We start from the raw sequence: 114228 nt of genomic DNA, 5'->3' as shown, positions 1-114228 counted from the left end.
GAAACTCTCCTTTGAAGCAGTCGCCGGACGCTGCCGTCGATTTGGAGCAGATGGCAATCCCTGCAGGATTCGAACCCCCGACCGTCGCCATTTCTTTCTACCGTGCTCTTGTACAGAGCGGTGAAACCAAACCCGTCGAAGCCATGATAGAGGCGCTCATCGCCGAGGGCATGCGACCGCTACCGGTCTTTGCCTATAGCCTCAAGGACGCCGTGTCCGTCGGTATTCTCGAAAGCGTCTTTACCGAGCTGAAGCCGGGTGTGGTCATTAATGCCACCGGCTTTGCCGTGTCGGCGCCGGGCGCGGATCGTCAGGCGACGGTTCTCGAAACGGGTGAGGCTGTCGTTCTTCAAGCAATCTTCTCGGCTTCGTCCAAGGAAGCCTGGGAGGCGTCCGCGCAAGGGCTTTCGGCGCGCGATCTCGGCATGAACGTGGCACTGCCCGAGGTCGATGGCCGTGTTCTTGCCCGTGCCGTGTCCTTCAAAGCAGCGGCTCGTTATGACGAACGGGTCGAGGCCAATATCGTCGCCAGCGAACCGCTTGAGGATCGCATGCGCTATACCGCACGGCTCGCCGCCAATTGGGCGCGGCTGCGCAATACGCCGCCCGGCGATCGCCGTGTCGCGCTGGTCATGGCGAATTATCCCAATCGCGATGGGCGCCTCGGCAATGGCGTCGGCCTCGATACGCCGGCCGGTACGATTGAGCTGCTGAAGGCGATGCAGGTTGCGGGCTATAGCGTTGCCGATCTGCCTGCCGATGGCGATGCGCTGATGCGGCATCTGGCGGAAGGCCCGACAAATGCGGGGCATGATGGCTGCATCGTTCGCGAGACGCTTTCCTTCAGCGACTACAGGGATTTCTTCTCGTCGCTTCCCAAGCAGATTCACGATGAGATCGGGGCGCGCTGGGGCGAACCGGAGGCGGATCCCTACGCGATCGATGGCGGCTTTGCCCTGCCGTTCGCTCGCTTCGGCGAGGTGCTTGTCGGCATCCAGCCGGCGCGCGGTTACAACATCGATCCGAAGGAGAGCTACCACTCTCCAGATCTCGTGCCGCCGCACGGCTATCTCGCCTTCTATGCCTTCCTGCGCCGTTCCTTCGATGCGCGTGCGGTCATCCACATGGGCAAGCACGGCAATCTCGAATGGCTGCCGGGCAAAGCGCTGGCGCTGTCGGAAACCTGCTACCCCGAAGCGATCCTCGGGCCGCTGCCGAACCTCTATCCCTTCATCGTCAATGATCCCGGCGAGGGCACGCAGGCCAAGCGCCGCACGAGCGCTGTCATCATCGATCACCTGACGCCGCCGCTGACGCGCGCCGAAAGCTATGGCCCGCTCAAGGATCTTGAGGCGCTGGTCGACGAATATTACGAGGCTTCGGGCGGCGATCCCCGCCGCATCCGTCTGCTTCGCAAGCAGATCCTCGACCTCGTCGCCGATATCGGTCTCGATCAGGATGCCGGCATCGCCAAGGGCGAGGGTGAAGACGAGGCGTTGCGCAAGCTCGACGCCTATCTCTGCGATCTCAAGGAAATGCAGATCCGAGATGGCCTGCATATCTTCGGCGTTTCGCCCTCCGGACGGCTGTTGACGGATTTGACCGTGGCGCTGGCGCGGGTGCCGCGCGGGTTGGGCGAGGGTGGCGATCAGAGCCTGCAGCGGGCGATTGCGCGGGATGCTTTGGAGGGTGGGGAGAGTGCGATACCCCCCTCTGTCGCTGACGCGACATCTCCCCCACAAGGGGGGAGATTGATGGCCCGTGGCACGACATCGCCTCAAATGGCTATCGAATCCGTTGCCGTGGTTCGCGATAAATTGGAAAAGGCGAGCGGCATACTCCCCCCAATCTCCCCCCTTGTGGGGGAGATGTCAGCGAAGCTGACAGAGGGGGGTAACTCTCCGAGCAAACAATTCGACCCACTGGATTGCGACATGGCCGCAGAGTGGACCGGCCCACGCCCGTCAATCCTCCAAAATGTTTCAGAGGCTCCCTGGCGCACCCAAGGCGATACCGTCGAGCGTATCGAGCTTCTGGCCGCAAAACTCGTGGATGGCGACATAGCCTGCCCGGAGGATTGGCCAAACACTCGCATGGTTCTGGACGAGATTGCCTCAAAACTCCAGCCGTCCATCCTCGCCTGCGGCGATGCGGAAATCTCGGCTCTGCTCAAAGGTCTCGACGGCCGTTTCGTTCCGCCCGGACCTTCCGGTGCGCCGACCCGTGGCCGGCCGGATGTTCTGCCGACGGGGCGGAACTTCTATTCGGTCGACAGCCGCGCCGTGCCGACGCCGGCGGCCTATGAGCTTGGCAAGAAATCAGCCGAATTGCTGATCCGCCGCTACGTTCAGGACCATGGCGAATGGCCGGTTTCCTTCGGGCTGACCGCCTGGGGCACGTCGAACATGCGCACGGGCGGTGACGATGTCGCGCAGGCGCTGGCGCTGATCGGCGTCAAGCCCGTATGGGATATGACATCGCGCCGCGTCACCGGCTACGAGATCATTCCGCCCGCCATGCTGCGGCGGCCGCGTGTTGACGTCACGCTGCGCATCTCCGGCTTTTTCCGTGACGCCTTTCCCGAGCAGATCGCCCTGTTCGACAAGGCAATCCGCGCCGTCGGCGCGCTTGATGAGGATGCGGCTGACAATCCAATTGCGGCGCGCATGCGGGGCGAGATCGCGCGGCTTGAAGCAGCCGGCCTCGACAAGGCCTCCGCCCGCCGCCGGGCCGGCTATCGGATCTTCGGCTCCAAGCCGGGGGCGTACGGAGCCGGTCTGCAGGCGCTCATCGATGAGAAGGGCTGGGAGCGGCGCGCCGATCTGGCCGAAGCCTATCTCGTCTGGGGCAGCTATGCCTATGGCGCAGGCGAGGAAGGCAGAGCCGAGCGTGGCGTCTTCGAGGAAAGATTGCGCTCGATCCAGGCTGTCGTGCAGAACCAGGACAATCGCGAGCACGATCTGCTTGATAGCGACGACTATTATCAGTTCGAGGGCGGCATGGTGGCGGCAGCCGAGCAGCTTGGCGGTGCGCGTCCCTCGATCTATCACAACGACCATTCAAGGCCGGAAAAGCCCGTGATCCGTTCCCTCGAAGAGGAGATCGGCCGGGTCGTGCGCGGGCGCGTCGTCAATCCCAAGTGGATCGAGGGCATCATGCGCCACGGCTACAAGGGCGCCTTCGAGATCGCCGCAACGGTGGACTATCTCTTCGCTTTTGCCGCGACGACCGGCGCGGTGCGCAATCATCATTTCGAAGCCGTCTATCAGGCTTTCGTCGTCGATCAGCGCGTGCGCGACTTCATGGCGGAGAAGAACCCGGCAGCACTTCGGGACCTGCGGGAGCGTTTGCTGGAGGCGATCGATCGCAAGCTCTGGACGCCGAGAAGCAATTCGGCGAGATTCGATCTGGAAAGCCTGAAGGACGGCAAGGAGGTGGCGGCATGAGTGCGGTCGACGAGCTTTTCGTGGCCTTTCGGGATTATCTCCTGTCGCGCAGCGATCCGACGCTGCAGCATTTCATTCAGGGTTTTGCCTGGTCGATGACAGAGCGAGTGCTTGCGCCGCACGACCTGCCTGTCCTCGCCTATCTTGGTGCGCTCGATCGCCCAGGCAACGGGGCTGAAGGAGCCCTGTTCGAGAGGCTCACGAATGCAGCGGATATGCTGCACTGGGCCCAGACGTACAGCATCACCGATTTCGGCGGAGATTTTCTGCAGCGATATGGCTGGGTCGAGCTTTTCGGCACGCGAGGGCATTTCGCAAGCGAGGAGATGGCCGGTGGCTTCCTGTTGCTTGGCCCAAAGGTGCATTATCCGGATCATCACCATACGGCCGAGGAAATCTATATCCCTCTGATCGACGGTTCGCTGTGGAGCAAGGATGGCCAGCCATTCCTGCCGCGCTGGTCGGGCGAGATCATCCACCACCCGTCGAATATCCGCCATGCCATGCGGACGGAAGATGAGCCGCTTGTCGCGCTCTATCTCTGGCGCGGCGGCCCGCTGGCACAAAAATCGATCATATCAGGGAGCATGCAATGAGCGACGAACTGGCCGAAACCGGCACGGGCGCACCGAAGAACGACGATGTCCGTCACGCCGACAAAATGGCCAAAAAGAAGGCCGCCCGCGACAAGATCATGGCGACAAAAAACGATGAGAAGGGTCTGATCATCGTCCACACCGGCAAGGGCAAGGGAAAATCTTCTTCCGCCTTCGGCATGATCTTTCGCCACATCGCCCATGGGAAGCCCAGCGCCGTTGTCCAGTTCATCAAGGGCGCCATGTGGACCGGCGAGCGTGACCTGATCGAGAAGCATTTCTCCGATCTCTGCCAGTTTTATACGATGGGCGAAGGCTTCACCTGGGAAACGCAGGACCGCGCCCGCGATGTGGCGGCGGCGTCTGCCGCCTGGGAAAAAGCCAAGGAGCTGATCCGCGACGAGCAGAACTCGATGGTACTGCTTGATGAAATCAATATCGCGCTGCGTTACGATTATCTCGACATCAACGAAGTGCTCGAATTTCTGAAGACCGAGAAACCCTACATGACGCATGTGGTCCTGACGGGCCGCAACGCCAAGGAAGAGCTGATCGAGATTGCCGATCTTGTCACCGAGATGGAATTGATCAAGCATCCCTTTCGCTCGGGTATCAAGGGGCAGCCGGGCGTCGAATTCTGACCGCCGGCCGAACTTTCAGCTGCCTGGCAGCATCGTCCTCAGCGCTTCCGCGGTCTGCGCGTTTGCGGGGAAGAAGGATTCGATCGCGAGTTCCGATAGCGTGACATCGACAGGTGTTCCGAAGACGGTCGTCGTCGAGAGAAAGGAAAGCTGTCCCGCATCGGTGACAAGCTCGAGGGGCACTGCGATGCCTGCGAAATCTCGCTCCGGGGCTGGTGATTTCTGTATTGCCGGTGCAGGATAGACCGACAATTCGCCCAACAGCTTCGACAGGACGGGATCGCCGGTTGCCGATATCTGCTGGCGCAGGCGCTCCAGCAGATGCGCGCGCCATTCGGCCAAATTGGCGATCCGAGGCGCCAGGCCCTGTGGATGGAGACTGAGCCGCAGGACGTTGATCGGCCCCTCGGTCAGCGAGGTATCGACGACACCGGCGAGAAGCGGCGTGACGGCGGCATTGGCGGCGACCAGCGTCCAGTGCCGGTCGACTGCCAGGGCCGGGAAGGGTTCGTGCCCCTTCAAGAGCATGTCGATCGCGCGTCGTGCCGGAGCAAGCGCCGGATCATCCAGCTTGCGTTCGGGAAAGACCGGGGCAAATCCAGCCGCCAGAAGCATCGGATTGCGCTCGCGCAACGGCACGCCGAGCCGTTCTGCGAGATGCATCAGCATCTCGCGGCTTGGAAGCGAGCGCCCGCTCTCGATGAAGCTCAGATGCCGTTGCGATATATCGGCTTCAAGGGCGAATTCGAGCTGGCTGAGGCGGCGTCGCTGCCGCCATTCGCGCAGATGGTCGCCTAAAGAGCGGCCCGGGTTGATCATGCGGCAGCCGGCAGCTGATCGATGAAGCCGTGGACGGACTTGAGCCGCTCGCCTTCCAGAATGGCGAAATCCGTGCCCTTGATCAGCGGCTCGGCATCGGCGGGACCGAAGCCCCAGGAAAAGCGGAGGTTGTCGCCGTGGCGGTCGCCGTCGGTGATCAGGGTGAAGCGAAAGCCGGGGAAGCGGTCATGCGCCGCCGTGACCAGCGCATGGATCTGCTCCTGATTGTCGGCGCGCATCATCGGGTCGATATAGCTGCAGTTTTCGGTCCATGCCTCGGCAATGAGCGCACGACGGCGTTCGGCATCGGCCTCGTTCCAGATGGCGATATAGCGGTCTGCAATGATGTTTGCGTCAGTCATCGGTCAACTCCTTTGGATCGCCTGAACCGTTCAGGCAGGGCGATCATCGGCGCGTACCGAAGCAGTATCAATTACGTCAGAGGTAATCAAAGCCCGGTCTTAGAGCCCGAGCCACATGCGTACGGGATGAGCGGGATCCGCCAGCAGCTTGACTGCAAAGGCGATGCAGACGGCGACCAGCAGCGGCTTGATCAGCTTGGCGCCAATGCGCATGGCAAGCCGCGAGCCGACCTGGGCACCGAAGAACTGGCCGACCCCCATGACCAGCCCGACCTTCCAGAGGATGGCGCCGGAGACGATGAACACGATCAGGCTGCCGAGGTTCGAACCGAAATTGAGCAGCTTCGTATGCGCCGTCGCTTTCAAAAGGCCGAAACCGGCGAGCGTCACGAAGGCCAGCATCAGAAATGAGCCGGTTCCGGGGCCGAACGCACCGTCGTAAAAGCCGAGCAGCGGCACGAGCGTCACGCCGAAGAGGCCCGCGCTCATGCGCCTGTGTTTTTCGACGTCGCCGAGATTGGGCTTGACGGCAAAGTAGAGCGCGATGGCGATCAGCAGGAAGGGCAGGATGGTGCGCAGGACATCGCTCGGCATCACCGTCGCCAGCATCGCGCCGAACATGCCGCCGATGACGGCCATCAGCGCCATCGGCAGCTGTTCGCGAAGCTGCACATGTCCCTGCCGCGCATAGGCGATGGTTGCCGAGGCCGAGCCAAAGATCGATTGCACTTTGTTGGTGCCGAGCGTCTGCAGGGGCGGTATGCCCGCGAGCAGCATGGCCGGCACGGTCACCAGGCCGCCGCCGCCAGCAATGGAATCGACGAAGCCGGCAAAGAAGGCGGCAGCAAAGAGCAGAAGCAGGATCTGGAGGGTAACGTCGTACAAGGCGGGAACTCTGGGGCTGAAATGAAACGCCTTCTTGCATTCCGAAGACGCCAAGGCAATTGTCTGCGGGACACAACGGTCAAAATTGACGAGGCCGAGATGGATGGCTAAAGCGCATCGCGATCTTTCAGATTCGCTTCCTGCGCTTTAGGCCTTTGATTTTGCGCATGTCATTGTCGCAAAACCGCTGCACCCTTTTGCGCGACATGCGTTAGAGCTTTGATGCCTGTCTTCGCCGCCGGAGAGCGACTATGCTGACATATGCTAATTCCACTCGCCGCTACATTCTCGGTCTGGGCTGCGAGCGCGGCACGGACTGGAACGACGTCCGCGCGCTGGCCGAAAGGGCCTTCCAGGAAATTGGCATTGGAAGCGAGCAGGTTCTGGCGGTGGCTTCCATCGACGCCCGCATCGAGGAGCCCGCCATCCTTGAGGTTGCCGCTCATTTTCGTCTGCCGCTGCGCTTCTTCGAAGCCGCCGCGCTCGAACGGGAGACGCCTCGCCTGAAGAACCCTTCCGAGCTCGTCTTCGCGCATGTCGGTTGCCACGGCGTTGCCGAAGCGGCTGCATTGGCGGCCGCCGGTCTGGATGCGGAACTCGCGCTTCCCAAGATAAAGTCCGGTTTTGCCACGGCTGCGATCGCCAGGATTGGCTGAGCACCAAAATCGCGCCGCAACTCCCGCAAATGATCCGTGCGATCTCACGGTGGCATTTCGCCGTCGGCGGAACTCGTGTATTCCAGTAGTTCAAGCATGATCCGCGACGGGAGAAATTTCGGGAAGATCAAGCTTATTCAGTATGTTGGTAAGGAAAAATCATGCACAAGGTCATTTATGATACGGATCCGGGCGTCGATGACGCCATGGCGCTTCTCTTCCTGCATCGTCACCCGAATATCGATCTTCTGGGCGTGACGACGGTTTTCGGCAATGCCTCCGTGGATACGACGACCCGCAATGCGCTGTTCTTGAAGCGCGAGTGGAATATTCCGTGCCCGGTGGCACGCGGCGCCAGCGTCACTTTCGATCCTTCGCGGCATGAACGCCCTTGGCCGACGATGGTTCATGGCGATAACGGCCTCGGCGATATCGATGTGCCAGAGACCATCGATCTGCCGACCGATCCGCGGCAAGCCTATCAGTTCATCATCGACACTGTTCGCGCCAATCCGGGCGAGGTGACCCTCGTTGCCGTCGGCCGCATGACCAATCTGGCGCTGGCGCTGAAACATGATCCCGAGATTGCCTCGCTTGTGAAGGGCGTCGTCATCATGGGCGGCAATTTCTACGTGCCGGGCAACGTGTCTCCGGTCGCAGAAGCCAATATTCACGGCGACCCGGAAGCTGCCGATTTCGTCATGACGGGCGCCTGGAAGGTTGTCGTCGTCGGTCTCGACGTGACGTCGGTGACGACCATGAGCCGCAGCTATCTGGCCGATATGGCAAAGGCGGGCGGTCCGTCCGTGCAGTTGCTGGCCGACCTGTCGCAATCCTACATCGATTTCTACAAGCACGCCGTCGAAGACGGCATGATGGTTCATGACAGCTGCGCCTGCGTCTATGTGGTAGCGCCTGAGCTGTTCGACACGATCGAGGGATCGATGCGCGTCGTCTGCGGCGGCATCGCCGACGGCCAGACTGTTATCAAGCAGGACGGCAGACGCTTTCCGCCGGGCGATTGGGACAATCTGCCGAGCCAGATCGCCTGCACGGGCATTCGTTCGCAGCAGGTTCTCGATCTGATCCGCGACGTGATCCTGGGCAAGGTCAAGCACTGAGCGCGATGCGAAGAGGGCACTTGGGTCCTCTTCGCAATCTCCGCCTCCGAGGAGCCGTCATTATTCGTGCTTGCCGTGTGATTGTTTGAGTTTCCAGGCATGACGGCAGCCGGAAGGCCGCGCGATGCAGCGGCATGCCATTCGGCCTGCCGCCGCCGTCTTATCCCGTTCTCAACATTGCAATTTCGCCCATCCGGGCATAGGACAAGTGGATGAGCGATACCGTATTTTCCAATCTGCCGGTGTTAGAACCGGGCACCGTTTGGCTTGTAGGGGCAGGGCCGGGAGATCCAGGGCTATTGACCCTGCTGGCGGCCAAGGGGCTGGCCGAGGCCGATGTCGTCGTGCATGACGCGCTGGTAAACGAAGACTGCCTGAAGCTTGCCCACGCGGGTGCGGTGTTTGAATATGCCGGCAAGCGCGGCGGCAAGCCTTCGGCCAAGCAGCGGGATATTTCCTTGCGTCTCGTGGAGTTGGCGCGCGCCGGCAAACGTGTTCTGCGCCTGAAGGGCGGCGATCCGTTCGTCTTCGGGCGCGGCGGCGAGGAGGCCCTGACCTTGGTCGAGCATGGCGTTCCCTTCCGGATCGTTCCGGGGATCACCGCGGGTATCGGCGGTCTTGCCTATGCCGGCATTCCGGTCACCCATCGCGACGTCAATCATGCCGTTACCTTCCTGACCGGCCATGATTCGTCAGGCCTCGTGCCCGATGCGATCAACTGGGATGCGATCGGCAAGGGATCGCCCGTCATCGTCATGTATATGGCGATGAAACATATCGCCCAGATCAGTGCCAATCTCATTGCGGCTGGCCGTTCGCCGGATGAGCCGGTGGCTTTCGTCTGCGATGCCGCCACGCCCTCGCAACAGGTGCTGGAAACGACGCTTGGGCGCGCGCCCGCCGACATCGAGGCCTCCGGCCTCCAACCGCCGGCCATCGTCGTCGTCGGCAACGCCGTGAAATTGCGGCCCTCCCTCGATTGGCTCGGCGCTCTTTCCGGCCGCAAGCTGCTGCCGGTGAAGGAGGGGCGGGCGGGCGACGGCCATAAGGTGTCGGCATGAGCGGCCTGCTGATTGCCGCCCCTGCATCGGGTTCCGGGAAGACGACATTCACGCTCGGCCTATTGAGAGCGCTGCGGCGAAGGGGTGTTGCCGTCGCATCCGGCAAGGCCGGCCCCGATTACATCGATCCCGCCTTTCATGCGGCGGCCGCAGGTTCGCCCTGCCTCAATTTCGATCCCTGGGCCATGCGTCCCGAACTCATATCCGCCAATTCGGCGCTTCATCGCGGCGGTGGACGGATGCTCGTCATCGAAGCGATGATGGGGCTATTCGACGGTGCCGCCGACGGCTCCGGCACGCCCGCTGATCTTGCGGCCCTGCTCAATCTTCCCGTCGTCCTCGTCGTCGATGTCTCGCGCATGTCGCATTCGGTTGCGGCCGTCGTCAGCGGCTTCGCCAACTTCCGCGCCGATACCCGCATTGCGGGCGTCGTGCTCAATCGTGTCGCCAGCGAGAGACATGAGGGAATGCTGCGCCGTGCGCTGGACGCGGTACGGATGCCTATTTTCGCCACCATCGGCAATCACAAGAGCCTGGCGCTGCCGGAAAGGCATCTCGGGCTTGTACAGGCCGGAGAGCATGCCGCGCTGGAGCATTTCATCGAATCTGCGGCCGGCATCGTATCCGAGGCCTGCAATTTCGACCTGCTGCTCAGAGCCGCGCAGCAGAATGTCGTGCATCCATCGGCTGCCAACATCGCGCGTCTGATGCCATTCGGCCAGCGCATCGCAGTGGCACGCGATGTAGCGTTCGCTTTCTGCTACGAGCACATGCTGCTGGGCTGGCGACGGCGCGGCGCCGAAATCTCCTTCTTTTCCCCCTTGGCAGACGAGGCGCCGCCGGCCGATGCGGACGCAATCTATCTGCCCGGCGGCTATCCCGAACTGAATGCGGGAAAGCTTGCCAATGCCCTTCAATTCCAGGCCGGGATGAAGGACGCGGCAGCGCGCGGGGTGCGAATCTACGGCGAATGCGGCGGCTACATGGTGCTTGGCGAAGGCTTGGTGGATGCTGCCGGGACGCGTCACGGCATGCTCGGCCTCTTGCCTGTTGTCACCAGCTACGAGAATCGCAAGCGTCATCTGGGCTATCGCCGCGTGACGCCGCTTGGAGGCTCTTTTTTCGAAAAGCCGATGACGGCACATGAGTTTCACTATTCGACCATCGTTTCGGAAGGCGAGGCGGATCGGCTGTTCGCCGTCAAGGATGCACTCGGCACCGATCTTGGTGCAGCAGGCCTGCAGCGCGCCAATGTCGCCGGTTCCTATATGCACCTGATCGATATTGCCGGTGATGCGGCATGACGAACAAGATCGCGCATGGTGGCGGCATCACCGCGGCAGCGCGTCACTATGGCGGCCGGCCGGAAGAATGGCTGGATCTGTCGACCGGCATCAATCCCAATCCCGTTGCCTTGCCGGAGGTGCCCGTTTCGGCCTGGCATCGGCTACCGGATCAGTATCTGCAGGAGCGGGCGCGCGAGGCGGCGAGGAGCTATTACCGCAGCGGCGACATCTTGCCCTTGCCGGTTCCGGGTACGCAATCGGTCATCCAGCTGCTTCCCAGGCTCGTGACCGGTGGAAGCGTTGCCATCCTGTCGCCGACCTATGGTGAATACGCCCGCGCCTTCACGCTCGCCGGCCTGCGGGTTCGCCAGGTCGCAACGATCGCCGATCTGACGGCGGATGACAGACTCGTCGTCGTCGTCAATCCCAACAATCCGGATGGGCGGATGCTGCCGGTCGATCGCCTGCGCGATTTGTATGAAAGGCAACGTCAAACGGGCGGCATTCTTCTGGTTGACGAAGCATTCGGCGATGTCGAGCCGGACGCGAGCGTCGCGCCATATGCTGCCTCCATGCCGGGCCTCATCATTTTCCGATCCTTCGGCAAATTCTTCGGCATGGCCGGTTTGCGGCTTGGCTTCGTCATTGCCGAGGCTTCGATCATGGCTCGCTTCGAGGATTGGCTCGGCCCCTGGGCTGTGTCCGGTCCGGCGCTGTCGATCGCAACGTCTTTGATGGGGAGCGATACGACCGCCATTCGCGACCGCATTCTTCAACGTCGCCTCGCGCTGGAGACAATCCTCCGCAGATCGGGCCTGCATGTTGCAGGGGGCACGGCATTGTTCGCGCTGGTTGCCGACGAGCGTGCGGAAGGCATATATACGCATCTCTGCCGCCACCATATTCTGGTCCGCAAGTTCGATTATGCGCGCAACTGGCTGCGCTTCGGCCTTGCTCCGGATGAAGAGGCGGACCGAAAACTCGCCGGGGTACTAGAGCCGGATTATTTTAGGGCGGCTCGACCTAAAATCTGAATCCGCTCCAGAAACAAATAAGTAGAGCATGATGTCGGCCGAAAACCGCTTACACTTTTCGGCATCATGTTCTTGAGGATTTTTCGACATGATCGCCGACGAACATTTGCTCATTCTCGTGCTTGCACTGCTGCTGGACAGGATCGTCGGAGATCCCGACTGGCTGTGGCAGCGGCTGCCGCATCCCGTCGTGCTGTTCGGCAAGGCGATTTCCTACTTCGATCAACGCTTCAATGGAAAGCATCTCTCCGGCGTGCTTCGCCGTCGCAACGGCTTCATGTCGATCGTCGCGCTGCTGATGGGTGCTGCGATCATCGGCTGGGTAGTGCATGGATTCCTCGCCATCTTCGGCTGGCTCGGCATATTGATTGAGGCCGCGCTCGTTGCCGTGTTTCTCGCGCAAAAAAGCCTGGGCGATCATGTCGGCGAGGTGTCGCAGGCCTTGCGAACCAACGGACTGGAAGGCGGTCGTCTTGCCGTTTCGCGCATCGTCGGCCGTGATCCCGAGACCCTGGATGAGCCTGGTGTCTGCCGGGCGGCGATCGAGAGCCTCGCCGAGAATTTTTCCGATGGTGTCGTCGCGCCTGCGCTCTGGTACGGCCTTTTCGGCCTGCCGGGCCTGTTCCTCTACAAGATGCTCAACACGGCTGATTCGATGATCGGCCACAAATCGGAAACCTATATCGATTTCGGTCGTGCCGCTGCGCAGCTGGACGATGTTGCGAACTGGCCCGCGGCACGGCTGTCTATCCTGCTGATCGCCGTTGGCGCACTCGCAAAGCGCGGGATCTCCGCACTCGGCAATGCGATCCGCGTTGCCGTGAGGGATGGCGGCCTGCATCGCTCGCCCAATTCCGGCAGGCCGGAAGCGGCCATGGCCGGCGCTTTGGACATACAGCTCGCAGGACCGCGCATCTACGGCGGCGAGCTGGTGCGCGAACCGATGATCAACGGCGCCGGCCGGGATACTGCCACCGTCAGCGATATCGAAGCCGGCATCACCATTTTCTATTCGGCGTGCTCGGTTCTAACATTCCTCGCCTTCATGGGATTCCTGATCTTATTGTAACCTGCCGTTTCAATTAATAGATTGCTCACTATACGTATTAATTTGGTATAATTGGCCTGCTGTTAAGCTTTCCCATCGTCTGAATTGCTTCACGAAGAAGCAAACAGCCGGAGGGGATGAGATGAAATATGTAGCAGTAGCCACTATAGCATGTCTTTGTACGCAGCTGCACGTCGGCTCGGCAAATGCAGGAACCGTTCTTGCGACTGTCGATCTTCGCTCGCAGACGATGACCGTGTCCGAGGACGGTGTTTTCAAGTATCGCTGGAAGGTATCGACAGCCCGCAAGGGGTATGTCACGCCGATTGGCTCCTATACTGCGAAATGGCTTTCAAAGGATCACCGTTCGAAGAAATATGACGATGCGCCGATGCCCTACGCGGTGTTTTTCAATGGCGGTTACGCCGTTCATGGCACCTACGAGGTCAGGCATCTCGGCAGGCCGGCATCGCATGGCTGCGTGCGGCTGGAAACGCACAATGCAGCAACCTTTTTCGCGCTGGCGTCCGACGTAGGGCTCCACAATACGCGTATCGTCATCAGCGAGTGACCAATCCGATCTGCGGACATGCATGCAAGATGCGGCTGGCCGCAATGCTGCCGCATCTTGCACGCATGTCCGCTGCGATCCTTTTAAGTCGCGGCGCAAGCGTCGTTTTGCTGTTTGCGCAACAGTGTCCTGCCAAATTGCCGGGGTTTCTGGTGGAAACCATTGGCTTTTGGAATGGATTTCCCTATGAGGGGGATTGAATTATTATTTCAAGAGGTATGGGCAGTGACTGCTACATTTGACAAAGTTGCCGACATCATCGCTGAAACCAGCGAAATCGACCGCGAGACGATCACTCCGGATAGCCACACGATCGACGACCTTGGCATCGACAGCCTGGACTTCCTGGATATCGTCTTCGCCATCGACAAAGAGTTCGGCATCAAGATTCCGCTGGAACAGTGGACGCAGGAAGTCAACGAAGGCAAGGTTTCCACCGAAGAGTACTTCGTGCTGAAGAACCTCTGTGCCAAGATCGACGAGTTGCGCGCCGCCAAGGGCTGAGCGAAATCCTTGCACTTTTTTGACGCCCAGCCGCCCTTGAATCTGGCGGCCGGGCGGTTTCATTCTTAAATAGCGTATTCCGCCCGTGGCATCTTGCGTTGCGGGTTTGGAGCGGAGGCGTTGATGCTGCTGGAATATTTCCAGATGATCGACAAGGTTGAATCCGTCGATCTGTCCAAGGGCCTGTTGAAGGCGCGTTCCGTCGTTCCGGCGAAGAGCCCGGTTTTCGAAGGCCATTTTCCGGGCATGCCGCTCGTGCCCGGCGTTCTCCTGATCGAGACGATGGCGCAGGCTTCGGGCATGCTGGTGCTTGCTGCGACGAAGTTTGCCTATATGCCGTTCCTGATGTCGGTGGACGGTGCCAAGATGCGCACCTTCGTCGAACCGGAGGCCGAACTCGACATCGAAGCGGATCTGGAGCACGAGGGTTCGGGATTTGCCGTCACCAAGGCGCGGATCACCATTGCCGGAAAGAAGGTTTGCGATGCGCAGTTGAAGCTGCGCACCATGCCGTTTAATGAGGTGCCGCTCGGCGATATCGTGCGCAAGCGGGCAGGCGAGATCGGGCTTCTCGACGCCATCGCCAGGAACGGTTGACGCTGCCGGCTTTGCGGGTGCCGCATTCGAAGAGGATTGATGAATGAGCAAGGCTCAGAATGATGTGGTGATCACGGGTGTCGGCATCGTCACCTGTCAGGGTGTCGGCAAGGATGCGCATGTGGCTCTGCTGACTGCCGACAAGGCGCCGCCGACCATCGTCGAAACCGAGAAATTCAGGCCCTACCCGGTACATCCGTTGCCGGAGATCGACTGGTCGCAACAGATCCCGAAGCGCGGCGATCAGCGCCAGATGGAAAACTGGCAGCGTATCGGCGTCTTCACCGCCGGTCTGGCGCTCGACGATGCCGGTTTCAAGGATGATCTCGAAGCCTGCGGCACCATGGACATGATCGTTGCTGCCGGCGGGGGTGAACGCGATATCAATGTCGACACGTTGATCGTCAACGAAGGCCTGAAGCGCAACGACCGCGAACTCTTGCTGAACGAGAAGCTGACGACGGAACTGCGGCCGACGCTGTTTCTGGCCCAGCTTTCGAACCTGCTCGCCGGCAATATCTCGATCGTCCACAAGGTCACCGGCTCCTCGCGGACTTTCATGGGTGAAGAAGCCTCCGGCGTTTCCGCCGTCGAGACTGCTTTCCACCGCATCAAGTCCGGCGAATCGAGCCATGCGCTGGTGGGTGCGGCCTTCTCGGCCGAGCGGCTGGACATGATCCTGCTCATCGAATCGATCAATGCACATGCGATCGGCGACTGGCATCCCCTCTGGTCGCGCAAGCCGGAAGACGGCGGCGGCATGATCATGGGTTCGGTAAGCGCCTTCCTGGTGCTCGAATCGCGCGCCCATGCCGAAGGTCGAGGCGCTCGGATCTATGCAACCATCGATTCGGTCGAGGGTGACCGCGGCCGCCGCGATGAGGGCAAGTTCGAAGCGCGGCTTGAGCGCATGCTGGCGCCCGCCAAGCAGGCGGACGGCGAGGCGAGCATCGTCTTTTCCGGCACGACGGCGATCCACGATCTTGCCAAGCGCGAGAAGGCGGTGCTTGAGGCGCAGATTCCAAACTCACCCATTCGCGCCTATTCCGGCATTTCCGGCCATGGGCTGGAAGCCCAGTTCCCGCTCGGGATCGCTTTTGCAGCGCTGGCCGTGGCCAATCAGGCCAAGGTGCCGCCATTCGATGGCGCGCATGAAAAAACTATGGCGGCCGGTACACGTAATGCTGTTGTAACGACTGTTGGCCATGTACGCGGCGAAGGCATCGCCGTACTGTCAGCTGAAGCGTGAGGACCAACATCATGACCGCATCCGCCTACAAGGATCATCTTGGACGCCCGATCGTCGCCGTCACCGGTATGGGTATCATCACCTCGCTCGGCCAGGGTCTCGAGGACAATTGGAACGCGCTTTCCTCGGGCGTTTCAGGCATTCACAATATAACGCGCTTCCCGACCGACGGGCTTTCGACGCGCATCGCCGGCACGGTGGATTTTATCGATATCCCGGCTCCGAATGCAGTCGAACGCTCCTATGCGTTTGCCCGCGAGACGACGATCGAAGCTCTGGCCCAAGCCGGTATCTCCGGCGATTTCGACGCGCCGCTCTTCCTTGCAGCGCCGCCGATCGAGCCGGAATGGAGCGCCCGCTTTGCGCTGGCCGACCGTTCGCCGCCGGCAGAGCACGAAGGTGACGCCTATGAGCGCTTCCTTGCTGCCATGCGCCAGCGCCCGGATCCCGCTTTCCACGAGGCAGCACTTTTCGGCGCCATTTCGGAGCGTCTGGCTGACCGCTTCGGTACGCGTGGCTTGCCGGTAACATTGTCGACTGCCTGTGCATCGGGTGTCACCGCAATCCAGCTCGGCATCGAAGCGATCCGTCAGGGACGCACGACGCGGGCGCTGACTGTTGCGACCGACGGCTCGCTCAGCGCCGAGGCGCTGATCCGCTTCTCGCTGCTGTCGGCTCTCTCGACCCAGAACGACCCGCCGACCAAGGCCTCCAAGCCCTTCAGCAAGGACCGCGACGGTTTCGTCATCGCCGAAGGCGCGGCGACGCTGGTGCTGGAATCGCTCGAGGCGGCGGTTGCCCGCGGCGCCAAGATTCTCGGCATCATGAAGGGCGCAGGCGACAAGGCCGACTCCTTCCACCGCACGCGGTCTTCGCCCGATGGTGGCCCGGCGATTGCGACGATCCGCGCCGCGCTGGCCGATGCCGGCATGGCAGAGACCGACATCGGCTATATCAACGCTCACGGCACCTCGACGCCGGAGAACGACAAGATGGAATATGGCGCGATGTCCGCCGTCTTCGGCGAGCGGCTTCCGACCATTCCGGTATCGTCGAACAAGTCGATGATCGGTCATACGCTGACGGCGGCGGGTGCCGTCGAAGCTGTGTTCTCGCTGCAGACCATGCTGTCGGGCATGCTGCCGCCGACCATCAACTATAACAATCCGGATCCGTCGATCATCCTCGACGTGGTGCCGAACAAGAAACGTGAAAAGCAGGTGAATGCCGTTCTTTCGAACTCTTTCGGGTTCGGCGGTCAGAACGCCAGCCTTGTCATGGCGCTTGAACCGGCTTAATCGAACCTTTGAATAACAAACGATAACTGCGCCCGAGGGGCGAAGGACTTTGCCATGCGTGCTTTGCAACTGATCGACGACCGCAAACTTGAGATCACCGATCTGCCCGAGCCGGAGGCGCCGGGCGCTGGCGAAGTGACGCTACGCGTCAAGGCTGTCGCGCTCAACCATATCGATGTCTGGGGCTGGCGCGGCATGGCATTCGCCAAGCGCAAGATGCCGCTCGTCATCGGTGCCGAGGCTGCCGGCGTTGTCGAAGCGATCGGGCCGGGCGTTGCCAACGTGCTGCCGGGCCAGCTTGTGTCGATCTACGGCGCACGCACTTGCGGCCTCTGCCGTCATTGCCGCGAAGGCCGCGACAATCTCTGCGAACATGTCGGTGGCGTGCATGGCTTCCATCTCGACGGCTTCGCGCAGGAGAAGGTCAACCTGCCGGCACGCCTGCTGGTTCCGGCACCTCCCGGCGTCGATGCCGTTGGCGCGGCACTGGCCCCCGTGACCTTCGGGACCGTCGAGCACATGCTGTTCGACAACGCCAAGCTTGAGCCGGGCGAAACGATCCTCGTTCATGCCGGCGGCTCGGGCATCGGCACGGCCGCCATCCAGCTTGCCAAGAAGATCGGCTGCACCGTCATCACCACGGTCGGCTCCGACGACAAGATCGAGAAGGCGAAGGCCCTGGGCGCCGATCACGTCATCAACTATCGCACCGACCGCTTCGAGGGCGTCGTGCGCAAGCTGACGAAGAAGAAGGGCGTCGACGTCGTTTTCGAACATGTCGGCAAGGACACCTGGGCGGGCTCGATGCTCTGCATGAAGCGCGGCGGTCGTCTTGTCACCTGCGGTTCGACCTCGGGCGTTTCCACCGAAATGAACCTGATGATGCTGTTCCAGCAGCAGTTGAAGCTGCTCGGCTCCTTCGGCTGCCGCATGGAGAACATGGCCAACGCCATGCAGAAGATGGCGCGCGGGCTCGTTCATCCGGTCATCGACACCGAAGTGAGCTTCAGCGATATCGACCGGGCGCTGGAGCGAATGGAATCGCGTCAGATCTTCGGCAAGATTATCCTGAAGATGGATTGAGCCGCGTGAAGCTCTTCATCACCCGGATTGTCCTTGCGCTCAGAAATTTCCGGCAATGGCTGGTGGCGCAGGTCATTTTCGGCTTTCTGAATTTCCTCAAGCTGTTTCCGGCCGACGGCGGTACTAAATTTGCCGATTGGCTGACCCGCAAGATCGGCCCGCGCTTGCGCAGGCACAGGCTGATGCTGACCAACCTGCGCAACGCTTTTCCGGAAAAGGGCGAGGCGGAGATCGCTGAGATCGCACTGGCGAGCTGGGGCAATATGGGGCGGCTCGCGGCGGAATATGTTTTTCTCGACCGGCTGTTCGATTTCGATCCCCATAGCGACAAGCCGGGCCGCGTCGAAGTTTCAGGCATTCCGATCTTCCTCGATCTCAGGGACAATCCGCGGCCGTTCATCGTCTTTACCGGCCATACCGGCAATTTCGAACTGCTGCCCGTCGCAGGGGCCGCGTTTGGCCTGACGGTGACGGTGCTCTTTCGTCCGCCGAACAATCCCTACGTGGCGGAGAAGGTTTTCGACTTCCGCGCAAAGCGCATGGGCAAGCTGGTGCCGTCGCATGCCGGCTCTTCTTTCAGTCTTGCCAGAGAGCTGGAAGCGGGGCGCGGTGTCGGCGTGCTGGTCGACCAGAAATTCCGCAAGGGCCTGAAGACCTTGTTCTTCGGCCGTGACGTCAAGACAAATCCGCTGCTGCCGAAGCTGGTGCGCCAATTCAATTGCGAGGTTTATCCGGCCCGTTGCATCCGCCTGCCTGGCAATCGCTACAGGCTGGAGATCGAGCCGAAGCTGGAATTGCCATACAACGAACAGGGCGGTCTGGATCTGACCGCAACCGCGCAAATGCTGAACGACAAGGTCGAGGGCTGGGTGAGGGAACATCCAGAACAATGGCTCTGGTATCATGATCGCTGGAACATCAAGGACGCGGTTTTCTAAGCTCCCTGTCCCGCCGTTCGGTGGTGAAAAGCACAGGCGTCTTCTCCTGCCTCCAGGGAATGATCGCCTTCCGATACCCCTTCATTTTGGAAATACTCCTTTGTGGAGAAGTTCCGCTCATCCGGATTGAAACGCAGGGTAAGTCATGATAATTCATAGACCAGAAAGTTTGGTGAGATAGCGGACACCAAACTGAATATCCTTGGGCATGGCAACGCCGGGAACGAGGCCTTGGTGTTTGACTATGGTCAAGGACAGGAGGGCAATTTGCTGGCACTCTTTCATGCCTTCTCCACGAAATGCAGTCAGATTCAGCGCGCAATAAAACTTGGTGACGACGAGCTTGTCGATTCGCTTGATAGCGAGCTGGAGCCACTTATTGCGGCTATTTTGGCCTATAAGGCCACCAGTCTGCTTGAAATCTACATGCAGCTGCAATTCCTGAACAATCTTATCCGAGAAGAATCGGACGACCGGACGCGCGTCATGCGCAATTCGGCATCGCTTTCCGTGCTGATCGACCGTTATTTCGGCGGCGCCAATGAAGCCGCCACCGACGTCTTGATGGCATTTTCGACCAAGAGAGAGGAGCCTGACGAGCTTTTCGGCTTCGATGAGAGCAGTGTCTTGAACGACGTCATCCTCAACAGCCTGCCGGATCGCGTTGCCGTCGTTACGCGCGACTATCGCTATCTCTATAGTAATGCGGCGAATTCGGAGTTTCTGAAATCGAAACAGATGGAGCTCGTCGGGCGGCACATATCCGAATTCGTCGGCTCCGAATATTTCGAAGGCAATGTGAAGGTGAAGCTCGATGCCTGCTTTGCCGGCGAAAAGGTGGAATGCATCTATCCGTCCTATCGCCAGACCGAGCAAGGCAAGGTTCTCCACTGCAGCATGACGCCGCTCCGCGCCAAGGCGGAGGTGATCGGCGCATTGCTCGTCGTGCACGAAGCCGGCGTCGTTCCTACCAGCATGCTGATGGCCTGAACTCGCGCTCAGGCTCCAAACAGCATTTTTTCGACTGAATCCACCGCCGGTGGCGGGCGCTGTTCGTCTTCTCCGATATTGTTTCGATCCGGTTCTGCCGCGGCGGCCTGCAAAGCATTGTCTCTCGGCTTGTCGCCGGCGTCGCATTCCACACAATAGCAGCGGAAACGGATCACCTTCGGCTTCTTCATGTCGTTGGCTTGCTCCAGCTCGCAAAGGGATCCGGCAGATCGCGCCAACGCTCCGGCGTGAATCGGTCCGTTTCGATCAAGCAAGCATCGAGCTCTGCAACGATCTGCCGTTGGTTCATCGGATCGGCGCCGATGAAGACCAGTTCCTGACGGCGGTCGCCCCAGACCGGATCGAGATAGGGCGAAAGAGCCTGCTTGAATGAGGGATCGCGCGGCCATTGGTCCTGCGGTACTGCGGCCCACCACAGGCCCATCCTGTTCGTGCGGACCAGTGCGCCTGCCTGGCTCATCTCGCCGACATGATAGGGGCGCGTCGCGAGCCAGAAGAAGCCCTTGGCGCGCACGACGCCCGGCCAGGAGCGGTTGATAAATGCCTGGAACTTCATGGGATCGAACGGTTTCTTCGCGCGATAGACGAAGGAGCGGATGCCGTATTCCTCTGTTTCTGGAACATGGTCATTGAAACCGTGCAATTCCTTGTACCAAAGCGGATGCGTCTCGGCGCGGTCGATATCGAAACGGCCGGTGCCGAGCACTTCCGCCGGCTCAACGGCGCCGAAATCGGCCTCGATGAGCCGCGCATCGGGATTGAGTCCGACGATGATCTTGCGGACGGCGTCGCGCTGTTCTGCCGTTGCCGAGCCGATCTTGTTGAGGATGACGACATCGGCGAACTCGATCTGTTCGACCAGCAGGTCGACGATGGTCCTGTTGTCGCCGTCGCCTGCGGTCTCGCCGCGGTCGGCAAGGAAATCGGTCGATCCGTAATCGGTCAGAAGGTTGGTCGCGTCGACGACCGTCACCATGGTATCGAGCCGGGCAATGTCGGAAAGGCTGCTGCCGTCTTCGTCGCGGAACTCGAAGGTCGTGGCTACGGGCAGGGGCTCGGCAATACCGGTCGATTCGATCAGCAGATAGTCGAAACGATCCTGCTCGGCTAGCCGGCGGACCTCCTTCAGGAGGTCATCGCGCAGCGTGCAACAGATGCAGCCGTTGGTCATTTCGACAAGCTGCTCTTCCGTGCGGGAAAGATTGGCGCCGCCGTCGCGCACCAGAGCCGCATCGATGTTCACCTCGCTCATGTCGTTGACGATCACGGCGACGCGCAGGTCCTCGCGATTATTGAGGATATGATTGAGCAGCGTCGTCTTGCCGGCGCCGAGGAAACCGGAAAGGACGGTGACCGGGAGCTTCTTGTTCATGGCAGCCTCTTTGTAATGTAATATCATTACATAATTTGTTCTGAAAAAAGCGAGCAATGGGCTCGCTTCCTCCGGCGATATTCAGCCTTGCGCTGAAAGGCAGTTTTTCAGGGAGTTTGCGATGCCGCGCATCAGATCGAAGTAGAGATCCGGGCCTTGCGGCAGTGTTGCGGCTTCTGGATCGAGGACGCCCGATTTCGCGGATGTGCCTTCCAGCACCACCTTGACCAGCTTCGGTTCGAATTGCGGTTCGGCGAAAACGCATGTGGCGCCGAGATCGGTGACCTTGCTGTGGATTTCTGCAACGCGCTGTGCGCCGGGAATGGTTTCCGGGCTGACCGTGATCGAGCCGGCAACGCGCACGCCGTAGCGATGCTCGAAATACTGATAGGCATCGTGAAAGACGATGAAGGGCTTGTCTTTCACCGCCGCGAGCGTTGAGGCGATCTCCGTGTCCAGGGCATCGAGCTTCTCGTTCAACGCCTTCTGGTTGGCTTCATAGGTCAGCGCATTGGCGGGATCGGCTGCGACCAGCGACGTAGTGATCTCCGCCACCATCGCCTTGGCGTTGTGCGGATCGAGCCAGAGGTGGGTATCGAATTCGCCATGGTCGTGATCGTCATGATCATGGGCGTGGTTTTCGCCGGCGGCCGGCTCGTCGCCGTCGTCATGCGGCTCGAACGCGCCGCCTTCTCGGAACTTGAGCTTGGCGATGCCGGGCGCCTGATCGAGTTCGACGACGGTGGCATTGGAGCTAAGAGAGCCGAGAGGCTTCTGCAGGAAAACTTCCATGCCCGGACCGACCCAGAAAACCACCTGCGCCTGCTGGAGGCTGCGGGCATTCGAAGGCTTCATCGCATAGGTATGCGGCGAGGCCGCACCGTCTACGATCAAATCCGGCGTGCCCACTCCTTGCATGACGGCGGCGACAAGCGAGTGGATAGGCTTGATGGAAACGACGACCTTCGGGGCATCGGCTGCTGTGGCTGCGGTGCCGACCAGCAAGCCGGAGAGCAGAAGGGAGGCGGCGAGAGGAAGGAGAGCTTTTGCTGCATTCATGCGATACATGCCCTTGAATAGACGTGTTATGTTATTACATCAATTGCGTTATGCTATAACGTGTGCAATAGCATGGCGCAATAGTGCAATTGGAAATTCCATGCTTTCTTCCATCGACAGCAAGAGTCGGCCTCTCGTCTCGCTCCATGACGTCGGCGTCCGCCGTGACGGTCGCTGGCTGGTGCGTGGCGTGGATTTTTCGGTGAGCCGGGGCGAGATCGTCACGCTAATCGGCCCGAACGGTTCCGGCAAGTCCACCAGCGCCAAGGCGGCGATTGGCGTGCTGAAGCCGGACGAGGGACGTGTCGATCGCATCAGCGGATTGAAGGTCGGCTACGTCCCGCAGAGGCTCGCGATCGACTGGACGTTGCCGCTCAGCGTTCAGCGCCTGATGACTTTGACAGGTCCCTTGTCGGAGCGCGAGCTGACGGCAGCCCTCGAGGCAGTCGGCATCGCCCATCTTGCCAGGGCCGAGGTGCAGCATCTCTCCGGTGGCGAATTCCAACGGGCGCTGCTGGCGCGTGCCATTGCCCGCAAGCCCGATCTGCTGGTGCTTGATGAGCCGGTGCAAGGGGTCGATTTCAGCGGCGAGATCGCGCTTTACGATCTCATCAAGTCGATCCGCAATTCCGAGGGTTGCGGTATCCTGCTGATTTCGCATGATTTACATGTCGTCATGGCCGCGACCGATACCGTCGTTTGCCTGAACGGCCATGTATGCTGCCGCGGCACGCCGCAGACGGTCAGCCAGAGCCCCGAATATGTAAAGCTGTTCGGCACGCGGGCGGCGCAGTCGCTGGCGATCTACAGCCATCATCACGATCATACGCATCTGCCTGACGGTCGTGTGCGGCATGAAGACGGATCGATCACCGATCATTGCCATGCCGAGGATGGCCATCACCATCACGAGCATGGCGATCATCGCCACGATCACGATGATCATGATCATCATCACGGGCATGACCACGCCGGGGAAGGACGCCATGTTTGACGATTTCTTCCTGCGCGCCATCTTTGCCGGCGTCGGGCTGGCGCTGACGACGGGGCCGCTCGGCTGCTTCATCATCTGGCGGCGCATGGCCTATTTCGGCGATACGATCTCACATTCGGCGCTGCTTGGCGTGGCGCTCTCGCTGCTGTTCCAGCTGAACCTGACGCTATCCGTCTTCGCGGTTGCGGCGCTCGTGTCGATCCTGCTGCTCTTTCTGCAGCGGCGGCAGGCGCTGTCTGCGGATGCGCTGCTCGGCATCCTCTCGCATGCGACGCTGGCGATCGGTCTGGTGATCGTCGCCTTCATGAGCTGGGTGCGGATCGATCTCATCGCCTTCCTCTTCGGCGATATTCTGGCGGTCAGTCCGTCGGATATCGCGGTGATCTGGGGCGGTGGCATTCTCGTGCTGGCGGCGATCGTCTGGCTTTGGCGGCCGTTGCTGGCATCGACGGTCAATCCGGAGCTGGCCGAAGCCGAAGGGCTGCGGCCGGAGCGGGCGCGGCTGTTCTTCATGCTGCTCATGGCCGTGGTGATCGCCATCGCCATGAAGATCGTCGGCATTCTGCTCATCACGGCGCTGCTGATCATTCCAGCGGCCACCGCGCGCCGCTTTGCCGGCACACCGGAGACGATGGCGATTTTCGCCTCGCTGCTCGGCGCGGTCGCCGTCGTCGGCGGCCTCTTCGGATCACTGCGCTACGACACGCCGTCCGGGCCTTCCATCGTCGTCGCGGCGCTCGTTCTGTTTATCATCAGTCTGCTGCCCCTCGTGCGCAGGAGCGGCACGCCAGCGGCGCAACAGAGAGGACAGTCATCATGACCACTCCGATGCTCACCAAGAACCAGTCCCTCGTCTTCGATGTCCTGACCAAGGCGGAAGCGCCGCTCAGCGCCTATACCATCCTCGACAAGCTGCGCGATCAGGGTTTTCGCGCGCCGCTGCAGGTCTATCGCGCGCTGGACAAGCTTCTGGAATATGGCGTCGTGCACCGCCTCGAAAGCATCAATTCCTTCGTCGCCTGCGCGCATCCTAACGAAGATTGCCATAGCCACGGTCTCGTCGCCTTTGCCATCTGCGAAAGCTGCGGCCAGGTGATCGAATTCCACGATCATGAGGTGGATCACCGCCTGATGGATTGGCTGAAGTCGCAGAAATTCAAGGCGGAAAAGTCGACCATCGAAATCCGCGGCCATTGCGCCAATTGCGCAGCGTGAGTTTTGGGCGGAGTCTTGATCTCACGCTCCGGCAACTGCTTATGATCGTTTTCTAATCTAATCTCTTCAGATCGCGTGCGAAGCGCTGCCAGTTGGCGATGTAATGCTGGGCCGAGCGGCGCAGGCCTTCGATCGCGGCTTCGTCCAGCGTGCGGATTGCTCTGGCCGGTGCGCCGACGATCAGGGAACCGTCTGGAAACTCCTTGCCTTCCGTGACAAGCGCATTGGCGCCGACGAGGCAATTATTGCCGATCTTCGCGCCGTTCAAGATCGTGGCGCCCATGCCGATCAGCGAGTTGTTGCCGATGGTGCAGCCATGGATGATCGCATGATGGCCGATGGTGCAGCCTTCACCGATGGTGGCGGCGAAGGCCGGGTCCGTATGCACCATCGTGCCTTCCTGGATGTTCGTGCCCTTGCCGATGATAATCGGCTCGTTGTCGCCGCGTAGCACCGAGCCGAACCAGATGCCGACATCTTCGCCGATCTCGACTTTGCCGATTACACTCGCATCCGGGGCGATCCAGTATCGGCCCGGACCGGGCGTTTTCGGTGTCAGGCCGGCAAGGGCATAAAGCGGCATGGTGATCCTCCTCGATCAGATTACCTTCAAGGTCAGCGTTGCGACGCCGTCGACGGCGCAGCTGATCCGGTCGCCGCGCGCGACCGGGCCGACGCCGGCGGGCGTGCCGGTCATGATGACATCGCCCGGCGCGAGCGTGAAGAGTTTGGACAGCTCGGCAATGATCTCAGGCACTTTCCAGATCATCTGCGAGAGGTCGCCTCTTTGGGCAGCCTCGCCGTTGCGCATCAGCCAGATGCCGCCCTTGTCGGGATGACCGGCGTGGGTGGCGGGCACCAGGGTGGAGACAGGCGCGGAATGCTCGAAAGCCTTGCCGATTTCCCAGGGACGGCCGAGCTTCTTGGCTTCGCCCTGCAGATCGCGGCGGGTGAAATCGATGCCGACGCCGTAGCCGTAGACGCAGTCGAGCGCCTGTTCCACCGGAATGTCGGCGCCGCCGCTGCGCAGCGCCACGACAAGCTCCACCTCGTGATGCACGTCCGATGACAGCGGAGGGTAGGGGAAATCGCCTGAGACAAGCAGATTGTCCGGGTTCTTCTGGAAGAAGAAAGGCGGCTCGCGGCTGGGATCATGTCCCATTTCTATGGCGTGGTCGGCATAGTTGCGGCCGACGCAATAGACCCGGCGCACCGGAAAGAACGCGGTTTCGCCCTCGATCGGCAGCAGGACGGGAGCGGGGGATGGAATGACTGTCGTGAGTGGGGCGTTCATGGGGCTGTTGGAAACTCTCATTGATCTTAGGAGGGCTGCTGCCTTTCGACTCCGTTGGGCAAACTAGCATCATTGTTACTGCGGCGAAAACTGGCCTTTTTGAAGGATTTGGTGTAGAGCGCGGGGCAGAAAGGTATGCCATGTATAGCCACGCACTGAAAAACGGCCGCAAGATCTTTGCCGTAGCCCCCATGATCGACTGGACGGATCGTCATTGCAGGTATCTGCATCGGCAGATCAGCCGGCATGCGCTGCTCTATACCGAGATGGTGGTGGCCGATGCGATCATCCATGGGCCGCGCGACCGGCTGTTGGGGCATGATGCCACCGAGCATCCCGTTGCGCTGCAGCTTGGCGGCTCCGATCCGGCGAAGCTTTCGCAGGCGCTGCGCATTGCTGAAGCCTATGGCTATGACGAGATCAACCTCAATGTCGGCTGCCCGTCGGACCGCGTACAGTCCGGCACTTTCGGCGCCTGCCTGATGCTGACGCCGGAAACGGTGGCGGCCTGCGTTTCCGCGATGAAAGCGGTATCGAAGGCGCCCGTGACGGTGAAATGCCGCATCGGCGTCGACGAGCAGGAGCCGGAAGAGGCGCTGCCCGAGTTGATGACCCAGGTGCTCGACGCCGGCGCCGACGCGATCTGGATCCATGCGCGCAAGGCCTGGCTGAAAGGTCTGTCGCCGAAGGAAAATCGCGAGATCCCGCCGCTGGACTACGAGATCGTCTACCGCATGAAGCAGCGCTGGCCCGATGTGTTCATCGGCATCAATGGCGGCATCCAGACGCTGGATCAGGCCGAGGCGCATCTCGCCCATGTCGATGGCGTCATGCTCGGTCGCGCCGCCTATCAGAATGCGGCCATTCTTGCCGATGTCGATCATCGCTTCTATGGCGCGCAGGCTGTCGAAACGGACTGGAACGCTCTGCGTGACCTGATGATGGCTTATACCGAACGCCATATCGCCGAGGGCGGCCGCCTTCAGCACGTCGCGCGCCATATGGTCGGCCTGTTCAGCGGCTTGCCCGGTTCGCGTCGCTATCGCCAGATTCTCTCCACCGATGCCAACAAGCCGGGCGCCGGGCCGGAGGTGATCGCGGCGGCCTTCGCCGCGGTGGATTTTTCAGGCGAGGGCGAGCGGGTGAGCGCCTGAGTTGGCGATGCCCTATCTCGCCCGCCAAGGGCGGGAAAGGCACCGAATCTGCCGCAAGCCTTGTCGCACAAACGAAAAACGGCGCGGTTTTCACCGCGCCGTCCGAAACCTTATTCAGGCAGTCGCCAGAGGCTTAGTTAGCCTGGATGTTGACAGCCTTCGGGCCCTTGCCCATGCGATCCGGCTCGGTGTCGAAGGTGACCTGCTGGCCTTCGCGCAGCGACTGGATGCCGGAAGCCTGAAGAGCGGAGATGTGGACGAAAACGTCCTTTGCACCGCCGTCAGGAGTGATGAAACCAAAACCCTTGTCCTGGTTGAAGAATTTTACGGTGCCCTTGGTGGCCATGGGGGATAGTCCTTTACCCATCAGTCTTAATTAAATCCGGAAAACCCGGACGGCTTTGCCTCCGCGCCATGCGAAAGCCAGTCGAGAAGTCACGTACGGGGAAAGAACGTCTGCGCGGGTCAACAGACCCAACCGCTGCCTGCCGTCAGCGGATCACCAAATCAGTCCAGTCACCGGCATGCAAATGCCCGAGCATGCGTATGGGTGACAGGGTTTTGTGAAAAAGGCAAGGGGCAATATTGGGGCGGGGTGGGAAACGGGTAGGATAGGGTGGGGATTTCAAGGGGTTGGAAATGGCGAGCGGCTTTCGTTGATGGATGGATCCATCGTTGACGATGTATGAAATGAGCCTTCTACCTATCTCGATGGTCTGTCGAGATGGTCTTCGTGGACGCGGGATCTTGTCATGTAGCCGTAGCAAAAGGCGCTATGTTACGGTGATGCAACCTAAAATCATGATGGTGTGAGGATTACATGGTTCAATTGAATGATGAATGCATGATGGAGCTTGCGCTCGCGGAGGCTCGAATTGCATTGGAGAGAGGTGTGTTCCCCGTGGGCGCGGTTCTGTCGGCTGGAAGCCAGATTCTGGGGCGTTCCTACAAAACTATGATCTCGAATCATCTGAACCATGCGGAGATGAACCTCTTTCATCAGGTATTCGAGGGTGACTATGCCTTCTCAAGGGCCGATAATCTAACACTCTACACCACGCTTGAGCCCTGCATCATGTGCTTTGGCACGATGTTGCACTTGCCGATAACGCGACTTGTGTTTGCGATGGAGGACACATATGGCGGATGCGCGCATGTGAGGCTGGAAAATGCTCCTCCTCGTCATCTTTCTCGATCGATAGAGATCGTCGGGGGTGTTGGGCGATTGGACGCCTGCAAACTCTTTGCAGATTTTCTCGACGCGACCGCAGATGAATTTTGGTTGACAGGGGGAGCGCCCCATTTCCAGGCGACGGTGAAGGCGGAGATCGCCGCACGACGGATATAGCAAGGCTAAGGCTGCCCTTGTGTTCAAACTGCCGTTTGGGTCCCTGCATCCGTCAGCGTTAACACCGCACAAGGCTCGGCAATCCCGCGCAACTCATAATCCCCCAAGGCCAGTAGCGGCATGCTCGTCTCCGCCGCGACTGCTCCCGAAATCAGAACATTGCGGCCGAGCGGCTTGCACAGTCCCTCCAGCCGGCTGACCAGATTGACGGCGGGGCCGATGGCGGTGAAGTCGAGGCGGTCGGCGGCGCCGATATTGCCCCAGAGCATGTCGCCGAAATGCAGGGCGGCGCCGAAGGGGAGCGGCGGCAGGCCCTGGTTTGCCCTCGTTGCGTCGAGATGGGCCATGCCGGCGCGGATGGCGGTGACGGCGCGGAGTGCTGCCTCGCAGGCTTCTGTCGGCGTGCCGGTGACGGGGAAGATCGCCAGCACGCCGTCGCCCATGAATTTCAGCACTTCGCCGCCGAAGGCATGCACCGCGCCGGCGACGCGATCGAACCAGGCGTCGAGGGCCGCGATGATAACGGTCGGCTCCGTCGCTTCGGACAGGGCGGTGAAATCCCGGAGGTCGGCGCAGAGCAGTGCCGCGCGTATGGTTTCGCCGGTGCTGCGGCTGAGCGCGCCGGCCTGGACCCTGGCGGCACTTCTGCGGCCAAGATAGGCTTCGAGCAGGGCCGATAGCGCCGCCCGGGCGGCCAGCGCGGCCAAAGGGGCAGCGGCAAAGCGCGTGACCTGACGCAAACTGTCCGTTTCGGGCGCGCTGAAGGGCCGCGTGCCGGCCCAGGCCAGCACGGAACTGCCAGGCCCGGTCCCGATCGTTTCCTCGCATGACGGGCCGAGGTCGCCGAGCCAATCGCGGCCGGCCTGGCCGAGCGCCGTTCCGGCAAAGCCGAGAGCTTCGGTCACCGCCCCGGTCTCGGCGCGCCAGAGCCAGGTGTGCTGCGTGATGATCGGATGCGGCGCGGCAAGCGTCAGCGCGCCGCCGGCGAGAGGCAGCCCGGCGGCCAGTAGATATCCTCCCAGATCGGCCAGGAAGCGTTCGGGGCTGGGCGAGGTGCCGGCATCGTCAACCAGCCAGGCAAGGGGGGCGGGCAAATCCATGCCTCGATCATGCCATGGCGGTTGCAGGCTGTCATCCTTGCCGGTGCGGCCTTGCTCGCGACGCCGCGACCTTCATAACGTCAAAGGCAAGGCGGTTATCGCCGATCGGTGACATCTGGAGCATTTCCGTTTTTAAACGGAGTTACGGAAATGCCCTGTCTCTTTGTTTCGTGCAATTCCGGGCGCAAAACCGCTTCGCTCTCTTGCCGGAATTGCTCTGGTGAACGTTCAGCCAGCAAGACCGATGGCGCCGCGCTCGGGACGTCGTCAGCTTTTGCGGTCGTGACCACGCATGGGGTCCGGACCAGGATCCCGTCCGGCCGCCACTTCGGCCATACGATCGAAATAATGCGCCCAGCCTTTTGCATGGGCTTCACACTGTTCGGATGTCGGCAGGCCGGTGTGGGTGAGGCGGACCAAGGTTCCCTCCGGCTGTTCGATCAGGTCGATTTCCACCAGGCTCGATCCGGGAGGCACTTCTTCGCTGCCTTCCCAGCCAAAACTATAGGCGAGGCGATGGACCGGCACGACCTCCCGGAACGAGCCGCGCGCGACGCGGGCTCCGGTGACGTTGACGAGATAGATGCCGCCGGGCTGCGGCTCTGTCTGGGCTTCCGTACCCATCCAGCGCAGGATCTTTTCGGGATCGGTCAGCAGCGCGAATATGGCGGCAGGCGGCGCCGGGACGCGTGTCTCGCGGCGGACGACGAAGGGCTCTGGCATCGGTCTCTCTCCCGTGGTTGCTGTCGCTTCCCCACGATACGGCAGGCGATCGAGCGTCTTCCGTCCCTCCGTGGGCCTTCTCATAGAATGATATGTAGGTGCTGCTGCACGGCCAGCAAGACATCTCGCGATGCTCGCAGGCACTGCTCATCAAAAACCGGTAGTCCGGCCGGCGGATTTCCGCCGGCGCTATCGGCCTTATCGCCCGGGGCGTCCCGTCTTGCCCTTTGTCCGTCCCTTGCGCTGCTTCTCGTCCACCGGATCCTCGTAGGAGCCGACGCCGGGCCTGGCGCGGGTGATCGGCTTGTCCGGCACCTTGCCGGTCACAGGCTTCTCTGTGCGGCCGACGGTCATTTCGTCCAGCGTATTCTTGCGGAAAAGCGGCGTGCCGGCATCGCTGCCAGGCCCCATCTCATCGAGGTTCGGCTTGGCGAAATAGGAGCGTGATGCCTCCGGTTCGGGGGCGGCGCGCTTGCCTGACGCGCCGCGGCTTTCAAGGCTCCGGGCCTCCTCACGGGCCATCGGATCGTCCATGGCTGCGAGCTCGACGGCCTTGAGGCGCTTGATTTCGTCGCGCAGTCTTGCCGCTTTTTCGAAGTCCAGATCGGCGGCGGCATCGCGCATGGATTTTTCCAGGGCGTTGAGATGGGCCTGCAGATTGTTGCCGACGAGGTGGCCGCCATCGGCAAAGCCCTTGCCGGAGGCGCCGCCGATATCGGCGCGCACATGGTCCTTCTCGTAGACGCTGTCGAGAATGTCGGAAATCTTCGCCTTCACCGATTCCGGCGTAATGCCGTGCTCGATGTTGAAGGCCATCTGCTTCTCACGGCGGCGGCTGGTTTCGTCCATCGCCCGCTGCATCGAGCCGGTGATGGTATCGGCATAGAGGATGACCTTGCCGTCGACGTTACGCGCGGCACGGCCGATGGTCTGGATGAGCGAGGTTTCCGAACGCAGGAAGCCTTCCTTATCGGCATCGAGGATGGCGACGAAGCCGCATTCCGGAATGTCGAGACCTTCGCGCAGCAGGTTGATGCCGACGAGCACGTCGAAGGCGCCCAGGCGAAGATCACGGATGATCTCGATGCGCTCCAGCGTGTCGATGTCGGAGTGCATGTAGCGCACGCGCACGCCTTGTTCGTGCAGATATTCCGTCAGGTCCTCGGCCATGCGCTTGGTGAGCACGGTGCAGAGGGTGCGGTAGCCCTTGGCGGCGGTCTCTCGGATCTCGCCGAGTACGTCGTCGACCTGCGTGCGGGCCGAGCGGACCTCGACCGGCGGATCGATCAGGCCCGTGGGGCGGATGACCTGCTCGGCGAAGACGCCGCCGGACTGCTCCATTTCCCAGCTGCCCGGCGTTGCGGAAACCGCGATCGTGTCCGGGCGCATGGCGTCCCATTCCTCGAAGCGCAGCGGTCGGTTGTCCATGCAGGAGGGCAGGCGGAAGCCGTATTCGGCCAGCGTCGCCTTGCGCCGAAAGTCGCCTCGGTACATGCCGCCGATCTGGCTCACCGAGACGTGGCTCTCGTCGATGAACAGCAGCGCGTTATCGGGAATATATTCGAATAGCGTCGGCGGCGGCTCGCCGGGATTGCGGCCGGTCAGATAGCGCGAATAGTTCTCGATGCCGGCGCAGGAGCCGGTGGCTTCCAGCATCTCAACGTCGTAGCGGGTGCGCTGCTCCAGGCGCTGCGCTTCCAGCAGGCGGCCGGCCTTTTCCAGCTCGGCGAGCCGGATTTTCAGCTCTTCCTTGATCGCCTTGATGGCGCCGTTCAGTGTCGGGCGCGGCGTGACATAGTGCGAATTGGCGTAGATCTTCACGGATTTCAGATCGCCGGTCTTCTGGCCGGTCAAAGGATCGAATTCGGTGATGGCGTCGATCTCATCGCCGAACATGGAAATGCGCCAGGCGGCATCCTCCAGGTGGGCTGGGAAGATTTCGATCGTGTCGCCGCGGACGCGGAAGGAACCGCGGATGAAATCCATGTCGCGGCGCTTGTATTGCTGCGCCACAAGGTCGGCCAGAAGCTGGCGCTGGTCCAGCCGGTCGCCGACATTCATCTGGAAGGTCATCGCCGTATAGGTTTCGACCGAGCCGATACCGTAAATGCAGGAGACCGAGGCCACGATGATGCAATCGTCGCGCTCCAGCAACGAGCGCGTCGCCGAGTGGCGCATGCGGTCGATCTGCTCGTTGATCGAACTTTCCTTCTCGATGAAGGTGTCCGAGCGCGGCACATAAGCTTCCGGCTGGTAATAGTCGTAGTAGGAGACGAAATACTCGACCGCGTTGTCGGGGAAGAAGTTCTTGAATTCGGAATAGAGCTGCGCCGCGAGCGTCTTGTTCGGCGCGAGGATGACGGCGGGGCGCTGCGTTGCCTCGATCACCTTCGCCATGGTGAAGGTCTTGCCGGAGCCGGTGACGCCGAGCAGCACCTGGCTGCGATCACCATTCTCCAATCCCTCGACAAGGTCGCGGATCGCCGTCGGCTGATCGCCGGCGGGCTGATATTCCGAAGCCATGCGGATCTCGATGCCGCCTTCGGATTTCGCCGGCCGGGCAGGGCGGTGCGGTGTCCAGAGCTTGCCATCCTTGAACAGCGGATTGCCGCTCTCGATCAGCTTCGACAGCGCTTCCACCGTCGCCGTCACGCCGCTCGTCGCGATCTTGTCGGCATCTTCGAGTGCGACATCCAGGCCAGCCACCGGGTTAAGGCCAGCTGCGGCTCGCGTCTTCGGATCGGTCGATCCGCCCATCGAGGTGCCGCGCCCCGACTTCGAAGCCGCGATCTCAACCTTCTTGCGATGCTTCCCGGCCTTCGAGGCGATCTCGCGCTGGGTCTCGATGCCGGACATTTCAGCATCGGTCTCGAGCTGCTTTACCCAGTCGGCGACGCTGCCGCCGAGCGGCGCACCTTCAAACGGAGCCTGCGGCGCCTCTTCGAAACCGGTCGGGGCGGAGGGTTTTTTCGGTGATTTGGCCATGGGGCGAATATGGCGACAGATCGCACTGTTGTGAAGGGGCAAAGAGTACAAAAGGGAAACAGAATGGTAGATTTTTCCGTTCGTCGACCATGTCAAATATGTTACAACCTGAGGGCGGCTGATGCGTTATCGCTGATCTGAAAGTCCGCATAGCGCGGTCCTCGCAGGCGCCGAAGGAGGACGCCGGCCGCAACGTCGATATGCCCGGCCAGTGTCGGGTTCCCCCAGCTTCGACGGCATCCGGTATTGCCCGCCTCGCCGCCGCCATCCGGTCGGAGGATCATGATGACCGCATTGGATAGCTTACGTTCCTTGTCCCCCCAGCAACGAAATACCGTCATCGCGGCCTATCTGGGCTGGACGCTGGATGCTTTCGATTTCTTCATATTGGTTTTCGTTCTCAAACACATAGCCGAGGAATTTCACACCGATGTCCCGGCCGTTGCCGTCGCCATTTTCCTCACCTTGGCCATGCGGCCGCTCGGCGCGCTGATCTTCGGCCTTGCCGCGGACCGTTACGGCCGGCGTGTCACGCTGATGATCGATGTGCTGCTCTACTCCGTCTTCGAGTTTCTAACCGGTTTTTCGACGGGGCTGACGATGTTTCTCGTTCTTCGCGCGCTCTTCGGGATCGCCATGGGCGGTGAATGGGGTGTGGGCGCATCGCTGACGATGGAGACCATACCGGAGGAGTCGCGCGGTCTGGTGTCGGGTATTTTGCAGGCGGGTTATCCCTCCGGCTATCTGATTGCCTCGATCGTATTCTTTCTGCTGTTCCCGATCATCGGCTGGCGCGGCATGTTCTTTGTCGGGGCGCTGCCGGCGCTACTGGTACTCTATATCAGGCGAAACGTGCAGGAGTCGCCGGCCTTCGCGCAGCGGCAATCCAAGCCGCAGAGGCCGTTTCTCACGGTCCTGCGCGAGAACATTCCGCTATTCATCTGGGCGGTGCTCTTGATGACGGCTTTCAATTTCTTCAGCCATGGCACCCAGGATCTCTATCCCACCTTCCTGGAAGCCCAGAAGCAGTATGATTCCTATACGGTCGGGGCCATTGCCATTGTCTATAATATCGGCGCGATCGTCGGCGGCCTGTCCTTCGGTGCGCTGTCGGAGCGTATCGGCAGGCGCCGCGCCATCGTCATCGCAGCCCTCTTGGCGATCCCCGTCGCGCCGCTTTGGGTCTACGGGCATGGGCCGGTCATGCTCGCGATCGGCGCTTTCCTGATGCAGCTTTTCGTGCAGGGCGCCTGGGGCATCGTGCCCGTGCATCTCAACGAATTGTCGCCGGATGAGGTGCGCGGCACATTTCCCGGATTTGCCTATCAGCTCGGCAATCTGCTGGCTTCGGGGAATGCTTCGATCCAGGCCGGACTGGCGAAGAGATGGGGTGGCGATTATGCCCTTGCGCTGCTGGTCGTGGCCAGCAGCGTCGCCGTCGTCGTCGCTTTGTTTGCCGGATTCGGTTTCGAGAAGAAGGGTATTCGTTTCGGCGGCAAGAGTGCCGGCGAGGCGGATCGCGTCATGCAAACCTGAGCTGTCCCGGTGTGTCGCCTAAGCGAGGCCGGTGGTTTCGCCGGCTTCGTTTTTATTTGCCGCAGATCTCCGAGATCTTCGTCTGCGCGAAGCCGCGGGCAAGGTCCTGCAACCCGCCGACCGAGGATATCAGCTCGCCGATCGGACCGTTGATGCCGAGATGCATGTCGGTGATGTGGCATGCGCCGACATCGACCGTCATGGATGCGTCGAGTTCACCCTTGACCGTCGCTTTCAGCACGCCATGCGACTTGCAGGCCATTTCGGCGTGAGCGTTGATCTGCACGCCGCCGTTCGGACCGTCGCAGACGTCGAGCGACTTGACCTCGAATTTTTCCTTTTGGTCGACCCCTGGCAACTTCTTGCAGGGGTCGGCTTCGTTGACCGATTTCTCGATCTGCGGGCCGAATTTGCTCTGCAGCAGCGACCAACATGTACCAGGCGCTGCTTCGGCCAGCGTTGCCGCCATCGGCAATGGGGATAGCGGCAAAACGATAGCTGCGGCCAGCAAAGCTGCGCGACATGGCGATGCGAACAAAGTGAGAGGTACGGCATATTTCGGATTCACGGCGATCTGACCTCTCAAGGGAAGAAAAGGCAAAACATATCCCGGCCCTGCGGCAGTCTTTCATGCCTTTCACCAACAAGGCAATCCCCGCATCTCAGGGGCATTGCCTCAATCCTTGACGACTTTCGCGTCGCAGAACCGGTCGTAGAAAGCCTGGCCGCGCCACACGTCAGCGCAGGATCATCCCGATCGTCTCAGATCGGTATGCTTTTTGCGTCGGAAGGCTGGTCCTGCTCGTCGTTGGCTCCGCCTTGGTAGCCGAGTTTCTTTGCCTTGCGGAACCATTCCAGCGCCTTGGCAGGATCGGCCGGTACGCCGTCGCCATCACGATACATGACGCCGAGATTGTAGGCGGCATCGGCATAACGATGCCCGGCTGCCCGCTCGAACCAGAAGACGGCCTGCTTGCCATTCTTGGCGACGCCTTCGCCGTCGCGGAACATGACGCCGAGATTGTATTCCGCCTCGACATCGTCTTGGCCGGCGGCCTTCAGGAACCAGGCGATCGCTTCTTTATCGTCCTGCTTTATCCCGTCGCCGTCGGCATACATCGCGCCGATATTGTACTTGGCATCCGCGTCCCCCTGGTCGGCCGCCTTGCGGAACCACGAGAGTGCTTGAGCCCCATCCTTGGCGACGCCGTCGCCATCGCGATACATGATGCCGAGATTGTATTGCGCCTCGATCTTGCCCTGGTCGGCGGCCTTCAGATACCAGATGACGGCTTGGCTCTTGTCCTTGCCGGTGCCGTCGCCCTGATCATACATGACGCCGACATTGTACTGGGCGTCCATATCCCCCTGTTCCGCCGCCTTGCGATACCAGATGAAGGCCTGTGCCTTGTCCTGCGGAACGCTTTCGCCCGTGTCGTACATGACGCCGAGATTGTATTGCGCATTGGCGTGGCCCTGCGCTGCGGCCTTGCCGTACCACAGGATGGCCTGGTTCTTGTCGACGGCGACGCCTTCGCCTTGGTCGTACATGGTGCCGACGTTGAACTGCCCCTCGGCATTGCCCTGTTCGGCCGCCTTCCTGTACCAGTGGAGGGCCTGCGCGAGATTTTTCTCGACGCCATCGCCTTCTTCGTACATGTGACCGAGCTTCATTTGCGCCGCGACATTTCCCTTATTTGCCAGGGGGCGCAAATAGTCGACGGCCGATCTGAAGTCTCCGCGATCATAGGTATTCCGCCCGACGTCGGCATGTGCGGTTCCCACGGCCGCCAGCGCGAAGAGCAATCCTATGGTCCCCTTATTCCAATTCACGATTTAGCCCTCGGTCTATGATCCGTTTGTTGTTGATATGCCATTTTCGCGATTGCTACGGCAAAAGCGCCCTCAGCAGCTGAAAGACGACCCAGCCCGGCGTCACTCCGGTGTCCTTGCCGGCACTTCGCCCTTCGCCGAGCGGGCCAAGATCCTTGATCGGACCTTCGCCGTTGGCTTCCATGTAGCTGAGGCCATGCTGTGCCTCCGGCAATCCTTTCGCCGCGGCCTTATTAAACCAGTCGGCAGCGATCCCGGCATCCTTGGGTACTCCGTAGCCGTTATAATAGAGATATCCAAGGCCATATTCGGCGCGTGCGTCGCCTTGTCCCGCCGCTTTGCGAAAGAGCTCGGCCGCCTGGCCGTAATCCTTTGCAACGCCGCTGCCGTGATAATAGAGATAGGCGAGGGCATATTGCCCATGCGAATTATCCTGTTCTGCCGATTTGCGATACCAGTCCGCGGCCGCCGCCTTGTCCTGACGTGTTCCCTGGCCGTTGTCGTATATGTAGCCGAGCGCGTATTGCGCATCCGCCTGACCCTGCGCAGCCGATTTGCCATACCATTCGAAAGCTTTGCGGTAATCCCTCGCAACGCCGCGACCGGCGGCGTACATTTCGCCAAGGGCGCACTGGCCCTGTGCGTCTCCCTGATCGGCTGCTTTGCGATACCATTTTACCGCGGTAAGGTCGTCGACCTTGACACCTTGGCCGCTGGCATAGAGGTAGCCCAAAGCATATTGCGCATCCGCGCGGCCCTGGTCGGCGGATTTGCGATACCATTGCAGCGCCTGCCTGTAATCCTTCGCGACGCCCAGCCCGTTCGCGAGACTATAGCCGACGGCGTATTGCGCGTCGGCACGGCCTTTTTCAGCTGCCTTCTTGTACCAGGCATAGGCTTCTGCATCGCTGCGCTCGACACCTCTGCCGTTGGCATAGGCGTAGGCGAGGGCGTATTGGCCCTGTGGATTTCCCTGATCGCCGGATTTTCTGTACCAGTCGATGGCCCCCGCGTGATCCTCAGCCATGCCCTGGCCATTGTCGTACATGTAGCCAAGCGCATATTGCGCATCGGCGCGGCCCTGGTCGGCGGATTTGCGATACCAGCCAAGGGCGATGGCATAATCCTGCCGAACGCCGAGGCCGTTGGCATACATATAGCCGAGCGCATATTGCGCCTGCGCCTGGCCTTGAGCTGCGGATTTCTCGTACCAGCCGATGGCCTGCTCGTTGTCGACATCCATGCCGCGGCCGTTGGCATAGGAATAGCCGATGGCATATTGCGCATTGGCATCGCCGCGCTGGGCGGATTTGAGATACCAGTCGTTTGCCTGCTTCTGGTCCGCATCCACACCGCGGCCGGCGGCATACATGTAGGCGAGGGCGTATTGCGCCTGGGCATTCCCTTGCTCTGCCGCTTTCTGATACCAATCGACGGCCTGGGCGTCGTCCTGCTCGACGCCATCGCCGTTGGCGTAGCGATAGCCGAGGCCGTATTGCGCGGCGGCATTGCCCTGTTTTGCGAATTCCACCCAATATTTCAGGGCGATGGTGGTGTTGGCCGGGCCGGGCGCCGGATCTTCCGCATAAGCAAACCAGGGCAACGAAAGAGCAAGCGCCAATCCCAATGCATAGCTCTTTGCTTTCAAGGCCCGGTCTCCCACCCATATCCAGAGGATACTCGATCTGAACAATATGGCGATGTCTTGGTCAAGAATCACAGAGCATCGAAATGGCGGCCGTTTTACGCAGCGAAATGCCTGATACCTATCCCGGGAGCACGTCGTAGAGACGGAAGATCCATGTGATCTGGTAGATCAGCCCCACGATTACGAATGCCGCCTGGAAGCGTCGGTTGGCCGTGATCGCAGCGACGATGCAAAGGACGATGTAGACGACGTTGCGGGCCGGATATTCCCAGCCGAGAGACTGAAAATAGGCCTCCCCTTTGAGCAAGGTGTCGATGAGGTCGACGGCATAGGTGACGGCAAGCAGGCCGAAGAACCAATGGCGGCGGGAGATGAAATACTCTTCGAAGCCGCCATACTCATCGATGGAAGGTGGGTTGAGCAGCACGCAGAGGAAGTAGAAGAGGCAGCAGAAACAGATCAGGAAAAGATAGACGGCGAAGGTGATGACCTGCACCGATTGCAGCCGATATTCCCACCACCAGAAATGGATGATGTAGAGGAACATCGACAATACCCAGCCGATATGGACGAGGTATATCCTGTTCTTGCCGGGTGCCTGGACGAAGCCGGCAAGCCGCGTCAGGAGCTGGGCAAGCGAAAGGCCGATCACCATGCTCATGACCGTCCGTATGTAGACGTAGACTTCCGGTGCGTGTGCCGAGCCCATGTTGTCAGCCCTCCACGGGTACAGCCTTGGGGGCGCCGTTCTCGTCGAGTGCGACCATGATGAAGGTCGCCGCCGTGACTTTTTCCATCTTATTGTAGCGCGAGCGGTGCGCCCATGCCTCGACGCTCAGGGTGATCGAGGTGCGGCCGACGCGTTCGATATCGGTGAAGACGCTCAGCGTGTCGCCGATCTTGACCGGTAGCTCGAAAGCCATTTCCTTTACCGCAGCCGTGACCACGCGGCCGCGCGCGCGTTCGGCGGCGCGAATGCCGCTTGCCAAGTCCATTTGCGCCATGACCCAGCCGCCGAAGATGTCGCCGGCGGGATTGGCGTCGGCAGGCATCGCCAGCGTGCGCAATGTCAGCTCGCCTTTCGGTTTGACGCTGTCATTCATTCGTTCGCTCCTATCGCCAAATACTGATTCCGGCATCCAGCCTATGCAATCCGGTCGCGATGGGAAAGACCGCGCGGCCGCTTCGCATATCGGAGTTTCGGGAAAATTCGGCCTGCAGGAGTGCTTCATCCGGCTGTGTCGGCGTCCTTTAAGGTGTCCCGATTTGGCCCGGTAAGCATTCGTTCACCGTTCCCGTTTAGGCTTTGTAAGCGTTACCGACCGTGGCTGGGGCAACGGATCAGGATTATGGCCTATTTACCCATTGTACGACGTGCTCTGTTGCCGTTGCTGTTGTCGTCGGCGCTCGTCGCCTGCACGGCAGACAGCCTCGTGCCGCCGTCGAGCGTCGACAGCTCCTCGCGTGTCGGCTCGATCAAGCCGCACCGCAGCGTGTCGCAGAGGCAATTTGCCTATCCGGGTGCGCAGGACCCCGTCGTTTCCACGTCGAGCAATTACAACGGGAAACGCGCCACCGGAACGAACGAAGCGGTGACGACGACGGATGTCGAAGCGGGCTTGGCGCAGCAGTCGAATATTTCGTCCCAGGGCGTCAACATGGATGCCGAGCTCGGTGTCGGGCCTGCCGAAGAGGCGCAATCCGCATCGGTTGTCGGATTGGCGCAGGAGGAACAGCAGAATATTGCCGAAGGTCAAACCAATGAGCCCGTGGTCGACGGCATTGGGTCGGATGCGCCGGTACAGACCAATCGCTCCGTCCTTCAGCGGTCGGCCGTACAGGCAGAGCTCAATCAGTCGCCGGTGCCGCGGCAGCAGCCGGGAACGCAGCTTGCCATGCTTCCGCGCGTCGACAATCCGGTGTCTCGTCTCGACCGGCAGTTCGAGGCGCCGCAATCGCCGCCGGGCATGATGCCGCCTTCCGAAATCGCCTGCCGGCAGGAACTGCGCCGCATGGGCGTCATCTATACCGACAAGCCGGCTATTTCGAACGGGCCTGCGTGCCAGGTGCCCTATCCGGTTTCGTTGAGCGGGCTCTCCGGCAATATCGCCGTCCGGCCGGCCGTCACCTTGAATTGCCAGGTCACTCTGGCCTTTGCGAAATGGGTGAAGAACGAGTTGGCGCCGGCTGCGCGCACCCGCTACTGGTCCGGCATCGGCACCATCGTTCCGCTCGGCGGCTATTCCTGCCGGCGGATGAACAATAGCCGGCAACGTTATAATCCGATGTCGGAGCATGCTCACGGCAATGCCATCGATGTCGGCACCTTCGTGCTGAAGAACGGCCATGTGATCGATGTGCGCAGGAAGGGCCTCTTCAGCTTCCGTGAGGGGCTGCTGCTCAAAGCGGTGCGGACAGACAGCTGCCGCTATTTCGACACGGTCCTCGGACCTGGCAGCAATCCCGAACACTGGAACCATTTCCATTTCGACCTCAGGGATCGCAAGGGCGGCCGGCGTTATTGCAGCCTTTGATTGGCATTTTGCCGGAGATGCATCCATACTTGCCGAAAACGGAATCTGATTTATCTAGGTGTGGGATCGCGGTTAAGTGCGGCGACGGAGCGTAGGCGAGGGTTTCATGGAAGACGTGCCAAGACGAAAGAGAAGCCTGGGAAGAGCGCTTGTCGCGGCTCTGATTGCCATCGTCGTCGTCATCGCCGGGCGTTGGTATGTCTATGTCGCCTATGCCGATGATCCTTTCGATGAGGTTGGCATCGGCCTTAACTCGATGATGCCGGGGCCGATCCGGGACAGGGGCTGCGCGATGCTGAAAGCGCGCTTCGAGCAAAAGACGCTGCCGCCGGCCGGTTGCGGCGTGAACGGCCGCTGGTAACAGTCGTTTCATCGGTTGCCGGCGCATAAAAAGAAAAAGCCGGCTTGGGCCGGCTTGAGTGGCGCATGACAACGACGGGGTATCCCTGCCTGCTCCAGAAAAAAACTTCATGTTGCAATGAGGCACGCAATATGAATGCGAGGGCAATAAATCGTCGAGTACGATAGGCGCTGACGATGTCGCCAAGAGGCGTTGGGCGGAGTTGCGACAAACGTTGCTCACCTAAGGGTGTATATGCCCGACGAAGGTCACGATTTGATGACAGCTTATTTGTATTAAGCGAACGCAGTGTTTAAGCCCTGTGGGATGGTAAAAGCCTGAAACCGACTATATAGCGGGCAAACGCCGACAAAATCATCACAGCTTAAAGCCGGACTTGCCCGCATCATGGCTCCGATCATTTCCATCCGCAGTCTCACTAAAATCTACAGTAATGGGTTCCAAGCCCTGAAAGGTGTCGATCTCGATATCGAACAGGGAGAAATTCTTGCCCTGCTCGGGCCGAACGGCGCCGGCAAGACGACGCTGATCTCCATCGTCTGCGGGATTGCCAATCCGAGCAGCGGTACGGTGACGGTCGGCGGCCATGACGTCGTGCGCGATTTTCGCGCCACGCGCAGCATGATCGGCCTCGTGCCGCAGGAGCTGACGACCGATCAGTTCGAAACCGTGTGGAACACGGTGAGCTTTTCGCGCGGCCTGCACGGCAAAAAACCCAATCCCGCCTACATAGAGAAGATCCTGCGCGATCTTTCGCTCTGGGAGAAGAAGGACAATATGCTTCGCCAGCTCTCTGGCGGCATGAAGCGGCGTGTCCTCATCGCCAAGGCTTTGTCGCACGAGCCGGAGATTCTTTTCCTCGACGAGCCGACTGCCGGCGTCGATGTCACGCTGCGCAAGGACATGTGGCATGTGGTCGAGCGCCTGCGGGCTTCCGGCGTCACGATCATCCTGACGACCCATTATATTGAAGAGGCGGAGGAAGCTGCCGATCGCGTCGGCGTCATCAATGGCGGGCAGCTGCTGCTGGTTGAAGACAAGAAGGCGCTGATGGCCAAGCTCGGCCGCAAGCAGCTTATCCTCGATCTGAACGAACCGCTTGGGGCAGTTCCCCACCGCCTTGACGGCAACGGGCTTTCGCTCGGCCCGAACGGACTGACGCTGATCTATGATTTCGACGCCCAAAATGAACAATCGAGCATTGCGGCGTTGCTGTCGAAGCTGGCCGCGGAGGGAATTCACTTCAAGGATCTCTCGACGCGCCAGAGCTCACTCGAGGATATTTTCGTATCGCTGGTAGGAGCAAGCAAATGAACTTCGAGGCGATCAAGTCCATCTATATGTTCGAAATGGCCCGTACGCGCCGCACGCTGCTGCAGAGCGTCGTCTCGCCGGTCATTTCCACCTCGCTCTACTTCATCGTCTTCGGGGCGGCGATCGGATCGCGCATCAATCTCGTCGAAGGCGTTTCCTATGGAGCCTTCATCACGCCCGGCCTCATCATGCTGACCCTGCTTGGCCAGTGCATCAGCAACGGCTCCTTCGGCATCTATTTCCCGAAATTCACCGGCACGATCTATGAGGTGCTGTCGGCGCCTGTCGCCATGACCGAAATCGTACTCGGTTATGTGGGGGCGGCGGCGACCAAGGGCATGTTGATCGGCTTGATCATCCTCATGACGGCGAGCCTCTTCGTCGAAATCAGGATCGAGCATCCCTTCATGATGATCCTGTTCTTTGTCTTGACCGCCGTGACCTTCAGCCTGTTCGGCTTCATGATCGGCATATGGGCGGGGAATTTCGAGCAGCTGAACCTCATTCCGATGCTGGTCGTGCCGCCGCTGACCTTCCTTGGCGGCAGCTTCTATTCGATCAACATGCTGCCGCCCTTCTGGCAGGCGGTCAGCCACCTCAATCCGGTCCTCTACCTCGTCAGCGGCTTCCGCTGGAGCTTCTACGGCATTGCCGACGTCAATCCGGTGCTGAGCCTTGCCATCATCACGCTCTTTCTGGTCGCCTGCCTGGCGGTTCTCGGATGGATCTTCAAGACGGGTTATCGGCTGAGGAACTGATGGCGGAGTTGCCGGCGCAGATCGAGATCAGGCCGGCTGCGGTCGATGATGCTGTCGATATTGCCAGGCTGCATCGAGCTGTCTGGTGCGAAACCTATCGCGATCTCGCGCCCGCCGACGTCTATCGCACGCTCGACGAAGATTTTCGCCGGGTGCGATGGAGCGACATGCTCACCAATCCGCGCCGGCATCAGGGCGTGCTGCTGGCGGAGCAGGAAAAGCGGCTTGTCGGCATCGGCGCGATCGGGGCGCCGTTGGAACCGGCTTTTGCGGGGCGCGGTGAAATTCGTTCGCTCTACATCGACCCCTCAGTGAAGCGACAGGGGCTCGGGCGCCGCCTCATGCGGGAGTTGGCGGTGCAACTTGCCGCCTTTGGCTATTCCGCTGCGGCGCTTGGCGTCGTCGCCGGCAATGATCCGGCGATCGCTTTCTACCGGTCGCTCGGAGGCCGGATGATCGGCCGATATACCGACCCTGGGCCGATCTGGCGCTCCGATAATCTGATTTTCGTTTGGGACGATCTCTCGTTGCTGAGCTGATTTCCCGAGCCGCTTTCCTCAAAAATCACCCAGCGATGACCTTCTTGCGCGGGGCGATGGTCATGGCCATGACGCCGGCCACGACACAGACCAGGCCGATGGCGGCTGTCGAGGATACGGGTTCTCCCAGGAAGATGACGCCGATGCCGACCCCGATCGGAACGCGCAGGTAAGCTTGCGCGGTGGTGCCTACGGAACCGAGGGCCTGGATAAGCCGGAAATAGATGCTGAAGGCGAGGGCGGTCGAGATGATCGACAGGCCGAGCAGCGACAGGATCGAGGCTGCGGACGGGGCAAGCTGCCAGGGATGTTCGAAGACGACGCTGGCCGGGACCAGGAGAGCCGCGCCGCATAGCAGGGAGCCGGCGGCCGGCATCATCGGATCCAAACCTTTGAAGTTCCGTCCGAACAATGCTGCGCTTGCGTAGCAGATGGATGCGGCAACGACGGCGAACTGTGCCGGCAGCTGGCGACCCACCCCGTGCAGGGCATCAAAGCCGATGATCAGGCAAATCCCCGCCATGCCCGCGATCACGCCGAAAAGCTTGCGGCCGGTCAGCCGTTCGGTGCGCAGAAGGATTGCGGCAATCAGGAATGCGAAGATCGGCGTGGTGGAATTCAATATGGTCGCCAGGCCGGCGTCGAGCGTCTGTTCGGCCCAGGCGATCAGCGTGAAGGGAATGGCGCTGTTGAGGCAGGATTGAACGAGGAAGCGCCGCCATGTCGCCGCATCCTTCGGTAGGCTCAGTCCGCGCCAGCGAATAACGGCGAGCAGGACGAGGCCGGCGATCAAGGTGCGGGCGGCAATCAGCGTGATCGGCGGGATGGTCGTCACGCCGACGCGGATAAAGCTGTAGGACGCGCCCCAGCAGGTCGCGAGGGTCAGAAGCAGCAACAGTTCTGTGGTTATATTCGTCTTAGCGGGCGCCATGGGTGTCTCTCTTTCCAAGCCGTTCGGATATGTCGTCTTTTAGAGTGAAGAGACAGCTGAATGCTTCGATCCCCGCCGAACTATCGATTTCTACCCTTTGCCGCTTAATCCCGAAGCCGAAGCTCGTCGGTCTGCATCTGCATGGATCCCAGGGTCTCGAGGAAGCTCATGCCAAGCAGGCTTTGGTCCAGCTTGCCGGCCTCCGCCACGCTTGCCTTGACGTCATGCCGCTTGATGGGGCCGATCGAGACCGAACCAAGTTCGACGGGAGCAGCACTTGCTCGGCCGTTCGCGGTCATTACGCTCATGGAGTAGGTCAGGTTTTCCGGAATGATGCCGACGCGCGCGGCATCTTCTTGCGATAGCGCGATGGTGCTGGCGCCGGTGTCGATGAGCATGTCGATCGGCTGCCCGTTGATCTTGACCACCGTTTCGAAATGCCCGCTGGAGCGCTTGTGGAGGATCACCTCCTGGCCGCCTTCGCTGGTGGTGACGACGACGGCATGGCCGGGAAGCAGGCCGGCGAAGAGGCGATTTCCGACCCGCTCGGCGTCGTAGCGATAGATATAGGCCGTCGCCAGGGCCATGATGACGACAAACCAGATCAGCAGATTGCGCAGCGACTGACTGACCGTGTGGCGGCTGCCCCAGACGGCCGCGCTCATCATCAGGGCGATCGGCAAGAGATAGACGATCCGGGCAAAGTCGTCATTGTGCATGCCGAAGGTCGTGCCGGTGTTGCTATTGAAGACGAGCAGTGCAAGGCCGATGCCGAGAATGGCGAGAACGATGTTCAGGCGGTTCATGCGACTTTGTGCTCCCGTGCCCGCGGGGGCGGACTGGTTCCAGCGTTCGGCCGGTGCTGGAGTTTTGCCATGCGCTTGGGAAGAACCTCCATGATTTCAAGACGCTCATCGTCGCTATAGCTCATCCATGCGCCGATTTCCGCGCCTGTGCGGCCGCAGCCGAGGCAGTGGCCGGTGTTCGCGTCCAGAGAACAGACAAGGATGCAGGGTGTTAGCATGAGATCATATATCGAGGCTTCAAACACACATGGCAAGGGTACAGAGCGACGCGATCTCGCAAATCTGCTGCGTCGCTCCGATGGTGTCGCCGGTGTGACCGGACAGCGTTCTGCGCATATGCCTGTTCAACAAAAACGTCGCGATGGCGACGATCAGGAGGCAGGAGATAAGCGCGGGAATGCCGAGGCTCGGCCATATCAATAGGGTTGCAAGGCCGAGGGTCGTGATCAGGGCCAGCTGCATGGCGTCGCCATCCGGCTGGCCGGCGGAGGCGGCAACCCCCTCCGCTTTCGCCGAAGGGAGCACATGCCAGTGCCATACCATCGCTCCGCGGCTGAGCACGGCTGCGGCCAGAAGCGCGATGGCCGCGCCTGACGGCGTGGCGTGATGGGCAATGGCGGCCAGCGCCGCTGCGCGCAACCCGAAGGACAGGATCAGCGCGGCTGCACCATAGGTGCCAATGCGGCTGTCCTTCATGATGGACAGGATGCGATCGCGATCCCTACCGCCGCCTAGTCCGTCCGCCGTGTCGCTGAGACCGTCTTCGTGCAGGCCCCCTGTCGTGATCGTCTGCACCGTGAGAGCCAGAAGCGCCGCCATCAGCGGATCGGCATGGAAGGCAAGCAGCAAACCGAAGGCCGCGGCTGCAGGGAACACGACCAATAGGCCGGCCAGAGGAAAGGCCCGTGAAACCGGCCCAAGCTTGCCGTCATGGCCTGCAAAGAACGATGTCGATACGGGTATGCGGCTCAAGAAGGCGACGGCGCGCGCGATGTCGCGCATATATTCCCGCATTTCTTCCGCTCCCCGCTATTTGCACAGCAGCATCGAACGCTTTTGGAGTTGTTCGCGCCGGCTCCGAAGACTAATAGAGTCGCACGCAAAGAACCTGATTTGAGACCAAAAGACAAGGAACGGCATTCATGAGCGTAACCGGCTTGCCATTCGACGATTTCCGCACGCTGCTGCGCGACCTTCCAGGCCCAGACGCCCGCGCGCTCGTGGCGGCGCGCGAGCGCGACGCGCAGCTCACCAAACCGCCCGGCGCGCTCGGCCGTCTCGAAGAGATCGCCTTCTGGCTTGCCGCCTGGACCGGCCGCCCGCCGGCCGTGACCCGGCCGCTGGTTGCGATCTTCGCCGGCAATCACGGCGTCACCAAGCAGGGAATTACGCCGTTCCCGCTGTCCGTCACGCAGCAGATGGTGGAGAATTTCGCTGCCGGCGGAGCTGCGATCAACCAGATCTGCGTCGCCTACGACCTCGGTCTCAAGATCTTCGATCTGGCGCTCGATTTTCCGACTGCCGACATCACCGAAGAGCCGGCGCTCAGCGAGCGTGACTGCGCTGCGACCATGGCCTTCGGCATGGAGGCGATCGCCGGCGGCACGGATCTGCTCTGCATCGGCGAAATGGGCATCGGCAACACCACGATCGCCGCCGCCATCCATTACGCGCTTTATGGCGGTAAGGCAGAGGACTGGGTCGGACCGGGAACCGGCTCCGAGGGCGAGATGCTGAAGCGCAAGATTGCCGCCGTCGAGAAGGCGGTCGCATTGCATCGCGATCACCTCTCCGATCCGCTTGAAATCCTGCGCCGTCTCGGCGGGCGCGAGATCGCCGCCATGGCCGGCGCTATCCTTGCCGCGCGCATGGAACGCATCCCCGTGATCATCGATGGTTATGTCGCGACGGCTGCGGCCGCCGTTCTCAAGGCTGCCAATCCGTCGGCGCTCGATCATTGCCTGATCGGCCATGTTTCGGCAGAGCCCGGGCATCTGAAGTCGATCGAAAAGCTCGGCAAGACGCCGCTTCTGGCGCTCGGCATGCGTCTTGGCGAAGGCACGGGTGCGGCACTTGCCGCCGGCATCGTCAAAGCCGCCGCCGCATGCCATTCCGGCATGGCGACCTTCGAAAGTGCTGGCGTCGCCAACAAGCACTGACGCCATCTCGCGGCGAGATTCCCCAAGGGTATTTCACCGACGATTTTCTTGTGGAACTATCGGTTTGCTTCATAAATCTGTAATGAATTCTGAGGGCGCTCGGAAGTGTCGCCTTGCCTCGGCGGGAACGAGGCGGTATTCGCAGGGCGCCTAGATCGCAATCGGAACATTATGGGCGGAGCGGGAATGGCTGAGTTTTCGAAACCTGCAGTGACCAAGGAAACCGGAATCCGGCATTTCCTCGCCGCTGCCAGCTATTCGTGGGGCGGTTTTCAACGGCTGCTTCAGGAATCCGCCTTCCGCCAGGAGCTTCTGTTCGCAGGAATTTCGCTGATCCTGCTGATCGTCGTGGGCGCCAGTGTCGGCGAAATCATTATCGCCGTAGTGCTCTTCCTTGGTGTTTTCGCCGTCGAAGCAATGAACACGGCCGTCGAAGAGGTTATCGACCGGATTTCACCGGAGATTTCCAATGTCGGCAAGCACGCCAAAGATCTCGGCTCCTTCGCCGTGCTCTGCATGCTCGTCGCTTCCGGTCTTTATCTGCTTTACGTCATCGGCAGCCATCTGCTTTTCCGCTAGGCGCAGGAAACGGAGCTTCAGGCGAAGCTCTTCTTGCGCCGTCCGGCAAGCGGAGCGTCCTCGACGGCCGGCAGGCTTTGCAGCACGCGCTTGGCCGGCAGGATTGCGATGACTTCGGTGCCTTCCCGCAGTTTGGATTTCAGCATGAACTGACCGTCATGCTTGGCGAGAATGGCCTGTACGATCGGCAGACCGAGGCCGGTGCCTTGCTCGGCACTCTTGATGGCGATCGAGCCCTGCCCGAAGGCCGAGAGTACCACGGGAATTTCCTCTTCGGGAATGCCCGGCCCATTGTCTCTGATCGCCACATATTCACCGCCGCCGGCCGTCCAGCCGACCTTGACGCTGATCTCGCCGCCTTGCGGCGTGAACTTCACCGCATTCGACAATAGATTGAGGATGACCTGGCGCATCGACTTTTCATCGGCCCAGACGGATGGGAGCTGTGGCTCGATCTGCGAGGAGATGGAAATATTCTTGGCGCGGGCGCGCAGCTGCACCATGCCAATGCAATCTTCGGCGATATCGAGCAGCGAGACGGATTCTTCGTTCAACTCGTATTTGCCGGCTTCGATGCGCGACAGATCGAGAATCTCGTTGATCAGGTTGAGCAGGTGCTGTCCGGATCGATGGATATCGCTGGTATATTCCCGGTAGGTCGGATTGTTCAGCGGCCCCATGACCTCGGCGGACATGACTTCGGAGAAGCCGAGGATGGCGTTCAGCGGCGTTCTGAGCTCATGCGACATGGAAGCGAGGAAGCGCGATTTGGCAAGGTTCGCTTCTTCCGCGCGCCGGCGGGCTTCGTCGGACATGGAATTGGCGACTTCCAGCTCCGCGATCAGGTCGTCCTTCTCCGATTGGAAGGAGAGGATCTTCAGATTGGATTGAAACATCCTGTTGGTAATGAAGGTGAAGAAGATCACGGCGACCGAGATAGCAGCAGTCAGCGCTATGTCTGACGGCTTTCGGGTCAGGATCGCGGTGACGACCAGCACGACCGTCGGCGGCGCATAGGTGAAGGGCACGGCACGCGGCAACATGAAGCTCGCCATGGCCGTGATGCAGATCGCTACCAGCAAGGTCGTGCCTTTATAGAGGCTGAAACTGTCCCCGCCGCAGGTTGAGCAATTCTGCATTGCGAAGATCGCCCAACAGAGCCCGGTCAGCAGTTGCCCCAACAACAGGATCTGTCGCCACTTCCTGGCGCTTTCGAGGGTCATTTCCTGCTTCCTGGCGCGCCTGCCGAGCAGCATGTTGATGGCGTGCGCCACCAGGATCGGAACGGTCCACAGGAAAATGCCGGCGTCGCGTGTCAGATACACTCCGAGTGCTGCGACGACCACCACGAAAATCGGCACGATAGCAGCACCCTGCAGCAGCGTGTCGATGTGCATATCCATGAGTTCGCGGTCGAAATTGCTGCTATGCCCCGTCTGCAGGCGCTCACGCGTCTGCCGCACGGCCTTCGACACAGCCCGGTTGCGGTGGCTGCGCGATCGGTCGACGATGTTTTTATCAGTCGATGTGCTGACGCCGGTTCTCATGGTTTCGTTGAAACTTGGTCTGCGTGAGATTACAGACTAGCGGCCAAATCTTAAGAAGATGCTGCGCTGAAATGATTTGTTTGCCATCTTCGCCAAGGATTTGTTGTTAAAGGAGGCAAGAACGTGATGCGGTCAGGCCGCCTTTTTCGAGACGGCGCGGCCGCATTTGCTTTGCTCGCCATTCTCGTTTTGCTCGCGTTGAAAATGAATAATCGACAGGAACTTGTTCAAACTGGCGATTTTTACGCTATCGATGGTGATACGCTTTCCATTAACGGTGAGCGTCTACGGTTGAAAGGCATCGACGCGCCGGAATATCGGCAACGGTGTCGGCGGGGTGGCGCTGATTGGGCGTGCGGCGAAGAGGCGCGCAAGGCTCTCGCCACAATCGTTAAGAACGGCAAGCCGGAATGCCGCGGACAGGAGAGGGATCGCTATGGTCGCCTGCTGGTGACTTGCGTGGTCGGTGATAGCGATGTCAATGCAGCGATGGTTCGCAGCGGCATGGCACTTTCCTATGGCGGCTATGCTGCCGAAGAGCGGACGGCGCGACAGGCGAAAGCGGGGGTATGGGCCGGAGATTTCGAGCGGCCTGGCGACTACAGGCGCGAAGAACGCATGCAGCAACCCGTAGCAAATGATCCGATGGCGGGTGTGATTGATTATATAAGGCAGCTCGTTGGATGGAATGCGCAATGACGAATGAACTAGAGCTGCAGGCGCTGGGTCTGGAGATCGCCGCCTGCCGCTTTTGTCGGGACACGCCGGCCAAGGGCGAGGCGGATCGGCTGCCGCATGAGCCCCGGCCGGTCGCGACGCTTTCGTCGACAGCGCGTATCCTGATTGCGGGACAGGCACCTGGCCTGCGCGTTCACGAGAGCGGCTTGCCCTTCAACGATGCTTCCGGTGATCGTTTGCGGCAGTGGCTCAATGTCGACCGCGAGAGTTTCTACAATCCCGATCATTTCGCCATTCTGCCGATGGGCTTCTGTTTTCCCGGCTATGATGCGGCCGGCAGCGACTTGCCGCCGCGCAAGGAGTGCGCGCCTCGCTGGCGGCAAAAGGCCATGGATGCGATGCCGCAGATCGAGCTGATCCTGACGATCGGTCAATATGCGCAAGCTTGGCATATGGGCGCCGGGCGGATGGCGTCCATGACGGAGACGGTCGCGGAATGGCGGCGCTACCTCCTGACCAATCGCTCGCCGGCAATGCTGCCATTGCCGCATCCAAGCTGGCGCAACAGCGGTTGGTTGAAGCGCCATCCCTGGTTCGAGGCGGAGCTGCTTCCCGTATTACAAGAACGTGTGAGAATCCTGGTTTCCTGAAAAAAGTTTCTTTTCTCGTCCCTGAAATAGGCTATAGAGAGAATATAATTCGAAGGGATGCTTAAAATGGACCGTCTTGACCGCAAAATCCTGCGCCTCTTGCAGGAGGATTCCACTCTGGCTGTGGCCGATCTTGCCAAGAAGGTCGGATTGTCGACGACGCCCTGCTGGCGCCGCATCCAGAAGATGGAAGAGGATGGCGTCATTCGCCGTCGCGTGGCTCTTCTTGACCCTGAAAAGGTCAACACGAAGGTTACCGTTTTCGTTTCCATTCGCACCAACAGCCACTCCATCGAATGGCTGAAGCGCTTCTCCGAAGTGATCGCCGATTTTCCGGAAGTGGTCGAGTTCTATCGCATGAGCGGTGACGTCGACTATCTGCTGCGCGTCGTCGTTCCCGATATCGCCGCCTATGACGCCTTCTACAAGCGCATGATCGCCAAGATCGAAATCCGCGACGTCTCCTCGGCTTTTGCGATGGAGCAGATCAAGTATTCGACGGAACTGCCGCTTGATTACATGCTGCTGGAGAATGCGAAGTCCAGCGAGGACTGATCCGCACTGAGCGCCGCCTTGGTGCGGCGCTCGGCCTTTGCTGCCATCAAGCAGCGGCTTTTCGTTATTTTCTGTCCAGGCGCGCGAGCAGCGAGGAGGTATCCCAGCGATTGCCTCCCATCGCCTGGACATCGCCATAGAACTGGTCGACAAGGGCCGTCAGCGGCAGCTTGGCCTGATTGCGGCGAGCTTCCTCAAGCACGATGCCCAGATCCTTGCGCATCCAGTCGACGGCGAAGCCGAAATCATATTTGCCGGCATTCATCGTCTTATGGCGGTTCTCCATCTGCCAGGAGCCGGCCGCACCCTTGGAAATCACGTCCACGACCTTTTCGATATCGAGCCCGGCCTGTTTGCCGAAATGAATTCCTTCGGCCAAGCCCTGGACGATGCCGGCGATGCAGATCTGGTTGATCATCTTGGTCAGCTGACCGGCGCCGACCGGTCCCATCAAGCCAACCATGCGGGCATAGGCGTCGATGACGGGGCGTGCCTTCTCGAACGCGGCTTCATCGCCGCCGCACATCACGGTCAGCACGCCGTTTTCGGCGCCAGCCTGCCCGCCGGAAACCGGTGCGTCGATGAACTCCACGCCCTTTTCCTTGGCTGCCGCATGGAGCTCGCCGGCAACTTCGGCGCTGGCGGTCGTATTGTCGATAAGGATTGAACCCGCCTTCATGGTTGCGAGGACGCCGTTTTCGCCCGTCGTCACCGAACGCAGATCGTCGTCATTGCCGACGCAGGTAAAGACGAAGTCTGCGTCTTCGGAGGCTTGAGCCGGGGTAGGGGCAAATTTGCCGTCATATTGCTTGGCCCATGCCTCGGCTTTGGCGATGGTGCGGTTGTAGACGGTAACGTCATGCCCGCCCTTGACCTTGAGATGCCCTGCCATGGGATAACCCATGACGCCCATGCCGATGAACGCGACCTTTGCCATTCTTATAACTCCCTGTCCGAATTTGACTCGAAGGCTTAGCGGAAAGCCCGAAGGGACGGAAGGCCGATCTACCGGGCAACTTGTCACCGTGGCATAGTATTTGAAATAATATTTCCGATTTTCCATTTTCGGGAATTAAATTTCGATTGGCGCCCGAAACTTCATAATATCCTTTGTCGATATAATCTATGGATTTGCGATCCTTAGCTGTCGACAACGAGCCGATGGCCGCGGAAGCGCCAGGGCCTTATGAAAAGGGATCCTCGATGATTTCGCGCAGACAGACACTCGGCCTCTTCGGCGCCACGGCGATCGCCTTCGCATTGCCTTCGATCCGGCCGGCCCGGGCGGCAGCCGCGACGACGCTTCGCATAGGCTGGCAGAAAAACGGCGTGCTGGCGCTCGCCAAACGCAAGGGCGCGCTGGAAAAGCGGCTTTCCGATCGTGGCATAGCCGTCGAATGGTCTGAATTCACATCCGGTCCGCCGCTGCTCGAAGCGCTTGGCGCCGGCGCCCTCGATTTCGGCGCCACCGGCGATGTGCCGCCGCTCTTTGCGCAGGCCGCCAACGGCAACCTGCTCTATGTCGGTCTTTATACAGGCAGCCCAGAAAGCTCGGCCATTCTGGTTCGCAAGGGCTCGCCGATCCAGACGCTTGCCGACCTCAAGGGCAAGGAGGTCGCCTTCAAGCGCGGTTCGAGCGCGCATAACGTCACCGTCAAGGCGCTGCGCAAGGGCGGTCTGACGATCAACGACATCCAGGCGCTCGATCTCGCGCCGCCGGACGCCTCGGCCGCCTTCAAGACTGGCGCCATCGATGCCTGGTCGATCTGGGATCCCTATCTCGCAATCGCCGAGGCCGATCCGGATACCCGGATACTCACAACCGCGCGCGGTATCGTCGACTCCTTCAGCTATTTCCTGGCAAATGGCGATTTCACCAAGGGCAATCCGCAGGTCATCGTCGACGTCATCGCCGAACTGGCCAAAGTGGGAGCGGCAGCACAATCGAATCTGGACGAGACGATTACGGCATTGACTGAAATCACCGGTGTTCCAGCCAATGTGACGCGGGTGACCTTGACACGTCCGAGCGCCAATCTCGGCGGTGTCTCGATCATCACCGATGCCGCGATCGCCTATCAGCAGGGATTGGCCGACGAATTCTATAATCTCGGCATCGTTCCGAAGAAGCTGAACGTCACCGATATCGTCTGGCGGCCGAAGGCCAGCTGAAGCTGACAAGCGCCTGCAAACGCGGCCCGCGCTCGAAACACTACGGGCGCAGGCTCGATCAGCAAAAATATTTCGCCGGACACCGCGGATTAGAAAATCCATATTGTCGATATAATCAATAGTCTATGTCACTATCGGGCTCGGACATCGGGAGTGGCTCCCGACAACGCGCTTCCAGAAGGCAGGAACACTTCATGACCGCAACCGAAAAAACCATCGATTTCCTCTGGTTCATTCCGACCTCCGGCGACGGCACCTATCTCGGCACGACCGAGCTCAATCGCGGCCCGGAGATCGGCTATCTCCAGCAGATCGCGCAGGCTGTCGATCGGCTCGGCTATTCCGGCGTACTTTTGCCGACGGGCGTCTCCTGCGAGGAATCCTTCGTGACTGCGGCTGCGCTTTCTGCCCATACCCAGAAGTTGAAGTTCCTGGTCGCGATCCGGCCGGGTACGGCGTCACCAGCTTATTATGCGCGTCTCGCCTCGACGCTCGATCGCGTCTCGAACGGCCGCGTGCTTCTGAATATCGTCGTCGGCGGCAGTCCTGCGGAGCTGGCGGGTGACGGCATCCATCTGGAACATGACGAGCGCTATGCCCATGCCGACGAATTCTTCCACGTATGGGAGGAGCTGCTGGAGAAGGGAGCCTCCACCTTCGAAGGCAAGTATATCAAGGCCACCAATGCGCGGCTCGGTCTGCCGCCGGTGCAGGCGCCGCGCCCGCCGCTCTATTTCGGCGGTTCTTCCGATGCCGGTATCGACTTCTCCGTCGGCCGCGTCGATAAGTACCTGACCTGGGGTGAGCCGCCGGCGCAGGTCGCCGAAAAAATCGAGAAGGTGCGCGCTGCCGCCGCCAAGCGCGGACGTGAAGTCAGCTTCGGCATCCGCCTGCATTTCATCGTCCGCCAGACGGATGAAGAGGCATGGGCAGCGGCCGACAGGCTGATCTCCAAGCTCGACGACGAGACGATCCGCGAGGCGCAGGAGCAATTCGTCACCCAGTCCGATTCCGTCGGGCAGAAGCGTATGGCGGCGCTGCACGGCGGCCGACGCGACAAACTCGAAGTGTCGCCGAACCTATGGGCCGGTGTCGGTCTGGTGCGCGCTGGCGCCGGCACGGCTCTGGTCGGTTCTCCCAAGACGGTTGCCGCAAGGCTGCGCGAATATCAGGAGCTCGGCATCGAAACCGTTATCGGCTCCGGCTATCCACATCTGGAAGAGGCCTATCGCGTGGCGGAGCTGCTCTTCCCTGAGCTGGGGCTGAACCAGGAACAGCAGCGTGCGGGCTTCCGTAACGAGTTCGGCGCCAAACAGATCTTCGCCGGCGGTAGCCATGGCGGCAATCTGAAGGTGGTTTCCGGCTCGTAACCCCATCCTTTCAGGGAGGTCCTCATGTCGGCATTCGATACGTCCTTCGTCCGTGTAGGCTCAGAGCGCCGCACCCAGCCAGTCAGGGTCAGGAGGCAAGCGATCTCTCTGCGGAGATTTCTGCCTTTTCTGCTGCCAGTCGTCGTCATTGCGGCGTGGCAGCTCGGCTCATCAGCCGGTTGGATCTCCACCCGCATCATGCCATCACCGGCGGCCGTGGTGGCCGCCTTCTGGCAGACCACGATCTCCGGGCAGCTGCCGAACAATATTCTCGTCAGCGCCGGCCGCGCGTTTGCGGGGCTGCTGGTCGGCGGCTCGATCGGCTTTCTCCTTGGCATCGCCAACGGCGTCTCGCGGCTGTCGGAGCAATTGACGGATACGACGCTGCAGATGCTGCGCACCATTCCACACCTCGCCATGGTGCCGCTGGTCATTCTCTGGTTCGGGATCGGCGAGGAATCGAAGCTGTTCCTGACGGCGCTCGGCGTGCTCTTCCCGATCTACCTGAACACCTATCACGGCGTGCGCAATGTCGATCGCGGCCTGATCGAGATGGGGCGGGTCTATGGCATGAGCAACTGGACGCTGTTCCGGAAGGTCATCTTTCCCGGCGCGCTTCCGTCAATCCTTGTCGGGCTGCGGTTCGCTCTCGGCATCATGTGGCTGACGCTCATCGTTGCCGAATCAATCGCGGCATCGTCAGGCATCGGCTACATGGCCAACAATGCCCGCGAGTTCGGCATGACCGATGTGGTCGTCCTGACGCTGGTCATCTACGCCATCCTCGGCAAGCTCGCCGATGTCGTCGCGCGGTCGATCGAGCGTAGGGCTCTGCGATGGAACCCGGCCTATCAGAATTGAGGAGCGTGTCATGAGCGTCATCATACTCGATCGCCCACGGACGGAAGCCGAACATGCGGTTCCGAGAGCTGCAGGTGCTGCGGCTATCCATATCAAGGGCCTTGAGAAAAGTTTTGGAAACAACCGCGTTTTGCGCGGCATCGATCTCGAAATTCCCGCCAGTCAGTTCGTTGCCGTCATCGGCAAGAGCGGCTGCGGCAAGAGTACATTGCTGCGCATCCTGATGGGTCTGGAAGAGCCGAGCGCGGGACATCTGCGCTTTGAGGCGGTCGATGGCAATGATGTGCAACCCAACACGCGCATCGTCTTTCAGGAGCCTCGGCTGCTGCCATGGCTCTCGGTCGCCGACAATGTTGCCGTCGGTCTAGGCGAGGGTGTGCCGCAGGATGTGTTGCGGAAGGAAACGGCTTCGGTTCTTTCCGAGGTGCAGCTTGCCGAAAAGGCAGGCGAATGGCCTTCCAGCCTTTCCGGCGGACAGAAGCAGCGCGTGGCGCTGGCGCGTGCGCTCGTCAGCAAACCCGGTATCCTCGCGCTTGATGAGCCGCTCGGTGCGCTGGATGCCTTGACTCGCATCAGCATGCAGGAGCTGCTGAACCGCGTCTGGCGCGAACTCGGCTTTACCGCGGTGCTTGTGACGCACGACGTCAGCGAAGCCGTGCATCTGGCCGATCGCGTCGTCGTATTGGACGAGGGCAGGATTGTGCTCGATCTCGCCGTTCCCCATCCGCATCCGCGCCGCCATGGCAATCCGGCGCTGGCCGAACTCGAAGGGCAGCTTTTGGGTGCCATCCTTGATGGTGTCAGGAGTTAATTCGGCCTGCCATCGTCTCCTTCGACATAGAGTCTGAGGTTGTCGAAGCCGATTTCGGTGCCCATCAGCCTTGATCCGTTGTCGCTGTAGCCGTCGAGAAACACGACCTGTTCGACGAAGATCATCTTCGTACCGCCGGGTTCCGGTTCAAAGCTGACCGTTGCCAGCGATACGGAAATTCTGACGTCATCGAGCATCATGTCGAAGGCGTAGATGAAGCGCTCGTTCTGGACGACGTCGACATAGCGGGCCTCATAGGCATGCACGACACCATCCGTTGAGGCGGTGCGGTTGCTTTCGCTGCCGCCGGTGCGGAAGTCGAGCCGGAAATCCAGCTGCTTCCACTCACCATGGCAGGCAAACCATTGCTGCTTGTGTTCGGGAATTGCCCAGGCATTGAAGACCCGCGGCAGCGGCGCCTTGAAGTGGCGCTCGATGGTGATCGTCGTATGGTCTGTGGATCTTTTGCTCATTCGTCCGTCGTCTCCGTCGATGCGTCAGCCAGAAAGATGTCGAGCCGGTCGAAGGTTCTGTTCCAGGATGCCTTGCGCTCGGCGATCCATCGCTCGACGGCCGCAAGCGCCTCCTTGCGGAGGTGATAGGTTCGCACTCGGCCTGCCTTTTCCGAAAGAACGAGCCCGCTGGTTTCCAGCACCTGCAGATGTTTCATCACCGTCGGCAGCGCCATGTCCAGGGGCTGGGCCAGTTCCGTGACGGAAGCAGGTCCGCGCCCAAGCCGGTCGATCATGCCGCGCCGGCTCTGGTCGGACAGGGCCTGGAACATACGGTCGAGCGCTTGCGTTTGTTCAAGCATTCGGCGTTTCCGGTCGGAACTGCGCCGGCAGTTTCTCGCTATAGGGATACATGTGGAAATAGGGCATGGCTTCCTCGAGGACGCGGGCAAAGGATGGCCGGCCGAGAAGGCGCCGATAATAGGCCTGCAGCCGCGTATGCTCCTCGCCAAAGGGAACGACGGTTTCGGCATAGAACAAGGCCGGCGCGGCGGCACAATCGGCCATGGTCAAGTTGTCGCCGGTGATCCAGATCTTGCCCTCCAGCTGTTTCTCGACCATTCCATAGGCGGTGCGCAGCAATGCCTGGGCCTCGGAAACACCCTGCGGGCTTCGATCCCCGTCCGCCCGACGCACGTCGGCGACGATCCTCTGCATCGGGGCCTGAACATAGAGATCGAAAAACCGGTCCCAAAGCCGGACGCATAGCGCATCCGCGGGATCCATCGGCAACAGCGGCGTTGCGCCGGGATAGTGCCGGTCGAGATATTCGATGATGATGCTGGTTTCGGGAACCGTGCTGTCGAGCGCTTCGTCGCGAAGCACCGGAAATTTGGCGAGCGGCCAGAGGCGCACCAGCGATGCGCGCGATTCCTCATTGCCCAGATCGATGATCCGGCTCTCGAACGGCGTGCCGTTTTCATAAAGCGCCATCAGCACCTTGTGGCAGAAGGAGGCGAGGGGATGCTGGTAGAGTGTGAGCGACATGCGGCGACCTTTCCAAAACCAAGAGCGGGTTAAAACTTATCTAATTGGCTAAGTATCAACTCGATGATTGTTGGGCAAGAAAATAGTTATCCATCTGGATAACTATTTTCCGCGTTATGCCGGCGATGTCAATCGGCGAGGCGGCGAGCGATGACCAAATGGCCCGGTGTCGGCTGGCCGTCTTCCATCCGCACATTGATGTCGGTGATTTCGATGAGCTCGAAGCCGGTCGCCGTCAGCCGTTCGCGCACATAGGCCTCGGAATGGGCAAAACGCTGATGCGGGCCGACCATGTAGGGCCGTCCGGCCATGGTCGCTTCAGGCAGGGTCTCGGAGGAGAAGATGAAAAGGCCGCCCGGCGTCATGTTTTCAGCCGTGCCGAAGAACAGGGGTTCCAGCGCACCGAGATAGGGCAGGACATCGGTGGCGGTGATGAGGTCGAAGGGCTCCTCGTCGTTGTCGTCAAGGAAATCCTCGACCTCGGCCACGAAGAGCGTCTCATAGACGTCCTTCTCATGGGCGACTTCGACCATGTTTTCCGAGATGTCGATGCCGGTGATGTCATCGACGATGTCGCGCAGGGTGCTCCCGGTCAGGCCCGTGCCGCAGCCAAGATCGAGCATGCGCTTGAAGGGTCCGAGGCCGAGCGTCTGCAGGCGCTGGCGAACGAGAACGGGAACGTGATAGCCGAGCTGCTCGACGAGCACGTCTTCGAAAACCTCGGCGTGCTGATCGAACAGGGTCGCGACATAGGCGTCCGGCGCCTTTACCGGAATCTCGCCGCGCCCCATCGCGGCGATGCGCACGGCGGCGCCGCCATGGTCTTCCGGATCGAGAGCCAGAACCTCTTCATAGGCTTTGACCGCGGCGTCGATATCGCCCGCCTTCTCCAGCGCCAATGCCCGGTTATAGGCTTCCGCCAACGCGTCTTCGTCGATCTTCTTTTTTGCCATGGATGCCGGCCCTTCCTTTTGTCACGCAGGCATTAAGGTGCTTGATCAGCTTTTGCAATGCTAGCCTCGCAGGTGCAGAATATCACTTTCGGTAACGGCGAATTGGGGGCGCTATCCGAATAAAAAACAAGGGAGGAACAAACATGGATACCGAACTGACAGCACCGAACCCGACAAGCAGCCCAGCCGAGCGCGGCCGTCCCTCCTTGCCGTCGTCGTCGGCCGAAGTCACCAACACATTGACCCACTACTACCGGGGCGAACTGGCGAGGATGACAAGCTGGCGCGATCGTATCGACCGGACGTCGAACTGGGCGATCACGGTGGTTGCGGCTCTGCTCTCCGTGTCGCTATCGACGCCCACGTCGCATCACGGCGTGCTGCTTTTCGGGATGATGCTGATCACGCTGCTGCTGATGATCGAGGCGCGGCGATATCGCTTCTTCGATGTCTATCGCTCGCGCGTGCGGCAGCTTGAGCGGAACTATTTTGCGCAGATCCTGGCGCCGCAATCAGAGTTCAGCAATGATTGGGCACTGGCGATTGCGTCCAGTCTGCGTACTCCGCGGCTGCAGCTCAGTTATGCCGCAGCGGCGCAGCGGCGGTTGCGGCGCAATTACTGCTGGATGTATGCGATCCTGCTGCTGGCATGGGTCCTGAAGATTTCGACGCCACGACTTCAGACGGACTCGGCCGCGCAACAGATGGCGCATTCATGGAGCTATGTCACCGACAATGCCGCGCTCGGGCCGATCCCTGGCGTATTTGTCATCGTCCTTGTCGCCGCCTTCTACTCGGCCATTGTCTACGGCACACTCCATCACGGGCGGGACGACGGCGATTTCGTCCATGGCGAGGCGCATGTCTGACAGTGGGGCTTTCGCCGTGAGAGGAACGCTGCACCTCCCGCCTGATCGCCTCAGTGCAGGATGAATTCGCCTTTCACGGCTCGCCATTCGGTCGCCGATATGAGCTTGCGATGAACGTAGCGTACCGAGTGCAGCGGTCCATCCAGCTTCTCCTGCCAGAATTTCAGGAAGCCGCGCATTTCGGGGAAGTTTGGGGCAAGGTCATAGTCCTGCCAGATATAGGTCTGGAGAAATTGCGGATGATCGGGCAGGCGATAGAGGATCTGCGCCGTCGTCAACCCATAGCCTTGCAACTGCTTTTGCATGTCGTCGTGCATGAGCTTTCTCTTTCCGTTCCCATTTTTGTTCGTGACTCATGGTCACTAAGATATGGAAACAGCTCAAGGTAAACTCAAGCTTTACAAAAGTGTCATAAAGGGAATTTGATCTAAAAATCAATATGTTGGCAGCAATGTCGGGCGAGTGCTGCCAGCAAAGGCGACTTGCGCCGCCTTTATGTGGTCAACGCTTGAGGTGACGCGTCAGCCGGCCTTCCATCCGAGCCCAGCCGTTTCTCATAAGCTCGACGATCACCAGATAGAAGATCGCCGCCCAGAGATAGATCTGGTAGTCGTAGGTCCGCGAAAACGCATAGCGGGTTTCGCCCATGAGGTCATAGACCGTGATGATGGAAACCGTCGCCGAACTCTTGATCAGCAGGATGATCTCGTTGCCGTAAGGGCGCAAAGCAACGATCAACGCCTGGGGAATGATGATCTTGCGGAAGGCGATCCACGTGTGGAAGCCGAGGGCGTTGGCGGCCTCGCTCTGACCTTTCGGCACGCTCTGGATGGCAGCTCGGACGATTTCCGTCTGATAGGCGGCCGTGTTCAGCGTCATGGCGAAGACGCCGCAATAGAACGGATCCTTGAAGAACCACCACATGTTGATGTCTTCGAAGAACCAGCGGAAACTCGGGAACCCATAGTAAACCATGAATATCTGCGCCAGCAGCGGCGTGCCGCGGAACAGATAGACATAGCAGTAGGTGAGCGTGCTCAGGATCTTGTTGCTCGACATGCGGGCAAAGGCCAGCGGTAGCGACAGGATAGCGCCGAGGACGAAGGATATGGTGACCAGCTTGACGGTGATCCAGAGGCCGTTGAGAAGCCTCGGCCCGAAGGTTTCGAGCTTGTCGACGTCCCAACCGAATACGATCATCGCCAGCAGCGAGATGCCGAGGACAGCCCAGAGGCATAGAAAGAAATAGCCGGCGATGCGCGCCTTGGACAGCTTTCTTGCTGTTTGCGGCGGCGCGGGCTGCGCCGCGATCAGAATTTCGGCATGGCTCATCGACGGACCTCCGCTTGCTTGGCCCATCGGTCGAGATAGAAGAGACCGATCGACGAAATGACGGCCAGCGTCAGATAAAACAGGCAGGCGATCGAATAGAAGGTGAAAGGCGCCTTGGTGGCGCGCACGGCGATCCCCGTCTGCCGGATGATATCGGCGAGACCGATGATCGACACGTAGGATGTGTCCTTCAGCAGGTTCATCCAGAGATTTCCGAGATTTGGCAGCGAGATGCGGACGAGCTGCGGCACGATGATCAGCCGCATGGTGCGGGCGCGATGGAAGCCCAGGGCATCGCCCGCCTCATATTGGCCTTTCGGTATGGCCTTGAAGGCGGATACCAGCACTTCCGAGCAATAGGCCGAGAACACGATTGCCAGCGCGACCATGCCAGCAGCGAAGGCATTGATCTCGACAGGACCGTTATAGCCGAATTTGGCAAGCACCGTTTGCAGCAGGATTTGCAGGCCATAATAAATGATGAAGAGCGTCAGCAGCTCCGGCAGACCGCGGAAAATCGTGGTGAAGACGCCGGCGGCAAGCCGCAGCGACCTCTCTTCCGATTGCTGCGCAAGTGCGACGAAGAACCCGATGATGATCCCGAGTGGCAGCGTCGCGAGAGAGACGGCAATGGTGATCTTCAGGCCACCGGCCAGCTCATCTCCCCAGCCCGCATCGCCACAGGCGAGCATCGTGTGCGGGCTGAACATGGTAAACACGGTGAATAGTCCGGCTGGACCACACAACGGGTCGAAAATCGTACTCAACCAGGTCCACAAGGAACCGACGGCGGAAAACAATCCGCTCATGCTGTATTTCCCCTAGCGGCTTTTGCCGCGTTTCTGCTTATATTCTTCTCGTTGTCAAACAAAAACGGCGGAAGAGCAAGCTTCCGCCGTAGTCTTTTCCCAAGGAATCGACAGGCGATCAGCCGCCGTAAACGTCGAAATCGAAGTACTTGTCCTGAATCTTCTTATAGGTGCCGTCCGCACGGATCGCATCGATGGCCGCGTTGAGCTTGTCGCGGAGAGCCGTGTCGCCCTTTCGGACGGCGATGCCTGCGCCGGCACCGTTGATGACCGGGTCGTTCTTCAGCGTGCCGAGCATCTTGCAGCAGCTGCCGGCGTCCGACTTTACCCATTCCGACAGGACGACGACGTCGTCGATGGCGGCATCGATACGGCCATTGCCGAGGTCGAGCTTGTATTCGTCAGCCGACGGATAGAGCTTCAGTTCCGCGTCCTTCAGGTGTGCGGAAGCATAGTTGGCGTGCGTCGTGGAGGATTGGGCGCCGATCGACTTGCCCTTCAGAGCTTCGTTGGTGGCCTCCTTGACGGTGGAGTCCTTCGGCACGGCGATCGCTGGCGGCGTATTGTAGATCTTGTTGGTGAAGTCGACGATCTTCTGGCGTTCCGGCGTGATCGACATGGACGAGATGATGGCGTCGAACTTCTTGGCCTGCAGGGCCGGAATGATACCGTCGAAATCCTGGTTCACGAAGGTGCACTTGACCTTCATATGATCGCAAAGCGCATTGGCTACATCGATATCGAAGCCGACGAATTTGCCGCCCGATTCCAGCGATTCGAAGGGCGGGTAGGTCGCGTCGGTGCCGAAAACGATCGAGTCGCCGTCGGCAAGCGCGGCGCCGGCGAAGAGCGACATCGCGGCGAAGGATGCGGCGGCAAAAAGACGAGTGGAGATGCGCATATTGGTCCTCTCTGGTGATGGCCGGCAGCCCATTATTATTCTTGGCAGACGGCTCGAGTGGAGCGGGCCGGTGGCCCGCCTTGCGGCGATATTCGTACTTTTTTTCCGGAAAATGCAACTGGAATTACGAAGACAATCGTCATTGCGCAATTGTGCGGCAATGGAAACGCGCCAAAGGGAAATCTGAACGAAAGCCATCCGCTACGTTCAGCCGAGGTTAATTGCTGCAACCTAATAGTTCGGGAACCAATAGCGGCTTGCCGCGATTCAGCCTCATGAGAACCGAAAATTGGCCGGGATCGTGAGGCATCGCCTTGCCGGCTGAGATTCGCAATTCGGCGGACAGAGATTACAAGAGGAGACCCCATATGGGTAAGCGATCCAGACTATTTGCCAGCGCCGCATTTCCGCTGCTTTCATTATCGCTCGCATTCGAGCCGGTGGCAGCTGCGGCGCTGCGCGAGCAGCCCATCGCGCCATTGAGCAATGGCATTGCCGGAACGACCGATGCCGCTGCAAGTTTCGAAGTGGCTCAGCAGGAGGCACCGGCGCCTCAGCCGGAAGAAGAACAGCTCAAGCGCAAGAAGCCCGCCGAGGGCGAGCAGGGCCAGAAGCACGAAGGCCAGAAACCTCAGGGCGGCGCAGAGCCGCAGCACAAGCAGGCCGAGCCCGAAGCGGCGCCGCAGCCAAAGCCGCAGAAGCAGCAGCAACCGGAAGCCCAGCCGCCGAAGGCGGAGCATCAGCAGCCCGCAGAGCAGGAGCAGCCGAAGCCGCAGAAGCAGCAGCCGGCCGCAGAGGCTCCACCCGAGCCGAAGAAGCGTCAGCAGCCGGCCGAAGAGCCGCAGGCCCAGCCTGAAGCCAAGCCGCAGCCGAAGGCCGTCGCTCCCGAGGCCCAGCCCGAAGCGCCGCAGCCCAAGCAAAAGGGCAAGCAGCCTGCAGAAGCGCCGCAGCCCAAGGTAGAACAGCAGCAGCCTGCCGCCGAAACGCAGCCGGAGGCAAAGCCTGAACCCAAGGCCAAGCCTGAGCCGAAGGCACAGCAGCCCGCTCAGGCTCCGAAGGAAGCGCCTGTCCAGAAGGAAGCTCCGGCGACCGCCGCACCGCAAACTCAGCAGGAGCCGGCAAAGCAGGCCCAACCGGACCAGAATGCCCATCCGAAGAAGCAAGCTCAGCCAGAGGCTCCGGCGCAACAGCCGGCCGAACAGCCGCAGACGCCTGCCGCTCAGCCGCCCAAGGGGCAAAATACTCAGCAGCCCGCAACGCAGGCGCAGCCGCAAGCCCAGCCTGGAACTCAGGTGGCGCCCGGCACCGAGCAGGGACAACAGAAGCCCGGCGACAAGACCCATGGCAAGCAGCCGCAGACTCAGCAGCAGGGCGAACAGCCTGCCGCCAATCCGCAGCAGCCGGCGCAGAAGGTAGAGCCGCAGGCACAGCCTGCCCAACCTGGGAATGCTCAGCCCGGAAACCAGGCAACCGCTCCGCAGCCCGGCAAGCAGCAGCCTGCCAATGGGGCAGCGACGCCCGCTCAGGGCAATGCAACGCCTCCGGCAGCCAATGGCAACGGCCAGCAGGCTGGCGAAATTCAGGTGCCTCCGGCAGAACAGGTTTCGCCGCAGGAGCTGGAACGCCGCAAGAAGATCGCGGAAAATCCGACCTCGGCAAACGGCCCCGTCATCCTGCCGGTTGAAAACGGCAGTGCCGTGCTCGACAGCCAGAAGGATTCCGTCCGTCGCGGCGAGCATTTGAATGGCGGCCAGAACCCGGCCGTTCCCGGCGCTCAGGGTGGTCGCGGGCAGGCCGGTCAGGCTCCGAGCGGCCAGGCGCAAACCAACCCGGCCCAGCAGCCGCCACCGGCCTACACCAAGCCGCCGACCTCCGACGCCGAAGCGCAGCGCGCCGCCGCCGGTGCCCAGGCGCAACCGCCCGTCAAGATCGAGGCCGTGACCAGCGAGCAGGGTCGCCGCATCGACCGCCGTCCGGATTTCGCCCCGCCGCAGGGCGCCTCGATCCAGACCATCATCAATCAGGACAATCGCACCATCGTGAATGTCGACAACACCTATGTCGTTCGCCATGACGATACCGACCGCTTCGTTCGCGGCGGCGAGCGGCCGACCTACGAGCAGCTGCCACGGGATCGCTACCGCGAGACCATCGACCAGCCGAACGGCGATCAGATCATCACGATCCGCAACCGCTATGGTGACATCATCCAGCGCTCGCGCGTCGACGCCCGAGGTCGGGAATATGTGCTGTTCTATTCGCCTGAGCTCGAAAACCGGCCGGATCATGACGACTACTTCCGCGATCCGGGCGACGACCTGCCGCCGATGCGCCTGCTCATTCCGCTGAGCCAGTACATCATCGACACGGCGTCCAACCGCAATGCGAACTACTACGACTTCCTGCGGGAGCCGCCGGTCGAGCCGGTCGAGCGCATCTATTCGGTCAACGAAGTGCGCTATTCGGCCCGTATTCGTGACAAGATCCGCCGTATCGACCTCGATACGATCACTTTCGCGACGGGCAGTGCCGACATTCCGATGACGCAGGCGAGCACGCTGCGCGGTGTTGCCGACGGCATGTCGAAGGTCATCCAGCGCGATCCGACCGAGACCTTCCTCATCGAAGGCCATACGGATGCAGTGGGTTCGGCCCAGAGCAACCTGATCCTTTCGGACCGCCGCGCGGAATCGGTGGCGAACGTGCTGACCGACGTCTACGGCATTCCGGCCGAGAACCTGGTAACGCAGGGCTATGGCGAGCAGTATCTCAAGGTGAATACGCTGGGACCGTCGCAGGAAAACCGGCGCGTCACCATCCGGCGCATCACGCCGCTGGTCCGTCCGGTCGCATCGAAACAGTAAGCATCTGCTGACACATGAAAAAGGGGGCCGCCGGGAAACTGGCGGCCTCTTATCTTGCCGGCGCGCCGAGGCCCGTGGTCGCGGCGATGAAATCGGCGATCGCATTGGTGTCGTCGAGATCGAACACGGCAAGCGAACCGGCCTCTTCGACGGCGTGGTCGGCGGCGATGGCGACGATATGCGGGTCGTGCGGGGCTAGCGGCTCGCGGTTGACCGCTTCCAGGCGGCGAGCTTCGATCTTCGGGATCGGCTCGCGTTTGTAGCCTTCGATCAATATGAGGTCGCAAGGGGCGAGGCGGGCCAGTATCTCTTCAAAACTCGGCTCGGGTTCACCGCGCAATTCGTGCATGATGGCGTAGCGCGTGCCAGAGGCGATCGTGACTTCGTGTGCTCCCGCCTCGCGATGACGGAAGCTGTCGGCGCCGACCTTGTCGATATCGAAGTCATGATGGGCGTGCTTGATCGTCGAAATGCGGTAGCCGCGCCGTGTAAACTCGGTGACCAGACGCACCGCAAGCCCGGTCTTGCCGGAATTCTTCCAGCCGGCAATGCCGAAGATTTTCGGTCGGGATATCGTCATGACATGTCTTCCAAGGCTGCAAGCCACTTCTGCGCTTCGACGAGATCGTCGGGGGTGTTGACGTTGAAAAAGGGATCGAGAGGGCCGATCGAGGTCTGGACGGCGGGAAATTCCACCCGCCGGACCTTATGACGTGCGAGGAAATCCCTGACCCGCCGTTTCGGGTCGGTGACGATCCATGTTTCGAGATCGCCCGCGGCAGAAACGGGCCACAGGCCGAAAACCGGATGGTCGCGATCGAAGGATGCAGCGATTGCGATTTCATCGCTGGTATGAATGGCTTCGGCCATCCGTGCGAGGAGATCCTCCGGGAAGAAGGGGCTGTCTATCGGCACGGTGGCGACATGCGAGGCCTGCGGATGGCGCTGTGCTGCATACTGCATGGCCGCAAGCACACCGGCGAGCGGGCCCAGCTTGCCGGGGATACTGTCCGGGACCAGCGTCAGGCCCTTTGCATCCGGCCAATCCGCGTCGGCGTTGAGCGCTACCGGCTTTGCCTGTCTTTTAGCGATGCGTGCGACGATACGGGCAAAGAGGCTCTGGTCGCCGAGGGTCGCGAAAGCCTTATTCGCCCCCATGCGGCTTGATCGGCCGCCTGCAAGCAGGACGACGGGAATATCGTCGGCATTGGCAATGGCGCCCGACATGGCAGCGACCTCAAGCGGGAACGCGCTGTTCAGCCTGCCGCGCAATAAGCTCGGCAGCGCGACGTTTGTGTTCCCGGTAGAATGTATAGATACCGGAGACGATGACAATCGCGGCGCCGAAGATTGACCAGCCGTCCGGCATTTCACCGAAGACGATCAAGCCCAGCAGGGCGGACCAGATGAGGCTCAGATAGCGGAACGGCGCGACGAAGGAGATTTCGCCCGTGCGCATGGACGATATCACCGTCTGGTAGCCGATCAGCACGAGAATGGAGGCAAGCAGCAGCTGGAGCAGCGATGTCATGCTCACCGGCTGCCAGCCGCCAAAGGGAACGATGCACAGACCCCCGAAGACTGATATGGAAATTGCCGTGCATACGGTCACCATCAGCGACGGCACGTCCTTGTCGATACAGCGCGTCGCCAGATCGCGGGCGGCGGTCGCGAACATGCAGGCGATGACGAGGAGAGCGGCCGTGTTGAAACCTGCCGGGCCGGGCCTGATGATGATGAGCACGCCGACGAAGCCGACGACAATCGCGGTCCACCGCCGCCATCCCACAGGTTCCTTCAGAAAGATCATCGCGCCAAGCGTCACCGCCAGCGGCACGGCTTGCTGGATGGCCGAGGCATTGGCAAGGGGCATCATCCCGAGAGCGGTGATGTAAGTCGCCGCCGCTATCGCTTCGCAGGCGATGCGTAGCGCGATCATCGGTTGCAGGGCGACCCTCCAGGAGCGTAGCGCGCCCATCCTGCGTGCGACGAGATAGACGAAGAAGGTCGTGAACAAGCCGCGGATGAAGATGATTTCGCCGGCATTCATCGAGGCAATGACCGTCTTGGACAGTGCGTCGCTAGTGGAAAAGCTGGCCATGGATACGGCCATTAAGAGCGCGCCCTGCATATTCCTGGTCATTCGCATGAGAAAAATGAGTCCCCTGATATATCCGTCCGGATTAGCGCCGTTTGACGTAAATTGGAATCATTTGTCCTTCGGTCGCGGCTAAATTCGATTGTGCACTGCGGCGGAGTCGTCGCGCAGGACGCGCTTTTAACGCGTAATAGTCGCAAAACTATGCGCAGGTTGTAATTTTTTCCCGATATGCCCGCTTTTAGGCGGGCGATTAATTCTTATTCAATCTTATTTCTTGAGGCTCTCTACGGTTTTGCATGAGGCAGAAGCCCTACCGCAGCGCAGCAGGAATGACGATCCCGCCTTCGCTGGAGATTTTTATAATCCAGTTGAGGCGCCGCATGTTTTTCATTGATCGACTTTTGCAAGGCCGCAGGATTGTCACCAAGGTTCTTATCTTCGTGGTGCCGCTGGTGGTTCTCATCGCCGGCGTGGGCCTGGTCGGCTATCACACGGCCAATATCCTGAACGGTCACATGACCGTGACGCGGGCCACGATTGAAAATATCAGCGATTTCGAAAACCTGCAGGCTGCGCTCCTGGAATTCACGGCGGCTCCCTCCGAGGATACGCGTCAGGCGCTGAGCGGCAAGATCGATGCGCAGGAGCAGGGTGTGCATCGGCTGAGCGGGCTGCTGAGCGACGACCAGCGCGCCAAGATCGTGCCGGTCAGCGAGCTTGCGGCCAAGATGCGCACGCAGCAGGCAACACTCTGGTCCATCCGGCAGAAGCAGGATGCCGATGTCGAGGCGATCCGCAAGTCCGTGCAGGGCGTCGAAGTCGCCGCCAAGGCTGCGGGCAAGCAGATCGATATCATCCGCAAGGATTTCAACGACAAGGAAACCTTCGCCAAGGAGCTGCTCTATGATGCGGCGGCCTATAAGGGGCTGTCGGAGAAGATGAGCAATCTGCGCATCCAGGTGCAGATGGCGGCCGACCCCGCCGAGGAAATTTCCGACGCCCGCACCTATGCCGATGCTATTCTGAAGCAGGTATCGGTGTCGAAGGCTCTGGTATCCAAGCGCGGCGCGGGGCTCGTCAGCAATGCCTCGGAGGCCGCAGACAAGCTCGATGCGGTATTGAAGGGCTCTGGCACGCCTGACCAGAAGGTCGAGGCGATGGGACCCATCCTGCAGAGCTTCGTGAAGATCGAAGGCGAGATGACGCTGCAGTCGGCGAAGAACAGCGACACCGCGGCCGATCGTTTCGTCAGCCTGGACAAGATCATCGACGGTCAGAAAGAGCTTCTGGATCGCGTCGACGAGGCGCTCGGCATCGTCGATCGCCTGACGCTGCATGCATCGCGCATGGAGACGGTTCGCGATGCGGCTTCACGCGACCCCGTGATGGCGGATCTCAAGGATCTGAAGGCGGCGGCCACTAAGATTTCCGCCCTGGGCCAGACCAATGCCACCATGCGTGATTTTGCCGCCCATGTGCAGCCGTTGATCGATAGCCTCACCAATGGATCGGCGGATCTGCTGCAGACCTCGATCGACTGGAAAACGACGCGTATCCAGTCCAACAGCCTGCTGGCCGATGCTATGACCTCGCTGCGCAGTTTCGTCGCCCAGGCGCAGGAGCTTGGCAAGGAAGACAGCGAGCGTTCCGCCAATGTCTCCGTGATTGCAATGATCCTCGGCACCCTGCTTGCCATCGTCGGCGGCCTGATGCTGGTGGAGACACTGCGCGCACCGCTGAAGCGCGTCACCGAGATTATGACGCGGCTTGCAAGCGGCGATCTGGAAGTGGCGATCGACGGACGCAATCGCGGCGACGAGATCGGCGATATGGTCCGCTCAGTCAGTGTCTTCCGCGATGCAGCCCTTGAAAATGTCCGCCTGGAGCGGGAAGCGGAGAGTGCGCGAGCGCTTTCGGCGGAAGAGGCCGCCCGCCGCGCCGCTGAGCGTGCCCGCATCGAGGCCGAACAGAAGCAAGCCCTTAACGCGCTGGCCGATGTTCTGGCCAAGCTTGCCGACGGCAATCTTGAAGAAAGCATGCGCGAAGACCTGTCCGCGGACTTTGTCGAAATGGCTTTCACCTACAATCATGCCATCGAAGCCCTGCGCGAAACGCTGACGGACGTTCGCTATACCGCCGAAGAAATCAAGGGCGGCACCGGCAACCTCGCCATGTCGGCCGACGATCTGGCGCGGCGCACCGAGCAGCAGGCCGCGGCCCTCGAAGAAAGCTCGCGTGCACTGCATCGCCTCAGCGACGTGGTGCGCTCGACCGCCGATCGCGCACGGCAGACGGCAAGCTCCGTCAATGAGACGCAGGCCTATGCGACGCAGTCGGGCGAGGTGGTCGCCAAGGCGGTGGGCGCCATGGGCGAAATCAATCGTTCCTCCGAGAAGATCGCCACGATCATCGGCGTCATCGACGAAATCGCCTTCCAGACCAATCTTCTGGCGCTGAATGCCGGCGTCGAGGCCGCCCGTGCCGGCGAAGCAGGTCGCGGCTTTGCCGTGGTGGCACAGGAGGTGCGTGAGCTGGCGCAGCGCTGCGCCAATGCGGCGAAGGAAATCAAGGGCCTGATTTCTGCAAGCTCGGCGCAGGTGCAGAATGGTGTTCATCTGGTCGAGCAGACCGGTGCGGCATTGGCTGAGATCATCAGCCACGTCACCGGCGTGCAGAAGCTCGTCGCCGACATTTCGTCTGCTACCACCGAGCAGTCGACCGGTATCGAGGAAGTGACGCGTGCCGTTGCCGAAGTCGAGCTGATCACCCAGCGCAATGCGGCCATGGTCGAAGAAAACAACGCCGAGATCCACGGTCTGCGCCAGCGCGTCGATATGCTGTCCGAGAAGATCGATCGCTTCCGCACCGGCGAGGGCGAAATGGGTTATGAGGATTACAGTGGTGCTGAGGCACGCCATCGCGCTGCCTAAGCTGGCAGATCGATAGAAAGACCTATGCAGGAGAAAAGCACCGGGCCAATGGTTCCGGTGCTTTTTTAATTAGGCCTGCACATCGCGTCCGGCGACGCATGCTCGGACTATCAGTCCAGCTGGAGCGTTTCGCCGTCGGCGGGGATCAGCAGGCGCGAGGAATCGATACCTGCCGCATTCGCAGCCTGGCGAAGGTCCTGCCGCGTAATCGTGGCGTGGTCCAACGCTTCCATGTGGGTTGCGATGACGATAGCCCGCGGCGCGAGACGGCTGACGGCAATGGTCTGCTCCGCATCCATGACGATGAGATCGCCGTCCCAGCGGGCGCCGCAGGAATGGGTGACGATGATATCGGGGGAAACCTGCTGGATCGTCTCGGCAACGGGCGGATAGAACACGGTGTCGCCTGCCCAATAGACGGTGGGCTCGCCGGCCGCCTCCAGCGTGAAGCCGATGACCCGCCCCATTTTCTCGACAACCGGCCCCAGGCCGTGGCTGCCCTGCCGCGGCGTGAATGTCAGGTCATTCCAGATGGCCGCTGCATTCAGCGGCGTGACATCGGTGAATCCGGCTTCCCGAATGCTTCCTTCGTCGCCGGGTTGGCAGAGGATCGGCAGCGATTTCAGGACGCGCTCCTTGGCGACCGAATCGAAGTGATCGGTATGCAGATGCGATATGATCACCAGATCGACGCCTTGGAGGATATCGTCGATCGAGCGCGGCAATTCCGTCATCGGATTGGGAGAGCGACCGGTAAAGGAGGGCAGGCTGTGGCGCGGCGCGAAATAGGGATCGATCAGCAGCACATGGCCGCCATAGTTGATCTTCAGCGTCGCATTGCGAAGGAGCTCAAGCCGCATTGATTTTCTCGGTGTGGGCTAGCCGCCGGTGACGCTCATATGGCGCGCGACTGCGGGGCGGTTATGGGTGCGATCGATGATGAAGTCGTGGCCTTTCGGCTTGCGGGTAATGGCTTCATCGATCGCCGTGTGCAGAAGCGCATCGTCTTCCGTCGCGCGTAGCGCCGTGCGCAGATCGGCTGCGTCGTTCTGGCCGAGGCACATATAGAGCGTACCCGTGCAGGTGAGCCGCACGCGATTGCAGCTCTCGCAGAAATTATGAGTCATCGGCGTGATGAAGCCGAGGCGTCCGCCGGTTTCGGCAACTTCGACATAGCGGGCAGGGCCGCCGGTCTGATAGGAGATATCGGTTAGCGTGAACTGACGTTCGAGATCGGCACGCAATTCGGAAAGCGGCAGGTATTGATCGGTGCGATCTTCCTCGATCTCGCCCATCGGCATCGTCTCGATGACGGTCAGGTCCATGCCCCGGCCGTGCGCAAAGCGCAACAGGTCCGGGATTTCCGCGTCGTTGAAGCCCTTCAGGGCAACGGCGTTGAGCTTGATCTTCAGGCCGGCCTTCTGTGCTGCGTCGATGCCTTCCATCACCTTGGCGAAATCGCCCCAGCGGGTGATGGTGCGGAACTTGCCCGGATCGAGCGTATCGAGCGAGACGTTGATGCGCCGTACGCCGCAATCGTAGAGTTCGTCGGCATAGCGGGCGAGCTGCGAGCCGTTTGTCGTCAGCGTCAGTTCATCGAGTGCGCCGTCCTGCACCTGCTTGCCGAGCTCGCGGACCAGAAACATGATATTCTTGCGCACAAGAGGTTCGCCACCGGTGAGCCTTATCTTGCGAACACCCTTGGCTATGAAGGCGGAACAGAGCCGGTTGAGCTCTTCGAGCGTCAGCAGATCCTTTTTCGGCAGGAAGGTCATGTGCTCGGCCATGCAGTAGGTGCAGCGGAAATCGCAGCGATCCGTGACAGAAACACGCAGATAGGTAACAGCGCGCCCGAAAGGGTCGATCATGGGGGCCGCATCCGACCGAAGCTGCGGTGCGTTGCCTATGCTGCCGACGATGCTGTTCACTCATGCCTCCGTTATGCTGCTAATGTGGGCATAGGCGATTGTTGCGTCAAGGAAAATGCTTTTCGAATGCACTTGCGCGTGAACGAGCAGCGGCATAATTCTCGGAAAGACACTGAAAGGCATGGGAAAACCGATGAGCGACGTTTGGCCGACCGAATTGCGGGTATCGAAGGACCGCCGTCACCTCATAGTGACATTTGACAATGGCGCAAGCTTTGATTTGCCGGCGGAGATGCTCAGGGTGCTGTCGCCTTCGGCTGAGGTGCAGGGGCATGGGCCTGGCCAGAAAGTTACCGTACCGGGCAAGCGCAATGTCGGCATCATGTCCATGATACCCACTGGCAACTACGCGGTGCGCATCGGGTTTGACGACATGCACGATACCGGCATTTTCACATGGTCCTATCTGCGCGAACTCGGCGAGAAGGGCGATGAGCTTTTTGCGGCCTATGAGGCCGAATTGAAGGAAAAGGGTCTCAGTCGCGACCCGGGCGGAAGGTCGCACTAGCACAATCGGCGCAACGGAAAGAGGGGCGCAGGCATGATCCTTGGGGGTAGGGAAAACTGGCTTCGCGCCAAGGGCAGCAAGAACGAGAGCAAGGTTTCTTTCGTCGAGCTGTTTTTCGATCTCGTCTTCGTTTTCTCGATTTCGCAGCTTGCCCATACCCTGGCGGAACATTTCACGCCGCTGGGCGGGCTGGAAGCCATCATGCTGATCTTCGCGGTATGGTGGGTTTGGGTCTTTACCGCCTGGGTGACGAACTGGCTGGACCCGGACCGCATGCCGGTGCGCATCATGCTGTTCACGCTGATGTTTGCGGGGCTCATCCTTTCGGCCTCGATCCCCGAGGCTTTTGCCGAGAAGGGAATCTATTTCGCAGGCGCCTATGTCTTCATGCAGGTCGGCCGGTCATTGTTCACCGTTTACGCGCTCAAGAACGCCAGCAAGGCCAATCATCGCAATTTCCTGCGCATCACCAGCTGGCTTGTCTTTTCCGGTATCTTCTGGATCGCAGGGGCGCTGATGGAAGGCGAGACGAGGGTCATATTTTGGCTGATCGCCCTGTTGATCGAGTATTCTGCGCCTGCGCTCGGCTTCCGCGTGCCTGGCCTTGGCAAGTCGACGACGGCGGACTGGAACGTCTCGGGCGCTCATCTTGCGGAACGCTGCGCGCTGTTCATCATCATCTGCCTTGGCGAGGCCGTTCTGCAGGCCGGCAAGACCTTTGCCGAGCAGCCGGTGACGCCGCTGATCGTGGCGGTGTTCATCACCGCTTTCGTCGGCACGGTCGCTCTCTGGTGGATCTATTTCCAGTTCGGCCATGAACGGGCAGCTCACCGTATCGAGCATGACGACACGCCGGGAAGCCTGGCGCGACAGGCCTTCACCTATGCCCATATTCCGATTCTCGCCGGCATCATGCTGAGTGTCGTCGGCGACGAGTTCCTGTTCGCGCATCCACATGGTGCCGCAGACATGCGTATTGCGGCGGCTCTCCTCGGCGGTCCGGCGGTCTTCCTGCTCGGAAACCTCTGGTTCAAGGGCGTGACAACCGGCCGGCCGCCGCTCTCGCACATGGCGGGGCTCGCCGGGCTGGCGCTGTTGCTTCTCACCCTGCCGATGGTCGTCGTCTACCAGCTCGGCATTCTTGCCACCGCAGTGCTGGTCGTCGTGGCGATCTGGGAGTTCGCGTCACTGTCGCGGGTCGTCCCGTCGTCGCGCTCGACAGGAGGTCACTGATCGCCCACCGCCTCCAGCGGTTCGCGTTCGTCCTGCATCAGCAGGGTGACGACTCGCTCCATATGCGCGGTCATGATTTCACATTCCTCGACGGGCGCATGTGACATCATGCGGTCGATGAGGGCGGTCTGAATGGTCATGGCTTCCTCTGTAACCTGGCGGCCCGCCGCCGTCAGATAGAGGCGCAGCACGCGCTTGTCCTGCTTGTCTCCGCGGCGCTCGATCAGTCCGCGTTTTTCCATCTGCGGCAGCAGCATGCTCATATTGGAGCGGCCGACCAGCAGCTTGCGGGCGAGCTCCTGCTGCGAGATGCCTTCGAAGCGAAACAGGTTGACCAGAATGTCGAGGTGCGGCGGCTTGATGTCGAGATGTGCCAATGCCCGCGCCAGCGATTGCTGCATCAGCTGGCAGGCGCGCGCCACGGCGATCCAGCTTCGAAAACGCGGATGGTCCCAGGGAAGGGATTGATTTTTGTTCATCGTTGTACTTTATTGTTCATAGTTGAACATTTTCTTGGATTCCCACTATGCCATCCTTTGCACTCAAGGTCACCCGGTCGGGATTGTCCGGTCTCGGCAGGCTTTCACCGAAGTTCGCCGGCAAAGTCGCATTCAGGCTGTTCTGCCTCACGCCGTCACGCAGGCCGCGCGGTTCCAAGGCGAAGACCGCCCATAGGGAGGGCCGAGAGCGGCTGGTCGCGGCGGAGGAGTTCATGCTGCCTTTTTCCGGCGGCCGTGCAATGGCCTATCGTTTTAACGGCGGAGCCAAGGGGCCGCGCAAGCGCTACCTCGTGGTACACGGGTGGGGCTCCAGCAGCGAATATATGTCGGAGCTTACGGCTTTTCTGGCGAGCACCGGGGCGGAAGTGATTTCGCTCGATCTTCCGGGGCATGGCCGCTCGGCCGGCCGCTTCCTCAATGTGTACCTTGCCATATCGGCCATTTCCGCCGCATCCGCGCGCTTCGGGGCTTTCGATGCCGCGATCGGGCATTCTTTCGGCGGCGCGTGCCTGGCATTGGCCTCTGCGGGTTTCCTGCCTCGCATAGATCCCATCGAGACGAAGAAGCTGGTGCTCATCGGAGCGCCGAGCGCCATGGGATGGCTGTTCAAGGATTTCGGCCGCGTCATGAGACTTCGCCCACAGGTGCAGACGGAGCTCGAGGCGGAGGTCGGGCGGATTACGGGCAGGGCGCTTGCCGCCTATGACGAACCGCGGAGTATGCTCGATCCAAGCCGACCCGTTCTGATCATCCATGCCGAGGACGACAAGGAAGTGAGCGCCGATCACGCCCGCGCCTATGCCGCCCAGGGAGAGCATGTTCGCCTCTTCTGGGCAAATGGCTTCGGACACCGGCGCATCGTTGGCGCCGTTCCGGTGTTCGAGGCGATCGAAGCCTTCCTTGCAGAAGCGGATAAAACGGAAAAATCGCTCGAAAGCGACGATCGGACGGTGCTATCCATTTACCGGATCCCGGTTCGGCGCTCCTCGTAGCAAGGCGCGCGCTGCACCGGATTTTTTTGGCAGATCGCCGCAGAAAAGAATGCGAGGCAGCATGGGTATCGTTACGTCCGTCGAAGAGTTGAGAGCGCTGTATGGCGGCGTTGGCGAGGCATCGATTACCAAGGTAACGCAGGTGCTGACAGCGCCTTATCGGCGGATGATCGAAGCTTCGCCTTTCATGGCGCTGGCAACCGTCGGGCCGGAAGGGCTGGATTGTTCACCGCGCGGTGACCTTGGCGGCGTCGTCCGTGTCGGGGACGAACGGACGCTTCTTCTTCCGGATTGGCGGGGCAACAATCGCATCGACTCGCTGGAGAACATCGTGCGCGACCCGCGGGTGGCGATGATGTTCCTGGTTCCCGGGTCGAACACGACGATGCGGCTCAACGGCCGCGCCGTTATCTCCATCGAGCCAGGCCTGCTCGACAGCTTCACGATGGATGGCAAGCATCCGCGCTGCGTCGTCGTGATCACGATCGATGAGGTTTATTTGCAATGCGCGCGGGCGGTGATGCGGGCCGAGCTCTGGAATGCGGAGCGTTTCGCCGATCCTGCGAACCTGCCGAGCCCGGGCCTGATGCTCAAGGCGGCAAAGGGCGACTTCGATCAGGAAACCTACGATCGGGAGTGGCCGGCACGGGCGGCAAGGACGCTGTGGTAAACAAAACCGCCGGCTGCCTGGGAAAGCTGCGCCGGCGGTTGGTTGGCTTCACTTTTAGTTCTTGTAAATGAGCCAACTTTTCGAGAAGTCCTTCTGCATGCCGTCCTGATAGACGTTACAACAGTTGCGACCGGCGTTCTTGGCGCAATAGAGCGCGAGATCTGCCTTGTTATAAAGCTCGCCGGAATTGGCGGCATCCGAAGCCATGCAGATTCCGAGCGAAATGGTGATCGGACCATAATCGACCTTCGTCCGGGAATTCTTGAAGGGCGTCGTTTCCAGCGCGCGGCGGATGCGCTCGCACATCGTCATGACCTCCTCCGCCGCTGTGCCTTCCACGATCAACGCGAATTCCTCCCCGCCGACACGGGCGACGAAGACATCCCGCCTGACGTTGGCGCGGATGATCGAGGCGACGGTTGCAAGGATCTTGTCGCCCACGGGGTGGCCGTAGGTATCATTGATCCTTTTGAAATGATCGACATCTACAAGCACCAGGGCTGTCGTCGGCCGCGTGAGCTGGTTGTCGAAGATCGAGACCAGGCGATCCTCGAACGCACGGCGATTGGAGAGCCGCGTCAGGGCATCCGTATTGGCGATACGCTTGTACTCGTCCAGCTCCTTGCGGACCTGATCCATTTCCTGGCTGCGCTGGGCGACGTTCTCAACCACCTTTTCGCCCTGTGCCATCGTATCGCCGGTGGCCGCGGCCAAGATGTCTATGGCGCTGCGCAGCAGATCGGCGCTGTTGTGGTTCCTGGAGCTGATGCGCTCGCAAGTCTCGCCGAGAAGCCGGTTGTAGCTATCGAGTGTCAGTTGTTCCTGCCTCAGCGCACGCAGAACGGCATCCAGTTCGACCGTCAGGCGGGCATGGGCATCGTCGAAAATGCGGCCTGCATGGCGTGGAAAGTATTTAGCGCCGATATTGTCCAGTTCTTCCTGCGTGGCGTTGCTGCCGAGGGCCGCCAGTTCACGAGTCAGCGCGGGATTGGAGCCGATATAGGCTTCATAGAAAAGTTCGTAATTCCGCGGAATCGGTGCGACCCCCATGGATCGCATGGCGTAGGTAATCTGCCCTGCCACGTCGGGAATTTGCGCCTTGGGCGCAATCGCCGTACTCATCGGTGAGCTCCGTACATGTATTGGTTAATTCCCATTTTTACTTATGCAGAGATTCTTTGAAAAAATATTAAGGAGATGGTTGTGAAAAATCCTCTGTCACTACAGATTTATTCAAAAATAACTGGAATTGAAACTGGTTTTACAGAAGAAGGCGTTATTTTCGCCTTCTTCTGGTCAAGCATATAGATACGGCTAGTCTTTATCCGAGATTGAGTTCCTGGAAGAAGTCATTGCCCTTGTCGTCGATGACGATGAAGGCGGGAAAATCTTCGACCTCGATCTTCCAGACGGCTTCCATGCCAAGTTCCGGATATTCCAATACTTCGACCTTCTTGATGCAGTCCTGTGCGAGGCGGGCCGCCGGGCCGCCGATCGAGCCGAGGTAGAAGCCGCCATATGTTTTGCAGGCTTCGCGCACTGCGCGCGAGCGATTGCCCTTGGCCAGCATGACCATCGAGCCGCCGAACGACTGGAACTGATCGACATAGCTGTCCATGCGGCCGGCCGTCGTCGGGCCGAAGGAACCGGACGCATAGCCGGCAGGTGTCTTTGCCGGGCCGGCATAATAGACCGGATGGTTCTTCAGATAGTCCGGCATGCCTTCGCCCTTTTCCAGGCGTTCGCGGATCTTGGCATGGGCAAGATCCCGCGCGACGATGATGGTGCCGGTGAGCGACAGGCGCGTCTTGACCGGATGCTGCGACAGCTCGGCCAGGATGTCAGCCATCGGCCGATTGAGATCGATGCGCACCATCGATTCCGAAAGCTTGGCTTCGTCGATCTCCGGCATGTATTTGGACGGATCGGTTTCCAGCTGCTCGATGAAGATGCCGTCGCGCGTGATCTTGCCCTTGGCCTGACGGTCGGCAGAGCAGGAAACGCCAAGACCGATCGGCAGCGAGGCGCCGTGGCGGGGCAGGCGAATGACGCGGACATCATGGCAGAAATACTTGCCGCCGAACTGCGCGCCGACGCCGAGGCTCTGCGTGAGCTTGTGGATTTCCTTTTCCATTTCGATATCCCGGAAGGCATGCCCGCTTTCGGAGCCTTCCGTGGGAAGACAGTCGAGATATCGCGTCGAGGCGAGCTTGACCGTCTTCAGGTTCATCTCCGCAGAGGTGCCGCCGATGACGACGGCGAGATGATAAGGGGGACAGGCTGCCGTGCCGAGCGTCAGGATCTTTTCCTTGAGGAAGTCCAGCATGCGGTCATGCGTCAGGAGAGACGGCGTGCCCTGATAAAGGAAGGTCTTGTTGGCCGAACCGCCGCCCTTGGCGACGAAGAGGAATTCGTAGGCGTCGGTGCCTTCCTCGTAGATGTCGATCTGCGCCGGGAGATTGTTCTTGGTGTTCTTTTCCTCGAACATCTTGATCGGCGCGAGCTGCGAGTAGCGCAGGTTCTTCTTCTCGTAGGCGTCAAGCACGCCCTTGGCCATTGCGCCGCTGTCGCCGCCTTCGGTCCAGACACGACGGCCCTTCTTGGCCATGATGATGGCCGTGCCGGTGTCCTGGCACATGGGAAGAACACCGCCCGCGGCAATGTTGGCGTTCTTCAACAGATCATAGGCTACGAAGCGGTCGTTATCGGTGGCTTCGGGGTCTTCGAGGATTGAAGCGAGCTGCTTCAGATGGCCGGGGCGCAGCAGGTGATTGATGTCGGCAAATGCGGTTTCGGCAAGCAGACGAATGCCTTCCGGATCGACGGTCAGGATTTCCTGACCCTTGAAGGTGTCGACGGAGATGTAATCGCCTGAAATCTTGCGATAGGGGGTCGTGTCGTCGCCGAGGGGAAATAGATCGTCAGCCATGTAGGGAACCTTTCAAGCCGGATGGCGGAGGAAAATGTTTGGAGACGGTCTAAATCCGGCTTGAACCAAAAGCAATCGGCTGCAAAGCGCCTCGGGACTTCGACAGCTGGATTGTCAATGCAGCGTAGACGATCGGTGTCGAAACTGCCGACTTCAAAGACAAGTGGGAAAGGTGCAAATGGATGTCATAGCGGGCAGGGCAGACAAGGCCGTTGTCCCGCAATCAAAAGGCTGAAAGCCGAGGGATTGAGATCATGGATATCTCCCACAATCATCACCACATTTCGCCGCTGGCCGTCGTGGCGCTGGTTGCCGGCGCCGGTCTATTCGCAGCGGTTCACGGCGGCTATCTGAAGCACGCCTTTCATAAGGAAATTCTTGCCAGCATCGATCCCGCGACCGTCATCACGGCCACAGACATGGCTTCGCGGCTACCGGAGAGAAGGGCTGTGCTCCCAAGGCAAGACAAGGCAATAGCAAGCGCGCGCTAGCCTTGTGTGAACAGGCAGGCATCACACAAATATTCGGAGATGCCTGGCCGTATTGATGAATTCCTGCTTTGGCTTATTTCGGGCCGATCATCGTTTCCGGGCGGACGATGGCATCATATTCTTCCGAGGTCACCAATCCGCTCGCCAGAGCCTCTTCCTTCAGCGTCGTGCCGTTCTTGTGGGCCGTCTTGGCGATCTTGGCGGCGTTGTCGTAGCCGATCTTCGGCGCCAGTGCGGTTACCAGCATCAACGAGCGTTCCAGGCCTGCCTTGATGTTGTCCTCGCGGGCTTCGATGCCGACGACGCAATTATCGGTGAAGGACACGGCGGCGTCGCCGAGCAACTGCACCGACTGGAGGAAATTATAGGCCATCATCGGATTGTAGACGTTAAGCTCGAAGTGTCCCTGGCTGCCGGCAAAGGTGAGGGCGGCATTGTTGCCGAAAATATGGATGCAGACCTGCGTCAGCGCCTCGCACTGTGTTGGATTGACCTTGCCGGGCATGATCGACGAGCCCGGCTCGTTTTCCGGCAGCGCCAGTTCGCCAAGGCCTGAGCGCGGGCCGGAGCCGAGCAGGCGGATATCGTTGGCGATCTTGAAGAGTGCCGCCGCCGCCGCATTGATCGCACCATGACTGAAGACCATGGAATCATGGGCAGCCAGTGCTTCGAACTTGTTCGGAGCCGTGACGAAGGGCAGGCCGGTGATCTCGGCGATCTCGTCCGCGACCTTCTCGGCAAAGCCGATCGGCGCATTGAGCCCGGTTCCGACTGCGGTGCCGCCCTGGGCGAGTTCGCAAAGGCCCGGCAACGTCAGTTCGATGCGCTTGATCGAGGAGGCGACCTGCGCGGCATAGCCGGAAAACTCCTGGCCGAGCGTCAGCGGCGTCGCATCCTGCGTATGGGTGCGTCCGATCTTGATGATATGGGCGAAGTCAGAGACCTTCTTTTCCAAGGCTGCGTGCAGGTGCCGCAGAGCCGGCAGCAGATGATGGACAACCTGCTCGGCGCAGGCGATATGCATGGCCGTCGGATAGGTGTCGTTCGACGACTGGCTCATGTTGACGTGATCGTTCGGATGCACCGGCTTCTTCGAGCCCATGACGCCGCCGAGCATTTCGATCGCGCGGTTCGAAATCACTTCGTTGGCATTCATGTTGGACTGCGTGCCCGAGCCGGTCTGCCAGACGACGAGCGGAAAATGGTCATTGAGCTTGCCGTCGATGACTTCCTGCGCCGCTGCGACGATCGTCTTGCCGAGTGCGGGGTCAAGCTGGCCGAGCTCCATATTGGCGCGGGCGGCTGCCTGCTTGACGATGCCGAGGGCGCGGACGACCGATAGCGGCTGCTTTTCCCAGCCGATCTTGAAGTTGCCGAGCGAGCGTTGTGCCTGCGCGCCCCAATAGCGGTCGCTGGCGACTTCGATCGGCCCAAAAGTGTCGGTTTCGGTGCGGGTGGACGTCATGTTCCTGATCCTGCCTTCTATGGAAATAGATAGCAGCCATATAGGCCTGAACGGCGCTCATGAAAACACCAAAGCGCAGTTATTTGACTGTAAAAGTCATGTTTTCGGTGCGTCCTGTCGAGCGTGCTCTTTTTAACACGCTCCTCATATAATCGTGAACGCGAAATTTTCGCCCGCGCAAAAACTTTGGGCGATTTCAATAAAAGATTAACCAATAATTTCATAATTTTGTGTGAATTGAATCGCTGAGAACGTCTCTGCTTCGTAACGTGAAGTTGAGGCATTGAACAAAAGGCGGGGTCTCGCTGTTTTTATAGTAGTGAGTATACGATGTTTTCGACATCGCGGCCCAATTGAAGCAGCACCGTCTGGCTCGAAGTTACCGCACGATACAGGGACTGATTAGAGAATGAAACTTGCAACCAAAGCCACAGCATCCGTCCTGGCTCTTTCCTGTTGCCTTTCGTCCATCGGCGCGACGTCGGCGAGCGCGATGACCCTCATGGATTTCATCCGTGGCGGTCAGGGGCGTCAGCAAAGCACGCAGGTTTCGGCTCCCATTCCGAACAATCCGGCGCAGACGACGTTGAACCCGAACCAGCCGGGGCAGCCCAAGCAGGCGTTGCCGACCGTCAGCGCGCCGAAATACTATACCTACAAGGCCGACGCGATGCGCCTGGTGTCGACGGTACATTTCGCCGATCCGGTGGTGACCGGCGCCGTTGCCGATGCGTCGCCGACACCGAGCGTTGTCGATACCGAGATCTCGCAGCGCCGTTATCTGGCTGATGCGCGCGTGATGGCGACCAACGACGTCGCCAAGGCGATCGAGACATACTACGCAGATCAGAGCAAGCCGATCCTCTGGGTCGCGGATCACGCCGTCAATGAGAAGGCGAAGGCCGCGATGGCGGTTCTGGCAGGTGCCGGCTCCGTCGGTCTCGATCCGGCGGACTATGCGGTGACGTTGCCGAGCGCGGATGCGGCCGGCGCCGATCCGGTGATGCGCGATCGCGCTCTCATGCAATTCGAACTGGCGCTTTCCACCAAGGTGCTGATGTTCGTCCAGGATACGGTCCGTGGCCGCATCGACCCGAACAAGCTCTCCGGCTATCATGATTTCAAGCGCAAGGATGTCAACCTAACCGCCGCGCTCGACGTGCTGCGTGCGAGCCCGGATGTCGCCGCCTATATCAACAGCCGCAACCCGTCCAACCAGCAATTCACGCTGCTGAAGGCCGAGCTTGCCAAGCTGCATGCCGAATCCGGTTCCGATGGCTCCCATATTTCGGTTTCCCTGACCGGTACTTTGAAGCCGGGCGGCAGCTCGCCGGAAATGGCCAACATCGTCAAGGCGATTGAGCATCGTGGCTCGGATGCGCTGAAGAAGGCGCATGCCGATCTCTTCTCCGCTTATCTGGGCACTCCGGATTACACCCCGGAACTCGTGTCACTGGTCGAGGACTTCCAGCGGGAGAAGGGTCTGACGGCTGATGGCGTCATTGGCGCATCTTCTGTTCGCGCTATGGTCGGCGAAAACAATGACGTGAAGATCCAGAAGCTGATCATAGCGATGGAGCAGCTGCGCTGGCTGCCGGCCGAGCTCGGATCGCGCTACGTCTTCATCAATCAGCCGGCGTTCATGGTTTACTACTACAACAACAACCAGGAACAGCTGTCGATGCGCGTCGTCGTCGGCAGCAAGCAGCACCAGACCTTCTTCTTCGAAAACCAGGTGCAGACGGTCGAATTCAATCCGTTCTGGGGCGTTCCGCAGTCGATCATCATCAACGAGATGCTGCCGAAGCTGCGGGCCGATCCGAACTATCTGGATCGTATGGGCTATCAGGTTGAAGTCGGCGGTCATGCCGTGGCATCCTCCAGCGTCGATTGGTACGGCTCGACGAAGAGCATTTCCGTGCGCCAGCCGCCGAGCAGCGACAATGCCCTCGGCGAACTAAAGATCCTTTTCCCGAACTCGCATGCGATCTACATGCACGACACGCCGCAGAAGAGCTTCTTTAAGAAGGATATGCGTGCGCTTAGCCATGGCTGCGTTCGCCTTGCCGATCCGCGCGCTATGGCTGCCGCCGTGCTGGATACGACGCCCGACGATGTCGCCAAGCAGATCGCAGCCGGCCAGAACAAGGCCGTTCCCGTGCCGCAAAAGTTCCCGATCTACATCGCCTACTTCACCGCCTGGCCGAACAAGGACGGCGTGGTCCAGTATTTCAACGATGTCTACGATCGTGATGCTGCCACGCAGAGAGCGCTCGACGCGACTTCGAAGGCGCGCAACGCGCAGATCTGAGTTTCGCGTAATGAAATAGCAAAAGGGCGGCCAATCGGCCGCCCTTTTGCTATTGGGAAAATGTCGATCCCTCAGGCGGCGAGCAGCCCCTCGACGAGTTCGGGGGTGAGCTCGTCATAGTGGTAGATAATGCGGTTCGGGCCGAGGGTTTCGATACCGACGTCGGAATAGCCGAAGGGGACGGCGATCGAGGGGACGCCGGCGTTGCGGGCGACCAAGATGTCGTTGACACTGTCGCCGATCATGACGGTACGGGCGATGTCGCCGCCGGCGCGCTCGATGGTGCCGATCAGATGTTCGGCATTCGGCTTGCGCACGGCAAAGGTATCGCCGCCGGTGATGGCTTCGAAATAATGAGTAAGGCCAAGCCGCTCGAGCAGCGTGCGGGCGAGCGATTCCATCTTGTTGGTGCAAACGGCGAGCTTATAGCCGTTGTTCTTCAGCATGGTGAGCGCTGCCACAAGCCCCGGATAGGGCTGAGTGACGCCCGGCATCGCCTCGGAATAATGGGTAATGAAGCGCTGCAGCAGGGTCGGCAGCTCCTCCGATGCCAGCGTATAGCCATGCAACTTGCAGGCCCGCTCGATCATCACCTGCGCACCGCTACCGACGAGATGCGTCACGTCATCATAGCTGACGGGCGGAAGCTTGAGCGCGGCGATGGTATGGTTGAGACTGATGATGAGATCTGCGTGCGTGTCCAGCAGCGTGCCATCGAGATCGAATACGACGAGGGGGGATGTCACGGGGAATCGGCCTTTGAACAGGAAAAACGGAGCGTCTTTTGGAGTTAAAAGATCGCGGGGGCAATTGCAACTGAAGGCCCGGAAAGCCTCGGCAAAGAGGCGCGGGGATTTCTCTTGTGTGCCGTTATTTTGGCTTTCGTTTGACCGGAGAGCCGTGTAAACAGCAGTCCAACGTAACAATGGGAGCAGGTGGCGCATGGACGCCCGCCAGATGAAGATTGAGGCTGCGAGGGCGGCTCTGGCCTATGTCGAGAGCGGCATGCGGCTCGGGATCGGCACAGGCAGTACCGCGGAGGAATTCGTTCGGCTGCTGGCTGAAAAGGTCGCATCCGGCCTGTCGATCGAAGGCGTTCCGACTTCGGAGCGCACGGCAAAGCTCTGCAACGAGCTTGGCGTTCCGTTGAAGTCGCTGGACGAGCTTCCTGAACTTGACCTCACCATCGACGGTGCCGACGAGCTCGACGGGGCACTGACGCTGGTCAAGGGCGGTGGCGGCGCGCTGCTGCGCGAAAAGATCGTCGCTGCCTCCTCGGCTCGCATGATTGTCATCGCCGACGAAAGCAAGATTGTCGAGACCCTCGGCGCGTTTCCGCTGCCGATCGAAGTCAATCCGTTCGGCCTCGTTTCCACCCGCATTCTCATCGAGAAGGTTGCGTCGCGGCTCGGCTTGTCCGGCGCGCTCAACCTGCGCCTCGCGGGTGACAAGACCTTTGTCACCGATGGCGGGCATTTTATCATTGATGCATCTTTCGGCCGCATTCCTGATGCAGAGGCGCTGTCGATTGAGCTCTACTCGATTCCCGGTGTTGTCGAACACGGGCTCTTCATCAATATGGCGACATTAGCGATCATTGCCGGCCCTGCCGGTGCGCGCGCGTTGCGGGCGAACAATACATAGGAGCACTCATCTCATGATCAAATTAACGGGTCTTGGCCGTTTTGCCGCTGCAACCATCCTTCTTTCGGGCATCGCCTTCGGCTCTGTGAGCGCTCAGGAAGTCTCCGAAGACCAGATCAAGGCTGCGCGCGCGGCGATCAACGCACTCGGCATCACCAACCAGTTCGACAACATTCTGCCGAATCTGGCCGAACAGCTGAAGAGCACGATGATCCAGGCCAACCCGAACTTCGGCGATGCGATCAATTCCACGGTTGATGCCACCGCTCTGGCGCTCGCGCCGCGTCGTGCGGATCTCGAGCGCGAGGCTGCCGTCACCTACGCCAAGGCCTTCTCTGCGGAAGAGCTCAAGGCAATCGCCGATTTCTACACGTCGCCTGCTGGCAAGAAGCTTCTCAAGGACGGCCCGCTGGCCACGCGCGAGCTCTACAAGGCAGCAGACATTTGGAGCCAGGGTATTTCGCGCGATCTTGCCAACCAGAGCAATGACGCTCTGCAGAAGGTCGTCAAGACGCCGGTCGTTTCGCCTGATGTAACCGCTCCCGCCCAGCCCGCGGCGAAGCAGCCCGCACAGCCGGCAGCAAAGCAGCCGGCACTGAAGCTGCAGGTGCCGAAGCAGTAAGCCGCAATTCTTTGACGCGGCCGTTCCCGAGACGAAATTTCACCTTTTCGGGATAATCGGCCGCAATCGCCTATTCGAAGCCCGGACCCGCATTCCGGGCTTTTCTTTTTGTGCCCGGGCTTCCTATATGAGTGCCGAGCCCCATCAGCGTTTCGTGCGCGTGTTCATGTCCACAGGAGCCTTCCATGCCTTCGTTTGATTTCGACCTTTTCGTCATTGGCGGCGGCTCCGGCGGCGTACGCAGCGCGCGCGTCGCCGCTTCGCTCGGCAAGAAGGTCGGCATTGCCGAGGAATATCGCTATGGCGGGACCTGCGTCATTCGCGGCTGTGTGCCGAAGAAGCTCTTCGTCTATGCCTCGCAGTACAGCGAGCATTTCGAGGATGCTGCCGGCTTCGGCTGGACGGTCGGCGAAAGCAGTTTCGACTGGAATAAGCTGATCGAGGCGAAGGATAAGGAAATCGCCCGGCTGGAGGGCCTCTACCGCAAGGGGCTGGATAACGCCAAGGCGGACATCTTCGATACCCGCGCCGAACTGGTGGACACCCATACCGTCAAGCTTTTGAAGACCGGCCAGACCGTCACGGCCGAGACCATCGTTATCGCGACCGGCGGCCGGCCGAACCTGCATACGGCGCTGCCTGGGCACGAGCTTTGCATATCCTCGAACGAAGCCTTCCATCTGAAAGAATTGCCGAAGTCGATCCTGATCGCCGGCGGCGGCTACATTGCCGTCGAGTTCGCCAATATCTTCCACGGCCTCGGTGTCGAGACGACGCTGATCTATCGCGGCGCCGAAATCCTGTCGCGTTTCGACCAGGACCTGCGCAAGGGCTTGCATGAGGCGATGGAAGAGAAGGGCATCCGTATTCTCTGCCACGATATCATCCAGAGCGTCGAGAAGACGGAGAATGGCCTCTGCGTGCGGACGAAGAACGACAAGTCTCTGACGGTGGACACCGTCATGCTGGCGCTCGGCCGTACGCCGAACACCGAAAATCTTGGGCTGGAAACTGCCGGCATCGCGGTCAACGAGCAGGGCGCCGTCATCGTCGACGAATATTCGCGCACTTCTGTTCCGAATATCTATGCTCTCGGTGACGTCACTGATCGGGTACAGCTGACGCCGGTGGCGATCCACGAGGCCATGTGCTTCATCGAGACCGTCTACAAGAACAATCCGACGCGGCCGGATCACGAACTGATCCCGACGGCCGTCTTCTCGCAGCCGGAGATTGGCACGGTCGGCCTGACCGAGGAAGACGCCGCCAAGCGTTATCCGGAGCTTGAGGTCTATCGCGCTCAATTCAGGCCGATGAAGGCGACGCTTTCGGGCCGGAGCGAGAAGATGATCATGAAGCTGATCGTCAACGCTGCCGACCGCAAGGTGATCGGCGCGCATATTCTCGGCCATGATGCCGGCGAGATGGCGCAGTTGCTCGGCATTTCCGTGAAGGCCGGCTGCACCAAGGACGATTTCGATCGTACCATGGCGGTGCATCCGACGGCGGCGGAAGAATTGGTGACGATGTATTCGCCGAGCTATCGTATCCGCAACGGCGAGCGCGTGTAACGCGCCCGTTTGGCGCAGACATCGACCGCCCCATAAAAGATTCGCACAGTAGTTTGCCCGCCTTTGCAAGCGGGCGGCAAAGGTTTATAAGCGCGCGTTATTTACGACGACGGGACGTCCGGCAAAGACCGGGCGCACAAGCAGGTGAGTGATATGGCACAGAATTGGACACCCAGCAGTTGGCGGCAAAAACCGATCCAGCAGGTGCCGGATTTTCCGGACAAGGCAGCGCTTGCAGAGACCGAAGCCCAGCTCGCAAGCTATCCGCCGCTGGTTTTTGCTGGCGAAGCCCGCCGTCTGAAGGCTCATCTGGCCAATGTTGCAGAAGGCAACGGCTTCCTGCTGCAGGGCGGTGATTGCGCCGAAAGCTTCGCGGAACACGGCGCGGACAACATCCGCGACTTCTTCCGCGCCTTCCTGCAGATGGCCGTCGTGCTGACTTTTGGCGCGCAGCTGCCGGTGGTGAAGGTCGGTCGTATCGCCGGCCAGTTCGCCAAGCCGCGCTCCTCGAACATCGAAACGCAGAATGGCGTCTCGCTGCCGAGCTATCGCGGCGACATCATCAACGGCATCGATTTCACCGAAGAAGGGCGTATTCCCAATCCCGAGCGCCAGCTGATGGCTTACCGCCAGTCTGCCGCGACGCTGAACCTGCTGCGCGCCTTTGCGATGGGTGGCTATGCCAACCTCGAAAATGTGCAGAAGTGGATGCTCGGCTTCGTCAAGGACAGCCCGCAGGGCGAGCGTTACCGTAAGCTCGCCGACCGTATCGGCGAGACCATGGATTTCATGCGCGCGATCGGCATCACCGCCGAGAGCAATGCGAGCCTGCGCGAAACCGATTTCTTCACCAGCCATGAGGCACTGCTGCTCGGCTACGAAGAGGCTTTCACCCGCGTCGACTCCACCTCCGGCGACTGGTACGCGACCTCGGGCCACATGCTCTGGATCGGCGACCGCACGCGCCAGGCAGATCACGCGCATATCGAATATTTCCGCGGCATCAAGAACCCGATCGGCCTCAAGTGCGGTCCTTCGCTGCAGGCGGACGACCTCATCAACCTGATCGATATTCTGAACCCGGAGAACGAGGCCGGCCGCCTGACGCTCATCTGCCGTTTCGGCCACGACAAGGTTGCCGACAACCTGCCGCGTCTCATCCGCGCTGTCGAGAAGGAAGGGCGCAAGGTCGTGTGGTCCTGCGATCCGATGCACGGCAACACGATCACGCTCAACAACTACAAGACCCGTCCGTTCGAGCGGATCCTGTCGGAAGTCGAAAGCTTCTTCCAGATCCATCGTGCCGAGGGTACGCATCCGGGCGGCATCCACATCGAGATGACCGGCAAGGACGTCACCGAGTGCACGGGCGGCGCCCGCGCCGTCGGCGCCGAAGATCTGCAGGATCGCTACCATACGCATTGCGACCCGCGCCTGAATGCCGACCAGGCACTCGAGCTTGCCTTCCTGCTCGCCGAACGGATGAAGGGCGGCCGTGACGAGAAGCGCATGCGCGCGCACGGCTGAGCGATTATCGATCTGCGGATATCGACGGGCCGGCCTGGAGCTGGCCCGTTTTCTTTTGGGCGGAACGGATCAATCCAGCTGAATGAAGCTTCATTTCTTTGAGATTGACCGCGATGCCGTTCTCGGAAAGGTTCCTTCAAAAAAGGGGATCGATCATGAGCGATGAGCATTCCGGCGCCTGCCTCTGCGGCAGCGTACGTTTCAAGGCGGGCGGCAAGTTGCGAGAGGTCGTTGCCTGCCATTGTTCGCAATGCCGCAAGCAGACCGGGCTCTATTATGCCGCGACCAACGTGCAGGTCGGCAGCCTCGTTATCGAAGGCGAGGAGGCGATCACCTGGTATCGGGCCAGCGCATTCGCCCGCCGCGGCTTCTGCAGGACCTGCGGCTCGGCACTGTTCTGGGCGGCGGATGACGCCGAGGAAATCTCAGTCATGGCCGGGCTTTTCGATCAGCCGACCGGTCTTGAGATCGCCTATCATATCTATTGCGCCGATAAGGGCGATTATTACCAGATCACCGACGGCTTGCCGCAATACGGGCAGGGGCGACCTTAAAGCGCGTCGCGATCTTTCAGGGTCGCTTCTCGCGCGTTAGGCCTTTGATTTTGCGCGTGTCGTTGTCGCAAAGCCACTGCGCGCTTCTGCGCGACATGTTTTAGCAGCCGCAGGCGCAGGTTTCCGATGGGCGTCAGACGCCGCCCTTTTCCGCCACCAGCTTGCTAAGCCTGGAGATTTCCTCCCGCACCGATGCAAGCTCGGTCAGCACCTGCATGTCGATCTTCTGGTGCAGCGACAGAACTTCGAGTTCCGCCTTGAGATTGACCTCATAATCCTTGGTGGCTTCGAAGCGATCCCGTTCAGCTTGCCGGTTCTGCGACATCATGATGATTGGCGCCTGGATGGCGGCGAGCATGGAAAGGACGAGGTTGAGAAAAATGAAGGGGTAGGGGTCGAAAGCACCAGTGGCGAGAAGGATAGTGTTGACGACACACCAGAACACGAGAAACAGCAAGAAGCATATAATGAAGGACCAAGAGCCGCCGACGCGGGCGATACCGTCCGCCAGGCGCTGTCCGGTGGACGCTTCCGCCGAGAGGGCTGCGTTGACGTCCGTGGATATGATCTTGCGCTCATGCGCCTTTCTCAGAACGCGCTTCTCGATATCGCCAAGTTCCTCGGACGTCTTGTCGAGATGCAGATGAACGAAATTGGGAAGGCTATGCATGGGGGCTCCAGGGGGTGTGATGGCATTGAATGCAACTATTCGACCAATAGGTAGAAATGCAACGACGGAAGAGTTTCAAAACCGATCGTGCATGGAGCCGCTGCGTGTGCAACTGTGCCGCGGCTTGCCGTTATCCGACTAAGGAGGATGCTAGCCATGTGGAGGTTCACGCCATCCGATAATACGTCGCGCTGTCACGGAGGATGGGCACGGGCTGGCAGTGGAAATTATCTTTCGGTCGCCATCGAGGATCTACTTAATTCTGGCAGACTAGCCGGGTATTTTTCCGGGCACGGATACCGCCTATGCATGCGTTGCGATCTTTGGCGCCTACAGGCAGCCAAAGGCGGTTGCGGAAGGAAGATGCCATCGCTAAATGTATGGCATGACAGAGCAAAGCCAAATCACCCAGACGATCCGCATCGCGGTTGCGCAGCTCAATCCGACGGTCGGGGATGTTTCCGGCAACCTCACCAAGGCGCGAGAGGCGCGGGCCGAGGCGGCGCGCGAGGGCGCTGATATCGTGTTGCTGACGGAGCTGTTCATATCAGGCTATCCGCCGGAAGATCTGGTGCTGAAGCCTGCCTTCCTGCGGGCCTGCTGGAAAGCGGTCGAAAGCCTCGCCGCCGACACCGCCGATGGCGGGCCGGGCGTCGTTATCGGCGTACCGCGGCAGGACGATACCGGCCGCTACAATTCCGTGGCCGTGCTCGACGGCGGCAAGGTCATCTTCGTCAGGGACAAGGTCGATCTGCCCAACTACGGCGAGTTCGACGAGAAGCGAGTTTTCGATGAGGGAACCATTGCAGGCCCGGTCAATTTCCGCGGCATTCGTATCGGCATACCGATCTGCGAGGAGATCTGGAACGATCTCGGCATCTGCGAGACGCTGGCCGAGAGCGGGGCCGAAATTCTGCTGGTCCCGAACGGTTCGCCTTACTATCGCGGCAAGGTCGATGTCCGTCACCAAGTCGCGCTGCGGCAGGTGATCGAGTCCGGTTTGCCGCTCATCTTCGCTGCCCAGGTCGGCGGCCAGGATGAGCTGGTTTTCGATGGCGCGAGTTTCGGCTTCAATGCCGACAAGACGCTGGCCTTCCAGATGAGCCAGTTCGAGACGGCGCTGGCGGTCACCACCTGGAAAAAGAATGGTGACGGCTGGCACTGCGCTGAAGGCCCGATGGCCCATATTCCGGAAGGCGAGGAGGCCGATTATCGCGCCTGTCTGCTGGGCTTCCGCGACTATGTGAACAAAAACGGCTTCAAGTCCGTCGTGCTCGGTCTTTCGGGCGGCATCGATTCTGCCATCTGTGCCGCAATCGCCGTCGATGCGCTCGGCGAGGAGCGCGTGCGCACCGTCATGCTGCCCTATCGCTATACCTCGCAGGATTCTTTGAAGGATGCGGCCGATTGCGCCAAGGCGCTCGGCTGCCGCTACGATATCGTGCCGATCGAAGATCCGGTCACCGGCTTCACCTCTGCCTTGTCCGACCTCTTCGAAGGAACGGAAAGCGGCATCACCGAGGAAAATCTGCAGAGCCGCGCCCGCGGCACCATCCTGATGGCGATCTCAAACAAGTTCGGCTCGATGGTGGTGACAACAGGCAACAAGTCGGAGATGTCGGTTGGCTATGCCACGCTCTATGGCGACATGAATGGCGGCTTCAACCCGATCAAGGATCTCTACAAGATGCAGGTCTATGCGCTGTCGCGCTGGCGCAACCTGCATGTGCCGCCGGGTGCGCTCGGCCCTTCGGGCGAGGTGATCCCCTATAACATCATCGACAAGGCGCCTTCTGCAGAACTCAGGCCGAACCAGACGGACCAGGATTCGCTTCCGCCCTATCCGGTGCTCGACGATATCCTTGAATGCCTGGTGGAGAAGGAAATGTCGGTCGAGGAGATCGTGGCGCGCGGTCATGACGTTGCGACCGTGCATCGTGTCGAGCATCTGCTCTATCTCGCCGAATACAAGCGTCGCCAGTCGGCGCCGGGCGTGAAGATCACCAAGAAGAATTTCGGCCGAGATCGCCGTTATCCGATCACCAACCGGTTCCGCGATCGCTGATCGCTTACCCGAGACAGGACGAGGACGAATGCGCAGCTCGGTCGAGATCTATAACATTCGCACGGGTACGAACCGGGTGGTCTGGCAAACCGATCAGCTGATCGAGGCGCCGAACTATTCGCCTGATGGCCGCTATCTGCTCCTGAACGGCGACGGGCTGCTTTACCGGCTGCCATTGGATGGTAGCGGCGGGATCGCCCGTGTCGACACCGGCTTTGCAACCACATGCAACAACGACCATGGCATTTCTCCCGACGGGTCGCTGATTGCGATCTCCGACAAGACCGAGCACGGCAAGTCCTGCATCTATGTGCTGCCGGCCGAAGGCGGGACGCCGCGGCAGGTGACCACCAATCTGCCGTCCTACTGGCATGGCTGGTCCCCGGACGGGAAGCGTTTCTCCTATTGCGGCATCCGCAACGACGTCTTCGACATCTACTCGATCTCCATCGATGGCGGCGAGGAGACGCGGCTGACGCATGGCGAGGGCCGCAACGACGGACCTGATTTCTCCGCCGACGGGCAATGGATCTATTTCAATTCCAGCCGTACCGGCCTCATGCAGATCTGGCGTATCCATCCCAATGGCACCGGCTTGCAGCAGTTGACCGACGACAATTACGGCAACTGGTTCGCCCATCCGTCGCCGAAAAACGACAAGGTCGTGCTGATCTCCTACGACCCAGATGTCTTCGATCATCCGCGCGATCTCAACGTGCGCATGCGGCTGATGGATATGGATGGCGGCAACCTCACGACTTTGTTCGAGCTCTTCGGCGGGCAGGGATCGATCAATGTGCCGAACTGGTCACCGGATGGCGACGAGTTCGCCTATGTGCGCTACGAGCCGGCTTGAACTCCGAATTATGACCTCTGGACAGATCCCAGCTCGCGCGATAGATGTGTCCCGTTCTCAGGGCGCATCCGATCCGCGGGAAGGGCAAGGCCCACCTGAAGCATAGAATACGAGACTGCCACACCTCTTTTCAGTCTGTGGGCGCGGATACCGGACGTAAATGGAAGGAGGTCTATTGTGACCACGCGCTCCTTGGCGGCCAATGCCACGCTCGATTCCCTGAAAAAGCAGGCCAAGACTTTCCTCAAGGCTGTTCAATCCGGCGACGCTTCGGCGCAAAGCCGTGTAGTACCGTATTTCACTGATTTAGCTGGCGTCGGGCTTCAGGACATACAGCTTGTCCTTGCCCGCGAATTCGGCTTCTCCAGCTGGACGAAGCTCAAGGCGCATTTGGAGACAGACGATCGCCAGCATATTCCTCGCGACCAACTGGCCAATCAATTCCTCTCTCTCGCCGTGGTCTCCTATTTTTCCAGTATTCCAGCCGATCCGGCACGCTTTGATGGGGCATTGGCGCTGCTGGATGAGCATCCGGAAATTGCCGGGGAAAACATCCATGTCGCTGCAGCACTTGGGGACGCCGCCGGCGTAAGCCGCTGGCTCGACCGCCAGCCGCAGCTTCTCGACCGTAAGGGCGGGCCCTTCGACTGGTCGCCGCTGATGTATGCGGCCTATGCCCGCTTGCCCGGCCGTTCCAGCCTGCCGGCAACCAGAGAGCTCGTCAGGCGCGGCGCCGACGTGAATGCCTTCTTTCTCGATGCTGGGCAATATCGGTTTACTGTACTGACCGGCGTCTTCGGCGAAGGCGAGGCGGGAAAGGAGCGCCAGCCTCAGCATCCCGATTGCGAAGCCTTTGCGCGCCTGTTGCTTGAAGCCGGCGCCGAGGCCAATGACAGTCAGGCGCTCTATAACCGGATGTTTGAACCCGACGATACGTGTCTGCAGTTGCTGCTGGAATACGGCCTTTCGGCCGAAGACAGGAACAATTGGCTGGTGCGTGAAGACGGCAGGCTTGTCGCCAACTCGCAGACCGTCTTCGACTATCAGCTCGCCTGGGCGCTCGAACACCGTATATGCTCGCGCGTGCGTCTGCTGGTGGAGCATGGGGCTGACATCAGCAGACCTGTCAATGGCAGAACGCCTTATGAATGGGCGCGTCTTGGTGGCGATGGCGAATTGGCGGAATATTTGCTGCTCAACGGCGCCACGGCCGTTCGTCTCAAGCCGGAAGACGAATTCTACATCGCCGTGAGGAACAAGGACCTGTCGCTCGATGAGCTCCTGCGGATGAAGCCGCCTGGTGACATTCTTGCGGCGATGCAGCGCGGGCGCCCTGCAATGCTCCATGACGCCGCCGGTGAAAACGATCTGGAAGCCGTCCGCCGCATGCTGGCGCTCGGTCTTGACGTCAATGCGATGACCAGCCGTACGCCGCTGCATGAGGCCGCGCTTCACGGAAATATCGAAATAGCGCGTTTGCTGATCGAGCATGGAGCCGACACAACCGTTCGAGATCCCTATTTCTATTCGAGCCCGATAGGCTGGGCCGAATACAACGGCAAGTCGGATATGATCGAGTTTCTGAAAGCCTATCCGTCGGATATCTTTGCCGCCGCAGCCTTCGGACTGATCGATCAACTGACCAGCCTTCTCGATCGCTATCCCGAGCTGACAAATATGCGCTTTGGAGAGTTTCGTCCGCATGGGCAGCCCTCGGATCGCGATTGGATGACACCACTCGGTTTTGCCATTGCCAATCGGCGGATGGAGGTTGTGCGCTTCCTGCTGGCGCGCGGTGCGGAACGTTCGATCAGAGAGGTATCGGGAAGATCCTATCGCGATCTCGCGCAGGAGACCGGCAATGAAGCGATCATCTCGCTGTTAGGTCAATCTGGAATGGCCTGAGAATAGTGCGATTGAGAGGTCAGGCGGAATGCGCTCGGCCTCTCTGCGATGACCTAGGGCTTCACAGACTCCATGAACCGCTCGCTCTATCCTGTTGTATCTGCGTAATTCCGGATGAAGAACGCCTGCATAGTCCTGCAGGAATTATCTTATTGCGTCGGTTGCGGGCCGGCGTCTTTTGGATGCTTGAGGTCGATGCCATGGTCGGTCGCCAGGAATTGCGGTCCGACCTGGCGGACCTTGTTGGCGGAGGGATCGTAGGGGCGATCAGGCGGAAATTGTTGCGGCTCGGCCTTTGTCACCACCGGCGTCTTTGCCGCTGGCACCTGCTTCTGCTGCAAACTGGAATTCTTCTGGAACCTCGGCGTCTCGATGACCGTGATCGAACTTTCGGGCTGCGCCATGGATTGCTGCTGCGGCGCATAGGCATCAAGTTTCGTGCGGGTGTTGATGACGATATCCGGCGTGGCCGATGCCGGCGCGCTGCAGCCATTTCTCTGCATCGCATCCAGCAACTGCCGGCGATCGACACCGGCAGCATCGATCCGCCCGGTGCTCTGGTCGCGCTCGTCCATCAGTTGGTCAAGATCGTGCCGCATGCCTTCCAGCGACATTCTCATATCGTCGCAAATGCCGGAATTGTCGTCTCCACCGAACCCAAAGCCTTCGTCAGTGGCGCAGCCCTGGTTGCGCAGGTCGCTCATCACACGTCGGATCATCACATTCTGCTGGACGATGGCGCGCGAAAGCTGGCGCGTTTCCTCGCTTGCACCGACCACTTCGCTGGTATTCGCGTAGCGGCCGCGCAGCTCGTCGCACAGATTGGCCTGGGCGAAGCTCGGTGTTGCCGTCAGCAGCGACAGCAGGGCAATGGAAGTCAGATGTGTGCCGCGGTTCACGATACTGTTCTCGAAAGCGGTTGGATTTCGTCGAAGGCTACACGTTGGAGCTTAACAACGTATCCATTAAACGCATGGAATTCGAGGCGGTTTCGCCGAATTGTGGTCCGTGCCGCCCCGGTAGGGCGGCCACGGAAGTCTTCGCTCAAACCAGCTGCGATGCCTCGACCACGGCCAGAGCAGCCATGTTGACGACGCCGCGCGAAGTCACCGAAGGTGAAAGAATATGTGCGGGAAGGGCCGTTCCAAGCAGGATCGGGCCGACATGCAATCCATCGGTCATCGTCTTGACGACGCCAAGCGTGATGTTGGCCGCATCGAGATTGGGGAAGACGAGCAGGTTCGCTTCGCCCGTCAGCGTGCTGTCCGGCATGACGTGGCGGCGCAGGCTTTCGGAAATGGCGCTGTCGCCATGCATTTCGCCGTCGACTTCCAGTTCCGGTGCTGCGTCGCGAACGAGCGCCAGGGCGTTGCGCATCTTGGTGGCGCTTTCCGATTCCCGCGAACCGAAGTTGGAGTGCGAGACGAGCGCCGCACGCGGCTCGATGCCGAAACGCTTGATTTCCTGTGCCGCGAGGATCGTCGACTCGGCGATCTCCTCGGCGGTCGGATTAAACGTCACGTAGGTATCCGTATAGAAGGTTGCCCCACGCTGCGAGATGAGCAGGCTGAGCGCCGAAAAGTCACGAACGTCAGGCCGCTTGCCGATGATCTGGCGAACGATGCGCAGATGGCGCTCGTAGCGGCCTTCGAGGCCGCAGATCAGCGCATCGGCTTCGCCACGCTTCAAGGCAAGCGCCCCGATAACCGTTGCGTTGGTACGCACGATCGTGCGGGCAGCCTCGGGGATGACGCCGGCGCGGCCGACAAGCGAGAAATAGAGCTCGACATATTCGCGGAAGCGCGGATCGTCTTCCGGATTGATGACGGCGAAATCGGCATGCGGGCGGATCTTGAGACCATAGCGCTTCAGGCGGGTTTCGATGACCGACGGACGGCCGATCAGGATCGGCGTTGCCGTGCCTTCTTCAAGCAGAACCTGGGCTGCGCGCAGCACGCGCTCGTCTTCGCCTTCGGAGAAGACGACGCGCTTGCGCTCAGCGATTTTCGCAGCGGCAAAGATCGGCTTCATGATGAAGCCGGAACGGAAGACGAAGCGGTTCAGCTCGTCCATATAGGCGTCGAAATCCTTGATCGGACGCAACGCCACGCCGCTGTCGGCGGCTGCCTTCGCCACGGCCGGCGCAATGCGCAGGATAAGGCGCGGATCGAAGGGCGACGGGATCAGGTAGTTGGGTCCGAAGACGGGCGTTTCGCCTGAATAGGCGCGGGCGGCGACATCGGAAGGCTCTTCGCGGGCGAGCGAGGCGATGGCGCGCACGGCAGCCATCTTCATTTCCTCGTTGATCGTCTTCGCGCCGCAGTCGAGCGCGCCGCGGAAGATGTACGGGAAGCAGAGAACGTTGTTCACCTGGTTCGGGAAATCCGAGCGGCCGGTGCAGATCATCGCGTCGGGGCGGGCTGCTCGGGCGAGCTCGGGCATGATTTCCGGCGTCGGGTTGGCGAGCGCCATGATCAGCGGCTTTTCCGCCATCTGCTCAAGAAGTTCCGGCTTCAGCACGCCGGCGGCCGAAAGGCCTAGGAAGACGTCGGCGCCGGGAATGGATTCAGCAAGCACGCGCTTGTCGCTGTCCTGGGCGTAGACGGATTTCCATTCGTCCATCAGGACGTTGCGGTCCTTGTAGACCAGGCCTTCGATGTCGTGGACCCAGATGTTTTCGCGCCTGGCGCCGAGGGTAACGAGCAGGTTGAGACAGGCGAGCGCCGCAGCACCGGCGCCGGAGGCAACGATCTTGACGTCCTCGATCTTCTTGCCGGCGAGTTCCAGCCCGTTGAGGATGGCGGCGGCGACGATGATGGCGGTGCCGTGCTGGTCGTCGTGGAAAACCGGGATTTCCATCTTCTCGCGCAGGCGGCGCTCGACGTCGAAGCATTCCGGCGCCTTGATGTCTTCGAGATTGATGCCGCCGAAGGTCGGCTCGAGCGCGGAGATGGTGTTGACCATCTCATCGACGGTGGGGGCCGCGACTTCGATGTCGAACACGTCGATGCCGGCGAACTTCTTGAAGAGAACGGCCTTGCCTTCCATGACGGGCTTGGAGGCGAGCGGACCGATATTGCCGAGGCCGAGAACCGCCGAACCGTTGGAAATCACGGCGACGAGATTGGCGCGGGCTGTATAGTCGGCGGCGGTCTCGGGATTGTCGCGGATGGAGAGGCAGGGCGCGGCGACACCCGGAGAATAGGCAAGTGCCAGATCGCGCTGGTTGCCGAGCGGCTTCGTCGCCTGAATTTCGAGTTTGCCGGGGCGGGGATAGCGATGGAAATAGAGCGCCTGTTCGTCGAGGTTTCCGCTCGCCATGTTCTTGGCTGCCTTCGAAGTGTCGTCGTGCGTATCCATCCGCGTCTCCATTCCTGCCTGCACTTGCGTTTGAGTCCCTCAATACATCAATCGTCGGACCTTCACAGTATGCAATTGACGCGCCAAGCGCTTTTGCCGTGACAAAGTCTTGATTGCCGCCTCTGGGCGGTGATCGGGCCGTTCGAGATCATCCGTGACTTGCTTCCGTATTTCAGCTTCGCGGTTGATGGCTTGGAGCTCACCATCGCGGCCAGGCATCGCCGAATCGGCCTCATATGCCGTCTGGCACAGGATTTGTCATCTTCCTGAAACACGAGTCTGGTTTTGGAATAGTCAAGGCTAGGATAGGGCACGAACATTGAGTTCGTGAATGAAAACATGGACACCCGGCGATTCCGAACACTGTTCATTTCTGACGTGCACCTCGGTTCGAAGGCCGCCAAGGCGGATTTTCTGATCGATTTTCTCCGTCATCACGATGCCGACACCATCTACCTGGTCGGCGATATCGTCGACGGTTGGCGCCTCAAGCGGAACTGGTATTGGCCGCAGGACTGTAACGACGTCGTGCAGAAGCTGCTGCGCAAGGCGCGCAAGGGCACGCGCGTCGTCTATATCCCCGGCAATCATGACGAATTCCTGCGCGATTTCCCCGGCATGCACTTCGGCGGCATCGAGGTGGCGCAGCGCGCCATGCACGAAACGGCCGACGGCAAGAAATATCTGGTGCTGCACGGCGACGAATTCGACGTCGTCGTCCGCAATGCCCGCCTGCTCGCTTACCTTGGCGACTGGGCCTATGACATGGCGATCCTGATCAATGTCGGCCTCTCGGCAGTTCGCCGCCGCCTGAACATGCCTTATTGGTCTTTCTCGGCATGGGCGAAGCTGCAGGTGAAGCACGCGGTGAATTTCATTGGTGAATTCCAGCGTGTCGTTGCCGAGGAAGCGAGACGCAACGATGCCGACGGCGTGATCTGCGGCCACATCCATCATGCCGTCATCGAGGATCTCGATGGCATCCGCTACATCAATACCGGCGATTGGGTGGAGAGCTGCACGGCGATTGCCGAGCATGAGGACGGCACGTTCGAACTGATCACCTGGCAGACAATTCTCGAGACGCAGCCTGCCGGCGCGCCGGTCGAAGAATTGCCGCAGCCGCTGGGCGCTCAGGCCGCGTGATTTCGATGCGTCTTCACGCGCTCAGTAATGGCCTGTCATAATTATTGACTGCCAAGAAACGTCTGTAGTGCCGGACTTTATCGGAAACGTTTCAGTTCGACTATTTCTCGCCATAGTCGTGCTCACGATAGAGTGGTAGGGACAAATCAGTTCCCTTCAGGTCTGTCATGATTCCCGCGATAAAATCTTTCCAGGGTGAGGGTGCGCCTCCGTATTTCCGCTTGCGCACCGCATTGTCCTATTGTGCGCCGTTGTTCGTCAACGGCATCGCTCTGCCGTTCTTCCCCGTCTGGCTGGCGGGGCTGAATTTCAGCGATCACGAGATCGGTCTGGTGATTGCCGTGCCGATGGTCGTGCGCGTTCTCGTGACGCCCGTCGTCGCCGTGCTCGCCGACCATATGAAGGAGCGCGCCGATGTGCTGTTCTGGTCTGGCGGCCTGTCGCTGCTGACGGCGATCGCGCTTTACTGGACCAGCGAATTCTGGCCGGTGCTGCTCGTCTATGGCATCCAGGGTGCAACCTATGCGCCCTATTTGCCGCTGGTCGAATCCATCGCCATGTCGGGCGTGCGGCGCTGGGGCTTCGACTACGGCTCGATGCGGGTCTGGGGATCGATCACCTTCATCGTCTCGACGCTGCTCGGGGGGCAGATGATAGGAATGTGGGGCGGCACGATGGTACTTCCCGTCATGGTCGCGGGCTTTGTGCTGACCATGCTCATGGGCCTTGTCTCGCCGCGCATCGGACCGACGCGGCGACGCAACCAGCCGATCAATTTGCAGCCGCCAACGGGGAGCCTGCGCTCACCGCAGCTGCTCATCACCATGATCGGTGTCTCGATCCAGCAATCGAGCCACGCGATGCTCTTTACATTCGCATCGATCTATTGGCGCAAGCTCGGCTTTTCCGGCACCGAGATCGCAGTTCTCTGGAGCATCGGCGTCGCCGCCGAGGTGATGGTTTTCTTCCTGTCGAAAATGTTGAATCGCCGTTTCAGCGCGTGGACGCTGATCTTCTTCGGTTCGAGCGTCTGCGTCCTGCGCTGGGTCCTGTTTCCCTTCAATTTTGGCTTCCTGGGTTATTTCCTGCTGCAAGCTCTGCATGCCTGCACCTTTGCCTGTGTGCATACCGGCGTCCAACGCCGGATCGTCGCCTCGGTTCAGGAAACGCAGGAATCCTCGGCCCAGGGCGCCTACTATTTCTATAACGGCATGTTCCTCGGCCTGATGACGCTGGCGTCTGGCTATCTATATGCCTGGCTCGATCTCGACAGCTACTATGTCATGGCTGCGCTGGCGGCGTTCGGCCTGGCCATGGTGATTTTCGCGCGCGGCCTTCAGTCCAGGGGCTCGGCGATCGGTGAGGACGCGCGCGGCGTCTCATGACGCAGGTGCAACAAATTCATTTGGATATCAAAAAGCTGTGACATATGTTGGCCGTGGCGCGGCATGGCAATTTCCTGTGCAGTCGGTGTATTAAAGATCGGCGTCGATGGGGCTCCTGAGTCGGCGTTGATGATGCCAGATCTGAAAGACGCATGAGCTTGAAAGCAGCCGAACAAAAAAACGATGCACCCAGGATCGATGACGAGGGCGATGGCGGTGGTCATCGCTACCGGCTCGAGGGCAATTGGCGTAGCGCCAACGTCCATGGCGTGCTGCGGCAGATCGAGCAGCTCTCGAAACGGAGCGCCGGCGGCAACATCGTGATCGATCTTTCCGGTCTGTCGGATGTCGACACGGCTGGCGCATTGTTGATCCGCCGCCTGAAGGAAAGCCAGGAAGCACACAAGGCCATTGTCACGATCGAAGGCTCCAATCCCCACATTGACGAATTGCTGACAGCTTTCGATAAGGATACTCACGTTGAATCCGGGGAGCCGAAGCCGAAAAAGTCCCTGCCGGAGCGTTTTCTCGAACCGATCGGGATAAGCGTCTATGACATCTGGGGCAATCTGGTTGCCGCCATGTATATACTGGGTTCGGCCGTACGTGGCGCTCAGCTCAAGCTCGGGCGCGGCAGCGGTGTTTCACCGGCTTCGATCGTCAACCAGATCGATCACATGGCGGTGCGCGCCGTCCCGATCATCCTGCTCATGTCGTCGCTGATCGGCGCGATCATCGCGCAGCAGGGGGCGTTCCAGCTGCGCTATTTCGGCGCCGAAGTCTTCGTCGTCGATCTCGTCGGCATCCTGCAACTGCGCGAAATCGGCGTGCTGCTGACGGCGATCATGATCGCCGGCCGCTCGGGCAGCGCGATCACCGCCGAAATCGGCTCGATGAAGATGCGCGAGGAAGTGGACGCACTGAAGGTCATGGGTCTCAACCCCATCGGCGTGCTGATCTTCCCGCGGCTGGTGGCGCTGACCGTTGCTTTGCCGTTGCTGACGGTCATTGCCAACTTTGCCTCGCTTTTCGGCGCGGCGATGGTCGCCTGGGGCTATTCCGGCATCACCGTGGCGACCTTCATTTCGCGCCTGCATGAGGCGGTCAGCCTTTCCACGGTCATTTCCGGGATGATCAAGGCGCCGTTCATGGCACTGGTCATCGGCATCGTCGCGGCGGTCGAGGGGCTGAAGGTCGGCGGCAGCGCCGAATCACTGGGTCAACATGTGACCTCGTCGGTGGTGAAGTCGATCTTCGTCGTTATCCTGATGGACGGGCTGTTTGCCATGTTCTACGCAGCAATCGACTTCTGAGAGGGGCTGACCATGAGCGCGCTTCACTCGGAGACCCCGTTGGAAAAAGATGAGCAAGGCAGGGACATCGTGCTGTCGGCGCGGGATGTCACCGTTGCTTTCGGACCGAAAGTCGTCCTCGACAAGTTGAATCTCAATATCTATCGCGGCGAAATCTTAGGTTTCGTCGGCGCTTCCGGTGCGGGCAAGTCCGTGCTGTTGCGCACGGTGCTGCGGCTGCTGCCCCGTCGCTCGGGCAAGATCGAGATCCTTGGCGAGGACTACGACACGCTCTCGGAGCCGGAGCGCAACCAGCTCGACATGCGGCTCGGTGTTCTCTTCCAGCAGGGGGCGCTGTTTTCATCGCTGACGGTGAAGGAAAACATCCAGGTGCCGATGCGGGAGTATCTGGACCTGCCGCAGGAGATGATGGACGAGCTGGCGCTGATGAAGATCCGTATGGTGGGTCTGGCGGCCGATGCCGCCGACAAATACCCCTCGGAGCTTTCCGGCGGCATGATCAAGCGCGCAGCGCTTGCCAGGGCCCTGGCGCTCGATCCCGACCTTGTTTTCCTCGACGAGCCGACCTCGGGGCTCGATCCTATCGGCGCAGCGGAGTTCGACGAGTTGATCGCACGGCTGCGCGACACGCTCGGCCTGACCGTTTATATGGTGACTCACGACCTCGACAGCCTGTTTTCCGTCTGCGACCGTATTGCCGTTCTCGGACATAAGCGGGTATTGGTGGAAGGAACGGTTGAGGACATGCTCGCCTGCGATGACCCCTGGGTGCAATCCTACTTCAAGGGCAAGCGCGCACGTTCGGTCGTTCCGCGGGAAGACATCAGGGGCCGTAACGACGACAAAGGCGCAAGCGCCCACAGCCGCGAGAAGTGACTGGAGATTATGGAAACCAAAGCCAATTATACGATCGTCGGGTTCTTCACGCTGCTTGTCATCGCAGCCGCCTTCGGCTTCGTCTACTGGATGGCCGAATATGGCCGCGGCGGACCGATGGTCGAACTGGTCGTGCGCATCCCCGGTTCGGCAAACGGTTTGAGCGTCGGCTCGCCGGTCCGCTTCAACGGCATTCAGGTCGGCTCGGTGCAGAGCCTGTCGATCGACGCGGACGATCCGAACTATTCGCTGGCTTTCACGCAGGTGCGTGTCGATGCGCCAGTTTATACCTCGACCAAGGCTATCCTCGAGATCCAGGGTTTGACGGGTGCCGCCTATATCGAACTTTCCGGCGGACGCAACGGTGACGAGAACATTCTGAAACGCTCGGTCGATACCGGAAAGCGCGCAGTGCTGCTTGCAGATCAATCGAGCGTGACGAACCTTTTGGCGACGGCGGACAAGATCCTCAATCGTGCCAATGATACGATCGGCGACATTCAAGGATTCATCTCGGATTCGCGAGGACCATTAACCGATACGGTGCGCAATGCGCAGAAGTTCTCCAAGGCGCTCGCCGACAATTCCGACAATATCGACAGGTTCCTGGCGAGCGTCGGTCAGCTGTCCGATACTTTCAAGACGGTCTCGACCCGCGTCGACTCGACATTGGATGCGATCGAGAAGCTGGTGCGCGCCGTTGATGCCCAGAAGATCAACGATGTCGTCGCCAATGCCGACAGGATCACGGCCAATGTCGCCGATGCTACGACTGACCTGAAGGCGACCATTACCAGCTTCAAGCAGACGGCCGACACTTACACGACCTTCGGCCAGAAGGCGCAAAAGACCCTGGACCGCGTCGATGAGATCGTTGCGCAGATCGATCCCGCGAAGATCAAGGGATCGGTCGATGACATCGCCGACCTGACGAAGCAGGCTCGCACGGCGGTCGCATCGATACGGGACGTTGCCAATTCGGTTGCCGCGCATCAGCAGGACATCGACCAGACGATCGCCAATGCGCGTGACATTTCCACCAAGCTCAATGCGGCATCCGGCAAGGTCGACGGCATTCTCACCAAGGTCGATTCCCTGCTCGGCAGCGACAGCACACAGTCGCTGTTCGCCGAGGCCAAGGATACGCTCGAATCCTTCAAGAAGATGGCCGACAACCTCAATTCCCGCATCGGACCGATCGCCGACAATCTGCAGAAGTTTTCGAGCGGTGGCCTGCGCGATGCCCAGACGCTTATCAACGATATGCGCGGCACGGTTGACAATTTGAATACGACTATCACTAATTTCGACCGTAACCCGCAGCGATTGATCTTCGGTGGCGATACGGTGAAGACATATGACGGCCGTGCGCGGCATTGATGAATAGCGAGATCTGGTCTCGAGGGGATAAGCGAAATATGATCGGTTGCGTGTCGAGTGGGCGTCATCAGGTGTGGAAAACTGTGATCGCGTTGCCGTTGCTTGCAGCCTTGCTCGGAGGCTGTGGCACTTCCAGTAACAGCGACACTTACGATCTTTCCGCTTCGGCGAAGGCGAACGGACCTTCCGCCAAGAGCAAGCAGATCCTGATTCCGCCACCGACTGCGCTGCAGGCGCTCGACAGCAACCAGATTGTCATCCGCGTTTCGCCTTCGGAAATCCAGTATCTCGGCAAGTCGCAATGGAGCGACAAACTGAGCAAGATGGTGCAGTCCAAGCTGGCGGAAGCTTTCGAGAATACCGGCAGGCTCGGCGGCGTCGGCGTGCCGGGGCAGGGACTGGCGATCGACTATCAGATCGTCACCGATATTCGCGCCTTCGAGATCAATGCCTCCCGCGGCCAGAAGACGGCAATCGTCGAAATCTCGGAAAAGATCCTGAACGACCGCTCTGGCACGGTGAAGGCGCAGAACGTCTTCCGTAAGGTCGTGCCGGTCAGCGGCGGCAGCAATCCAGATTTCGTCCGGGCGCTCGATGCGGCGTTTGCCGGCGTAACTGGCGAGCTTGTCGACTGGACGCTGCGCTCGCTTTAAGAGCGCCTACCGCTCCATAAGTTCTTTCAGCGTCCTCAGATCCCGCAGGACATGCGCGGCATCGGCCGCGAATTGCTCTTCGGTCATGCCCGGAAGCCGGAGTACGGTGAACATGATCTCGCATCCGCTTCCGTTCGCTACAACACGCAAGGCATTGTAGACCCGCAGGCCGGATTCCAGCGTTACCCAATGGTCGATGACGCCGAAATCGTTGTGTGGCGCAAAGCGCACGCGGGCGCTGCCAAGCGTTCCTTCCGCGATCCAGTCTTCTCCGTCTTGCGTCAACCCCGACGCCAGGCCGGAGGCCCAAGAGGGCATGTTTTCCGGGCGGCTGGCGTAATCGTAAACCTCCCTCCAGTCGCGATCGATTGAGATATGGACGATCTTCGCGCTCATGGTCGACATGGTGGCCTGCTCCTCTATATCGTTCCGGATGGGGCTGCGATCGGCTAGGCAGACGCGAGTTCGGAAAAGGATGATTTACGAATCTCGCAACATTCTTGCACAGTCCTGCAAAGCGAACGTTTCACGGCTCGCGAAGGCTTGCCGTTTTTCGTCCGGAGTGCAACAACAACCCCGAACGCAGGATTGTCGCCGGTCTCGCCGAGCGCTGGTGGCATTGCGTCACATCGGATGTTGCTGCGTCCTTCGGGTCCTCGGGGTAGGGCCGGATGCAGGCAACGACTCACTGGAGGATTGTCGTGGAAAAGGCAGAAATCGGGCTGATCGGTCTCGCGGTGATGGGATCGAATCTGGCGCTCAACATCGCAGAAAAAGGCAACAAGATCGCAGTGTTCAACCGTACGCCGCAGGTGACGGATGAATTCTACGCCAATGCGGGCGCTCTCAAGGACAAGATCATTCCTTGCAAGACGATCGAGGAGTTCGTCGAGGCGATCCGTCCGCCGCGGCCCATCATTATCATGATCAAGGCCGGCGAGCCGGTCGACCAGCAGATGGCGGCGCTGCAGCCGTATCTGGACAAGGGCGACATCATGATCGACGCCGGCAACGCCAATTTCCGCGACACGATCGCCCGCTTCGACCGCTTGAAGGACACTGGCCTGACCTTCATCGGCATGGGCGTGTCAGGCGGCGAGGAAGGTGCCCGCCATGGACCGTCGATCATGGTCGGCGGCACGGAAGAGTCCTACAAGCGCGTCGAAAAGGTCCTGACCTCGATCGCGGCCAAGTACAACAACGAAGCCTGCTGCGCCTGGCTCGGCAATGACGGGGCAGGTCATTTCGTCAAGACCATCCATAACGGCATCGAATATGCCGACATGCAGATGATTGCCGAAATCTACGGCATCCTGCGCGACGGCCTCGGCAAGAGCGCTGCCGATATCAGCTCGATCTTCGGCAACTGGAACAAGGGCCGTCTCAACTCCTACCTAATCGAAATCACGGAAAAAGTTCTCGCAGCCAAGGACCCGGCAACCGGCAATGCCGTGCCGGACGTCATCCTCGACAAGGCCGGCCAAAAGGGCACTGGCAAGTGGTCTGCGATCGAAGCCCAGAACATGGGCATTCCGGCAACCGCGATCGAGGCGGCCGTTGCAGCGCGTAGCCTGTCGGCTCTCAAGAGCCAGCGCGAGGCAGCCGAGAAGATCTTCGGTACGCCGGACTACAAATTTCCCATCGCTTTCGGCCCCGACCTGCTGAAGGATCTCGAGCTTGCGCTGTTTGCCGCCAAGATCGGCGCCTATGCGCAGGGCTTTGCCGTGATGGCGGAGGCTTCGAAGGAGTTCAACTGGTCGCTGCCGATGCCCGTCATCGCCAAGATCTGGCGTGCCGGCTGCATCATCCGCTCGCAGTTCCTCGATGAGATCACCAGCGCCTTCACCAAGGCCCCGGATGCGGCGAACCTTATCGTCACGCCGGCCTTCGCCGAGATGGTCAAGGAATCGATCCCGTCGCTGCGCCGCATCGTTTCGGCTGCCACCGCTGCCGGTCTGCCGGTTCCCGCACTTGCTTCGGCGCTCACCTATTTCGATGCCTATCGTCAGGCGCGCGGCACCGCCAACCTGATCCAGGCCCAGCGCGACTTCTTCGGCGCGCACGGCTTCGACCGCGTCGACGGCAAGGATATCCACCACGGTCCATGGGGCAGCGGCGCTCAGGGCTGAGAAAACAGTCAAATGCGATAGTGAGAATGGCCCGCCGGAGAAATTCGGCGGGTTTTTGTTATCAGCTTTTTGGCCAGACGGGTGGGCTGATGCTTTGCAGCAGTTCCGGCTCCACGCCGTCGATACGGGCGATGACCGCCTTGGCGAGTTCCCGGCCGGCGTGGCGGAAATCTTCCGAAACCGTGATGATCTCGGGCCTGATCCAGCTCAAAACGTCGGTCGATTGCTTGGCGACCATGTCGATATCGCGGCCGAGGCGGAAGCCAGCCGCCTCGATGCCGGCATTGACGGCGATGGCGGCGCCGCTGCTGGAGCAGACGATACCGTCGGGCGCATGCGGAGAACGCATCAACGCTTCGACCGTGTCCTTGATATCGGCGAGCGCATTGTCTGTCGTTATCCTCAGGGGGACCTCTTCGGCGCCATATTGATGCAAGCCCGTCTGGAAGCCGATGCGCGTATGCGAATAATAGGTGAGCTTGCTGGAGGGTTGCAGCAGAGCTAGCCGCCGTCGACCTTTGGCAACCAGCGCGCGGACGGCCTCATGGGCAAAAGCCTCATTGTCGAAATCATGGAACGGATGGACAATGCCCATATCGGTCCGCCCATGCGTGGAGAAGGGCATACCCCGATCATGCATGAGCTCGACGCGCGGATCATCCGGCTCTGTCCGTGAAATAATGACGCCGTCGGCCGAGCCGGTGTCAAGAATATAGCGCACTGGCACCAGCGGGTCTTTGCTGTGCGAATGCGGCGTAATGACAAGGTGATATTGCGTGCCGGCAAGGACCTCGGAGATGCCGAAAACAATGTGGCTGGTGAAGCCCATGATTTCCTCGTCGATGCTCAGCACCAAGGCGATGACATTGGTCTTGCCGGTTCTCAGGCGCACGCCGGCGCGGTTCGGCTGGTAGCCCAATTGCCGGGCGACCATGCGCACGCGCTCCTTGGTCTCCGCGCCGATATCGGGGGCATCCTTCAATGCGCGCGACACGGTGGTAATGCCAAGCCCGGTCATGAAGGCGATCGTCTTCAGCGTCGGTCGCTCCGGTGCCGTCTGCGGGCTGTTTCCTGAAGTTTTGTTGTTGTCCATATTGTTCCAGCTCGCCTCCCGGCCGCCTCCCGCAGCCAATCCGCTTATATTGCTCATGCCCGCGCTGCAAGCACAGACGCCATGCGATCGCCACGCCGTCAGTGATAAAAACTGTAACGATACAGTTCGAATGTCGAGCCCTATTTTGCGAGGCATGCTTTGTCTGCGTGCTTATTGATTGTATCGCCGACCATCGCTGAGGAATTTCATGCTCGCCGGAAATGGATAGCGAAGTGGCGAGAAGTATTCTTTTTTGCTATATAAATCAAATAGAAGGTGGATTCTTTTGGCGGGTTTTGTTGGAGTGAACAACGTTCATGGCGGTCTTTTCACGGATGCAAATTCTTCTTTTGATTGTATAATTGCGCATCTTCAAAAAAATCGCGGACAGGCTGTTGCGTGCCGAAAGTGATTCGACTAGGTTTTTCCGGCAACGTTTCAGTGGGGAGGAGAACTCATGAATATTCGTTTGACGGCTGTCGCTTTGCTCGCATCTGTGGCGATTCCGGCTTTTTCAGCAAATGCGACCGATCTCGAGGTGACGCATTGGTGGACATCGGGCGGTGAAGCCGCCGCCGTGGCCGAGTTGGCAAAGGCGTTCAACGCGACCGGCAATCATTGGGTCGATGGTGCGATCGCCGGCTCGGGCGGTACTGCGCGTCCAATTATGATCAGCCGCATTACCGGTGGCGATCCGATGGGCGCCACCCAATTCAACCACGGCCGCCAGGCCGAGGAACTGGTGCAGTCGGGCCTCATGCGCGACCTGACCGATGTCGCTACGCAGGAGCACTGGAAGGACATTATTCGCCCATCCAGCCTGCTCGATTCCTGCACGATCAAAGGCAAGATCTATTGCGCGCCGGTCAATATCCATTCCTGGCAGTGGCTCTGGCTCTCGAACGCAGCCTTCAAGAAGGCCGGCGTCGAGGTTCCAAAGAACTGGGATGAGTTCGTCGCGGCTGCTCCCGCGCTGGAAAAGGCGGGGATCGTTCCGCTCGCCGTAGGCGGTCAGCCCTGGCAGGCAACCGGCGCCTTCGACGTGCTGATGGTTGCCATCGCCGGCAAGGACACCTTCCAAAAAGTATTCGGCGATAAGGACGCGAAAGCAGCGGCAGGGCCGGAAATCGCCAAAGTCTTCAAGGCGGCCGACGATGCCCGCAAGATGTCCAAGGGCTCTAACGTTCAGGATTGGAACCAGGCCACGAACATGGTCATTACCGGCAAGGCCGGTGGCCAGATCATGGGCGATTGGGCGCAGGGCGAATTTGCTCTCGCAGGTCAAAAGGCCGGCACGGACTATACCTGCCTTCCGGGTCTGGGTGTCAACGAAGTCATCTCGACGGGCGGTGATGCATTCTACTTCCCGCTGCTGAAGGATGAGGCCAAGTCTAAGGCTCAGGAAGCTCTCGCCAAGACGCTTCTCGATCCAAAGACGCAGGTTGCCTTCAATCTGAAGAAGGGCTCGCTGCCCGTGCGTGGCGACGTGGACCTCGCGTCGGCTAACGACTGCATGAAGAAGGGCCTGGAGATCCTGAAGAAGGGTAACGTGATCCAGGGCACGGATCAGCTTCTCTCTGCCGACACGCAGAAGCAGAAAGAAGACCTGTTCTCCGAGTTCTTCGCCAATCCTTCGATGACACCGGAAGCGGCTCAGAAGCGCTTTGTCGAGATCATCGCTGCTGCTGATTGATCTCTATCTTCTCGCTGTAGTGATACCGGCCCCGCGTTGCGGGTCGGTATCACGGTCGGAACACATCCTGTGACCGGCGGGCTACAGCGCGCTTGGGCGGCGAACTCGCAGGGATGTGACGTTCGGGCTTGGGTGGGGAGGGAGCGACAGGAACCGCGGGTCATAGCCCAGTTCCTAGTTATCGAAGCAGTCGCGCTTCAGAAGGAGCTACAATGACGGGTCACGCGAAAGCCGACCGGCCAAATCAATTTCTGCGCAATCTGAACTCTAAGATTGCATCCATTCCAATGATCCTGACGGCCGTCGTCATCTTCCTCGGCGGCACAATCTGGACGGTGGTTTATTCCTTCACCAATTCAAAGCTGCTGCCACGTCTCAGCTTCGTCGGACTGGACCAGTACTACCGTTTATGGGCAGCGCCGCGGTGGACCGTGTCCATCGAAAATCTTGCCGTTTATGGCATCCTTTCCATGATCTTCAGTCTTGTCATCGGCTTCGTGCTCGCTGCGTTGATGGATCAGAAGATCCGGTTCGAAAATACGTTCCGCACGATTTTCCTCTATCCTTTCGCTCTCTCTTTCATCGTCACCGGCCTCGTCTGGCAGTGGCTGCTCAATCCCGAATTCGGTATCCAGTCGGTGGTGCGTTCACTTGGTTGGACGACCTTCACTTTCGATCCGCTCTATACGCCGAGCATCGTCATTTATGGCGTGCTGATCGCCGCACTCTGGCAGGGAACAGGCCTCGTGATGTGCCTGATGCTCGCCGGCCTGCGCGGCATCGATGAAGATATCTGGAAAGCGGCGCGCGTGGACGGCATACCCATGTGGAAGACCTATTTGTTCGTTGTCATTCCGATGATGCGCCCGGTTTTCATCACAACTCTGGTCATCATCGCCAGCGGTATCGTCAAGGTCTACGATCTCGTAGTCGCACAAACGAGCGGCGGACCTGGCATCGCTTCGGAAGTCCCGGCGAAATACGTCTACGACTACATGTTCCAGGCGCAGAACCTCGGTCAGGGATTTGCAGCCTCCACCATGATGCTGTTGACCGTCGCCATCGTCATCATCCCCTGGGCGTATCTGGAATTCGGCGGAGGGCGCAAACGTGTCTGATACTGTCACTCTCAAGAATGCGAACGGCGGTGCGGCCTTGACTGACAAGACGCTCTCGGGACCGCGTGGTCGCAAGCCGCGTCCGGTGGTTTCCGGCCGCAACATCATGCTCTACGGCACACTCTTCGTTGCGGCCATCTACTATCTGTTGCCGCTGTATGTGATGATCGTCACCTCGCTGAAAGGAATGCCGGAAATCCGGCTCGGCAACATCTTCTCGCCGCCGCTCGAGATCACATTCGAACCATGGGTGAAAGCCTGGGCAACGGCTTGCACCGGTCTCAATTGCGACGGTCTATCCCGCGGTTTCTGGAATTCCGTACGCATCACCGTGCCGTCCACGATCTTCTCGATCGCGATTGCTTCGGTCAATGGTTACGCGCTCGCCAACTGGCGGTTCAAGGGCGCGGATTTCTTCTTCTCGATCCTGATCGTCGGCGCGTTCATCCCCTATCAGGTGATGATCTATCCGATCGTCATCGTACTGCGCGAAATCGGTATCTACGGCACGCTCAGCGGACTTATCCTGGTGCACAGCATCTTCGGTATGCCGATCCTGACCTTGCTGTTCCGCAATTATTTCGCGTCGCTGCCTGTGGAGCTTTTCAAGGCTGCGCGCATCGACGGTGCGGGTTTCTGGCAGATTTTCCTGCGCATCATGCTGCCCATGTCGCTGCCGATCTTCGTCGTCGCCATGATCCTGCAGATCACGGGCATCTGGAACGACTTCCTGTTCGGCGTCGTCTTCACCAGGCCGGAATATTATCCGATGACCGTCCAGCTCAATAACATCGTCAATTCTGTCCAGGGTGTGAAGGAATACAACGTCAACATGGCGGCAACGATCCTTACGGGTCTTGTTCCGCTGGTCGTCTATTTCGTGTCCGGACGGCTTTTCGTCCGGGGCATCGCAGCCGGCGCAGTGAAGGGGTGATCCATGAACAGCAGCGTTTCCATCAAAGACCTTTCGCTGAATTTCGGTGCAGTCAATGTTCTGAAAAACCTCAATCTCGAGATCGATGACGGCGAGTTCCTGGTGCTCCTGGGATCGTCGGGTTGCGGCAAGTCGACCTTGCTCAACTGCATTGCCGGTCTGCTCGACATCAGCGAAGGACAGATCTTCATCAAGGGCAAGAATGTCACCTGGGAAGAGCCCAAGGATCGCGGCATCGGCATGGTGTTTCAGTCCTACGCACTCTATCCGCAGATGTCGGTGGAGAAGAACCTCTCCTTCGGCCTGCGCGTCGCCAAGGTGCCGCAGGACGAGATCAACAAGCGCATCGCGCGGGCCGCCGAAATCCTGCAGATCGAGCCGCTCTTGAAACGCAAGCCGGCGGAACTTTCGGGCGGCCAGCGCCAGCGCGTCGCGATCGGCCGGGCCCTGGTGCGCGATGTCGATGTCTTCCTCTTCGACGAGCCACTGTCGAACCTCGATGCCAAGCTGCGTTCGGAGCTGCGCGTGGAAATCAAGCGGCTGCATCAGTCGCTGCAGAACACGATGATCTACGTCACTCACGACCAGATCGAGGCGCTGACGCTCGCCGACCGCATCGCCATCATGAAGAACGGCGTCATCATGCAGCTTGACGATCCGACGACGATCTACAACGCGCCGCGCAATCTCTTCGTCGCTGGCTTCATCGGATCGCCTTCGATGAACTTCCTGCGCGGTGAGTTGGTCAATCGCGAAGGCAAGGTCGTATTTGCCACCAACGACGTGCTGTTCTCGCTCGATGGCTACAAGGCAGGCGAGCCCCTGCAGGCCGGCCGCAAGGCGGTACTCGGCGTCCGGCCCGAGCATATCAAGGTCAATGAAGAGGCGGCCTCCGGCGCCGAAATCCACAATGCCACCGTCGATATCGAGGAGCCGATGGGCGCCGATAATCTGCTGTGGCTGAAGCATGCCGGCCATACCATGTCGGTGCGCGTCAACGGTGCCCGGAGGTTTGGCCCCGGTTCGGCTGTGAAGCTCGGCTTCGACATGTCTCTCGCATCGCTCTTTGATGCGCAGACAGAACTCAGAATATGATCCCATGCACGGAGGCGGTTCTGCCGCCTCCATCTTACAGCGGCCCCGGGAGGTCCGATGTCATCTTCGCTCAATGATAACTTCACCGTCGATCTGGCCGGGTCGTGGAGGCTGACCTCTCCCGACAGCAATCATTCGCTATCCATGTCTCTGCCCGGTGATGTCCATTCCGCACTGCATGCGGATGGGCTTATTCCCGATCCCTATTTTGCGCGCAACGAAGAGGTTGTGCAGTGGGTCGCCAAACAGGATTGGGAGCTGA

General features: G+C 60.3%; 112 protein-coding genes (1 of these 112 running past the window's edge). 66 read left to right on the top strand and 46 right to left on the bottom strand.

Going from position 1 to position 114228, the window contains the following annotated elements; all coding sequences use genetic code 11:
* The 3 genes from cobN to cobO form a co-directional block, all read left to right on the top strand.
* Positions 1–3446 (top strand): cobaltochelatase subunit CobN (gene cobN, locus RHSP_RS35060; RefSeq protein ID WP_051074039.1); only part of this gene is annotated, 3446 nt, incomplete at its 5' end.
* Entirely contained in the window at positions 3443–4042 is a 600-nt protein-coding gene (locus tag RHSP_RS04010) for a dimethylsulfonioproprionate lyase family protein (protein WP_004109376.1), read from the top strand. The genes cobN and RHSP_RS04010, both read left to right, overlap by 4 nt.
* The gene (gene cobO, locus RHSP_RS04005) at positions 4039–4683 is read left to right on the top strand and encodes a cob(I)yrinic acid a,c-diamide adenosyltransferase (protein ID WP_004109374.1); all 645 of its coding nucleotides are present in this window, start codon (positions 4039–4041) and stop codon (positions 4681–4683) included. Before RHSP_RS04010 ends, cobO begins: the two co-directional genes overlap by 4 nt.
* A gap of 15 nt (positions 4684–4698) precedes the next feature.
* Here the strand turns inward: cobO and RHSP_RS04000 are convergent, their stop codons facing one another.
* The 3 genes from RHSP_RS04000 to RHSP_RS03990 all read right to left on the bottom strand — a co-directional run bounded on the left by RHSP_RS04000 (position 4699) and on the right by RHSP_RS03990 (position 6749).
* Positions 4699–5502, bottom strand: coding sequence for a helix-turn-helix domain-containing protein (locus RHSP_RS04000; protein ID WP_004109372.1), 804 nt, complete (start codon positions 5500–5502; stop codon positions 4699–4701).
* Positions 5499–5864 (bottom strand): nuclear transport factor 2 family protein, encoded by a 366-nt coding sequence (locus RHSP_RS03995; RefSeq protein ID WP_004109370.1) that lies wholly within the window; start codon positions 5862–5864, stop codon positions 5499–5501. Before RHSP_RS03995 ends, RHSP_RS04000 begins: the two co-directional genes overlap by 4 nt.
* 99 nt (positions 5865–5963) lie before the next feature.
* Positions 5964–6749 carry a TSUP family transporter gene (locus RHSP_RS03990; RefSeq protein ID WP_037149500.1) on the bottom strand — a complete coding sequence of 262 codons (786 nt, stop codon included), beginning with the start codon at positions 6747–6749 and terminating at the stop codon, positions 5964–5966.
* A 251-nt stretch (positions 6750–7000) separates the two neighbouring features.
* Here RHSP_RS03990 and RHSP_RS03985 point away from each other — a divergent pair, with 251 nt between their 5' ends.
* The 14 genes from RHSP_RS03985 to RHSP_RS03920 all read left to right on the top strand — a co-directional run bounded on the left by RHSP_RS03985 (position 7001) and on the right by RHSP_RS03920 (position 20185).
* Positions 7001–7405, top strand: a complete 405-nt coding sequence (locus RHSP_RS03985) for a cobalamin biosynthesis protein (RefSeq protein ID WP_004109366.1) — start codon at positions 7001–7003, stop codon at positions 7403–7405.
* Positions 7406–7566: 161 nt separating this feature from the next.
* Positions 7567–8526, top strand: a complete 960-nt coding sequence (locus RHSP_RS03980; protein ID WP_004109359.1) for a nucleoside hydrolase — start codon at positions 7567–7569, stop codon at positions 8524–8526.
* A 212-nt stretch (positions 8527–8738) separates the two neighbouring features.
* Positions 8739–9587: a uroporphyrinogen-III C-methyltransferase gene (cobA, locus tag RHSP_RS03975; RefSeq protein ID WP_004109358.1), complete on the top strand. Its 849-nt coding sequence runs from the start codon at positions 8739–8741 to the stop codon at positions 9585–9587.
* On the top strand, positions 9584–10891 hold the full coding sequence (locus tag RHSP_RS03970; RefSeq protein WP_004109357.1) for a cobyrinic acid a,c-diamide synthase CobB: 1308 nt from the start codon (positions 9584–9586) through the stop codon (positions 10889–10891). The genes cobA and RHSP_RS03970 overlap by 4 nt, the downstream gene beginning before the upstream one ends.
* Entirely contained in the window at positions 10888–11907 is a 1020-nt protein-coding gene (gene cobD, locus RHSP_RS03965; protein ID WP_004109356.1) for a threonine-phosphate decarboxylase CobD, read from the top strand. Before RHSP_RS03970 ends, cobD begins: the two co-directional genes overlap by 4 nt.
* A gap of 88 nt (positions 11908–11995) precedes the next feature.
* A complete protein-coding gene (cbiB, locus tag RHSP_RS03960) occupies positions 11996–12976 on the top strand; it encodes an adenosylcobinamide-phosphate synthase CbiB (RefSeq protein WP_004109355.1) in 981 nt (326 codons plus the stop codon).
* Positions 12977–13097: 121 nt separating this feature from the next.
* The gene (locus tag RHSP_RS03955) at positions 13098–13526 is read left to right on the top strand and encodes a L,D-transpeptidase (protein ID WP_004109354.1); all 429 of its coding nucleotides are present in this window, start codon (positions 13098–13100) and stop codon (positions 13524–13526) included.
* Between the two features lie 225 nt (positions 13527–13751).
* Positions 13752–14030 (top strand): acyl carrier protein, encoded by a 279-nt coding sequence (locus RHSP_RS03950; RefSeq protein WP_037149495.1) that lies wholly within the window; start codon positions 13752–13754, stop codon positions 14028–14030.
* A 123-nt stretch (positions 14031–14153) separates the two neighbouring features.
* Complete coding sequence (locus RHSP_RS03945) at positions 14154–14627, top strand: 3-hydroxyacyl-ACP dehydratase FabZ family protein (protein ID WP_004109352.1); 474 nt, start codon at positions 14154–14156, stop codon at positions 14625–14627.
* 43 nt (positions 14628–14670) lie between these two features.
* Positions 14671–15876 (top strand): beta-ketoacyl-ACP synthase, encoded by a 1206-nt coding sequence (locus RHSP_RS03940; protein WP_004109350.1) that lies wholly within the window; start codon positions 14671–14673, stop codon positions 15874–15876.
* Between the two features lie 11 nt (positions 15877–15887).
* Entirely contained in the window at positions 15888–17174 is a 1287-nt protein-coding gene (locus RHSP_RS03935) for a beta-ketoacyl-ACP synthase (RefSeq protein WP_004109348.1), read from the top strand.
* A gap of 54 nt (positions 17175–17228) precedes the next feature.
* Positions 17229–18257: a zinc-binding dehydrogenase gene (locus RHSP_RS03930; protein ID WP_004109346.1), complete on the top strand. Its 1029-nt coding sequence runs from the start codon at positions 17229–17231 to the stop codon at positions 18255–18257.
* Between the two features lie 5 nt (positions 18258–18262).
* Positions 18263–19195 carry a lipid A biosynthesis lauroyl acyltransferase gene (locus RHSP_RS03925; RefSeq protein ID WP_004109344.1) on the top strand — a complete coding sequence of 311 codons (933 nt, stop codon included), beginning with the start codon at positions 18263–18265 and terminating at the stop codon, positions 19193–19195.
* A 267-nt stretch (positions 19196–19462) separates the two neighbouring features.
* Positions 19463–20185, top strand: coding sequence for a PAS domain-containing protein (locus tag RHSP_RS03920; RefSeq protein WP_037149492.1), 723 nt, complete (start codon positions 19463–19465; stop codon positions 20183–20185).
* 8 nt (positions 20186–20193) lie between these two features.
* On the opposite strand, the gene RHSP_RS03915 is transcribed toward RHSP_RS03920, so the two are convergent.
* The 3 genes from RHSP_RS03915 to znuA form a co-directional block, all read right to left on the bottom strand.
* Positions 20194–20376 (bottom strand): hypothetical protein, encoded by a 183-nt coding sequence (locus RHSP_RS03915; RefSeq protein WP_037149489.1) that lies wholly within the window; start codon positions 20374–20376, stop codon positions 20194–20196.
* Positions 20373–21578, bottom strand: a complete 1206-nt coding sequence (zigA, locus tag RHSP_RS03910; RefSeq protein ID WP_037149487.1) for a zinc metallochaperone GTPase ZigA — start codon at positions 21576–21578, stop codon at positions 20373–20375. Before zigA ends, RHSP_RS03915 begins: the two co-directional genes overlap by 4 nt.
* Before the next feature lie 81 nt (positions 21579–21659).
* Complete coding sequence (gene znuA / locus RHSP_RS03905) at positions 21660–22637, bottom strand: zinc ABC transporter substrate-binding protein ZnuA (protein ID WP_037149524.1); 978 nt, start codon at positions 22635–22637, stop codon at positions 21660–21662.
* A 100-nt stretch (positions 22638–22737) separates the two neighbouring features.
* Here znuA and RHSP_RS03900 point away from each other — a divergent pair, with 100 nt between their 5' ends.
* Genes RHSP_RS03900 through RHSP_RS03890 form a run of 3 tightly spaced genes read left to right on the top strand, consistent with a single transcriptional unit; the run spans position 22738 to position 24846 of the window.
* A complete protein-coding gene (locus RHSP_RS03900; RefSeq protein ID WP_037149483.1) occupies positions 22738–23631 on the top strand; it encodes an ATP-binding cassette domain-containing protein in 894 nt (297 codons plus the stop codon).
* Positions 23624–24451 carry a zinc ABC transporter permease subunit ZnuB gene (gene znuB, locus RHSP_RS03895; protein WP_004109332.1) on the top strand — a complete coding sequence of 276 codons (828 nt, stop codon included), beginning with the start codon at positions 23624–23626 and terminating at the stop codon, positions 24449–24451. Before RHSP_RS03900 ends, znuB begins: the two co-directional genes overlap by 8 nt.
* Positions 24448–24846 (top strand): Fur family transcriptional regulator, encoded by a 399-nt coding sequence (locus RHSP_RS03890; RefSeq protein ID WP_037149480.1) that lies wholly within the window; start codon positions 24448–24450, stop codon positions 24844–24846. The genes znuB and RHSP_RS03890 overlap by 4 nt, the downstream gene beginning before the upstream one ends.
* A 52-nt stretch (positions 24847–24898) precedes the next feature.
* Here the strand turns inward: RHSP_RS03890 and RHSP_RS03885 are convergent, their stop codons facing one another.
* Together RHSP_RS03885 and RHSP_RS03880 are read right to left on the bottom strand one after the other, a co-directional pair.
* Positions 24899–25429: a gamma carbonic anhydrase family protein gene (locus RHSP_RS03885; RefSeq protein WP_004109328.1), complete on the bottom strand. Its 531-nt coding sequence runs from the start codon at positions 25427–25429 to the stop codon at positions 24899–24901.
* 15 nt (positions 25430–25444) lie between these two features.
* Complete coding sequence (locus RHSP_RS03880) at positions 25445–26140, bottom strand: fumarylacetoacetate hydrolase family protein (RefSeq protein WP_004109327.1); 696 nt, start codon at positions 26138–26140, stop codon at positions 25445–25447.
* A gap of 140 nt (positions 26141–26280) precedes the next feature.
* Between RHSP_RS03880 and dusA the strand changes: the two genes are divergently transcribed.
* Positions 26281–27294: a tRNA dihydrouridine(20/20a) synthase DusA gene (dusA, locus tag RHSP_RS03875; RefSeq protein ID WP_037149477.1), complete on the top strand. Its 1014-nt coding sequence runs from the start codon at positions 26281–26283 to the stop codon at positions 27292–27294.
* Between the two features lie 133 nt (positions 27295–27427).
* On the opposite strand, the gene RHSP_RS03870 is transcribed toward dusA, so the two are convergent.
* The gene (locus RHSP_RS03870; RefSeq protein ID WP_004109325.1) at positions 27428–27640 is read right to left on the bottom strand and encodes a cold-shock protein; all 213 of its coding nucleotides are present in this window, start codon (positions 27638–27640) and stop codon (positions 27428–27430) included.
* 474 nt (positions 27641–28114) lie between these two features.
* Between RHSP_RS03870 and RHSP_RS03865 the strand changes: the two genes are divergently transcribed.
* On the top strand, positions 28115–28642 hold the full coding sequence (locus RHSP_RS03865) for a nucleoside deaminase (RefSeq protein WP_004109322.1): 528 nt from the start codon (positions 28115–28117) through the stop codon (positions 28640–28642).
* Between the two features lie 23 nt (positions 28643–28665).
* On the opposite strand, the gene RHSP_RS03860 is transcribed toward RHSP_RS03865, so the two are convergent.
* The 3 genes from RHSP_RS03860 to uvrB all read right to left on the bottom strand — a co-directional run bounded on the left by RHSP_RS03860 (position 28666) and on the right by uvrB (position 33450).
* Positions 28666–29742 (bottom strand): adenylate/guanylate cyclase domain-containing protein, encoded by a 1077-nt coding sequence (locus RHSP_RS03860; protein ID WP_004109319.1) that lies wholly within the window; start codon positions 29740–29742, stop codon positions 28666–28668.
* 267 nt (positions 29743–30009) lie between these two features.
* The gene (locus RHSP_RS03855; RefSeq protein WP_004109317.1) at positions 30010–30465 is read right to left on the bottom strand and encodes an SRPBCC family protein; all 456 of its coding nucleotides are present in this window, start codon (positions 30463–30465) and stop codon (positions 30010–30012) included.
* A gap of 198 nt (positions 30466–30663) precedes the next feature.
* Positions 30664–33450 (bottom strand): excinuclease ABC subunit UvrB, encoded by a 2787-nt coding sequence (gene uvrB, locus RHSP_RS03850; RefSeq protein ID WP_004109314.1) that lies wholly within the window; start codon positions 33448–33450, stop codon positions 30664–30666.
* A 285-nt stretch (positions 33451–33735) separates the two neighbouring features.
* Here uvrB and RHSP_RS03840 point away from each other — a divergent pair, with 285 nt between their 5' ends.
* A complete protein-coding gene (locus RHSP_RS03840; RefSeq protein ID WP_037149468.1) occupies positions 33736–34986 on the top strand; it encodes an MFS transporter in 1251 nt (416 codons plus the stop codon).
* 52 nt (positions 34987–35038) lie between these two features.
* Here RHSP_RS03840 and RHSP_RS03835 read toward each other — a convergent pair whose 3' ends face one another.
* The 5 genes from RHSP_RS03835 to RHSP_RS03815 form a co-directional block, all read right to left on the bottom strand.
* Positions 35039–35497, bottom strand: coding sequence for a hypothetical protein (locus RHSP_RS03835; protein ID WP_240535351.1), 459 nt, complete (start codon positions 35495–35497; stop codon positions 35039–35041).
* 251 nt (positions 35498–35748) lie between these two features.
* Positions 35749–36819, bottom strand: coding sequence for an SEL1-like repeat protein (locus RHSP_RS03830; RefSeq protein ID WP_037149463.1), 1071 nt, complete (start codon positions 36817–36819; stop codon positions 35749–35751).
* Positions 36820–36874: 55 nt separating this feature from the next.
* Complete coding sequence (locus RHSP_RS03825) at positions 36875–38467, bottom strand: SEL1-like repeat protein (protein ID WP_037149462.1); 1593 nt, start codon at positions 38465–38467, stop codon at positions 36875–36877.
* A 118-nt stretch (positions 38468–38585) separates the two neighbouring features.
* Positions 38586–39176 carry a hypothetical protein gene (locus RHSP_RS03820; RefSeq protein ID WP_004109298.1) on the bottom strand — a complete coding sequence of 197 codons (591 nt, stop codon included), beginning with the start codon at positions 39174–39176 and terminating at the stop codon, positions 38586–38588.
* A gap of 4 nt (positions 39177–39180) precedes the next feature.
* Complete coding sequence (locus RHSP_RS03815) at positions 39181–39570, bottom strand: acyl-CoA thioesterase (RefSeq protein WP_004109290.1); 390 nt, start codon at positions 39568–39570, stop codon at positions 39181–39183.
* Positions 39571–39816: 246 nt separating this feature from the next.
* Between RHSP_RS03815 and RHSP_RS03810 the strand changes: the two genes are divergently transcribed.
* From RHSP_RS03810 to RHSP_RS03790, 5 genes are all read left to right on the top strand, one after another.
* Positions 39817–41001, top strand: coding sequence for an extensin-like domain-containing protein (locus tag RHSP_RS03810; RefSeq protein ID WP_037149459.1), 1185 nt, complete (start codon positions 39817–39819; stop codon positions 40999–41001).
* Between the two features lie 106 nt (positions 41002–41107).
* Positions 41108–41362 carry a hypothetical protein gene (locus RHSP_RS03805; protein WP_004109284.1) on the top strand — a complete coding sequence of 85 codons (255 nt, stop codon included), beginning with the start codon at positions 41108–41110 and terminating at the stop codon, positions 41360–41362.
* Between the two features lie 387 nt (positions 41363–41749).
* Positions 41750–42676: an ABC transporter ATP-binding protein gene (locus tag RHSP_RS03800; protein ID WP_004109282.1), complete on the top strand. Its 927-nt coding sequence runs from the start codon at positions 41750–41752 to the stop codon at positions 42674–42676.
* Complete coding sequence (locus RHSP_RS03795; RefSeq protein WP_004109280.1) at positions 42673–43434, top strand: ABC transporter permease; 762 nt, start codon at positions 42673–42675, stop codon at positions 43432–43434. Before RHSP_RS03800 ends, RHSP_RS03795 begins: the two co-directional genes overlap by 4 nt.
* Positions 43398–43973: a GNAT family N-acetyltransferase gene (locus tag RHSP_RS03790; RefSeq protein WP_240535350.1), complete on the top strand. Its 576-nt coding sequence runs from the start codon at positions 43398–43400 to the stop codon at positions 43971–43973. Before RHSP_RS03795 ends, RHSP_RS03790 begins: the two co-directional genes overlap by 37 nt.
* Positions 43974–43998: 25 nt before the next feature.
* Here RHSP_RS03790 and RHSP_RS03785 read toward each other — a convergent pair whose 3' ends face one another.
* The 4 genes from RHSP_RS03785 to RHSP_RS03770 all read right to left on the bottom strand — a co-directional run bounded on the left by RHSP_RS03785 (position 43999) and on the right by RHSP_RS03770 (position 46724).
* Positions 43999–44904 (bottom strand): DMT family transporter, encoded by a 906-nt coding sequence (locus RHSP_RS03785; RefSeq protein ID WP_004109275.1) that lies wholly within the window; start codon positions 44902–44904, stop codon positions 43999–44001.
* 104 nt (positions 44905–45008) lie between these two features.
* Positions 45009–45710 (bottom strand): retropepsin-like aspartic protease family protein, encoded by a 702-nt coding sequence (locus RHSP_RS03780; RefSeq protein ID WP_004109273.1) that lies wholly within the window; start codon positions 45708–45710, stop codon positions 45009–45011.
* Positions 45707–45928, bottom strand: coding sequence for a DUF1289 domain-containing protein (locus RHSP_RS03775; protein WP_037149457.1), 222 nt, complete (start codon positions 45926–45928; stop codon positions 45707–45709). The genes RHSP_RS03780 and RHSP_RS03775 overlap by 4 nt, the downstream gene beginning before the upstream one ends.
* A gap of 19 nt (positions 45929–45947) precedes the next feature.
* Positions 45948–46724, bottom strand: a complete 777-nt coding sequence (locus RHSP_RS03770) for an adenosylcobinamide-GDP ribazoletransferase (protein ID WP_037149455.1) — start codon at positions 46722–46724, stop codon at positions 45948–45950.
* A gap of 128 nt (positions 46725–46852) precedes the next feature.
* Between RHSP_RS03770 and cobT the strand changes: the two genes are divergently transcribed.
* Entirely contained in the window at positions 46853–47869 is a 1017-nt protein-coding gene (cobT, locus tag RHSP_RS03765; protein ID WP_037149454.1) for a nicotinate-nucleotide--dimethylbenzimidazole phosphoribosyltransferase, read from the top strand.
* A gap of 186 nt (positions 47870–48055) precedes the next feature.
* Positions 48056–48448, top strand: a complete 393-nt coding sequence (locus RHSP_RS03760) for a diacylglycerol kinase (RefSeq protein WP_004109263.1) — start codon at positions 48056–48058, stop codon at positions 48446–48448.
* Positions 48449–48465: 17 nt separating this feature from the next.
* On the opposite strand, the gene RHSP_RS03755 is transcribed toward RHSP_RS03760, so the two are convergent.
* Positions 48466–49995 carry a sensor histidine kinase gene (locus RHSP_RS03755; protein ID WP_004109258.1) on the bottom strand — a complete coding sequence of 510 codons (1530 nt, stop codon included), beginning with the start codon at positions 49993–49995 and terminating at the stop codon, positions 48466–48468.
* A gap of 123 nt (positions 49996–50118) precedes the next feature.
* Here RHSP_RS03755 and RHSP_RS03750 point away from each other — a divergent pair, with 123 nt between their 5' ends.
* The 3 genes from RHSP_RS03750 to RHSP_RS03740 all read left to right on the top strand — a co-directional run bounded on the left by RHSP_RS03750 (position 50119) and on the right by RHSP_RS03740 (position 51878).
* Complete coding sequence (locus tag RHSP_RS03750) at positions 50119–50694, top strand: thermonuclease family protein (RefSeq protein ID WP_004109252.1); 576 nt, start codon at positions 50119–50121, stop codon at positions 50692–50694.
* Positions 50691–51323: a uracil-DNA glycosylase family protein gene (locus tag RHSP_RS03745; RefSeq protein WP_004109249.1), complete on the top strand. Its 633-nt coding sequence runs from the start codon at positions 50691–50693 to the stop codon at positions 51321–51323. Before RHSP_RS03750 ends, RHSP_RS03745 begins: the two co-directional genes overlap by 4 nt.
* 66 nt (positions 51324–51389) lie before the next feature.
* The gene (locus RHSP_RS03740; RefSeq protein ID WP_004109246.1) at positions 51390–51878 is read left to right on the top strand and encodes an Lrp/AsnC family transcriptional regulator; all 489 of its coding nucleotides are present in this window, start codon (positions 51390–51392) and stop codon (positions 51876–51878) included.
* Positions 51879–51942: 64 nt separating this feature from the next.
* Here the strand turns inward: RHSP_RS03740 and RHSP_RS03735 are convergent, their stop codons facing one another.
* The gene (locus RHSP_RS03735; protein WP_004109241.1) at positions 51943–52815 is read right to left on the bottom strand and encodes an NAD(P)-dependent oxidoreductase; all 873 of its coding nucleotides are present in this window, start codon (positions 52813–52815) and stop codon (positions 51943–51945) included.
* 266 nt (positions 52816–53081) lie between these two features.
* Here RHSP_RS03735 and RHSP_RS03730 point away from each other — a divergent pair, with 266 nt between their 5' ends.
* From RHSP_RS03730 to RHSP_RS03715, 4 genes are all read left to right on the top strand, one after another.
* A complete protein-coding gene (locus tag RHSP_RS03730; RefSeq protein ID WP_037149518.1) occupies positions 53082–54050 on the top strand; it encodes an aliphatic sulfonate ABC transporter substrate-binding protein in 969 nt (322 codons plus the stop codon).
* A gap of 194 nt (positions 54051–54244) precedes the next feature.
* The gene (gene ssuD / locus RHSP_RS03725) at positions 54245–55420 is read left to right on the top strand and encodes an FMNH2-dependent alkanesulfonate monooxygenase (protein WP_037149450.1); all 1176 of its coding nucleotides are present in this window, start codon (positions 54245–54247) and stop codon (positions 55418–55420) included.
* Between the two features lie 24 nt (positions 55421–55444).
* Positions 55445–56281 (top strand): aliphatic sulfonate ABC transporter permease SsuC, encoded by an 837-nt coding sequence (gene ssuC, locus RHSP_RS03720; protein ID WP_004109232.1) that lies wholly within the window; start codon positions 55445–55447, stop codon positions 56279–56281.
* Between the two features lie 10 nt (positions 56282–56291).
* A complete protein-coding gene (locus RHSP_RS03715; RefSeq protein WP_004109229.1) occupies positions 56292–57092 on the top strand; it encodes an ATP-binding cassette domain-containing protein in 801 nt (266 codons plus the stop codon).
* Here the strand turns inward: RHSP_RS03715 and RHSP_RS03710 are convergent.
* The 4 genes from RHSP_RS03710 to RHSP_RS03695 form a co-directional block, all read right to left on the bottom strand.
* On the bottom strand, positions 57089–57565 hold the full coding sequence (locus RHSP_RS03710; protein ID WP_004109227.1) for an SRPBCC family protein: 477 nt from the start codon (positions 57563–57565) through the stop codon (positions 57089–57091). The genes RHSP_RS03715 and RHSP_RS03710 overlap by 4 nt on opposite strands.
* Positions 57562–57906: an ArsR/SmtB family transcription factor gene (locus RHSP_RS03705; RefSeq protein WP_004109224.1), complete on the bottom strand. Its 345-nt coding sequence runs from the start codon at positions 57904–57906 to the stop codon at positions 57562–57564. Before RHSP_RS03705 ends, RHSP_RS03710 begins: the two co-directional genes overlap by 4 nt.
* Entirely contained in the window at positions 57899–58591 is a 693-nt protein-coding gene (locus RHSP_RS03700; protein WP_037149447.1) for a glutathione S-transferase family protein, read from the bottom strand. Before RHSP_RS03700 ends, RHSP_RS03705 begins: the two co-directional genes overlap by 8 nt.
* A 128-nt stretch (positions 58592–58719) precedes the next feature.
* On the bottom strand, positions 58720–59544 hold the full coding sequence (locus RHSP_RS03695; RefSeq protein WP_004109218.1) for a class I SAM-dependent methyltransferase: 825 nt from the start codon (positions 59542–59544) through the stop codon (positions 58720–58722).
* A gap of 143 nt (positions 59545–59687) precedes the next feature.
* Here RHSP_RS03695 and RHSP_RS03690 point away from each other — a divergent pair, with 143 nt between their 5' ends.
* Positions 59688–60413 (top strand): DUF2270 domain-containing protein, encoded by a 726-nt coding sequence (locus tag RHSP_RS03690; RefSeq protein WP_004109215.1) that lies wholly within the window; start codon positions 59688–59690, stop codon positions 60411–60413.
* Between the two features lie 50 nt (positions 60414–60463).
* Here the strand turns inward: RHSP_RS03690 and RHSP_RS03685 are convergent, their stop codons facing one another.
* The 4 genes from RHSP_RS03685 to RHSP_RS03670 form a co-directional block, all read right to left on the bottom strand.
* Complete coding sequence (locus tag RHSP_RS03685) at positions 60464–60730, bottom strand: usg protein (RefSeq protein WP_004109212.1); 267 nt, start codon at positions 60728–60730, stop codon at positions 60464–60466.
* Positions 60731–60914: 184 nt separating this feature from the next.
* The gene (locus RHSP_RS03680) at positions 60915–61745 is read right to left on the bottom strand and encodes an ABC transporter permease (RefSeq protein ID WP_004109208.1); all 831 of its coding nucleotides are present in this window, start codon (positions 61743–61745) and stop codon (positions 60915–60917) included.
* Positions 61742–62554: an ABC transporter permease gene (locus RHSP_RS03675; protein ID WP_004109205.1), complete on the bottom strand. Its 813-nt coding sequence runs from the start codon at positions 62552–62554 to the stop codon at positions 61742–61744. The genes RHSP_RS03680 and RHSP_RS03675 overlap by 4 nt, the downstream gene beginning before the upstream one ends.
* 118 nt (positions 62555–62672) lie before the next feature.
* Positions 62673–63455 carry an ABC transporter substrate-binding protein gene (locus tag RHSP_RS03670; protein WP_004109202.1) on the bottom strand — a complete coding sequence of 261 codons (783 nt, stop codon included), beginning with the start codon at positions 63453–63455 and terminating at the stop codon, positions 62673–62675.
* 368 nt (positions 63456–63823) lie between these two features.
* On the opposite strand from RHSP_RS03670, the gene RHSP_RS03665 reads away from it, so the two are divergent.
* Positions 63824–66319: an OmpA family protein gene (locus tag RHSP_RS03665; RefSeq protein WP_004109199.1), complete on the top strand. Its 2496-nt coding sequence runs from the start codon at positions 63824–63826 to the stop codon at positions 66317–66319.
* A gap of 49 nt (positions 66320–66368) precedes the next feature.
* Here the strand turns inward: RHSP_RS03665 and mobB are convergent, their stop codons facing one another.
* Genes mobB through RHSP_RS03650 form a run of 3 tightly spaced genes read right to left on the bottom strand, consistent with a single transcriptional unit; the run spans position 66369 to position 68468 of the window.
* Complete coding sequence (mobB, locus tag RHSP_RS03660) at positions 66369–66893, bottom strand: molybdopterin-guanine dinucleotide biosynthesis protein B (protein ID WP_200863238.1); 525 nt, start codon at positions 66891–66893, stop codon at positions 66369–66371.
* A gap of 2 nt (positions 66894–66895) precedes the next feature.
* Complete coding sequence (gene mobA, locus RHSP_RS03655) at positions 66896–67546, bottom strand: molybdenum cofactor guanylyltransferase MobA (RefSeq protein WP_004109194.1); 651 nt, start codon at positions 67544–67546, stop codon at positions 66896–66898.
* A 10-nt stretch (positions 67547–67556) separates the two neighbouring features.
* Entirely contained in the window at positions 67557–68468 is a 912-nt protein-coding gene (locus tag RHSP_RS03650; RefSeq protein WP_037149440.1) for a DMT family transporter, read from the bottom strand.
* Positions 68469–68800: 332 nt separating this feature from the next.
* Between RHSP_RS03650 and RHSP_RS03645 the strand changes: the two genes are divergently transcribed.
* Complete coding sequence (locus RHSP_RS03645; protein ID WP_004109176.1) at positions 68801–71350, top strand: methyl-accepting chemotaxis protein; 2550 nt, start codon at positions 68801–68803, stop codon at positions 71348–71350.
* A 110-nt stretch (positions 71351–71460) separates the two neighbouring features.
* On the opposite strand, the gene RHSP_RS03640 is transcribed toward RHSP_RS03645, so the two are convergent.
* Both RHSP_RS03640 and moaA read right to left on the bottom strand, forming a co-directional pair.
* Positions 71461–72210, bottom strand: a complete 750-nt coding sequence (locus RHSP_RS03640; protein WP_004109174.1) for an MBL fold metallo-hydrolase — start codon at positions 72208–72210, stop codon at positions 71461–71463.
* Between the two features lie 18 nt (positions 72211–72228).
* Positions 72229–73218 (bottom strand): GTP 3',8-cyclase MoaA, encoded by a 990-nt coding sequence (moaA, locus tag RHSP_RS03635; RefSeq protein ID WP_420820085.1) that lies wholly within the window; start codon positions 73216–73218, stop codon positions 72229–72231.
* A 193-nt stretch (positions 73219–73411) separates the two neighbouring features.
* Between moaA and RHSP_RS03630 the strand changes: the two genes are divergently transcribed.
* Positions 73412–73786, top strand: coding sequence for a gamma-butyrobetaine hydroxylase family protein (locus RHSP_RS03630; RefSeq protein ID WP_004109163.1), 375 nt, complete (start codon positions 73412–73414; stop codon positions 73784–73786).
* 33 nt (positions 73787–73819) lie between these two features.
* Positions 73820–75019: a low temperature requirement protein A gene (locus tag RHSP_RS03625; protein WP_004109159.1), complete on the top strand. Its 1200-nt coding sequence runs from the start codon at positions 73820–73822 to the stop codon at positions 75017–75019.
* Here the strand turns inward: RHSP_RS03625 and RHSP_RS03620 are convergent.
* Complete coding sequence (locus RHSP_RS03620; protein WP_004109156.1) at positions 75013–75498, bottom strand: MarR family winged helix-turn-helix transcriptional regulator; 486 nt, start codon at positions 75496–75498, stop codon at positions 75013–75015. The genes RHSP_RS03625 and RHSP_RS03620 overlap by 7 nt on opposite strands.
* Before the next feature lie 47 nt (positions 75499–75545).
* Between RHSP_RS03620 and RHSP_RS03615 the strand changes: the two genes are divergently transcribed.
* Both RHSP_RS03615 and RHSP_RS03610 read left to right on the top strand, forming a co-directional pair.
* Complete coding sequence (locus RHSP_RS03615; protein WP_037149436.1) at positions 75546–76511, top strand: alpha/beta hydrolase; 966 nt, start codon at positions 75546–75548, stop codon at positions 76509–76511.
* A 61-nt stretch (positions 76512–76572) separates the two neighbouring features.
* Complete coding sequence (locus RHSP_RS03610; protein WP_004109147.1) at positions 76573–77181, top strand: pyridoxamine 5'-phosphate oxidase family protein; 609 nt, start codon at positions 76573–76575, stop codon at positions 77179–77181.
* A 54-nt stretch (positions 77182–77235) separates the two neighbouring features.
* On the opposite strand, the gene RHSP_RS03605 is transcribed toward RHSP_RS03610, so the two are convergent.
* A complete protein-coding gene (locus RHSP_RS03605) occupies positions 77236–78303 on the bottom strand; it encodes a GGDEF domain-containing protein (protein ID WP_037149433.1) in 1068 nt (355 codons plus the stop codon).
* A gap of 199 nt (positions 78304–78502) precedes the next feature.
* Positions 78503–80110 carry a fumarate hydratase gene (locus RHSP_RS03600; protein ID WP_004109138.1) on the bottom strand — a complete coding sequence of 536 codons (1608 nt, stop codon included), beginning with the start codon at positions 80108–80110 and terminating at the stop codon, positions 78503–78505.
* A 254-nt stretch (positions 80111–80364) separates the two neighbouring features.
* Between RHSP_RS03600 and RHSP_RS03595 the strand changes: the two genes are divergently transcribed.
* Positions 80365–80601, top strand: coding sequence for a hypothetical protein (locus RHSP_RS03595; protein WP_004109136.1), 237 nt, complete (start codon positions 80365–80367; stop codon positions 80599–80601).
* Between the two features lie 73 nt (positions 80602–80674).
* Here the strand turns inward: RHSP_RS03595 and fumC are convergent, their stop codons facing one another.
* Entirely contained in the window at positions 80675–82066 is a 1392-nt protein-coding gene (gene fumC / locus RHSP_RS03590) for a class II fumarate hydratase (protein ID WP_004109134.1), read from the bottom strand.
* Positions 82067–82475: 409 nt separating this feature from the next.
* On the opposite strand from fumC, the gene RHSP_RS03585 reads away from it, so the two are divergent.
* Positions 82476–84377: a L,D-transpeptidase family protein gene (locus RHSP_RS03585; RefSeq protein ID WP_004109130.1), complete on the top strand. Its 1902-nt coding sequence runs from the start codon at positions 82476–82478 to the stop codon at positions 84375–84377.
* Between the two features lie 71 nt (positions 84378–84448).
* On the opposite strand, the gene RHSP_RS03580 is transcribed toward RHSP_RS03585, so the two are convergent.
* Positions 84449–85123, bottom strand: coding sequence for an HAD family hydrolase (locus RHSP_RS03580; RefSeq protein ID WP_004109126.1), 675 nt, complete (start codon positions 85121–85123; stop codon positions 84449–84451).
* 196 nt (positions 85124–85319) lie between these two features.
* Between RHSP_RS03580 and rpiA the strand changes: the two genes are divergently transcribed.
* The 5 genes from rpiA to RHSP_RS03555 all read left to right on the top strand — a co-directional run bounded on the left by rpiA (position 85320) and on the right by RHSP_RS03555 (position 90295).
* Positions 85320–86021 (top strand): ribose-5-phosphate isomerase RpiA, encoded by a 702-nt coding sequence (rpiA, locus tag RHSP_RS03575; protein WP_004109123.1) that lies wholly within the window; start codon positions 85320–85322, stop codon positions 86019–86021.
* Between the two features lie 13 nt (positions 86022–86034).
* A complete protein-coding gene (locus RHSP_RS03570) occupies positions 86035–86643 on the top strand; it encodes a DUF2059 domain-containing protein (protein WP_004109121.1) in 609 nt (202 codons plus the stop codon).
* A gap of 185 nt (positions 86644–86828) precedes the next feature.
* Entirely contained in the window at positions 86829–88214 is a 1386-nt protein-coding gene (gor, locus tag RHSP_RS03565; RefSeq protein WP_037149429.1) for a glutathione-disulfide reductase, read from the top strand.
* A gap of 153 nt (positions 88215–88367) precedes the next feature.
* A complete protein-coding gene (locus tag RHSP_RS03560; RefSeq protein WP_037149426.1) occupies positions 88368–89741 on the top strand; it encodes a class II 3-deoxy-7-phosphoheptulonate synthase in 1374 nt (457 codons plus the stop codon).
* Positions 89742–89896: 155 nt separating this feature from the next.
* Positions 89897–90295 (top strand): GFA family protein, encoded by a 399-nt coding sequence (locus RHSP_RS03555; RefSeq protein ID WP_004109109.1) that lies wholly within the window; start codon positions 89897–89899, stop codon positions 90293–90295.
* A 133-nt stretch (positions 90296–90428) separates the two neighbouring features.
* On the opposite strand, the gene RHSP_RS03550 is transcribed toward RHSP_RS03555, so the two are convergent.
* Positions 90429–90965 (bottom strand): DUF1003 domain-containing protein, encoded by a 537-nt coding sequence (locus RHSP_RS03550; protein WP_004109101.1) that lies wholly within the window; start codon positions 90963–90965, stop codon positions 90429–90431.
* A 385-nt stretch (positions 90966–91350) separates the two neighbouring features.
* Here RHSP_RS03550 and RHSP_RS03545 point away from each other — a divergent pair, with 385 nt between their 5' ends.
* The 3 genes from RHSP_RS03545 to RHSP_RS03535 all read left to right on the top strand — a co-directional run bounded on the left by RHSP_RS03545 (position 91351) and on the right by RHSP_RS03535 (position 95791).
* Positions 91351–93030: an NAD+ synthase gene (locus RHSP_RS03545; RefSeq protein ID WP_037149515.1), complete on the top strand. Its 1680-nt coding sequence runs from the start codon at positions 91351–91353 to the stop codon at positions 93028–93030.
* A 28-nt stretch (positions 93031–93058) separates the two neighbouring features.
* The gene (locus tag RHSP_RS03540; protein ID WP_004109099.1) at positions 93059–93886 is read left to right on the top strand and encodes a TolB family protein; all 828 of its coding nucleotides are present in this window, start codon (positions 93059–93061) and stop codon (positions 93884–93886) included.
* 177 nt (positions 93887–94063) lie between these two features.
* On the top strand, positions 94064–95791 hold the full coding sequence (locus tag RHSP_RS03535; RefSeq protein WP_037149421.1) for an ankyrin repeat domain-containing protein: 1728 nt from the start codon (positions 94064–94066) through the stop codon (positions 95789–95791).
* Between the two features lie 149 nt (positions 95792–95940).
* Here the strand turns inward: RHSP_RS03535 and RHSP_RS03530 are convergent, their stop codons facing one another.
* Positions 95941–96690 carry a hypothetical protein gene (locus RHSP_RS03530; protein ID WP_004109097.1) on the bottom strand — a complete coding sequence of 250 codons (750 nt, stop codon included), beginning with the start codon at positions 96688–96690 and terminating at the stop codon, positions 95941–95943.
* Between the two features lie 145 nt (positions 96691–96835).
* Positions 96836–99151, bottom strand: coding sequence for an NADP-dependent malic enzyme (locus RHSP_RS03525; protein ID WP_037149418.1), 2316 nt, complete (start codon positions 99149–99151; stop codon positions 96836–96838).
* Between the two features lie 339 nt (positions 99152–99490).
* On the opposite strand from RHSP_RS03525, the gene RHSP_RS03520 reads away from it, so the two are divergent.
* From RHSP_RS03520 to RHSP_RS03495, 6 genes are all read left to right on the top strand, one after another.
* Positions 99491–100297, top strand: coding sequence for a UDP-2,3-diacylglucosamine diphosphatase (locus RHSP_RS03520; RefSeq protein WP_004109095.1), 807 nt, complete (start codon positions 99491–99493; stop codon positions 100295–100297).
* A gap of 167 nt (positions 100298–100464) precedes the next feature.
* Positions 100465–101682, top strand: coding sequence for an MFS transporter (locus RHSP_RS03515; RefSeq protein ID WP_004109092.1), 1218 nt, complete (start codon positions 100465–100467; stop codon positions 101680–101682).
* Between the two features lie 152 nt (positions 101683–101834).
* Complete coding sequence (locus tag RHSP_RS03510; protein ID WP_004109086.1) at positions 101835–102995, top strand: ABC transporter permease; 1161 nt, start codon at positions 101835–101837, stop codon at positions 102993–102995.
* Between the two features lie 12 nt (positions 102996–103007).
* Positions 103008–103871: an ABC transporter ATP-binding protein gene (locus RHSP_RS03505; protein WP_037149415.1), complete on the top strand. Its 864-nt coding sequence runs from the start codon at positions 103008–103010 to the stop codon at positions 103869–103871.
* A gap of 9 nt (positions 103872–103880) precedes the next feature.
* Complete coding sequence (locus RHSP_RS03500; RefSeq protein WP_037149413.1) at positions 103881–105251, top strand: MlaD family protein; 1371 nt, start codon at positions 103881–103883, stop codon at positions 105249–105251.
* 38 nt (positions 105252–105289) lie between these two features.
* Positions 105290–105904 (top strand): ABC-type transport auxiliary lipoprotein family protein, encoded by a 615-nt coding sequence (locus RHSP_RS03495; protein ID WP_004109073.1) that lies wholly within the window; start codon positions 105290–105292, stop codon positions 105902–105904.
* A gap of 6 nt (positions 105905–105910) precedes the next feature.
* On the opposite strand, the gene RHSP_RS03490 is transcribed toward RHSP_RS03495, so the two are convergent.
* Positions 105911–106309: an SRPBCC family protein gene (locus tag RHSP_RS03490; RefSeq protein WP_004109071.1), complete on the bottom strand. Its 399-nt coding sequence runs from the start codon at positions 106307–106309 to the stop codon at positions 105911–105913.
* Positions 106310–106605: 296 nt separating this feature from the next.
* On the opposite strand from RHSP_RS03490, the gene gndA reads away from it, so the two are divergent.
* Positions 106606–108033: an NADP-dependent phosphogluconate dehydrogenase gene (gene gndA, locus RHSP_RS03485; protein WP_037149410.1), complete on the top strand. Its 1428-nt coding sequence runs from the start codon at positions 106606–106608 to the stop codon at positions 108031–108033.
* Between the two features lie 61 nt (positions 108034–108094).
* On the opposite strand, the gene RHSP_RS03480 is transcribed toward gndA, so the two are convergent.
* Entirely contained in the window at positions 108095–109126 is a 1032-nt protein-coding gene (locus RHSP_RS03480; protein ID WP_037149407.1) for a LacI family transcriptional regulator, read from the bottom strand.
* Positions 109127–109583: 457 nt separating this feature from the next.
* Between RHSP_RS03480 and RHSP_RS03475 the strand changes: the two genes are divergently transcribed.
* The 5 genes from RHSP_RS03475 to RHSP_RS03455 all read left to right on the top strand — a co-directional run.
* Positions 109584–110819, top strand: a complete 1236-nt coding sequence (locus tag RHSP_RS03475; protein ID WP_037149404.1) for an ABC transporter substrate-binding protein — start codon at positions 109584–109586, stop codon at positions 110817–110819.
* 212 nt (positions 110820–111031) lie between these two features.
* Positions 111032–111937, top strand: coding sequence for a carbohydrate ABC transporter permease (locus RHSP_RS03470; protein WP_004109052.1), 906 nt, complete (start codon positions 111032–111034; stop codon positions 111935–111937).
* Positions 111930–112871: a carbohydrate ABC transporter permease gene (locus tag RHSP_RS03465; RefSeq protein WP_037149402.1), complete on the top strand. Its 942-nt coding sequence runs from the start codon at positions 111930–111932 to the stop codon at positions 112869–112871. The genes RHSP_RS03470 and RHSP_RS03465 overlap by 8 nt, the downstream gene beginning before the upstream one ends.
* A gap of 3 nt (positions 112872–112874) precedes the next feature.
* Complete coding sequence (locus tag RHSP_RS03460; protein ID WP_037149400.1) at positions 112875–113966, top strand: ABC transporter ATP-binding protein; 1092 nt, start codon at positions 112875–112877, stop codon at positions 113964–113966.
* Between the two features lie 57 nt (positions 113967–114023).
* A protein-coding gene (locus RHSP_RS03455; RefSeq protein ID WP_004109046.1) for a beta-mannosidase crosses the window boundary here: on the top strand, positions 114024–114228 show its beginning. Its footprint extends 2258 nt past the window's final position; the window shows 205 of its 2463 coding nt (coding positions 1–205); the start codon lies at positions 114024–114026; its stop codon lies beyond the right edge, outside the window.

Origin of the sequence: Rhizobium freirei PRF 81 (assembly GCF_000359745.1) — a bacterium.
GTDB lineage: Bacteria > Pseudomonadota > Alphaproteobacteria > Rhizobiales > Rhizobiaceae > Rhizobium > Rhizobium freirei.
This window is presented reverse-complemented; position numbering and strand designations above follow the sequence as displayed.

Coding starts and splice junctions, on each gene's coding strand:
- RHSP_RS04010 (WP_004109376.1), top strand. CDS start 3,443: ATGAGTGCGGTCGACGAGCTTTTCGTGGCCTTTCGGGATTATCTCCTG.
- cobO (WP_004109374.1), top strand. CDS start 4,039: ATGAGCGACGAACTGGCCGAAACCGGCACGGGCGCACCGAAGAACGAC.
- RHSP_RS04000 (WP_004109372.1), bottom strand. CDS start 5,502: ATGATCAACCCGGGCCGCTCTTTAGGCGACCATCTGCGCGAATGGCGG.
- RHSP_RS03995 (WP_004109370.1), bottom strand. CDS start 5,864: ATGACTGACGCAAACATCATTGCAGACCGCTATATCGCCATCTGGAAC.
- RHSP_RS03985 (WP_004109366.1), top strand. CDS start 7,001: ATGCTGACATATGCTAATTCCACTCGCCGCTACATTCTCGGTCTGGGC.
- RHSP_RS03980 (WP_004109359.1), top strand. CDS start 7,567: ATGCACAAGGTCATTTATGATACGGATCCGGGCGTCGATGACGCCATG.
- cobA (WP_004109358.1), top strand. CDS start 8,739: ATGAGCGATACCGTATTTTCCAATCTGCCGGTGTTAGAACCGGGCACC.
- RHSP_RS03970 (WP_004109357.1), top strand. CDS start 9,584: ATGAGCGGCCTGCTGATTGCCGCCCCTGCATCGGGTTCCGGGAAGACG.
- cobD (WP_004109356.1), top strand. CDS start 10,888: ATGACGAACAAGATCGCGCATGGTGGCGGCATCACCGCGGCAGCGCGT.
- cbiB (WP_004109355.1), top strand. CDS start 11,996: ATGATCGCCGACGAACATTTGCTCATTCTCGTGCTTGCACTGCTGCTG.
- RHSP_RS03955 (WP_004109354.1), top strand. CDS start 13,098: ATGAAATATGTAGCAGTAGCCACTATAGCATGTCTTTGTACGCAGCTG.
- RHSP_RS03945 (WP_004109352.1), top strand. CDS start 14,154: ATGCTGCTGGAATATTTCCAGATGATCGACAAGGTTGAATCCGTCGAT.
- RHSP_RS03940 (WP_004109350.1), top strand. CDS start 14,671: ATGAGCAAGGCTCAGAATGATGTGGTGATCACGGGTGTCGGCATCGTC.
- RHSP_RS03935 (WP_004109348.1), top strand. CDS start 15,888: ATGACCGCATCCGCCTACAAGGATCATCTTGGACGCCCGATCGTCGCC.
- RHSP_RS03930 (WP_004109346.1), top strand. CDS start 17,229: ATGCGTGCTTTGCAACTGATCGACGACCGCAAACTTGAGATCACCGAT.
- RHSP_RS03915 (WP_037149489.1), bottom strand. CDS start 20,376: ATGAAGAAGCCGAAGGTGATCCGTTTCCGCTGCTATTGTGTGGAATGC.
- zigA (WP_037149487.1), bottom strand. CDS start 21,578: ATGAACAAGAAGCTCCCGGTCACCGTCCTTTCCGGTTTCCTCGGCGCC.
- znuA (WP_037149524.1), bottom strand. CDS start 22,637: ATGAATGCAGCAAAAGCTCTCCTTCCTCTCGCCGCCTCCCTTCTGCTC.
- RHSP_RS03900 (WP_037149483.1), top strand. CDS start 22,738: ATGCTTTCTTCCATCGACAGCAAGAGTCGGCCTCTCGTCTCGCTCCAT.
- znuB (WP_004109332.1), top strand. CDS start 23,624: ATGTTTGACGATTTCTTCCTGCGCGCCATCTTTGCCGGCGTCGGGCTG.
- RHSP_RS03890 (WP_037149480.1), top strand. CDS start 24,448: ATGACCACTCCGATGCTCACCAAGAACCAGTCCCTCGTCTTCGATGTC.
- RHSP_RS03885 (WP_004109328.1), bottom strand. CDS start 25,429: ATGCCGCTTTATGCCCTTGCCGGCCTGACACCGAAAACGCCCGGTCCG.
- RHSP_RS03880 (WP_004109327.1), bottom strand. CDS start 26,140: ATGAACGCCCCACTCACGACAGTCATTCCATCCCCCGCTCCCGTCCTG.
- dusA (WP_037149477.1), top strand. CDS start 26,281: ATGTATAGCCACGCACTGAAAAACGGCCGCAAGATCTTTGCCGTAGCC.
- RHSP_RS03870 (WP_004109325.1), bottom strand. CDS start 27,640: ATGGCCACCAAGGGCACCGTAAAATTCTTCAACCAGGACAAGGGTTTT.
- RHSP_RS03865 (WP_004109322.1), top strand. CDS start 28,115: ATGGTTCAATTGAATGATGAATGCATGATGGAGCTTGCGCTCGCGGAG.
- RHSP_RS03860 (WP_004109319.1), bottom strand. CDS start 29,742: ATGGATTTGCCCGCCCCCCTTGCCTGGCTGGTTGACGATGCCGGCACC.
- RHSP_RS03855 (WP_004109317.1), bottom strand. CDS start 30,465: ATGCCAGAGCCCTTCGTCGTCCGCCGCGAGACACGCGTCCCGGCGCCG.
- uvrB (WP_004109314.1), bottom strand. CDS start 33,450: ATGGCCAAATCACCGAAAAAACCCTCCGCCCCGACCGGTTTCGAAGAG.
- RHSP_RS03840 (WP_037149468.1), top strand. CDS start 33,736: ATGACCGCATTGGATAGCTTACGTTCCTTGTCCCCCCAGCAACGAAAT.
- RHSP_RS03820 (WP_004109298.1), bottom strand. CDS start 39,176: ATGGGCTCGGCACACGCACCGGAAGTCTACGTCTACATACGGACGGTC.
- RHSP_RS03815 (WP_004109290.1), bottom strand. CDS start 39,570: ATGAATGACAGCGTCAAACCGAAAGGCGAGCTGACATTGCGCACGCTG.
- RHSP_RS03810 (WP_037149459.1), top strand. CDS start 39,817: ATGGCCTATTTACCCATTGTACGACGTGCTCTGTTGCCGTTGCTGTTG.
- RHSP_RS03805 (WP_004109284.1), top strand. CDS start 41,108: ATGGAAGACGTGCCAAGACGAAAGAGAAGCCTGGGAAGAGCGCTTGTC.
- RHSP_RS03800 (WP_004109282.1), top strand. CDS start 41,750: ATGGCTCCGATCATTTCCATCCGCAGTCTCACTAAAATCTACAGTAAT.
- RHSP_RS03795 (WP_004109280.1), top strand. CDS start 42,673: ATGAACTTCGAGGCGATCAAGTCCATCTATATGTTCGAAATGGCCCGT.
- RHSP_RS03790 (WP_240535350.1), top strand. CDS start 43,398: ATGGATCTTCAAGACGGGTTATCGGCTGAGGAACTGATGGCGGAGTTG.
- RHSP_RS03785 (WP_004109275.1), bottom strand. CDS start 44,904: ATGGCGCCCGCTAAGACGAATATAACCACAGAACTGTTGCTGCTTCTG.
- RHSP_RS03780 (WP_004109273.1), bottom strand. CDS start 45,710: ATGAACCGCCTGAACATCGTTCTCGCCATTCTCGGCATCGGCCTTGCA.
- RHSP_RS03775 (WP_037149457.1), bottom strand. CDS start 45,928: ATGCTAACACCCTGCATCCTTGTCTGTTCTCTGGACGCGAACACCGGC.
- RHSP_RS03770 (WP_037149455.1), bottom strand. CDS start 46,724: ATGCGGGAATATATGCGCGACATCGCGCGCGCCGTCGCCTTCTTGAGC.
- cobT (WP_037149454.1), top strand. CDS start 46,853: ATGAGCGTAACCGGCTTGCCATTCGACGATTTCCGCACGCTGCTGCGC.
- RHSP_RS03760 (WP_004109263.1), top strand. CDS start 48,056: ATGGCTGAGTTTTCGAAACCTGCAGTGACCAAGGAAACCGGAATCCGG.
- RHSP_RS03755 (WP_004109258.1), bottom strand. CDS start 49,995: ATGAGAACCGGCGTCAGCACATCGACTGATAAAAACATCGTCGACCGA.
- RHSP_RS03745 (WP_004109249.1), top strand. CDS start 50,691: ATGACGAATGAACTAGAGCTGCAGGCGCTGGGTCTGGAGATCGCCGCC.
- RHSP_RS03740 (WP_004109246.1), top strand. CDS start 51,390: ATGGACCGTCTTGACCGCAAAATCCTGCGCCTCTTGCAGGAGGATTCC.
- RHSP_RS03735 (WP_004109241.1), bottom strand. CDS start 52,815: ATGGCAAAGGTCGCGTTCATCGGCATGGGCGTCATGGGTTATCCCATG.
- RHSP_RS03730 (WP_037149518.1), top strand. CDS start 53,082: ATGATTTCGCGCAGACAGACACTCGGCCTCTTCGGCGCCACGGCGATC.
- ssuD (WP_037149450.1), top strand. CDS start 54,245: ATGACCGCAACCGAAAAAACCATCGATTTCCTCTGGTTCATTCCGACC.
- ssuC (WP_004109232.1), top strand. CDS start 55,445: ATGTCGGCATTCGATACGTCCTTCGTCCGTGTAGGCTCAGAGCGCCGC.
- RHSP_RS03715 (WP_004109229.1), top strand. CDS start 56,292: ATGAGCGTCATCATACTCGATCGCCCACGGACGGAAGCCGAACATGCG.
- RHSP_RS03710 (WP_004109227.1), bottom strand. CDS start 57,565: ATGAGCAAAAGATCCACAGACCATACGACGATCACCATCGAGCGCCAC.
- RHSP_RS03705 (WP_004109224.1), bottom strand. CDS start 57,906: ATGCTTGAACAAACGCAAGCGCTCGACCGTATGTTCCAGGCCCTGTCC.
- RHSP_RS03700 (WP_037149447.1), bottom strand. CDS start 58,591: ATGTCGCTCACACTCTACCAGCATCCCCTCGCCTCCTTCTGCCACAAG.
- RHSP_RS03695 (WP_004109218.1), bottom strand. CDS start 59,544: ATGGCAAAAAAGAAGATCGACGAAGACGCGTTGGCGGAAGCCTATAAC.
- RHSP_RS03690 (WP_004109215.1), top strand. CDS start 59,688: ATGGATACCGAACTGACAGCACCGAACCCGACAAGCAGCCCAGCCGAG.
- RHSP_RS03685 (WP_004109212.1), bottom strand. CDS start 60,730: ATGCACGACGACATGCAAAAGCAGTTGCAAGGCTATGGGTTGACGACG.
- RHSP_RS03680 (WP_004109208.1), bottom strand. CDS start 61,745: ATGAGCCATGCCGAAATTCTGATCGCGGCGCAGCCCGCGCCGCCGCAA.
- RHSP_RS03675 (WP_004109205.1), bottom strand. CDS start 62,554: ATGAGCGGATTGTTTTCCGCCGTCGGTTCCTTGTGGACCTGGTTGAGT.
- RHSP_RS03670 (WP_004109202.1), bottom strand. CDS start 63,455: ATGCGCATCTCCACTCGTCTTTTTGCCGCCGCATCCTTCGCCGCGATG.
- RHSP_RS03665 (WP_004109199.1), top strand. CDS start 63,824: ATGGGTAAGCGATCCAGACTATTTGCCAGCGCCGCATTTCCGCTGCTT.
- mobA (WP_004109194.1), bottom strand. CDS start 67,546: ATGTCGGGCGCCATTGCCAATGCCGACGATATTCCCGTCGTCCTGCTT.
- RHSP_RS03650 (WP_037149440.1), bottom strand. CDS start 68,468: ATGCGAATGACCAGGAATATGCAGGGCGCGCTCTTAATGGCCGTATCC.
- RHSP_RS03645 (WP_004109176.1), top strand. CDS start 68,801: ATGTTTTTCATTGATCGACTTTTGCAAGGCCGCAGGATTGTCACCAAG.
- RHSP_RS03640 (WP_004109174.1), bottom strand. CDS start 72,210: ATGCGGCTTGAGCTCCTTCGCAATGCGACGCTGAAGATCAACTATGGC.
- moaA (WP_420820085.1), bottom strand. CDS start 73,218: ATGATCGACCCTTTCGGGCGCGCTGTTACCTATCTGCGTGTTTCTGTC.
- RHSP_RS03630 (WP_004109163.1), top strand. CDS start 73,412: ATGAGCGACGTTTGGCCGACCGAATTGCGGGTATCGAAGGACCGCCGT.
- RHSP_RS03625 (WP_004109159.1), top strand. CDS start 73,820: ATGATCCTTGGGGGTAGGGAAAACTGGCTTCGCGCCAAGGGCAGCAAG.
- RHSP_RS03620 (WP_004109156.1), bottom strand. CDS start 75,498: ATGAACAAAAATCAATCCCTTCCCTGGGACCATCCGCGTTTTCGAAGC.
- RHSP_RS03615 (WP_037149436.1), top strand. CDS start 75,546: ATGCCATCCTTTGCACTCAAGGTCACCCGGTCGGGATTGTCCGGTCTC.
- RHSP_RS03610 (WP_004109147.1), top strand. CDS start 76,573: ATGGGTATCGTTACGTCCGTCGAAGAGTTGAGAGCGCTGTATGGCGGC.
- RHSP_RS03605 (WP_037149433.1), bottom strand. CDS start 78,303: ATGAGTACGGCGATTGCGCCCAAGGCGCAAATTCCCGACGTGGCAGGG.
- RHSP_RS03600 (WP_004109138.1), bottom strand. CDS start 80,110: ATGGCTGACGATCTATTTCCCCTCGGCGACGACACGACCCCCTATCGC.
- RHSP_RS03595 (WP_004109136.1), top strand. CDS start 80,365: ATGGATATCTCCCACAATCATCACCACATTTCGCCGCTGGCCGTCGTG.
- fumC (WP_004109134.1), bottom strand. CDS start 82,066: ATGACGTCCACCCGCACCGAAACCGACACTTTTGGGCCGATCGAAGTC.
- RHSP_RS03585 (WP_004109130.1), top strand. CDS start 82,476: ATGAAACTTGCAACCAAAGCCACAGCATCCGTCCTGGCTCTTTCCTGT.
- rpiA (WP_004109123.1), top strand. CDS start 85,320: ATGGACGCCCGCCAGATGAAGATTGAGGCTGCGAGGGCGGCTCTGGCC.
- RHSP_RS03570 (WP_004109121.1), top strand. CDS start 86,035: ATGATCAAATTAACGGGTCTTGGCCGTTTTGCCGCTGCAACCATCCTT.
- gor (WP_037149429.1), top strand. CDS start 86,829: ATGCCTTCGTTTGATTTCGACCTTTTCGTCATTGGCGGCGGCTCCGGC.
- RHSP_RS03560 (WP_037149426.1), top strand. CDS start 88,368: ATGGCACAGAATTGGACACCCAGCAGTTGGCGGCAAAAACCGATCCAG.
- RHSP_RS03555 (WP_004109109.1), top strand. CDS start 89,897: ATGAGCGATGAGCATTCCGGCGCCTGCCTCTGCGGCAGCGTACGTTTC.
- RHSP_RS03550 (WP_004109101.1), bottom strand. CDS start 90,965: ATGCATAGCCTTCCCAATTTCGTTCATCTGCATCTCGACAAGACGTCC.
- RHSP_RS03545 (WP_037149515.1), top strand. CDS start 91,351: ATGACAGAGCAAAGCCAAATCACCCAGACGATCCGCATCGCGGTTGCG.
- RHSP_RS03540 (WP_004109099.1), top strand. CDS start 93,059: ATGCGCAGCTCGGTCGAGATCTATAACATTCGCACGGGTACGAACCGG.
- RHSP_RS03525 (WP_037149418.1), bottom strand. CDS start 99,151: ATGGATACGCACGACGACACTTCGAAGGCAGCCAAGAACATGGCGAGC.
- RHSP_RS03520 (WP_004109095.1), top strand. CDS start 99,491: ATGGACACCCGGCGATTCCGAACACTGTTCATTTCTGACGTGCACCTC.
- RHSP_RS03515 (WP_004109092.1), top strand. CDS start 100,465: ATGATTCCCGCGATAAAATCTTTCCAGGGTGAGGGTGCGCCTCCGTAT.
- RHSP_RS03510 (WP_004109086.1), top strand. CDS start 101,835: ATGAGCTTGAAAGCAGCCGAACAAAAAAACGATGCACCCAGGATCGAT.
- RHSP_RS03505 (WP_037149415.1), top strand. CDS start 103,008: ATGAGCGCGCTTCACTCGGAGACCCCGTTGGAAAAAGATGAGCAAGGC.
- RHSP_RS03500 (WP_037149413.1), top strand. CDS start 103,881: ATGGAAACCAAAGCCAATTATACGATCGTCGGGTTCTTCACGCTGCTT.
- RHSP_RS03495 (WP_004109073.1), top strand. CDS start 105,290: ATGATCGGTTGCGTGTCGAGTGGGCGTCATCAGGTGTGGAAAACTGTG.
- RHSP_RS03490 (WP_004109071.1), bottom strand. CDS start 106,309: ATGTCGACCATGAGCGCGAAGATCGTCCATATCTCAATCGATCGCGAC.
- RHSP_RS03480 (WP_037149407.1), bottom strand. CDS start 109,126: ATGGACAACAACAAAACTTCAGGAAACAGCCCGCAGACGGCACCGGAG.
- RHSP_RS03475 (WP_037149404.1), top strand. CDS start 109,584: ATGAATATTCGTTTGACGGCTGTCGCTTTGCTCGCATCTGTGGCGATT.
- RHSP_RS03470 (WP_004109052.1), top strand. CDS start 111,032: ATGACGGGTCACGCGAAAGCCGACCGGCCAAATCAATTTCTGCGCAAT.
- RHSP_RS03460 (WP_037149400.1), top strand. CDS start 112,875: ATGAACAGCAGCGTTTCCATCAAAGACCTTTCGCTGAATTTCGGTGCA.